Raw genomic sequence first — 101447 nt, 5'->3', positions numbered from 1 at the left:
CCCGCCAGCGCTCGGACGGGGCCTCGCGCGCGGCGTCCTCGCCCAGCCGCATCGCCCAGCGGCCGTCCCCCGCGGCCCACGCGTGGCCCGCGCCGCGCAGCAGCCGGTCGGCGGCCCGGGCGGGGTCGGGGGTGATGGCGGCTGCTCGTTCGAGGCCGGCGGCGGCCTCACCCGGGGCCCCTCGGCCGGCGGCGACCGCCGCGACCTCCTCGAGCGCCGACGCCAGGGACTCGTCGGGCCCGGCGGCGGCCGCGGCGAGGTGGTGGGCGCGCTCGTCGGTCCGGCCCGGGGGCAGGGCGTCGGCGACGGCTGCGTGGAGCAGGCGGCGGTCCTGCGGGTCCAGGCCGGAGTACACGGCTGACCCGACGAGCGGGTGCGACGGCTCGACCGTCCCGCCCTCGAGCGTGACCAGCCCCGCCCGCTCGGCCCGGGCCAGGGCATCGCCCGGCAGGCCGAGGTCGGCGGCGGCCGCGGCCACCACGGCGGCGGAGCCCCCGGCCAGGGCGGCGAGGGCCACGACGAGGCGCACCGCCACGCCCTCCGCGCGGGCCCGCTCGGAGAAGACCTCGACGAGGTCACGGGGCAGGGGGACCGGGTCCCCGGCCGCGAGCCGGGCCCAGGCGTCCGGTCGCCGCACGAGCTCGGAGACGGCGAGCGGGTTGCCACCGGTCGCGGCCCGGGCCCGGACGGCCACCTCCGGCGATGTGGGGTTCCCGAGGTCGGCGAGCAGGGCGGCCACCTCGTCGGCCGCGAGCCCGCCGAGAGCCAGCTCGGGGAACCCCGAGGAGGTCCACGGCCCCGGCTCGTCGGGGCGCACCGCCGCCAGGACGAGCACCGGGTCGTCGGCGAGCCGGCGCGCCGCGAAGGCCAGCGCGCGGGAGGAGGCGGCGTCGAGCAGGTGGGCGTCGTCGAGCAGCACGACGAGCGGCCGGGTCTCGGCGCGGCGGGCCAGCACCCCGAGGGTCGCGGCACCCACGGCGAAGGGCGGGGGGACGTCCCCCTCGACGAGCGCGAGCGCGGCCCCGAGCGCGTGCCCCTGGGGCTCGGGGAGGGCGGCCAGCTCGGCCGCCGGGTCACCGACCACGAGGCCGAGGGCGGCGTAGGGGACCTCCCGCTCGGCGAGCGTGCCGACCACCCGGACGAGCGTGGCCCCACCGGCCAGCGCGGCCGCCTCGCGGAGCAGCGTCGACTTGCCGACCCCGGCCTCCCCGACGAGCACCAGCGTCCCGCCGCGCCCCAGCCGCGCGGCGGCGAGCAGCCCGCCCACCGTGCGCAGCTCGGCCTCGCGCCCGACGACCATCGCCTCAGTGTAGGAACCCCGGGGTCATCACCAGGGTGCCTCCCTGATGCGGGCCGACGGCCCCGGGCGCGACCGTCGAGGGCATCGACCCCGGCGGCCAGAGCCGGGATCATGGACGGGAGGACATCCCATGGCACACAGCCAGACCACGACGGTGGACACCGACACGCTCATGTCGTTCGTCTTCCGGGCCGTCGACGAGGTGGGAGCGGCGCTCAACTGCGCGCTCGTCGTCATGGGCGACCGGCTCGGGTACTACCGGACGATGGCCGAGACCGGCCCGCTGACGCCCGACGAGCTCGCCCGCAGCACCGGCACCGCCGAGCCCTACGCCCGCGAGTGGCTCAACGCCCAGGCCGCCGGCGCCTTCGTCACCTACGAGCCGGCCGACGGCACCTACGGCCTCCCGCCCGAGCACGTCGTCGCGCTGACCGACGAGACGAGCCCGGCCTTCCTGCCCGGCTTCTTCCAGATCGCCCACGGCACGGTCCGCGACGCCGACCGGGTGCTCGCCGTCGCCCCGGACGGTGACGGGGTGGGCTGGCACGACCACAACACCGACGTCCACGACGGCTGCGAGCGCTTCTTCCGGCCGGGCTACAACGCCCACCTCGTCGCGGAGTGGCTGCCGGCCGTCGACGGGCTCGTCGACCGGCTGACCGCCGGGGCCAGCGTCGCCGACATCGGCTGTGGGCACGGGGCCTCGACGGTCCTCATGGCGCAGGCCTTCCCGGCCTCGCGGTTCACCGGCTCCGACTACCACCGGGCGTCCATCGACACGGCCAGGCAACGGGCGGCCGATGCCGGTGTCGCGGAACGGGTCTCGTTCGAGGTCGCTGCGGCCACGTCGTTCGGAGGCTCGGGCTACGACCTCGTGACGACCTTCGACGCCCTGCACGACATGGGCGACCCGGTCGGCGCGGCCACAAGGGTGCGCGAGGCGCTGCGCGAGGACGGCGTGTGGCTGCTCGTCGAACCGGCCGCCGGCGACCGCGTCGAGGACAACCTCAACCCCGTCGGCCGGGCGTACTACGGGTTCTCCACGCTGCTCTGCACCCCGGCGTCGCTGTCCCAGCCGGTCGGGGCGGCCCTCGGCACCCAGGCCGGGCCCGCGCGCATCCGCGACGTCACGCTCGCCGCCGGGTTCCGGACCTTCCGGCTCGCCGCCTCGACGCCGTTCAACAACGTCTTCGAGGTCCGTCCGTGAGCTGGCCGGCCTGGACCCGTCCGGTGGCCGAGGGGGACGCCGTCCGCGACGGCGTCCGCCTGCGGTGGACCGTGCACGGGTCCGGGCCGGCGACCGTCGTGCTGCTGCCGACCTGGTCGATCGTCCGGTCGCGGATGTGGAAGGCGCAGGTGCCGCACCTCGCCCGGCACCACCGGGTGCTGACCTTCGACGGGCGCGGGAGCGGCGACTCCGACCGTCCGGCCGGGGCCGCGGCGTACGCCAACGACGAGTACGCCGCCGACGTCGTCGCGGTGATGGACGCCGCCGGGGTCGGGGAGGCGGTGCTCGTCGGCCTCTCCAGCGGTGCGGCGTGGGCGGCGCAGGTGGCGGCGGAGCATCCGGACCGGGTCCTCGGCGTCGTCGCCTTCGGGCCGCCCGGTGGCAGCTGGAGCCCGCAGGCGCACCACGAGGTCGGCACGTTCGCCGACCTCCCGACCCGGACCGACGGGTGGTCGGCGTACAACCGGCACCACTGGCTGGGTGGCGGGTACGACGACTTCGTCGACTTCTTCTTCGCCGAGATGTACAGCGAGCCGCACTCGACGCGGCAGCGCGAGGAGTCGGCCGGGTGGGCGCACGAGGTCGGGCCACAGGTCCTCGCCGACGCCACCTCGGGGCGGCTGGGGCTCGACGGCGCCGCGCTCACCGACCTCGCGGCGGTCCTCGACCGGGTCCGCTGCCCGGTGCTCGTCGTCCACGGCACCGACGACCGGGTCCGGGGGGTCGGCGACGGCGAGGCGTTCGCGCAGCGCACGGGCGGTTCGCTGCTCCTCGTCGAGGGGGCGGGCCACGGCATCCCGGCCCGCGACCCGGTGCTCGCCACCCACGAGATCGACCGGTTCGTCCGGCGGGTCGGTGGGACCGACGCCCCGGAGCCGGTCCGCCACCGCTCCCGGGCACTGCACCGGCCCCGGCAGGTCCTGGTGCTCTCCTCCCCCATCGGCCTGGGGCATGCGCGCCGCGACCTCGCCGTCGTGCGAGCACTCCGCGCCCAGCGCCCGGACCTGCGCGTGCGCTGGCTGGCCCAGGACCCGGTGACGCGCGTCCTCGAGCAGGCCGGCGAGGAGGTGCACCCGGCCTCGGCCTGGCTGGCGTCGGAGTCGGCGCACGTCGAGGCCGAGTGCGGCGAGCACGACCTCGACGCCTTCGAGGCGATCCGCCGGATGGACGACGTCCTGGTCACCAACTTCCTCGTCCTCGACGAGGTGCTGCGGGAGGAGTCCGTCGACCTCGTCGTCGGCGACGAGGCCTGGGAGACCGACCACTTCCTCCACGAGAACCCCGAGCTCAAGCGCGGCGCGTTCACCTGGCTGACCGACTTCGTCGGCTGGCTGCCGATGCCGGCCGGCGGCGAGCGGCAGGCGCTGCTCACGGCCGACTACAACGCCGAGATGCTCGAGCACCGCGCGCGCTTCCCGTGGGTGCGCGACCGCTCGGTGTTCGTCGGCTCGCCGGACGACGTCGTCGCCGGCACGTTCGGGCCCGACCTGCCGGACATCCGCGGGTGGACCGAGCGCGAGTTCGACTTCGCCGGCTACGTCACCGGGTTCGCGCCGCCGACCGAGGAGGAGCGGGCGCGGCTGCGGGCCGGGCTGGGCTTCGGCGACGACGAGACGGTCTGCGTCGTCGCTGTCGGGGGGACGGCCGTCGGGGCGGGGCTGCTGCGCAGGGTGCTGGCCGCCGTCCCGGCGTGCCGCCGGGCCCGGCCGGACCTGCGCTTCGTCGTCGTCGCCGGGCCGCGCATCGACCCGCTGTCGCTGCCGCCGACCGCGGGGGCCGAGGTGCTGGGGTTCGTCCCCGACCTGTGGCGCCACCTCGCGGCGTGCGACGTGGCCGTCGTCCAGGGCGGGTTGACCACGTGCATGGAGCTCACCGCGTGCCGGACGCCGTTCCTCTACGTCCCGCTGCGCAACCACTTCGAGCAGAACCACCACGTGCGCCACCGACTGGAGCGCTACGGGGCCGGGACGCACCTGCCGTACGTGGAGCTCGTCGCGCCGGACGCCTTCGCGGCGGCGCTGCTCGACACCCTCACCCGGCCGGTGACGTCCTCGCCGGTGGAGACAGACGGGGCCGAGCGGGCGGCATCCCTCCTCCTCGACCTGCTCTGACACGCGGCGAGGGGCCGGGCCCCGTGCGGGACCCGGCCCCTCGGCCGGTGGTGGAGCGGTGTCAGGCCTGCGCGGGCGCGGGCTCCGAGGTCTGGACGTCGGGGTCGATGTCGTCGCCGCCGATCGCGAGGTCCTTGCTCTTGGAGTACGCGACGGCCGCGACGACGATGACGACGGCCACGCCGGCGATGCCGTAGCGGATCGGGGCCGAGGCGCTGCCCCCGATCGTCAGGGTGACGATGGCCGGGGCGATGAGCACCGACACCAGGTTCATCACCTTGATGAGCGGGTTGATCGCCGGGCCGGCGGTGTCCTTGAACGGGTCGCCGACGGTGTCGCCGATGACCGTGGCCGCGTGGGCGTCCGAGCCCTTGCCGCCGTGCTGGCCGTCCTCGACGATCTTCTTCGCGTTGTCCCACGCGCCACCGGAGTTGGCGAGGAAGACGGCCATGAGCGCGCCGGCGCCGATGGCTCCGGCGAGGAAGCCGGCGAGCGCGCCGATGCCGAGGCCGAAGCCGACCGCGACCGGGGTGAGCGCTGCGAGGAGACCCGGCGTCGCGAGCTCGCGGAGCGAGTCACGGGTGCAGATGTCGACGACCTTGCCGTACTCCGGCTTGGCCGTGCCCTCCATGATCCCGGGGATCTCACGGAACTGGCGACGCACCTCGAAGACGATGGCGCCGGCCGCGCGGGTGACGGCGTTGATGGCCAGGCCCGAGAAGAGGAAGACGACCGCGGCACCGAGGATGAGGCCGACGAGCGTGTTCGGCGAGACGACCTGGAGGTCGAAGAGCGACTGCACGTACTTGCTCGGGTTCTCGGTGACCTCGCCGCTGGCGAGGATCTTCTGGAGCTCGGTCTGCCAGGCGTCGCTGTAGGAGCCGAAGAGCGCGGTCGCCGCGAGGACGGCGGTCGCGATCGCGATGCCCTTGGTGATCGCCTTGGTCGTGTTGCCCACCGCGTCGAGCTCGGTGAGGATCTGCGCGCCCTCGCCGTCGACGTCGCCGGACATCTCGGCGATGCCCTGGGCGTTGTCCGAGACCGGGCCGAAGGTGTCCATCGCGACGATGACGCCGACGGTGGTGAGCAGGCCGCAGCCGGCGAGCGCGATGAGGAAGAGCGCGAGCGCGGTGGAGCCGCCGCCGAGGAGGAAGGCCAGGTAGACCGCGCCACCGATGATGGCCGCGGTGTAGACGGCCGACTCGAGGCCGACGCCGATGCCCGAGAGCACGACGGTGGCCGCGCCGGTGAGCGAGGTGCGCGCGACGTCCATCGTCGGGCGCTTGTCGGTGCCGGTGAAGTGGCCGGTCAGCCAGAGGATGATGCCGGCGAGGACGATGCCGATGACGACGGCGAGGATCGCGATGACGCGCGGGTCGCTGCCGAGCTGCGCGATCTCCTGCTGGGCCTCGGTCAGCTGCGCACCGCTCGCGTAGAGCCCGGCGAAGGTGTCGGGGAGGTAGACGAAGGCGGCGACGGCCGAGAGGACGGCCGAGATGGCCGCGGCGATGTAGAAGCCGCGGTTGATGGCGCTCAGCGGGTTCTCGCCCGGGCGGGCCTTGGTGATGAAGACGCCGAGCAGTGCGGTGAGCGCGCCGATCGCCGGGATGATCAGCGGGAAGACGAGGCCGTAGGTGCCGAAGGCGACCGAGCCGAGGATCAGCGCCGCGACGAGCATGACGGCGTAGGACTCGAAGAGGTCGGCAGCCATGCCGGCGCAGTCGCCGACGTTGTCGCCCACGTTGTCGGCGATGGTCGCCGCGTTGCGCGGGTCGTCCTCGGGGATGCCCGCCTCGACCTTGCCGACGAGGTCGGCGCCGACGTCGGCGGCCTTGGTGAAGATGCCACCGCCGACGCGCATGAACATCGCGAGGAGGGCGGCACCGAAGCCGAAGCCCTCGAGGACCTTCGGGGCGTCACCCTTGTAGAGGAGGACGACGACGGAGGCGCCGAGCAGGCCGAGCCCGACGGTCGCCATCCCGACGACGCCGCCGGTGCGGAAGGCGATCTTCATGCCGGCGTCGCGGCCGCCCTCGTGGCGGGCGGCGGACGCGACGCGGACGTTGGCCTTGACCGCCAGGCTCATGCCGAGGTAGCCGATGGCCGCCGAGAACAGCGCGCCGAGGACGAAGAAGCCCGAGCGCCCGAACCGGACGGCCTGGTCGTCCGCCGGAAGCAGGAGCAGGAGGAAGAAGACGAGGACGACGAAGACGCTGAGCGTGCGGAACTGGCGCCGGAGGTAGGCCTGCGCCCCCTCCTCGACGGCAGCGCCGATCTCCTGCATCTTCTCGGTGCCCGGGTCGGCCGCGAGGACCTGCCCGCGGAACACGAAGCCCATGACGAGCGCCACGAGGGCGATCACCGCGACCGTGATGACCAGGGTCAGGTTCGTCCCGGTCAGGTCCAGGGCTCCCGACTCGGCGTTCGCGAGTGCGAGGGGTGCCATTCCATCCTCCTTGACGGCGTCGTCCGTCCCCGGGCGCAGTCAGCACCGATGGCAGGGACGGTCGGGGTGGACTGTACCGGGGACCCGGCGCGCCCCGCCCGCCCGGGTCGGCGTGACGCGGTTCACACCGCGACGGAGTCTCTCCCGGTCAGCGACCCGGGGGTGCGCGCGGGGAGGAGAGCGGCCTCAGGCCGCGAGCGCGTCCTGGAGGGTGTCGTGGATGCCGAACACCTTGTCGAGGCCGGTGATGCGGAAGACCCGCAGGATGCGCTCGCTGGAGCAGACGATGCGCAGCCAGCCGGAGTCGTTGCGGACGAGCTTGAGCCGGCCGACGAGCACCCCCAGGCCGGTGGAGTCGAGGAAGGTCACGGTGTCGAGGTCGACGACGAGCCGCACGTGGCCGTCGGCGATCTCCTGGTCGAGCGTCTGGCGCAGCTGGGCGGCGGTGTAGACGTCGACCTCCCCCTCGACGGTGACGACGCTGACGTCGTCGTGGTGGGACGTCGTGACGGAGAGCTCCACGCGTCTGGCTCCTCGGGTGGTGCGGTCATCGGCTCGGACGGTCACCGGCGTGGGCCGTCGGGACCAAGGATTACCGTAACCGCCGTGTCCAGCCCAGCGCAGCACCTCTCCCGCATCACCCGCGGGGCGCGCTCGGAGCGGCTGCTCCACGTCGAGGTGGTCCCGGCGCGCCCGGCCCGGCTCGCCGAGTGGCCCGAGGCGGTCGAGCCACCGGTGCTGGCGGCGCTGCTCGGCGCCGGGATCGAGCGGCCGTGGAGCCACCAGCGCGAGGCCGTGGACCTGGCGTTCGCCGGGCAGCACGTCGTCCTCGCCACCGGCACCGCCTCCGGGAAGAGCCTGGGCTACCTCGTGCCGGCGCTCAGCGCGGTCGTCGGCGCCGCGGGGCGCGGTGGGCTGCGCCGGCCGACCGCCCTCTACCTGTCCCCCACGAAGGCCCTGGCCGCGGACCAGCTGGCGCGCATCGAGGCCCTCGCCGTGCCCGGCGTGCGCGCGGCGACCTACGACGGCGACACCCCGCCCGACGAGCGGCGGTGGGTGCGTGAGCACGCGGACGTCGTGCTCACCAACCCCGACCTGCTGCACCACTCGCTGCTGCCGGGCCACGAGCGCTGGTCGGGCTTCCTCCGCGGGCTGCAGTACGTCGTGGTCGACGAGTGCCACGTCTACCGGGGGGTGTTCGGCGCCCACCTCTCGGCCGTGCTGCGGCGGCTGCGCCGGGTGGCCGGGCGGTACGGCGCGACACCGACGTTCGTGCTCGCGTCGGCGACGGTCAGCGACCCGGCCGGCCACGCCTCGCGGCTCACCGGCCTGCCGGTCCGGGCCGTGACGACCGACGGCTCGCCGCGCGGCGCGATGACGTTCGCCCTCTGGGAGCCGGCGACCGGGGCGGACGGCGAGCGACGGTCCGCCACCACCGAGGCCGCCGAGCTGCTCGCCGACCTCGTCGAGGACGGGGTGCAGACCGTGGCCTTCGCCCGCAGCCGGGCCGGCGCCGAGGCGCTGGCGACCGGGGCCCGGCGCCGGCTGGAGGTCTCCGACCCGGAGGCGGCGCGCACCGTGGCCGCCTACCGCGGCGGGTACCTGCCGCAGGACCGGCGGCTGCTCGAGCGCGGGCTGCGGGCCGGCGACATCCGGGGGCTCGCGGCCACCAACGCCCTCGAGCTCGGGGTGGACGTCAGCGGTCTCGACGCCGTGCTGCTCGCCGGCTGGCCGGGGCGACGGGCCAGCCTGTGGCAGCAGGCCGGCCGGGCCGGGCGCTCCGGCGAGGACTCGCTGGCGGTCCTCGTGGCGGCCGACGACCCGCTGGACGCCTACCTCGTCCGCCACCCCGAGGCGATCTTCGGTGCGCCCGTGGAGACCACGGTGGTCGACCCCGAGAACCCCCACGTGCTCGCACCCCACCTCGCGGCGGCCGCCGCCGAGCTGCCGATCGGTGACGCCGACCTCGCGCTGTTCGGCCCCGGGACCCGCCGGCTGCTCGACGTGCTCGTCGCGAGCGGCATCCTGCGCAGGCGCCCGACGGGGTGGTTCTGGGCCCGCGAGGACCGGCCGGCCGAGCACATCTCGCTGCGCGGTGCGAGCGAGGTGGTGGCGATCGTCGAGACCCGGACCGGACGCGTCGTCGGGACGGTCGACGAGGCGGCCGCCCACTCCCAGGTGCACACCGGGGCGGTCCACCTGCACCAGGGCGACACGTGGGTGGTCACCGACCTCGACCTGGAGCAGCGCGCGGCCCACGCGGTGCGCGGCGACCCCGGCTGGTCGACCCACGCGCAGTCGGTGAGCCGCTTCGACATCCTCGGCACGGACCGCGTCACCGACCGGGCGCGGGTGGCCACGGCCTTCGGGTCGGTGCGGGTCACGAGCAAGGTCACGGCGTTCACCCGGCGGCTCCCGAGCGGCGAGGTGATCGGGCAGCACGCCCTCGACCTGCCCGAGCGCTCGCTGACGACGAAGGCCGTCTGGTGGACCGTCGCCCCCGAGGTGCTGGTGGCCGCCGGCGTGGCCGAGCCCGACGTGCCGGGCGCCCTCCACGCCGCCGAGCACGCCGCGATCGGGATGCTCCCGCTCGTGGCCACCTCGGACCGCTGGGACGTCGGCGGGGTCTCGACCGCGCTCCACCCCGACACCGGCCTGCCGACCGTCATGGTCTTCGACGGCTACCCGGGCGGCGCGGGCTTCGCGGAGCGCGCCTTCGAGGCCTTCGAGGAGTGGGTCCGGGCCACCCGGGACGCGGTGCTCGGATGCCCCTGCCGCACCGGGTGCCCGGCGTGCGTGCAGTCCCCGAAGTGCGGCAACGGCAACGAGCCGCTGGACAAGGCCGGGGCCGTGGTGGTGCTCGAGCTGGCCCTGGCCCGCACCGGGTGAAGGCCGGTCCGCCGACCTCGATGACCTGCGGCGAGCCCGGCGGGGAGCGCGGGCGTCTGCGGTGGTCGCGCGGGGGGTAGCCTGCGGCGCATGGTCCTCCTCGGCGTCGTCCTCGTCCTCCTCGCCCTCGGTGTCGGCGCCGCGCTCGTCCTCGGTGCGGTGCGCCTCGAGGACCCGGTGTCGATGAACCTCCTCGGAGGCACCATCGACCTGCCGCCCGTCGTCTTCCTCGTGAGCGGCATGGTCGTCATCTCGGTGTTCTGGCTCGGCTGGGTCGTCCTGCGCTCGGGCGTCAAGCGCGGCCACCGTCGCCGGGTCGACGCCCGCGAGAGCGAGAAGGCCGCCGAGCAGGAGCGGCTGCTCGAGCAGAAGCGCCTCAAGGAGGAGCTGGCCACCCGCGAGCGGCTCCTCGAGGAGGAGCGCGCCCGCCACGAGAGCGAGACCGCCGCGCTGCGCCAGCAGGCCGACGAGCGGGTGGCCGAGCAGCACGTCTCGACCGAGACCGCCCGCCGACGGGCCGAGGTCGCCGAGACGCGGGCCGAGACGCCCGACCCCGGCGCCGAGCCCCGCCGCTGACCCCTCGGGGAGCGCCGGCCCCCCGCCCGCCGCTGACCCCTCCCCCTGCACCGAGCCCCCGCCCAGCGCTGGCCCCTCGGGGAGCACCGGGCCCCCGTCCACAACCGGGCCGGCCCGCGCCCGGGCCGTCACCGAGACCGGGAGCCCCGGCCACCACGACACGTTGCGCCGGGCGACCCTGACCTCGACGGTCACCGCGCCCGAGACCTCGGGCGTGCAGGACGCCAGCCGCGCCCCGTTGGCGAGGGCGGTGGCCGACGCCGCCGCACAGTCCGGGGCGCCCCCACGCACGAGCGGCACCGCCGCCGCGAGTGCGGAGAGGTCGGCAGCGCCCCGCGCCGCTCGGGCGTCACGGACGGCCGCCGCCACCAGGAGCGACCCGCCGAGCACCACGACGACCACGGCGAGGGCGCCGACGACGAGGACCGTGCCGCTTCCCCGCTCCGCGCGCGCCGCCGGACTCGCGGGCGTCACGGCACGTCCTCGCGGCGGGCCACCGCATGGGCCTCGGGGGCCCAGCCGACGCCCAGCGCACCGAGCACGGCCGGCCCGTCCGACCGGACCTCGACGCGCACGTCCCGCCCATCGACGACGAGCTCGGCCCGCGCGCCCTGTGGGGCGAGCGAGAGGGCCGCGGCCCGCGCCCGGTCCGCCGGCTCGCCCCGGGCCAGGAGCCGGGCCCCCTGCTGCGCGGCGTCGAGGCAGCGCACGCGGTCGATGCCCAGCCGCAGCGCCCCGAGGGCGAGCGTCAGCACGAGGAGGAGCGCCGGGATGGCCACCGCCAGCTCGGCGGTGGCCATCCCCCGTTCGTCACGGGATGGCCGCCGAGCGGTCACGTGCCGAGCGCCCCGACGATGATGTTCGTCAGCGCGGTCTTGACCGGGCCGGAGCGCACGACGAGCAGCAGCAGGGCCGCGAAGGCCACGGCGGCCACCGTGCCGACCGCGTACTCGGCAGTGGTCATCCCCTCCTCGCCGCGTCGGCGCCAGCGCCGGGCCGCAGCGCGGGCGTGGACGAGAACGCTTCTGCGGGAGCCGGTTCGTCGGGTCATGGGGTCCTCCTGGGTGTCGGGGACGCGGGTCCGCGTCCGTCGGGACCACTCTCGGCACACGGGCCGCCGGGCGGCAGGGGTGGAGGCGGATCTGTGGACGGCGGCGACCCGAGGAGCCGCCTGTGGACGACCGGACGGGCGTCACCGGAGCGACCCGAGCAGCAGGAGCACGACGGGCACGACCGTGGTCGCGACGAACCCCGGCAGGAAGCACAACCCCAGCGGAAGGACCAGGAGCACCCCGGCGCGGTGCACGGCGGACTCGACCCGACGGGCCTCGGCCAGACGCATCCGGTCGGCCGCGGCCTCCACGAGCCCGGCCGGGGCAGCACCCGCGGCGAGCGCGGCATGCCACGCCGCCGCGGCCGGCGCCCATCCGGGACCCACCCGGTCCCAGGCGCGGTCCGAGGACTCGCCCCAGCGATGGGCCGCCGCGACGACGGCCAGCTCGCGGCCGGCCGGCCCGGGGTCCAACGCGGACACCGCCTCGAGGCACTCGAGCGCGCCGGCACCCCCGCGCAGCGCGGCGGCCAGGAGGGTGAGGGCCCCCGCGGCGTCGGCGACGGTGGCCGACCGGCCGTCCCCGGCCGCGGCCCCGGGACGAGCGGGCACCGGGAGCCCGCGGCGCGGCGCGACGAGCACCGCGACGGCCACCAGCATCCCTACCGCGAGCATCACGGACTGCCGTCGGTGCGTGCGGGCCGCAGCGACCGCCGGACGAGCCGGCGCCCCCACGCCCAGCCCGCCACGGTGAGCAGCACCCCGAGGACCGCCGCCGCGCGGGCCGGCACCGAGCCGTAGAGCGCGCTCGGGGAGACCCCGAGGAGCAGCCCGACGAACGGCCCTGCGAGCGGGAGGGCGGTGAGCAGGGCCATCGACGCGCGCGGCCCGGCCAGGGCCGCCCCGACCCGCTCGCGCGCGGCCACGCGTCCCCGGATGGCCGCGGCCGCCCCGGCCGTGGTGCGCGACGCGGCCACACCGGCGTCCTCCGACAGCCGCCACGCCCGCCCCAGCACCTCGAGGTCGGCGCGGTGCGCGCGCGCGACGTCCGGCGGGGGCTCGGCGAGGCAGCCGGCCACGCCCGAGCCGTCGACCGCCGCGGGGGCGAGCCGCTCGGCGAGCCACGGCGCGCCGGCACGAACGGCCGGGCTCCCGGCCGCCACCGCGGCTGCGCCGCCCAGGCCCAGCCCGGCTCGCAGGCCGACGGCCGTGAGCTCGGCGAGCTCGGCGACCCACTCCGGCTCGCCCCGGCGGCCCGGACCGGCTCGACGCAGACCCCACCCCGACCATCCGGACCGGGCTCCTCGGGGGAACGCCGGGAGGGCCGCCCCCACCGGATCCGGATCGGGCGCCCCGGGTGGCCAGAGGACCACGGCCGCGACCAGCAGCAGCACGACGAGCGTCACGACGTCGCGCCCGGTGCGGCGGGTGCGCTGGGTGCATCGGGTCGGTCGGCCACGAGCGCCGAGAGGTCACTCCACGCCGGCCCCGGTTCGGGACCGGTCGGGGTGTCCCGGAGGGCGGTCCGCACGGTCGTGAACCCGTCGTTCCCGGGCCGGAGGACTCCCACCCGCTGGACCCGGCGGCCGAGGTGGTCCCGCCCCACGTGCACCACGACGTCGAGCGCTCCGCGCAGCTGGGCGTGGACGGCCTCCCGGGACATCCCGGCGAGCGCGCCCAGGGCCTCCAGGCGGGCGGGGACCTCCTCCGGGCCGTTGGCGTGCAGGGTGCAGGCGCCCCCCTCGTGGCCCGTGTTGAGGGCGGCCAACAGCTCGCGCACTTCCGCCCCTCGCACCTCCCCCACGACGAGCCGGTCCGGCCGCATCCGCAGCGCCTGCCGGACGAGCACCGCCATCACGACCTCACCGGCTCCCTCGACGTTGGCCCCTCGCCCCTGGAGGCGGACGACGTGGGGGTGGTCGGGGTCGAGCTCGCGGACGTCCTCGACGAGGACGAGGCGCTCATCGGCGGCGGACTCGGCGAGGAGCGCCCCGAGGACGGTGGTCTTGCCCGCCCCGGTGCCGCCGGTGACGAGCAGGCTGCGCCGGCGCCGCACGAGTGCCCTCAGCACCTCCCCCGTCGCGGGGCTGGCCCCGCCCGCAGCAACGAGCGCGTCGACCCCCGACATCCGACGCCTCGCCACCCGGAGGCTGAGGTGCGGGCCGCCCTCGACGAGCGGCGGCAGGACGGCGTGCAGGCGCACACCCCCGGGGAGCAGTCCGTCGACCCACGGTTGCGCGTCGTCGAGGCGGCGCCCGGCCAGACCCGCGAGCCGGACCGCGAGCGGCCTCAGCTCGGCCGACGGGACGGGCTGCCCCACCCGCTCCACCCCTCGGCCCCGGTCGACCCAGGTGCTGCCGTCACCGTTCACGAGGACGTCGGTGACCTCGGGGTCGGCGACGAGCGGAGCCAGCGGCCCGAGACCGACGAGCCGGTCGGTGAGGGCGGCCGCGGCGACGTCGCGACCCGCACGGCCCAGCGTCGGTACCTGCTCGTCGGCGACGCGCCCGATGCGGACACCGTCCGGACCCCTTCCCGCCCGGATGGAGCGCTCGACCGCGGGCAGCGCCGGGTGCCCGGTCACGACGCCTTCGCCCGTCCCGACCCGGTGAGCGCCACCTCGACCACGCGGTCGGCGCAGCGTCGGACGGCGTCGGTGCCCGACCCCGGCCAGACGCCGCGTTCTGCTTGGCGCCCGACGTGGGGGTCGTCGGGCAGGTGGTGGAGGTGGGTGACGCCCAGGTGCGCGACGACGTCGTCGAGCACGCCGGCGCTCGGCCGGGGCCCGCGGGTGACCAGCCGCAGGTCGGGCGGGCCGGCCGGACCGGCTGCCTCGTCGTCCGCCGTGAGCCGGTCCACGAGGGCGTCGCAGTCGGCGAGGGCGCGCGTGCGCAGCCCGGTGAGGAGGACGACGAGCGGGGCGTGGGCGAGCACCTGCGGCAGCAGCGCGGAGGGCCCCGGGAGGTCGAGGACCACCGGATCGCCGGCCGCGACCAGGGAGTCGAGGACGTCCGCGACCGCGGAGGTCGGTACCTCCGGCTGCGGGCTCCCCGCCGACAGGACACGGCATCCGTCCTCGACGGGGAGGGCGGGCAGCAGCAGCGGTGGCGGGACGGGACCGCGCACCTCGACCAGGGAGCGCCAGCGGCGGCCGGTGAGGTGCTCGACCCCGGCCGTGACGTCGAGGCCGCCCCGGGTCAGGTCGAGGTCGACGACGGTGGCGGCCGGGCCGGAGGCGGCCAGCCGGCGCCCCACGGCGAGGGCGAGGGTGCTGGCCCCCAGCCCGCCGGAGGCCCCGACGACGGCGACGATCGGTGTGGTCATGGCCCGACCCTGCGCGCTCTCCCGGAGGCGACGACAGGGGCCCGGTGCGATCTGTGGACGACGGAGGCCGAAGGAGCCGCCTGTGGACGACGGGGTCCCCGTGACCCGGGTCGTGGATGGGTGTTCCGGGTCCGGACATGGGACGGCCCCGGTCGGGGGCGGGGTCCCCGCGACCCGGGGCGTGGATGGGTGTTCTGGGTCCGGACATGGGACGGCCCCGGTCGGGGGGACAACCGGGGCCGTCGGCGAGCCGAGCTCCGGGGGGGAGAAGCCGGTTCGCCGGTCGCTCTACCCCGAAGGGGAGCGAGTGGGTCAATCGTGTCCCATCGATGCCCCTCCGCGCAAGCCCGACGCCAACAGTGTCGAAAACATTCTGAAAACGTCCTCAGACCGACGGATTCCGTCGTCTTGAGTCGACAGTTGAAGGCTTGACCACCGCAGGAGCCTCCACGCGCGGTCACACGCCGGGGTCGCGCGTCCGACCACGGACCACCGCTGCCCACGGCGCGGGGGCGACGACGCCCCCGCCGGGCGCGGCGGGGGCGTCGTCCTGCCGCGGCGCTCCGGGCGACCAGGCGTGCTCCATGCCGTCGTCGCACTGGGTCCAGCCCAGCACGATCGGTCCATCAGTGGACTGCCCGCGCGTGGGTACCCGTCGTCCCGCGGTAGGTCTGTCGCGAGGGTCTCGCGGCCCTCCCCACCGTTGTACTCCTCCGCGCGCCCGGCGACAACCGGTGCGCGCGACCCGCCGGGTGCGCTACCCGAGCCGGCCCGCGAGCACGGCGTCGGCGACCGCGGCGCCCTGGTCGGCGGCGGCGCGGACGGCGGTGCAGCAGTGCGAGACCCACAGCCCGACCCCCGCCGCATCACCGCGCCCGTACGCGGCGAGCGCCCCGACATACGGCGCGCTCCCCCCGGCTCCGTGCCCGGCCTCGGTCACCGCGACGCCCGTCGGGTCGAGCCCGCCGGCCTGCACGACCGCCCGGTCCAGGGCGCGGGCGACGACGGTGTTGCCCCGCACGAACGGCCGCACGGTCGCGAGCTCGGCGTGCACGACGGCGGCGGCGACGACCACCGGCAGCCCCGGCAGCGCGACCAGCACGTCGGCGAGCCCTCGCAGCCGCTCCGCGACGACGGCGGCCGACGGCGCCGGCCCGAGGTCGCCCAGCTCGGCGCACCCCTCCCCCTCGACGCGCGGACGACCCAGCGCGTCGTCGGCCACCAGCCCCGCGGCGGCCACGGTGTGCAGCCGCGCCAGCGCCTGCAGCGGCGCACGCACGACGAGCTCGCGGACCCGCTCGGACTCGGCCGTCGCCCCGACGACCCCCCGGACGACCCGCTCGACCGGGTCCGGCGACACCGACCACGTCGCCGCGCCGCGCATCACGTCCCGGACGGCGTCGACCGGCATCGAGGCACCCTCGAGCTCGGCGCTCGCGACCGCCCCGCGCACCCGCGACTCGGCCGCGGCCTCGGGGATGCGGCGCCGCAGCGCCTGGTGCCAGCGCAGCCGGGTGCACGCCTCGCGCGCCGCCTCGACCTGCTCGGGAAGACCCGGGAGCTCGGCGAGGCGGGTGACCGCCAGGACGGCCGGGGAGGGGGCGGAGGGCATCCGCGAAGCCTAGCCAGCGGGCGTGACGAGTCCCTGCGCGGGCACACGGATGCCGGCGAGCTGGCGGGAGCGGGCGACGAGCCGGCCGGTGGAGTCCCAGACGTCGGCGTCCTCGATGTAGAGCGAGCCGGCGACGGCATCGACGTGCAGGGCCACCTGCAGCCACCCGGCGGCCGGCCGGCCGAGCACCTGGCCGCTGAGCTCGTGGGTGGGCGCCCAGCCGGCGACGCCTAGGTCGAAGGCCACCGGCATGAGGCAGTCCACGACGAACGGGAGCATCGTGACGTCGGGCTCGCGGCCGTCGGCCATCCGCACCCAGGCGCGCAGCACGCCCCGACCGGTCGGCCGCCCGACGGCGAACCCGGCGGTCGCGGGGTCGACGCGCAGGTCGAGGCGGTCGAGGAGGGCGATGGCCGAAGCCATCTCGCCGCCGTCCCGCCGGGCCGGTACGCACTGCTCCGGAGCCGGCATCGGGGGCGGCTGCGGCGAGCGGTGAACCGGCTCGGTGGACACCGAGGCGTCGCCGAGCACGGCCGTCAGCCGGGTCCGCTCGACCGGTCCGTCGGGCCCGTCCTGCAGCATCCGCACGACGCCCGTGGAGACCGTGCGGCCCGACCGCAGCGCCTCGGTCCGGACCTCGACCGGGCCGGGCTGGGCGGCGGACAGGAACACCGAGCTCCACGTGAGGACGTCGGGATGCCCCGCCGGCGCGAACGTCTCGGCGAGCGCCCGGGCCCCCAGGGCCATCAGCACCCCACCGTTGACGGCGGCGCCGATCACCCATCCCTCGCCGAGCGTCGCCGAGGCGACCGCCTCGCCACCCCCGACCACCGCGGGCCCGTCGGCCCACCGCAGTGCCACTGCCTCGTCGAGCTCGCCCACCGTGTCCGACCGCCTTCCACGTCCTGCGGCGCTCTGCCGCACCGTGTCCCGGTGAGCCTAGGGTGTGCCCCATGACGGGCAGCATCCACTGGCCCACCGCGGTGCTCGTCGCGGTGACGATGCTGCTGCTCTGGCTCGCGGTCACGCTCCTCCGGCGCAGCCGCCGCCGCGGCTTCATCTCCGAGACCGACCGCGCCACGTACGCCACGCTGCACACGGCCTCGCTCGCCTCCCGCCACCTCGGCGACGGCCTCACCCCCGAGGCCGCCGAGCGCGCCGGCCGCCACCTGCTCTCCATCCTCGGCGCCCACGCGGTCTCCATCGCGACCCCGGGAAGCGTGCTCTCCTGGACCGGGACCGGTGAGCACCACCGCTCGCTCGCCGTGCCGCTCGGCGAACGCACGCTGGAGACCGGTCGCACGGTCGCCCACGGCGCGGAGGTGATCTCCTGCTCCGACCCCGACTGCCCCGTACGGATGGCCGTCACGGCGCCGCTGGTCTCCGACGAGCTGGTCATCGGCACCCTCACGGCGTGGACCGAGCACTCCTCCCCCGGACTGACCCGCGCCACCGAGGAGGTCGCGGCGTGGGTGTCGAGCCAGCTGGCCCTCGCCGAGCTGGCCCGCACCCGCAACCAGGTCGTCGAGGCAGAGCTGCGGGCGCTGCGCGCGCAGATCAGCCCGCACTTCATCTACAACAGCCTCGCCGCGATCGCCTCGTTCGTGCGCACCGACCCCGACCGCGCCCGCGAGCTGCTGCTCGACTTCGCCGACTTCACCCGGTACGCCCTGCGCACCGGCGGCACCTTCACCACCCTCGCCGAGGAGCTGCGCAACGTCGAGCGCTACCTCGTGCTCGAGCAGGCACGCTTCGGGGACCGGCTGAGCGTCTCGCTGCTCGTGGCCCCCGAGGTGCTGCCGGTCTCGCTGCCGTACCTCGCGGTGCAGCCCCTCGTCGAGAACGCGGTGCGCCACGGCCTCGCGAGCAAGGAGGGCACGGGGCACGTCAGCATCACCGCCACCGACCTCGGGGCCGAGGCGGAGATCGCCATCGAGGACGACGGTGTCGGTACCGACCCCGAGCGCGTTCGCACGATCCTCGACGGCGCCCGCGCCACCGACTCGGTGGGCCTGGGCAACGTCGACGCCCGGCTGCGCCAGGTGTACGGCGACGAGTTCGGCCTCGTCGTCGAGACCGCTCCCGGGGCTGGCACGAAGGTGACGTTCCGGGTGCCCAAGTTCGCGCCCGGCGTCCATGCACAACCCTGAGCCCGGGCCGTAGGCTGCGCGGCATGCCCACCGCGCAGGGGATGGTCGTGCTCGTCGTCGACGACGAGGTGCCCGCCCTGTCCGAGCTGGGCTACCTCCTCGACCGCGACGACCGCGTCGGCGAGGTCCTCACCGCCTCCAGCGGCACCGATGCCCTGCGCCTCCTCGACGCCCGCGACGTCGACGTCGTCTTCAGCGACATCTCGATGCCGGGCCTCGACGGGATGGCCCTGGCGCGGGTCATCTCGCGCTTCGCGGTCCGCCCGCAGGTCGTGTTCGTCACCGCCCACGAGCGGCACGCCGTCGACGCCTTCGCCCTCGACGTCACCGACTACGTGATGAAGCCGGTGCGCGAGGACCGCATCGCCGAGGCCGTCCGCCGGGTCGTCGAGCAGCGCGAGCGCAGTGGTGCGCGTCCGTCGCCCGATGACCCGCCCGCGGAGGCACCGATCGAGGACGAGACGATCCCCGTCGAGCTCGGCGGCGTCACCCGCTTCATCACGCGCAACCAGATCCGGTACGCGCAGGCGCACGGCGACTACGCGCGGCTGCACACCGACACCGGCTCGCACCTCGTACGCGTACCGCTCAGCGTGCTCGAGGAGCGGTGGGCCGAGCACGGGTTCGTCCGCATCCACCGCAGCACGCTGGTCGCGCTGCCCCACGTCCGCGAGGTGCGGATGGACCACGGCCGCTGCTCGGTGCTCGTCGGCGGCGTCGAGCTCCAGGTGAGCCGCCGGCACACCAAGGAGCTCCGCGACACCCTGCTGCGCCGCCCGCTCGGCGAGCGCCGCCTCGGCAGCTGACGTCGTGAGCACGCCTCCGCCGGAACGGGTCCGGGTCACCAGCTCGCGGCGCGGCGCCGTCCCGCACCGGGCCCGGCCGGCCGCCCGCGACATCGACGAGCAGACCGAGCTCGGTGACGTCTACCTCGTCGGCCTGATGCGCGCCCAGCTGCGGCTGTCGCTGGCCATCCTCGCGCTGATGGTCGTCGGCCTCGCGGCGCTGCCGGTGGTGCTCGCCCTCGTGCCGGCCACGCGGTCGACGACCCTGTTCGGCATCCCGTTCCCGTGGCTCGTCCTCGGCGTCGCCGTGTACCCGGCGGCCTGGGTCCTCGCCCGCTGGTACACCCGGCAGAGCGAGCGCATCGAGTCCGACTTCGCCGACGTGGTCGACGAGCCGTGAGCCACCCCCTGTCCCTCGCCGCCGTGGTGCTGGTCTGCCTGACCACGCTGGCCGTCGGCGGCCTCGGGCTGCGCCTCAGCCGGCGCACGAGCGACTTCTACGTCGCCGGGCGCACCGTCTCGCCCCGGCTGAACGCCTCGGCCATCGGTGGCGAGTACCTCTCCGCCGCAAGCTTCCTCGGCGTCGCCGGCCTCGTGTACGGGGTCGGCGTCGACATGCTGTGGCTGCCCGTCGGCTACACGCTCGGCTACCTCGTGCTCCTCGTGATGGTCGCCGCCCCGATGCGTCGCTCCGGCGCCTACACGCTGCCCGACTTCGCCGAGGCCCGGCTGGGCTCGCGCTCCATCCGGCTCGTCTCCTCGCTGCTCGTGGTCGCCATCGGCTGGCTCTACCTCGTGCCGCAGTTCCAGGGCGCGAGCCTGACCCTCACGCTCGTCACCGGGGCCCCGTCCTGGGTCGGCGGGCTGGTGGTCATGGTCGTCATCGCGGCAGCGGTCGGGGCCGGCGGCATGCGCTCGATCACCTTCGTCCAGGCGGTCCAGTACTGGGTCAAGCTCACCGCGCTCGCGGTGCCGGCCTGCATCCTGCTCTTCCTGTGGTTCCGCAGCGGGCACCCGGCACCGTCGGTGCCGGCGGAGTGGAACATCCCGTTGCAGCCCACCGGAGCCGGCGACCACCCGACCTACCGCACGGCCTCGACGGTGCTCGCGCTCTGCCTCGGGACGATGGGCCTCCCCCACGTCCTCGTCCGCTACTACACGAACCCCGACGGCATCGGCGCGCGCCGCACCACCGTCACCGTCATCGCCCTCCTCGGCGTGTTCTACCTGCTGCCCCCGGTGTACGGCGCCCTCGGCCGGGTCGCCTTCCCCGAGCTGCCCCCGGGCGTGCGCTCGGACTCCCTGGTGCTCCGGCTGCCCGGCGAGATGCTCGGTGGCCTCGGCGGCGACCTGCTGACCGCGATGCTCGCCGGCGGCGCCTTCGCCGCCTTCCTCTCCACCGCCTCGGGCCTGGCGATGTCCGTGACGGGCGTGCTCGACCAGGAGGTGCTGCGGCCCCGGCTGGCCCGCTACACCGGCGGCGACGCCCCCGGGGTGCGGGGGTTCCGGTACGCCGCGGTCGCGGCGGTCGTCATCCCGTACGTGCTGAGCCGGGTCACCGAGCCGCTGGGCGTCGCGACCACCGTGGGGCTCGCCTTCGCCGTCGCGGCCGCGACGTTCGCGCCGCTCATCATCCTCGGCGTGTGGTGGCGCCGGCTGTCGACCGCGGGCGCGATGGCCGGGCTGCTCGTCGGCGGGCTCGCGACGGGGCTGTCGCTGGGAGCCACCGCCGTCCGGGGCGACCTCGACGGCTGGCCGGCCGCCCTCCTCGCGAACCCCGCGCTGTGGGCGGTGCCGCTGGCCTTCTTCGTCGCCGTCGTCGTGTCGCTGGCGACGCCCGGGCGCATCCCGCCCTCGACCACGCGCACGCTCGTGCGGCTGCACACTCCGGAGCGGGTCCGGTTGGCGCGCAGCCGCGCCCGCGACTGAGCGACCCTCAGGCCACGGCGTCGCGGCCGGCGACGAAGGCCTCGACGCAGCGCCGCACGTCCTCCTCGGAGTGCGCCGCCGAGAGCTGGACCCGGATGCGTGCCTTGCCGCGCGGCACGACGGGGAAGCTGAAGGCGATGACGTAGACGCCGTTCGCGAGCATGTGGTCGGCGATCTGGGTGGCCTGCCGGGCGCCGTCCTCGCCGGGGAACATCACCGGGACGATCGGGTGGCTGCCGGGCAGCAGGTCGAAGCCGGCCTCCTCCATCAGCTCACGGAAGAGGGATGCGTTGCGCCGCAACGCCTCCCGGCCGTCACTGGAGGAGGCCACGAGGTCGAGCGCGGCGAGCGAGCCGGCGACCACGGCGGGCGCGACGGAGTTGGAGAACAGGTACGGGCGCGAGCGCTGGCGCAGCAGGTCGACGACCTCTTGGTGGCTCGCGACGTACCCGCCGGACGCGCCGCCGAGCGCCTTGCCGAGCGTCCCGGTGACGATGTCGACGCGGTCGCGCACGCCGAAGAGCTCGGGGGTGCCGCCGCCGTTCTCGCCGACGAAGCCGACCGCGTGGCTGTCGTCGACGAGGACCATCGCGCCGAACTCGTCGGCGAGGTCGCAGATCTCGTCGAGCGGCGCGTAGGAGCCGTCCATCGAGAACACGCCGTCGGTGACGACGCACGTCCGTCGGGCCCCGGCCCCACGGGCGGCCTCGAGCTGCGCGCGCAGGTCCGCCATGTCCGCGTTCTTGTACCGGTACCGCGCGGCCTTCGAGAGCCGCACGCCGTCGATGATCGAGGCGTGGTTGAGCTCGTCGGAGACGATGGCGTCCTCGGCGCCGAAGAGCACCTCGAAGACACCGCCGTTGGCGTCGAAGCACGACGAGTAGAGGATTGTCGCCTCGGTGCCGAGGAACTCCGAGAGCCGGCGCTCGAGCGCGGTGTGCTGGGTCTGGGTGCCGCAGATGAAGCGGACCGAGGCCATCCCGAAGCCCCAGGTGTCGAGGGCGTCCTTCGAGGCGCCGACGACGTCCGGGTGGTCGGCGAGGCCGAGGTAGTTGTTGGCGCAGAAGTTCAGCGACTCCCCGCCGGTCGTGCCCACGTGCGCCGACTGCGGCGTGGTGATCTCGCGCTCGCGCTTGTACAGCCCGGCGTCCTCGATCTCTCGCAGCGTCGCCTGCAGCTGGTCCTTCACAGCGCCGTACACGGGGGCTCCTGACGTCGTCGGGGTGGGCGGGGCGTCGGGATGGCCGACCGAGCCAGCCTAGGCCCGTACGACCCACCACCTGGAGTCGAGTGCGTTCGCGGTGGTCCCGGCAGCCGTTTGCGCACTCGACCCGGGAGAGGAGGGGGTCGCGGCCCGGTCAGCTCCAGTCGAGGACGACCTTGCCGCCGGTACCCGAGCGGGTCTCGGCGAACGCCGCCTCCCACTCCTCGGCGGGGTACCGGCCGGTGACCACCGACGACACCGCCGTGCGCAGCCGCTCGGACGTCGCGAGCATCGAACCCATGAGGTACCAGGTCTCGAACATCTCGCGGCCGTAGATGCCGCGCAGCGTGATCATGTGCGTGATGACGCGGCCCCAGTCGATGGCGTAGCGGTCCTTCGGCAGGCCGAGCAGCGCGACCTTCCCGCCGTGGTTCATGTTGTCGAGCATCTCCTCGACCGCGACCGGCGAGCCGGACATCTCCAGCCCGATGTCGAAGCCCTCGAGCATCCCCAGCTCCGCCTGGGCCGCCCGCAGCGAGCCACCCCGCCCGACGTTCACCCCGAGGTCGGCGCCCGCGGCCTCGGCGAGCGCGAGCCGCTCGTCGGACAGGTCCGTGACGACGATGCGCCGCGCACCGGCGTGCCGGGCGACGGCGGTGGCCATCACGCCGATCGGGCCGGCCCCCGTGACGACGACGTCCTCGCCGACGACCGGCCACTGCAGGGCCGTGTGCACGGCGTTGCCGAGCGGGTCGAAGAGCGCGCCGAGGTCGGGGTCGAGGTCGGCCGGCTGCACCCAGGCGTTGGTCGCCGGGATGACGACGAAGTCGGCGAACGCGCCGTCGCGGTTGACCCCCACGCCCACGGTGTTGATGCACAGGTGCCGGCGCCCGGCGCGGCAGTTGCGGCAGGTGCCGCAGACGAGGTGACCCTCGCCCGACACCCGGTCGCCGACGGCCACGTGGTCGACGTCGGCCCCCACCTCGACGACCTCGCCGAAGAACTCGTGGCCGAGGGTCATCGGCACCTGCACGGTGGCCGCGGCCCACTCGTCCCACTGCTCGAGGTGCAGGTCGGTGCCGCACAGCCCCGCCCGCAGGACACGGATCTTGACGTCCTTCGGACCGCACTCGGGCTCCGGCACGTCGACCAGCGACAGACCCGGACCGGCGGAGACCTTCCTCAGCGCACGCACGGCGCCCATCATGCCGGGGCCGCCGTTCGTCGCACCACGGGCCCCGCTCGGCGCACTGTGACCCACCGCACACCGTGGCCGCGTCCCCGCCCGTCGCGCGAGGCCGCCGCCCGGCGCGGGGCCCGGCGCGGGGTCTCGCCACCTGCCCCGCGCCGCCGCGACCCTAGGGGCGTCCCGGGCGGAGCTGCCCGGGCCCCGACCCTGGAGGTGTCCGTGAGCAACGAGGCTCGCACGCAGACCGAGGACCCGTACCTCGCGCTGCAGTCCACGTCGGAGTTCCAGGAGCTGCGCCGCAAGTTCCGCGGGTTCGTCTTCCCGATGACGGCGTTCTTCCTCGCCTGGTACTTCCTCTACGTCCTGCTGTCGATCTTCGCGCCCGGGTTCATGGGCACCAAGGTCTTCGGCACCATCACCATCGGCCTGCTCTTCGGGCTCGGCCAGTTCGTGACGACGTTCGCGATCACGATCATCTACTCGCGCTGGGCCACGCGTGAGTTCGACCCGGCCGCCGACGCCCTCGGCGCCCGCCTCGACGCCGACGCCGCGAAGGAGCACTGACCATGGCGCTCACCCTCCCGATGGCCGACGCGGCCACGACGGTCGGCTCGCCGGCCCTGAACATCGGCATCTTCGCGGCCTTCGTCGTCGTCACGCTCGTCATCGTCATCCGCGTCGCCGCGGGCAAGAAGACGGCCGAGCAGTACTACACCGCCGCCGGCGCCTTCAACGGCCGCCAGAACGGCATCGCCATCGCCGGCGACTACCTCTCGGCCGCGAGCTTCCTCGGCATCGCCGGGGCCATCGCGCTCCAGGGCTACGACGGCTTCCTCTACTCGATCGGATTCCTCGTCGCCTGGCTCGTCGCCCTGCTGCTCGTCGCCGAGCTGCTGCGCAACACCGGCCGGTTCACGATGGCCGACGTCCTCTCCTACCGGCTCAAGCAGCGCCCGGTGCGCATCGCGACGGCCATCTCGGTCATCGCCGTGTCGTTCTTCTACCTGCTCGCCCAGATGGCCGGCGCCGGTGGCCTCGTGTCGCTGCTGCTCGGCATCTCCGGGGAGTTCGCGCAGGACCTCGTCATCGCCATCGTCGGCGTCATCATGATCGCCTACGTGCTCATCGGCGGGATGAAGGGCACGACCTGGGTGCAGATCATCAAGGCGATCCTGCTCATCGCGGGCACGGCCGTCATCACCGTCTGGGTCCTCGGCAAGTACGGCTTCAACCCGAGCTCGCTGTTCCAGGCCGCGGCCGACAACTCGCCGAAGGCGGGCGAGAAGCTCTTCGAGCCCGGCCTGAAGTACGGCAAGAACCTCACGACGAAGATCGACTTCATCTCGCTGTCGATGGCCCTCGTGCTCGGCACCGCCGGCCTGCCGCACGTGCTGCAGCGCTTCTACACGGTCCCGACGAGCAAGCAGGCCCGCAAGTCGGTCGAGTGGGCCATCTGGCTCATCGGCGGCTTCTACCTGCTGACCCTCGTCGTCGGCTACGGCGCCGCCGCCCTCGTCGGCCCGGACACCATCAACGCCGCCCCGGGCAAGGCCAACGCGGCCGCGCCGCTGCTCGCCTACGAGCTCGGCGGGTCGGTGCTGCTCGGCATCATCTCCGGTGTCGCGTTCGCGACGATCCTCGCGGTCGTCGCCGGCCTGACCATCACGACGTCGGCGACCTTCGCCCACGACCTCTACAAGGAGGTCTTCAAGCGGGGCCAGGGCAGCCAGGAGCAGGAGGTGCGGGTCGCCCGCATCGCCGCGATCGTCATCGGCGTCGTCGCGATCGTCGGCGGCATCTTCGCCAAGAGCCAGAACATCGCCTTCCTCGTGGCGCTGGCCTTCGCCGTCGCGGCCTCGGCCAACCTGCCGACGATCCTCTACTCGCTGTTCTGGAAGGGCTTCAACACCCGCGGTGCCCTGTTCTCCATCTACGGCGGTCTCATCAGCGCGATCGGCCTGATCATCTTCAGCCCTGTCGTGTCCGGCAAGCCGCCGCTGGAGCCGGGCGGGCCCAGCCAGTCGATGATCCAGAACACGGCGATCGACTTCCACTGGTTCCCGCTCGACAACCCGGGCCTGGTCTCCATCCCGCTCGCGTTCTTCCTCGGCTGGCTCGGCTCGGTGACGAGCAAGGAGCACAACGCCGCGAAGTACGCCGAGATGGAGGTGCGCAGCCTCACCGGCCACGGGGTCGGGGCGGCGGTCGACCACTGAGCCGGTCGGGTCCGGGGCTGCACCCGGACCCGACCACCCCGACGGCAGCGGCCGCGGAGCGGGTCATCCCCTCCGCGGCCGCTGCACGTCGTCCGGAGGTATCGCGACGGCGCCGCGGCGCTCCTCATCGGTGCCGACCGCACCGAAGGAGCACGCCATGTCCAGCACCTCCCGCACCCGCCGGGCCACCATCGCCCTGGCCGCCGCAGCGGCCCTCTGCACGACCTCCGCGGTCGCGGCCGGCCCGGCCTCGGCCGCCACCTGCGCCGTCACGTGGGGCTCGCTCGCGAAGACCTCGGCCCCGATGGCCGGCGGCCGCGTGGCCGCCGTCCGGGCTGGCACCCAGACCTGCTTCGACCGGCTGGTCGTCGACCTCACCGGCCCCGCCCCGGGCTACGACGTCCGCTACGTCACCACCGTGCTCGCCGAGGGGTCCGGCGCGCCCGTGCCCGTGGCGGGCGGGGCGCGGCTGGCCGTCGTCGTCCGCACGGGCGCCACCAGCGTGCCGGCGATGCCGTCCGTGGCCGGCTACCCGACCTTCCGCCAGGTCCGCTGGGCGGGCTCGTTCGAGGGGCAGAGCACGCTCGCGCTCGGGGTCCGCGCGCGGCTGCCGTTCCGGGTGTTCACGCTCGCCGGGCCGGGTACCGGCAGCCGGCTCGTCGTCGACGTCGCCCACTCATGGTGACCGGGCCGGGGGTCAGACGGTGGCGGCCGCCTCGGACCGGAGCCGGGCGGCGAGGTCGTCGTCGACGGTCGCGAAGAACTGCCCGACGACGTCCTCGAGGTGCGCCACGCTGTCGGCCCGGAAGAGCACCGGCTGGTACGCGGTGATGTCGTAGTTGAGCGTGCCCATGACGGCGAGGTCGAGCGGACGGATGTCCATGTGCCCGAACTCGTCCATCTCGCCGTAGCTGCTGAGGATGCCGGCGCCGTAGGCCTTGAGGTCGTCGCCGTCGGCCATCACGCCGAACTCCATCGAGAACCAGAAGACGTCGGCGACGAACTTGACGGCGTCGTCGGTCTCGAGGCGCAGGCTGGCCTGCCCGGCGGCCTCGGTGACCGCGGCGAAGCGGGGGCTCGCGAGCTGGTTCCCGTGGCCGACGACCTCGTGGATGATGTCCGGCTCAGGCGTGTAGAGCGGCTGGCTGCCGTGGCGCAGGTACTGCGTGGAGTTGAAGGTGCGGCGGCCGAGGTCGCCGTAGAAGTCGCGCAACGCCACGAGGCCGGGCGCGCAGGTGTAGGACCAGCCGGTGAGGGGCTGCAGGCGCTCGGTGACCTCGCTGAGCTGCGGCACGTGGTCGGTCGGGAGGCCGAGGGCGGCCTTGCCGGCGAGGAACTCGGGGTGGGCGTACCGCTCGTGCTTCGGCGCGAGCTCGGCGCAGACCGTGCGCCAGATGCCGTGCTCCTCGGCGGTGTAGTCGACGTGCGGCACGGGCTCGCCGGCACGGTGCGCGAGCGACACCCCCGCGATCTCGCCGCGGCGGGCCAGGTAGGCCTCGTCGTGCAGCCCGGGGTGGTTGTCGGCCAGGTGCACCTGCACCGTCCCGTCGGCGTCGGTCGTGACGGCCGAGTAGAGCTGTCCCTCCTCGAACACCGCGCTCACCTCCTCGTGAGTGGTCGTGGCCTCGTGGGCCGGACCCCCACGGAAGCACGGGACCGCGCAGGATGGAACCGATGGCGTGTCGCGTGGGCAACCAGCGCACAGTCTGGCCGACCCTTCCGGCGAGTCGCTATACAACGTGCACAGACGGGAGCGCAGCGCCGACGACCGGCTCCGGCATCGGCCGGACGGCCGGTCCGGCACCGGATCGACCCACGCGCCGTCGCCCCCGGTCCTAGCGTCGGGAGCGCCGGCGCCGAACCCCGCAGGAGGCCCTCGCCATGCGCACCAGCCGACGCACCCGCGTCCGCGTCGTCGTCGTCCTCGCCGCGGCCGCGCTCCTCGCCCCGACCACCGGAGCATCCGGTCAGGTGCTCCCGGTGTCGGGCCACCCCGCCGCCACCACCGCCACCCCATCGGCCGCCGCCGTCCCCGTGACGACCGTCCTCTCGCCGACCGTCCTGCCGGCGACCGGCCCCGACCTGCCCAACCCGCTGCGCGGGCAGTACCGCTGGATGGGCTACCCGTCCCAGCCCTCGACCTGGCCGGCCCCGGACTACTACGAGCGCGACCGCAGCTACTGGGGACGCCTCGAGCCCACCCGTGGCAGCTACGACCTGCGCACCCTCGACGCCGCGCTGGCCGAGGCCGGCGCGACCCGCGGCAAGCTCGGCTTCCGCGTCATGGCCTACTGCCCCGGCTGCTGGATGGACTCGCGCCCCGACCTGCCCCCGGTCGTCCCCGACTGGATGCCCGTCCAGCCCGGCACCCGCATCCCCGCGTGGGACGACGAGGCCTTCCTCACCGCCTGGGAGGACCTCATGGCCGAGCTCGGCCGGCGCTACGCCGCTGACCCCCGCCTCGGCTACGTCGACGTCGGCGGCTTTGGCGCCTACGGCGAGTGGATGGAGGCCGGCACGACCATCAGCGACGCGAGCGCGCTGCGTGTCATCGGGGCGGTCGCGCGAGCCTTCCCGGACCGGCACGTCCTGCTCAGCGCGGTCACCGTCTACACACGGCCGGCCCTCCTGCAGCAGGCGCTCGACCGCTGGCCCAACCTCGGGCTGCGCAGCGACTGCCTGGGGCAGAGCGGGATGCAGGTGCCGTCGGCGACCTTCGCCGACCTCTGGCGCACCCGGCCGTTCTTCACCGAGTGGTGCACCGGCGCCGACCCCGCGCTCGGGCGCGACCAGGTGCGCACGCACCACGTGTCGACGACCTCGAGCCACAACATGCGCCTCACCTACGAGCAGATGACCGCCGCCCAGCGCGCCGCGTACGAGGCGGCGGTGCGCGCCTCCGGGTACCGGTACGCCGTCACGCGGGCGGCGCTCGGGCCGGCGATACCCGGCGGGTCGGCGCGCGTCGACCTCACGGTGACGAACACCGGCGTCGCCCCGACGTACGAGCGCTGGAGCACCCGGCTCGTCCTCACCGACGCGGCGGGCACGCGGGTCGCGACCCTGCCCCTCACGCTCGACCTGCGGTCCGTGCTGCCCGGGACGAGCACCGTCTCGAGCACCGTGGCGGTACCCGTGCTGGCACCGGGCCGGTACACCGCACGGGTCGAGGTGGTCGACCCCACCGGCTACTCCGCACCCCTGAACCTCGCGAACGCCGGGCGGGCACCCGACGGCTCCTACTCGCTCGGCACGCTGCCCGTCGGGGTGCCGGCCGCTGGCTCCTGGCCACGCGACGTGACCGGCGACGGGGCGGCCGACCTGCTGGCCGTCGAGTCGGCCACCGGCGCGCTGCGGGTCTACCGCGGCACCGGCACCGGCGGGTTCCTCACTCCGCAGCGGCTCACCCAGGACTGGCGCGCGTACGCCCGCGTGCTCACGGCCGGTACGTGGGACGCCGACACCGTCTCCGACCTCCTCGTGCAGGACCGCGCCGGCGGCCTGTTCCTGCGACGGGGGCTCGGCGACGGCACCTTCGCGGCACCGGCGCGCATCGGCACCGGGTGGCAGGTCTTCGACCGCCTCGTCCCCGTGGGTGACTTCGACGGGGACGGCGCGCCCGACCTGCTCGCCCGCCGGCCGGACGGGACCCTCCATCTCTACCGCGGCGACGGGGCCGGCGGCTTCGCCGCACCGACCTCGCGCCGGGTCGGTTCCGGGTGGCAGGCGTTCACGGCGGTCCTCGGCGCGGGCGACCTCGACGGCGACGGTCACGCCGACGTCCTCGCCCGCACCCGCACGGGCGCCCTGTACCTGTACCGGGGGGACGGCCGGGGCGGATGGCTCCCTCGACGGGTGGTGGGCAGCGGCTGGCAGGGGTTCACCGCCCTGACGACGGTCGGCGACCTCGACGGTGACGGTGCGGGCGACGTGCTCGCCCGCGACACCGCCGGACTGCTGTGGCTCTACCCCGGTGACGGTCGCGGCGGCTGGGAGCCGCGCCGACGGGTCGGTTCGGGGTGGCAGGTCTTCTCGACCCTCCTCCTCTGAGCCGCTCGCCCGCTCGCCCGCTCGTCGCCCCGCCGGGCCGCTGGGCGCTCCCCCGCCTGTCGGACGGTTGCCTCGCGCGCCGTCGTCGGGTTGGCTGGGCGCGTACCGACTCTCGACGACGAGGAGACCCCGCCGTGACCGACGACAGCCTGTCGAGCCACCTGCACGAGATGGACCTGAGCCCCGACCCGGCGTTCACCGAGCAGGCCAACGGCACCGCCGCGATGTACGACGAGGCGGCCGACGACCACGAGGGCTTCTGGGCACGGCAGGCGCGCGAGCGCATCAGCTGGGCGAAGGACTTCGAGCAGACCCTCGACTGGAGCGGTGCGCCCTTCGCGAAGTGGTTCGTCGGCGGCGAGCTCAACGTCGCGTACAACTGCGTCGACCGGCACGTCGAGGCCGGCAACGGCGAGCGCGTCGCCATCCACTTCGAGGGCGAGGGCGGCGACACCCGCACCATCACCTACGCCGACCTCCAGCGCGAGGTCTCCAAGGCGGCCAACGCGCTCGAGTCGCTCGGCGTCGCCACCGGCGACCGGGTCGCGGTCTACATGCCGATGATCCCCGAGACGGTCTTCACGATGCTCGCCTGCGCGCGCATCGGCGCCCCGCACTCCGTGATCTTCGGCGGGTTCTCGGCCGAGGCCCTGCACACCCGCATCGCCGACGCCGAGGCCAAGGTCGTCGTCACCACCGACGGCCAGTGGCGCCGCGGCAAGCCCGCTCCCCTCAAGGCCGCCGTCGACGCCGCGATCCACCACGGCGATGACGAGTCCCCCGTCGAGAAGGTGCTCGTGGTCAAGCGCACGGACACCGAGGTCGAGTGGGACGACTCCCGCGACGTCTGGTGGCACGACCTCGTCGAGGGCCAGCCCGACACGCACGAGGCGCAGCCGATGGACAGCGAGCACCCGCTGTTCATCCTCTACACCTCGGGCACCACCGGGAAGCCGAAGGGCATCTTCCACACCACCGGTGGCTACCTCACCCAGGCCGCGTACACGAACGCCGTCGTCCACGACGTGCACCCCGAGACCGACGTCTACTGGTGCACCGCCGACGTCGGCTGGGTCACCGGCCACAGCTACATCGTCTACGGCCCGCTGGCCAACGGCGCCACGCAGGTGCTCTACGAGGGCACCCCGGACACGCCGCACCAGGGCCGCTGGTGGGAGCTCGTCGAGAAGTACAAGGTCTCGATCCTCTACACCGCGCCCACAGCCATCCGCACCTTCATGAAGTGGGGCGCCGACATCCCGGCGAAGTTCGACATGTCCTCGATCCGCGTGCTCGGGTCGGTCGGCGAGCCGATCAACCCCGAGGCCTGGCTCTGGTACCGCAAGCACGTCGGCGGCGACAAGGCGCCCATCGTCGACACGTGGTGGCAGACCGAGACCGGCGCGATCATGATCAGCCCGCTGCCCGGCGTCACCACGCTCGAGCCGGGCTCGGCCCAGAAGCCCATCCCGGGCGTCTCCGCCGAGATCCTCGACGACGACGGCAACCCCTTCACCGAGGCCGAGAAGGTCGGCTACCTCGTGCTCACCAAGCCGTGGCCGTCGATGCTGCGCGGCATCTGGGGCGACCCCGAGCGCTACAAGGAGACGTACTGGAGCCGCTTCGGGCCGAAGTACTACTTCGCCGGTGACGGCGCCAAGTACGACGAGAAGGGCAACATCTGGCTGCTCGGCCGGGTCGACGACGTCATGAACGTCTCCGGCCACCGGCTCTCGACCGCCGAGATCGAGTCGGCGCTCGTGTCGCACCCGTCCGTCGCCGAGGCCGCGGTGGTCGGCGCCACCGACGAGACCACCGGCCAGGCTGTCTGCGCGTTCGTCATCCTGCGCGGCGACGCGGTCGACAACGGCGAGGAGACGGTCCAGGAGCTGCGCAACCACGTGGCCAAGGAGATCGGCCCGATCGCCAAGCCGCGCCAGGTGATGATCGTCCCCGAGCTCCCGAAGACGCGCTCGGGCAAGATCATGCGCCGGCTGCTCAAGGACGTCGCCGAGAACCGCGAGGTCGGCGATGTCACGACGCTCGCCGACAGCTCGGTGATGAGCCTCATCAAGGAGGGCATGACGAGCGGCTCGTCCGACTGACGGACCGCTGACCGGGGACGGGGTACCGCGCGATGACGCCGCGGCACCCCGTCCGCGGCGCCCGGGCCCGGACCGTCCCACGAGCCGGCGCCCCGTCCGGTGGTCGGCACGGCATCGATAGACTGGGACGCGGTGCGCCGGGAAGTCTGGTCGGCAACGACCTCGCCGCGCCCGCCCGCGGCCCGCCCCGCCCCAGGAGCCGCCCGATGAGCCACTCCCCGCCCCCCGGCACCCCGCACGGCAGCAACCGTCTCCTCGGCCGTCCGTCGTGGACCGAGGCCCGCCACGTCGCCGACCTCCTGCGCACCGAGACCATCGGCGGCGCGGTGCTGCTCGTCGCCGCCGTCGTCGCCATCGTCCTGGCCAACAGCCCGCTCGCCGACACGTACTTCTCGTTGCGCGACACCGAGATCGGCACCGAGTGGGGCCACCTCCGCCTGTCCGTCGGGCACTGGGCCGCGGACGGGCTGCTCGCGATCTTCTTCTTCGTCGCCGGTCTCGAGCTCAAGCGCGAGTTCCTCGTCGGCGACCTCCGATCGCCCGCCAAGGCCGCCGTCCCCGTGATCGCCGCGTTCTGCGGGGTCGCCGTCCCGGCGCTGGTGTTCGCCGGCACCGTGACCGTGATGGGCGCCGACGGTGACGCCCTGCGGGGCTGGGCGATCCCCACCGCCACCGACATCGCCTTCGCGCTCGCCGTGCTGGCGGTCATCGGCTCGCACCTGCCGTCCGGGCTCCGCTCGTTCCTCCTGACCCTCGCCGTCGTCGACGACCTCATCGCCATCACGATCATCGCGATCTTCTACACCGCCGACCTCGAGGTCGCCCCGCTGCTCTGGGCGCTCCTGCCGCTCGCCGCCTTCGCCGCGCTGACCCAGCGCCGCATCACGCCGTGGTGGCTGCTGCTGCCGCTCGCCGGCGCCACCTGGGCGCTGGTCCACGCCTCCGGGGTGCACGCCACGGTGGCCGGCGTCCTCCTCGGGCTCGTGGTGCCGGTCAAGCCCCGCCGCCGCGGCGTCCCGGCCGTGAGCACCCTGTCCGCCGACACCGACGTCGCGCACCGCTTCGAGCACCGCATCCGCCCCCTGTCGGCCGGGGTCGCCGTGCCGGTGTTCGCCTTCTTCGCCTCGGGCGTCGCGGTGCTCGGCGGCGGCTTCGGCGAGACCCTGCGCGACCCGGTGGCCGTCGGGGTGGTCCTCGGGCTGGTCGTCGGCAAGCTCGTCGGCGTGCTCGGATCGACCTACCTCGTGGCCCGCTTCACCCGGGCCCGGCTCGACGACGACCTCGCGTGGTCCGACATCGCCGGGCTGGCGATCCTCACGGGGGTCGGTTTCACGGTCTCCCTCCTCGTGGGCGAGCTCGCCTTCGGGGCGGGGTCGGAGCGCGACGAGCACGTGAAGCTCGGCATCCTCATCGGGTCGCTCCTGGCCGCGCTGCTCGCCTCGGCGGTCCTGCGGCGCCGCAACGCGGTGTACCGGCGCATCCACGAGCACGAGACGAACGACGCCGACGGCGACGGCGTGCCCGACGCCTGGGACGACGTGCCGGGACCCGGGACCTCCGCCACTCGGTAAGGTCGGGTCCGACGGCCCTGACGTGGGACGACGACGAGTGAGGCGAGGGCGATGGCACCCGAGAGCAACGAGCGCACGATCGGTCAGCTCGTGGCCGATGCCACGCACGACCTGCAGGGCATCGTGCGCGGCGAGATCGCGCTCGCCAAGGCCGAGGTCGCCCAGGGCGCCAAGGTCATCGGGAAGGGCGCCGGGATGTTCGCCGGCGCCGCCTTCCTCGGTCTGCTCGGCCTGATCTTCCTCTTCCACACCCTCGCCAACGTCGTCGCGATCTGGCTGCCGGTCTGGGCGGGCTACCTCGTCGTCACGGTGCTGCTGCTCGTCCTCGCGGGCGTGCTGGCCCTGCTCGGGAAGAGCGCGATGCAGAAGGCCAAGCCGGCGCCCGAGCGGGCGATCGAGCAGGGCAAGGAGACCATCGCGGCCCTCAAGCGCGAGGGCTGAGCGCGGCCGCCGCCGTCCTCACTCGCGGACGCAGCGCCCGGAGGAGACCGTCGTGCCGTCGACCGACGCGCCGCTGAGCACCGGCGAGAGCACGCCGAGGGTCATCGCGTAGCCGGTCTGTGGGTCGTCGAGCGAGGTGGCGAAGACCATCCCCACGACGTCGCCGGCCGGGTCGAGCACCGGCCCGCCCGAGGCACCCTTGCGCACCGTGGCGCGCAGCGAGTACGTCTCGCGGGTGACGCCCGGGTCGCCGTAGATGTCGGCACCCCGGGCCTGCAGGACGGCGCGTACGCGGGCGGCGCCGACGTACAGCCCGGCGTCGCCCGGGAACCCGGCCACGACCGCGCCGTCACCCCGCTCCAGCTCGGCACCGCGGGGCAGGACCGGGGCCCGGAGCCCGGGCGCCGAGAGCACGGCGACGTCGCGGTCGGGGTCGAAGGCCACGACCCGCGCCCGCACCTCGGGGCCGGTTCCCTTGACGCTCAACCGGATGCTGCGCGAGCCGGCCACGACGTGGGCGTTGGTGACGACGAGGCCGCGCGCGGCGACCCATCCGCTGCCGACCTGGGTCTGGCCGCAGCGCGGGGCGTCGGCGCGCACGTGGATGACCGACGCCAGGGCCGAGGAGACCTCGGGGTCGCGGAGCAGGGCCTGGTCGGGCGCGAGGACGGCGCTGATCGGCTCGGGGCCGAGGCCCTCGAAGACGCGGGGGAAGCCACCGCGGTCCAGCGCGCGGGTGACCTCGTCGACGAGCCGGCCCGCCGAGGGCGGCACGACGGAGTCGACCGCCTGCACGACCGTCGACTGCGCCACGGCCCGCCGCAGCGGCTGCGGGCCGCTCGTGCGCAGCGCCCCGGCGACGACCCAGACCACGAGCGTCGAGGCGACGAGCACCGCCACGGCCCCGAGCGCGTTGTCGGCGAGGGCGAGACCGTTGGTGCTGATGACCCGCCGCACCCGCGAGGCGACGAGGAGCATCAGCCACTGCCCGAGGGTCGCGAGGACGAGGACGACGGCGAGGACCACGAGCGTGCCGAGCGGGGTCGCGAGGTCGAGGCCGGCGTGCTGCTCGAGGAGGTCGGGCGCGAACCGCACGCCGAGGAAGGCGCCGGCGACGAGCCCGGCGAGCCCGAGGACCGCGCCGACGAGGCCCTGGCGCCAGCCGCTCCAGGTGTAGGCGAGCAGGACGAGCGCGAGGACGACGTCGAGGACGGTCGAGCCCGTCACGCGGAGTCCTCGGCGCCGCGCTCGCGCATCCACGGCGACATGACCCGCTCGGGCAGCTCGCGCTCGACGCCGGTGTCCCACGGCTCGGTGAGCCCGGCGAGGTCGAGGACGGCGTCGAGGAGCATCGCGGTGAAGCCCCAGACGAAGAGCCCCTGCACCTCGAAGCCGGGCCCGCGGTAGGGGCCGAAGACGGCGGTGAACCGCCGGCCGGGGTCGAGGAGGTCGGTGAGCGGGACGCGGGCCACGCGGGCGACCTCGGCGCGGTCGACGACGCCGACCGGCACCGGCTCGCGCCACCAGCCGATGACCGGGGTCACGGCGCTGCTGCTCGGGGCGAGGTGGAGGGCCGGCCAGGTGGCCAGCACCTCGACACCGGCCGGCTCGAGGCCGACCTCCTCCTGCGCCTCGCGCAGGGCGGCGTCGACCGGGCCGTCGTCCTCGGGGTCGAGCCGGCCGCCGGGGAAGGACACCTGCCCGGGGTGCGAGCGCAGCGTGTGCGCGCGCTCGGTGAGCAGGACGTCGAGGGCGCCGTCGGCCCCGGCGCCGAAGAGCACGAGGACGGCCGAGTGCCGGACGCCGGTGTCGGGCGCCGGGTGCTCGACGAACCAGGGGTGCTCACCGAGGTCCGCACGAGCGGCGAGCCGGGTCAGCCACTCGGGGGCCGGGGTCATGGCGTCATCGTAGGCACGCGGTCTGGGTGGCGGCTGGGGACCGCGAGGACGCCGTCCGGACGGCCGGAGGCGGGGTCGGCCGCTCAGGCGTCGTCGGGGAGGGGGCCCGGCGGCGGGTCCGGGAGCGGGGCACCGGGGGCCAGCTCGAACTTCAGGAGCTTCGCGGCCTTCTCGGGGTCGGTCTCGCCCTCGCCGTACGCCGGGCACCAGCGGGTGAGCGGGCAGGCGCCGCAGGCCGGCTTGCGAGCGAAGCAGGTGCGCCGGCCGTGGAAGACCACGACGTGGCTGAACATCGTCCAGTCGGCCTTCGGGATGAGGGCGGCGATGTCGGCCTCGACCTTGACGGGATCGGTCTGCTGCGTCAGCCCCCACCGGCGGACCAGCCGTCCGAAGTGCGTGTCGACGGTCAGCCCCGGGACGCCGAAGGCGTTGCCGAGGACGACGTTGGCGGTCTTGCGGCCGACGCCGGGCAGGGTCACGAGGTCCTCGAGCCGGCCGGGCACCTCGCCGTCGTACCGCTCCACGATCGCCTGGGCGAGGGTGATGACCGAGTTCGTCTTGGCCCGGAAGAAGCCGGTGGGCTTGAGGACGGCCTCCATCTCCTCGCGGTCGGCGGCCGCGAGCGCCTCCGCCGTGGCCCAGCGCGAGAAGAGGGTGGGGGTGACGGTGTTGACCATGACGTCGGTGGTCTGGGCCGAGAGCACCGTGGCGACGAGCAGCTGGAGCGGGGTCTCGAAGTCGAGCTCGCAGTGGGCGTACGGGTAGCGCTCGTGGAGGGCCCGCGAGATGCGGCGGGCGCGACGGGTGCGGGCGACGGGCGACTCCTCGCCGGTGGCCGCGCGACGGACGGCGGGCGAGGGGCGGACGGGCACGGCGACAGCCTACGGTCCGGTCCCGACACCCCTTCGGGACCACACCGCGCGGGGCGGTCCGGTGGCGCGCCGCACCACCCGGCGTGACCTGCCCGTTCTGGCACACTGTGCGTCGTGGACCACGACGTCGTGCGGAAAGCCCCGCTGTTCTCGCCCCTGGACGACCAGGCGGCCGAGACCCTCATCTCGACGATGAGCGCCTCCCGCCTCGAGCGTGGCGACGTCCTGTTCCACGAGGGCGACCAGGGCGACCGGCTCTACGTCATCGCCGAGGGCAAGATCAAGCTCGGCCGCACCAGCACCGACGGCCGCGAGAACCTGCTGGCCATCCTCGGACCCGGCGAGATGTTCGGCGAGCTCTCGCTCTTCGACCCCGGGCCCCGCACGGCCACCGCCACCGCCGTCGCCGAGACCCAGCTCGTCTCGATGGGCCAGGACCAGCTGCGCGACGTGCTGCACCAGCGGCCCGGCGTGGCGCTCACGCTGCTCAGCGCGCTGGCCCGCCGGCTGCGCCGCACCAACGACGTGCTCGCCGACCTCGTGTTCACCGACGTGCCCGGCCGCGTCGCCAAGGCCCTGCTCGACCTCGCCAAGCGCTTCGGCAGGCCGGTCGACGAGGGCGTGATGGTGGCCCACGACCTCACCCAGGAGGAGCTCGCCCAGCTGGTCGGCGCCTCCCGCGAGACGGTCAACAAGGCGCTCGCCGACTTCGCCTCGCGCGGCTGGCTGCGCCTCGAGGCCCGCGCGGTCCTCCTCATGGACATCGAGCGCCTGCGCCGCCGCGCCCGCTGACCCCCGTCAGCCCCAGGCCACCCCGAGGTGGTCGAGCTGGGCGCGGATCGACATCCTGGCCGCCGGCCACACCTCCTGCGGCACCTCCGCGTAGACCCGCGTCAGCACGCCCTCGACGGGGTCCGCCTCCTGCACCGCGCCGTCGGCGAGGGCCTGGCGCACCTGCTCGAGCCGCTCGGCGCGGTGGGTCCGGTAGAAGGCGACCATTGCGCTCGCATCGGGGACGACGGGCCCGTGGCCGGGGAGGATGCGCGTCACGTCGCCGCCGCCGGTGAGCGTGGCGATGCGCTCGAGAGAGTGCAGGTAGGCGCCGAGCTCGCCGTCGGGGTGGGCGACGACGGTGGTGCCGCGGCCGAGGACGGTGTCGCCGGTCAGCAGGGCGTGGTCGGCGGGGAGGGCGAAGGAGATCGAGTCGCTCGTGTGGCCGGGGGTCGCGACGACCCGCAGGTCCAGGCCGCCGGTGGTCACGCGGTCGCCGTCGCCCAGGTCGTCGTGGCCGGTGCCGACCGCGCGCGTGGGGGCACCGGTCAGCTCGGCGAAGCGGGGGGCGCCCTCGGCGTGGTCGTGGTGGCCGTGGGTGAGGACGGTGAGGCCCACGCGGGCTCCACGCTCCTCGACGTGGGCGAGCACGGCCCGCAGGTGCTGCTCGTCGAGCGGTCCGGGGTCGATGACGACCGCCTCGGCGGCACCCGGCTCGAGGAGGACCCAGGTGTTGGTGCCGTCGAGGGTCATCGGGCCGGGGTTCGGGGCGAGCACGCAGTGCGCCCGCTCGGTGACGGGTCCGCCGGCCCAGGGGTCGCGCGCGGACGGCGGCGGCGAGGCGCTCATCCGGCCACTCTAGGCCGGTCGCACGGACAGGCAGAAGAGACCCGCGAGGCCTTCCGGGACCCCGGCGAGCGCCTTCTGCCTGTCGGTCGACCCGCCTGTGGATGACGAGCCAAGGACCGACGCCGGCCCGGTCATGCTGGAGCGATGACCTCGGTGGCCGAGACCCTGCGCCGGCTCGGCGGCTGCGCCACCTGGACCGAGCTCCGTGGGGCGCACTCCGCGAGGGCGCTGCGGCGCGCCTGCGCGTCGGGGTCCGTGGTGCGCACGGCCCGCGGTCGCTACTCGCTGCCCGAGGTCGACGAGCATCGGGCCCTCGCGGCAGCTCGCACGGCGACCCTGTCGCACCTCTCGGCGGCGCTGGCGCACGGCTGGAAGGTCAAGACCGTCCCGGACTGCGCGTGGGTGACCGTCCGCCGCAAGCGCCGGCTGCGGCCGGCGGATCGGGAAGGCATCCGCCCCCACTGGCACGACCTCACAGAGGCCGAGCTGGCCGCCGGGGTCACCGCCCCGGTCCGAACCGTCCTCGACTGCGCTCGCGTGCTGCCCTTCGACGAGGCCCTCGCCGTGGCGGACTCCGCCGTGCGCGCAGGGGCCGTGTCCCTCGGGGAGCTGCGCGAGGCCGCAGGGTCGACGCGTGGTCCCGGCGCCACCGCCGCGCGTCGTGTGGCCCGCCACGCCGACGGGCGCGCCGCCAACCCCTTCGAGTCCGTGCTGAGGGCGCTGGCCCTCGAGGTCGGGCTCGTGCTGACGCCCCAGCTGGTCATCGCCGAGCCGGGCCTGTTCGCCGTGGTCGACCTGGGCAGTGAGGAGCTCCGGCTGGCGGTCGAGGCCGACGGCTTCGAGACGCACGGCACCCGTCGCGGGCTGCGCAAGGACTGCCGACGACACACCGAGCTCGCCGTCCACGCGTGGTCATCGCTCCGGTATGTCTACGAGGACGTGATGTTCGAGCAGGAGTGGACCTGCTGGACGCTGCGGTCGTGGGCGGACGTCCGCGCCGGACGACCGGTGTCGTCGCCGCCGCTGCGAGCGCAGGGACCGGCAGAAGCGGCGTGACTGCGCCTGGGACAGGCCCGTGGGGCGGCTCTGCCTGTCGCAGCGGCCGCTCAGGGGAGGGCGGTGACGAGGACCGGGGTGCCGTCGGGGGCCTGCTCGAGCACCGGCGTCACCCGGGCGATACGGGGCCGGTCGGCGAGGAAGGCAGCCGCGGAGTCGAACCCGTCCAGCGCCTCGAGCGCCCACACCTGCGGCGGCATCATCCGCACCTCACCCCGCTCGGCGCGCTCCAGAAGCACCGAGGCCCGGGCCCATCCCCCGCCGTCGGACTCGCCGCTGGTCTCCCGCGCCTCCTGGTCGGCCGGCATCCCGGCGGCGAGGATCCAGGTGTCGTAGCGGCGCGGCTCGAAGGCCGGTGTCACCCAGTGCCCGCGCCCGCGCAGGTCGGCAACGGCCACCCGCACCCCGCACTCCTCCTCGACCTCGCGCACCGCCGCGGCCGCGAACGGCGCGGCGTCGGCCACCGACACGCCGAGGTGCGCGGCGAGGTCGGCCAGCCCCGGCGTGGCGACGTCGAGCAGATGGTCCGCCGCGTCCACCCGCCCACCGGGGAAGACGACCATCGACGGCGCGAAGGCCATCGTCGCGACCCGCCGCTGGACGTAGACCTCGGGCCCGGGTGCGGTGTCCCGCACCAGCATCACGGTGGCCGCCGGCCGGGGCTGAACTGCCTCGGGACGCCCGGCCGCGAACCAGGCCTCGGCGCGCTCACGCAGCCCGCCGTCGCGCAGCGGCACCCTGAGCACGGGGCCGCCGGCGCCGCCGTCAGTCGCGGACGTGGACGATCACCTCGACCTCGACGGGGGCGCCGAGCGGCAGCGCCGCGACCCCCACCGCCGAGCGGGCGTGGACACCCTTGTCCCCGAACACCTTCCCGAACAGCTCGCTGGCGCCGTTGATCACACCCGGCTGCCCGGTGAAGGACGGGTCGGACGCGACGAAGCCGACGACCTTGACGACCCGCTCGACGCGGTCGAGGTCGTCGACGACGGACTTCACCGCCGCGATCGCGTTGAGCGCGCAGATCTCGGCCAGCTCGCGGGCGCGGTCCGGCGTCACCAGCCCGACCAGCTCGCCGACCTGGCCCGTCGCCGCGAGCACGCCCTCGACCATCGGCACCTGCCCGGAGACGTAGACGCGCGAGCCGTCGAGCACGGCGGGCACGTACGCGGCCAGGGGAGGCACGACCTCCGGCAGCGTCAGCCCGAGCTCGGCGAGGCGGTCCTCGACGGCGCCCATCCTCAGCCCTTCGCGCGCTTGAGGTAGGCGACGAGGTTGCCCTCGGGCATCACGAGGACCTGGACGAGCTCCCAGCCGTCCTCGCCCCACTGGTCGAGGATCTGCTTCGTCGCGTGGACGATGAGCGGCACGGTCGCGTACTCCCACTTCTGCATGCGCGCCACCCTACCGGCGGCCCGCCGGGGCTACGGTGGCCGCAATGAGCGACGAGCCCGAGGTCATGACCCGCAGCGCCCGCCAGCCCGACCGCACGGAGGTCACCGGGCCGGAGCAGACCGACGTGTACGACGTCTACGAGCCCGACCCGCACCGCGCCCGCGGCGTCACCGTCGCCCTGGTGCACGGCGGGTTCTGGCGTCCGCGCTACGACCGCAGCAGCCTCGCCCCGCTCGCCGAGGCGCTCGCGCGCGACGGGTTCCACGTCGCCAACCTCGAGTACCCGCGCACGGGGATGCCGGGCGGCGGCTGGCCCGGCACCGCCGACGCGCTGCTCGCGACCCTCGATGCCGCCCGCGCCGACACCGACCTGCCCGACCCCCTCGTCCTCGTCGGGCACTCCGCCGGCGGGCACCTCGTCACCTGGCTCGCCTGCGGGGACCGTGTCCCCGGGCTGCGCGGCGCGGTCGGGCTCGGCCCCGTCGCCGACCTCGCCGAGGCCGACCGCCAGCACCTCGGCGACGACGCCGCCCGGGACTTCCTCGGCGGCTCGCCCGAGGAGGTGCCCGACGCCTGGGCCGCCGCGGACCCCGGCCGGCAGCGGCTCGGCGCCCCCGTGGTCCAGGTCGCCGGCGAGCGCGACGACGTCGTCCCGCCGTCGGTCGCCGAGGCGTGGCTGGCCACCCGCGACCCCGACGAGCCGGCGAGCACGGCCCTGGCCCGCGGCGCCGACCACTTCGACCTCATCGACCCCGAGCACCCGGCCTACCTCCTGGTCCTCGCCGAGGTCGAGGAGCTGACCCTGCACTGACCCCGCACTGACCCCGACGCCGAGCCGGCACCGGCCCGCCACCTAGGCTGACGACATGGCGGCCCCACCCCTCGCCCGCGTCCTCGATGGCGTCCGCCTCCACGTCGTCACCGGCAAGGGCGGCACCGGCAAGACGACGGTCGCCGGCGCGCTCGGGCTCGCCCTGGCCCGCACCGGCCGGCGCGTCCTCCTCGTCGAGGTCGAGAACCGGCAGGGCATCAGCCAGACCTTCGGGGTGCCGCCGCTCGGCACCGACGAGGTGCGCCTCGTCCAGGACCCCTCCGGCGGCGAGCTGTGGGGGCTCTCGGTGGACGCCAAGGCCGCGCTCCTGGAGTACCTGCAGACGTTCTACAAGCTCGGCCGCGCGGGCGGGGCGCTCGAGCGGATGGGCGTCGTCGACTTCGCGACCACCATCGCGCCCGGCGTCCGCGACGTCCTGCTCACCGGCAAGGTCTACGAGGCGGTCGGCCGCACGACCGGCAGCAAGCGCGGCCAGGGCTCGCTCGCCTGGGACGCCGTCGTCCTCGACGCCCCGCCGACCGGCCGCGTCGCCCGCTTCCTCGGCGTCAACGAGCAGGTCGCCGGCCTGGCCCGGATGGGCCCCATCCACTCGCAGGCCGAGTCGATCACCCGGATGCTCCGCGACCGCCGCAGCGTCGTGCACGTCGTCACCCTCCTCGAGGAGATGCCGGTGCAGGAGAGCGCCGACGCCGTCGCCGAGCTGACGGCCGGTGGCTTCGGGATGGGCGCCGTCGTCGTCAACCAGGTGCGCGAGCCGCTCGTCCCCGCCGACCTGCTCGGCCGGCTCGACGAGGACGGCGACGAGGTCGAGGAGCGGGTGCGCGCCGACCTCGCGGCCGTCGGGGTGCGCTCGGGCGCCCGCACGGTGGGGGGCCTCCTCGCCGAGGGGCGCGACCACGCGGCGCGCATCGCCCTCGAGCGCGACCTCGCCGCGGAGGTCGAGGCGCTCGGCCTGGCCACCGTCCGCCTCCCCGCGCTGGCCTCCGGCACCGACGACGGCGGGGTCGCCGTGCTCGCCGACGAGCTCGCCGCCCAGGGTGTGGCCTGATGCCCGGCCGCTCCCCCGCCACCGCCCCCGCCGCGGTCGACGTCGACGCCCTGCTCGCCGACCCGGGGACGCGCATCGTCGTCTGCTGCGGATCCGGTGGCGTCGGCAAGACGACGACCGCCGCGGCCCTCGGGGTGCGCGCCGCCGAGGCCGGCCGCAAGGTCGTCGTCCTCACCATCGACCCCGCCCGCCGCCTCGCGCAGAGCCTGGGGCTCACCGAGCTCGACAACACCCCACGGCCGGTGGTCGACGTCGGGGCGGACGGCGGCTCGCTCGACGCGATGATGCTCGACATGAAGCGGACCTTCGACGAGGTCGTGCTCGCCCACTCCACCCCCGAGAAGGCCGCCCAGGTCCTCGAGAACCCCTTCTACCAAGCGGTCTCCAGCTCGTTCGCGGGCACGCAGGAGTACATGGCGATGGAGAAGCTCGGCCAGCTGCGCGCCGAGGCCGACCGCGACGGCACGTGGGACCTTGTCGTCGTCGACACCCCGCCCTCGCGCTCGGCGCTGGACTTCCTCGACGCCCCGAAGCGGCTCGGTTCCTTCCTCGACGGCCGGTTCATCCGCCTCCTCATGGCCCCCGCGAAGGCCGGCGGGCGGGCCTACCTCAAGGTCTTCTCGGTCGGCGCGAACATCGCCGCGGCCACCCTCTCGAAGGTGCTCGGCGGCCAGTTCCTCACCGACGTCCAGACCTTCGTGGCGGCGCTGGACACGATGTTCGGCGGCTTCCGCGAGCGCGCCGACGTCACCTACGCCCTGCTCAAGGAGCCGTCGACCGCCTTCGTCGTCGTCGCCGCCCCCGAGCGGGACGCGTTGCGCGAGGCCACCTACTTCGTCGAGCGCCTCGAGGCCGAGGGGATGCCGCTCGCCGGCGTCGTCGTCAACCGGATGCAGACCCTCGCGGCCCCGGGGCTCAGCGGGTCGCGGGCCTCCGCCGCCGCCGAGCAGCTCGAGGACCGCGCCGACGACGCCGACACCACCGCACCCGGCCCGGCGCTCACGCCCGCCCTGCTGCGCCTGCACGCCTCGCTCGCCGAGGCCGCGACCCGGCACGAGGGACACGTGAAGCGGTTCGTCGCCGCCCACCCCGGCGTCGCGGTCTCGACCGTCCCCGCCGCCGCCACCGACGTCCACGACCTCGAGGGCCTGCGCGCCGTCGGCGCCGCGCTCGCCACCGGCTGACGTCGCGACCCACGACCCGGGCTACGGCGCAGTAGGTGCTGCGATCACGACCAGTACTGCGGTGTAGCCCGCGCCCAATGCGCACGCACGAAGGCCCGGACCGTGTGGTCCGGGCCTTCCTGGTGAGACCCCCGGTGGGGCCGACCGGGTCCGAGCGTGGCTGCAGGGGTGCCGCGCGCGGTGCAGGGGGTGGTCGGCCCCTCCGGGGAGATCGGGGGGTCAGGCGATGGCGCCCTCGGCGCCACGGGCCTTGGCCGTCGACAGCAGAGCCGTCCACGACCGCACGTCAGGGCGTCGGCGCAGCAGTGCACGCCGCTCTCGTTCGGTCATCCCTCCCCAGACACCGAACTCCGTGCGGTTGTCGAGCGCGTCGGCGAGGCACTCGGCGACGACCGGGCACCCCTTGCACACGACCTTCGCGGCGCGCTGCGCCTTGCCCTGGACGAAGAGCGCATCCGGGTCGCTGCCGGCGCAGCGCCCGAGGGGCGCCCACTCCGTGACCCACTGCCCGTCGGTGCTCTGCTCCGCTGGGGAGATGCTCATGTCCACCTCGTTCCGCTTCTCTGGATGTCCCCGGCCCCGGCTCGGGTGAGGACGTACGGAAACCGTAGGCAACAGGCGTGACCAGCGGCTATCGTCCGAGCGGGTCGGGCGGGTGGCCGAACGGACGACCCCGGGGTCGAACGGCCGATGAGCGGGATCCGCAGGTGCACCACGCACGCCCGCGTGTCCGCCGCCACGCGCGGAGAGCGGCATCGTCAGGTCCCGGGGTTACCCTGTCGGGCATGGACGGTCGCGCCCAGAACATCCCCGCCGTGCTCAGGCTCCTCCTCGGATTCGTGGTCCTGAGCACGGTTGCCGGTCTGCTCGTCGCCGGGATCGCGGTCCCGGCCATCGGGGCGAGCGGCCAGGCGGCCAAGAGCGGGGTCGACTTCTTCAACGACCTGCCGAGCGAGTTCACCATCTCGCCGCTGGCCCAGCAGTCGAAGATCGTCGACGCCAGCAACAAGGTGATCGCGAACCCGTACGACGAGAACCGCATCATCATGCCGCTGAACAAGATCTCGAAGAACATGCGGAACGCGCAGATCGCCATCGAGGACGCGCGGTTCTACGAGCACGGCGGCCTCGACCCGCGCGGCTTCACGCGCGCGCTCGTCTCCAACCTCCAGGGCGGCGACCCGCAGGGCGCCTCGACCCTCACCCAGCAGTACGTGAAGATCACCCTGCAGGAGCAGGCGCTGCGCGCCGGCGACAAGGAGGCCGCCGCGGCCGCGACGCGCAAGAGCTACGCCCGCAAGGTGCAGGAGCTCAAGTACGCGATCAACGTCGAGGAGAACTTCACCAAGGACCAGATCCTCACTGGCTACCTCAACCTCGTCTACTACGGCGACCAGGCCTACGGCGTCGAGGCGGCCGCCCTCAACTACTTCGGCGTCCACGCCAGCAAGCTGAACCTGGCGCAGTCGGCACTGCTCGCCGGCATCGTCCAGCAGCCCACCGCGTACAACCCGATCATCAACCCCAAGCAGGCCCAGGCCCGCCGCGACATCGTCCTCACCCGCATGGAGCAGCTGGGGATGGCCTCGGCCAAGGACGTCGCCGCCGCCAAGAAGCTGCCGGTCAAGAAGATGATCAAGAAGACGCCGGTCAAGGGCGTCTGCCACCGCTCGTCCCAGCCGTACTTCTGCGCGTACGTCATGGCCTACCTCCAGAAGTCACCGCAGATGGCGGTGCTCGGCAAGACGCCGGAGGAGCGGCTCAAGCGGATCAACCAGGGCGGCCTGACCATCCGCACCACGCTCGACCCGCGGCTGCAGAAGATCGCGCAGGCCGAGATCACCAAGGCCGTGCCGATCGGCAACAAGAGCAACCTCGGCGGCGCGATGACCGTCGTCGAGCCCGGCACCGGCAAGGTCCTCGCGATGGGCCAGGCGGCGAACTTCGAGAAGAACCAGACCAACTGGAACGTCGACCAGGTCTACGGCGGCGGCCCCTTCGGGTACCAGTTCGGCTCGACCGCCAAGATGTTCGGGCTCGTGACCGCCCTCGAGCAGGGCATGCCGATGAACTCCACCATCAACGTGCCGTTCGCCAGCAACAAGCAGGACCACGTCTTCCAGGGCCCGAAGGTCGTCGGCGCCGAGTGCGGCTCGAACGAGCCGTGGAAGGTCGGCAACGACTATGCCATCGGCGGTCGGCAGATGACCCTCGCCGAGGGCATCTCGAAGTCGATCAACACCTGGGCCGCCCAGCTGACCATCGAGGTCGGGTCGTGCAACGTCCTGGACACGATGAAGAAGATGGGTGTCCACCAGGCCGACGGCAAGGACTTCGCCCGCACGATCTCCAACGCCACCCTCGGCTCCGGCACGACCACGCCGCTCGACCTCGCGAGCGCCTACGCCACCCTCGCCGCCGACGGCAAGTACTGCGAGCCGAGCCCGATCGTGTCGATCACGACGCCGGACCGCAAGGAGATCAAGATCCCCAAGATGTCCTGCAAGCAGGTCATCAGCAAGGACACCGCCAACGCGGCGACCTTCCTCCTCAAGGGGACCCTGCGGCCGGGCGGCACCGCCGACAACAACTGGAACGTCGACACCCGCCCCGCGGCCGGCAAGACGGGCACCACCGAGAAGCACAACCAGGCGTGGTTCGTCGGGTACACCCGGCAGCTCGCCACCGCGGTGTGGATCGGCAACGTCATCGTCACCGACAAGAACCGCAAGCTTTACTCGCTCAACGGCAAGTGCTTCGGCTCCTACGGCTGCTTCGGTGACGTCTTCGGTGGCACCGTCTCGGCCCCCGTGTGGGCGAGCGCGATGAAGAAGATGTCCGAGGGCATGCCCGTCGAGCAGTTCCCGGCCCCCAGCCAGAAGGCCCAGCGCGGCAACCTCCAGGACCTGCCGAACGTCTTCGGCCGGAGCCCCGGCGAGGCCGCCCAGATGCTCAAGGACGCCGGCTTCTCGAGCCAGGTCGGCCCGAGCATCGCGAGCAACGCCCCGCAGGGCACGGTCGGGGGCACCTCACCCTCCGGCTCGGCCCTGCCCGGCCAGACGGTGACGCTCTACATCTCCTCCGGGCAGGCGGTCGCCCAGCCCAAGCCCCAGACCACGCAGCCCCCGACCAGGGGTCGCGGCGGCAAGGGCAAGGGTGGCACCACGCCACCACCGCGCGGCTGAGCACCGCGCACGACGAAGGGCCCCGTCCGTGGTGGACGGGGCCCTTCGTCGTGCGTGGGCGGGCGGTGGCTCAGCGGGTGGTCAGCGCGGCTTTGACGACGGCCGCGACCCGGCCGCCGTCGGCGCGCCCGGCGACCTCGCCCTGGGCGGCCTTCATGACCCGGCCCATGTCGGCCGGGCCGGTGGCGCCGGTGGACGCGAGCGCCCGCTCGACGATGGCGCGCAGCTCGTCGTCGCCGAGCTGGGCCGGCAGGTAGGCCTCGAGGACGGCCAGCTCGGCCTCCTCGGACTCGGCGAGCTCGGGGCGCTGCGCGTCGCGGAAGGCGGCGGCCGCCTCCTTGCGCTTCTTGGCCTCCTTGGCGAGGACCTTGAGCACCTCGTCGTCGCCGAGCTCGCGGGCCTCGTCGCCGGCGACCTCGGCGGTCGTCACGGAGGTCAGCGCCATCCGCAGCGTGGAGGAGCGCACCTTGTCGCGGGCCCGCATCGCGTCGTGCAGGTCGCTCTGGAGGCGGGCCTTGAGACCGGAGTCGTTCATGGCGCCAGTCTCGCACCCGGCCCGCGGGCCGGGCACCCGGGATTCTTCGGGAGCGCCCTGGTGGCTCCGGCCCGGTCGGGCGCCCTCGGTCCGACCGACGACACGCAGGGGCCACGAGGCCGGAGTCCGTGCGCAGGTCCCGGCCCGGTCGCCGGTTCGTGTCGTCCGCCCGTCGGAACGCCGCTGACCGGGCACCCGGGATTCCTCGGGAGCGCACCGCGTTTGCGAGGATGGCCGGATGGACCCGCTCGCCCGTACCGCCCTGCGCACCGTCGGTGGCCTCGTGGGCGCCGGCGCCGCCGCCGTCGCGTACGCGGCCCTCGTCGAGCGGACCTGGTTCACCCTGCGCCGCTTCGCCGTGCCGGTGCTCCCGGCCGGGTCGGCGCCGGTGCGCATCCTCCAGGTGTCCGACCTGCACCTGACGCCCGGGCAGGACAAGAAGATCGAGTGGGTCCGCTCGCTCGCCGGTCTGCGCCCCGACTTCGTCGTCAACTCCGGCGACAACCTCGCCCACGTCGAGGCCGTCGGGCCGCTGCTGCGGGCGATGGAGCCGCTGCTCGAGGTGCCCGGCGCGTTCGTCCTCGGCTCGAACGACTACTTCGCACCGGTGCCGAAGAACCCGGCGCGCTACCTGACGCCCGGCTACGCGAAGGCGCCCCGCAGCCGGGGCCACCTGCCGGTCGGCGAGCTCGTCGAGGGGCTGCGCGCGGGCGGCTGGGCGGACCTCGACAACGCCCGGACCGTGGTCGAGATGGGTGGGCAGCGGGTCGAGCTGGTCGGCGTCGACGACCCGCACGTCGACTTCGACCGCTACCACGAGGTCGCCGGCCCCGCCCGCGACGACGTGGCCCTGACGATGGGCCTCGTGCACGCGCCCTACCAGCGCATCCTCGACGCGATGGTGGCCGACGGCGCCGGGCTGGTGCTCGCCGGGCACACGCACGGCGGGCAGCTGGCAGTGCCCCTGTACGGCGCGCTCGTCACGAACTGCGACCTCGACACCGGGCGCGCCAAGGGGGTCTCGCGCTGGTGGCCCGGCGCGGGCGGCGCGGTGGGGTCCGACGCGCCGCGCGACGCTGCCTGGCTGCACGTGTCGGCCGGCCTCGGCACCTCGCCCTACGCGCCGGCGCGCTTCGCCTGCCGCCCGGAGGCGACGCTGCTGACTCTCGTCGCGCAGGACCACGACGGCCCCGCCTGAGGCGCTGCGAGGCGTTCGACGGACCGATTTCGGGAGGCCGGGGCCGGTCGGCTATCCTCGGGTGTCGCTGCGGCCTCCGGCCTCGGCGACATGCCACGGGGTGTGGCGCAGCTTGGTAGCGCGCGTCGTTCGGGACGACGAGGCCGCAGGTTCAAATCCTGTCACCCCGACAGCAGTGGCAAGGGCTCTGACCAGCGGACATGCGGTCAGAGCCCTTGGCATTTCTCGACCGCGGGCAGAACTGGGGCATAACGCGTCGCGACGCCGGGGCCGTAGACGCGCTCGCGGAGGGCCCCGCCCGCAGCCAGTTGCCCGACGTCCACGCGGCGCCTCCCGGCGGCGTGGACGTCGTGCGAGTTGTCCCGATACGCATTCATCCAACCCAGACCTGCTCCTTCTCAACCCTAAAACGTCGGCTGGGGCCCTCCTGACGATGCGTGACGGCATCCCGAGCCATTGCCGCGCAGTTCGTGTCCACGTCCGGACACTGACGCGGCGGGGACGGTCCCAATCTCGACGACGGCGATGGCGACCGAGACGGTGAGGTCGGGCGTTCGTCCTCAAAGGAACACGACGACGTGCCCCCGGCGCGTGCACCCGTACTCTCGCTAAACGCGGGAGTGTCGAGCAGGACGCCCAGCTCGGCTTCGGACGGTTCGGCCGAACTGCGTACGAGTGGCAGATCTGGCCCGTCGCCCGGGCTCTCCTGCTCATCGAAATCAGCCCACGACTGATCCGGTCCCGGCGTGCGGGGTCCGGCGTCGCGAGTAATAGCCGAGGTCCACGTCGAGCCCGAGCCGAGGAAGAGCCAGCCGCACCGGATCGACGTCGTGGTCGCGCCCGTTGCGCTCGGCGTCGACCAAGGCAGCGATCACGGCCCCGATCATCGGGGCGTTCTTGAACTGATTCCCGCTCGTGCCGATGGCGAGGAAGAACCCCGCTCGTGAGGTCTTGTCGTAGACGGGGACCCAGTCGGGGGTGACGTCGTAGGCGGAGGCCAGCCCGACCGGTCGGGGCGGCACCGCGGCGTCCGGGAGGCGCCGAGCCATGCGGTGCACGTTGCGTTCGTAGCCGATTCGGGTCACGGTCGTGGGGTAGTCCTCGAGGTCCTCGATCCACTCGAGGGGGTCGCAGGCCGGCTCCAGACCGCCGACCAGGAGGGTCCCGCCGGGGTGGGGGCGGAAGTAGGTTCCGAGGTCTGCGTCGGTAACGCAGACCCCACCGTGGCCCACTGCGAACCCGTCGGGCGCCTCGATGACGTGGACCTCCTGGCGCAGCGGGCGCGTAGGAACCGTGATCTCGTCGAGGACGCCGGCGATCTCGCACATCCGGGCGCTCCACGGTCCCGCGGCGTTGACCACGACCTCCGCAGGCAGCGACCGTCCCGACTCGAGCTCCACGCACTCCACCGGCCCCGTTCCCGGGACCGCGACCACGGAGTCGCGGAAGACGAAGCCCGCCCCTGCGGCCCGGGCGGCGTCCGCCAGGTTGGCGGTGGCCAGCTGCGGGTCGTCGATGAAGCCGCCCTGGGGGGTGAACAGGCACGCCAACTCCCCGTCGGCGTCGGCGAAGAACTCGTCGGTGTCGACGGGCACCGGAGGTCCGAAGTGTCCGGGATCGAGCGCCGGGACCGCGGCGCGGGAAGCCTGCGGGTCCCACCGCTGCCAGACGACGCCGACCTCGTCGAAGAGCCGCTCGAGAGTGTCGAGGCGCAGGAGGGGCGAGTCGTAGACGAGGGCTCCGACCTCGTAGAACCTGGCGAGGTCGCCGACGGGCCCGACGACGCCCGACCAGTCCTTCCACATTAAGGCCGACTCCAGGGCCAGGGCGACCGCCGTCCGGTGGGTGTAGTGGAAGCGGACCACGGCCGAGGACGAGCTCGTCGTGGCCGACCCGGGCTGCGGGCCGCGGTCCACCACGGTGACGGCGTAGCCCTGCCGGCTCAGACTGAGGGCGATCGAGCACCCGACCACGCCGGCCCCGACGACCACCGCGGGCCCCGGGAGGGCCGGGTTCGTCACGGCTCAACGACGTCGACGGGACGCGCCGGGTGCTCCACGCCGCGGGAGAAGGCCGGAAAGCCGAGCAGCGTCTGCGTGCGGTCGCGTCCGCCTCGCTGGGACAGGAGCGCACCGAGGACGTACAGGAGGGCGGCCAGGACCCACGTCTCGAGGGCTGCGATGCCGACGTCCGCCCAGTACCACGAGGGCTGGGTGAAGGAGTTGAAGACGCCCGTGGTGACGACTCCGTAGGACACTGCGAGGACGAGGGCGAGTAGCCCGGGGAGGTTGATCCGCGCGGACTGGGTCCAGGTAGGAACGGTGACGAGCGGCCGGGAGATCCCGAGCAGTCTGGGGAGGACGAAGTGGTCCGTCGCCATGATGATGGTGGCGCAGGGTGAGCCGATCGCGCCGAGCGTGGCGATCTTGGCGAAGCCGTCGAGGTTCGAGCCGCTGTTGATGTAGAGCGTGGCGAGGACGCCCAGCACGGCGACGAGGGCGCAGGCGTAGTAGCGCGACCAGCCGCGCACGTGGGAGAGCAGGTTCTGGATGGCGTTGATGGACTCGTAGTAGTTGCCGTCGTTGAGGGAAACCTGGACGACGACGACGATGACGGCCATGAGGATGCTCAGGCCGAAGAGGGAGTAGTCGGTCATCCAGGGCAGCAGGTCGCCGAGCGCGGTGGAGGCCTCGGGGTTCTCCCGGGTGACGAGTTCGGCGGCGATCCACCCGCCGATGCCCGAGACTGTGACCCCGGCGAGGAACGCGAAGCCGTAGGAGACGAGGTAGACGCGAGGGCGCGGGGGTGAGTAGCGCCAGATGTCCGCCTCGGCGCCCCAGATAGCGGTGCCGATGATCAGCGCGATGGCGGGGCCCACCGCGAGCGGGGCCACCTCGGGAGGGGTCCCGGTCAGCTGGCCTCCGTCGGTCACGATGCCCTTGAGCACGAGGTACACGGTCCAAGCCAGGAGGATCGGGGTGACGATGCGGCGCGCGAAGACGGCGATGCCCTGGAAACCGACGACGTTGTTGACGACCATGAGGACGGCGGCCACGCAGGCCCAGGCCATCGTGGTCGTGGCGCCGAGGTCCCACCCGAACAGCCCGTCGAGGAGGGTGATCGTGAAGTAGGCCTGGAAGCCCGCCCACCCGGTCTGGGTGAAGATCAGGACGACGGAGACCACCCCCGACCCGACCGAGCCCAGCACGGAGCGCGACAGCAGAGCAACGGTCTGACCGGTCCGGGCTCCGAGGTGGGCAGCGGCCATGCCGTAGGCCAAATAGAGGGCCATCCCGAGCAGGAGCATGCCGACCGTGGCCAGCAGCGAGAAGCCGGCCGAGTGCAGGGCGATGCCGGGCACGATGTAGGTGAAACCCGACTCGAGCGTGAGCCACAGCGCCGCGAAGTGGAACAGCGGCTTGCGCTCGGCGAGAGGGACGATGCCGTTCTCGGCAGAGGTGTAGTCGTGCTGCAGCCCCTCGGTCGTGATCAGGGCATCGGACGGCGCCGACGTCGGTGGGGCGGTGCGGGGTGATTGGACGTCCTCGGTCATGTCGGTCTCCTTCGGGCACGGCAGGTCACGCGACCGGGTCGGACGCGTGGGGTGCAGCGGGGGTCAGGGCAGCGGGCAGGCCACCGGTCGTATCAGTCCGGCGGAGGACCCGCGGATCTTCAGGGGGAAGGCGAGGAAGGCGAACGTGCGCTGGCCGGCGGCGGCGACCTCCTCGAGCCAGACGTTCTCGATGATCTGCACTCCCGCGGTGGCGTAGAAGTAGCAGTGCACGGGCAGGAAGGTGTCCGGCTCCTCGTGGGGGATGACCTCGACACCGATCGTGTCGGCTCCCACGCACATGACCCCGACCTCCTCGGCAAGGTACCTGGCAGCCGCCAGCCCGATGCCCGGGGAGTTTTCCATGTAGCCGGAGGCATCCGGCCAGCGCGACATCCTCCCGGTCCGGATGAGGGCGATGTCGCCGCGCCGCAGCTGCGCCCCGTGGTGCCGCTGGGCGGCGACGAGGTCGGCCGGGGTGATGGCGTAGCCGTCGGGGAGGCACTGCACGGCGTGAACGGCGGCGATGTCAAGCAGCACCGCACGCGCGACGACCGGGGGGTAGTGCTCCGGCCCGCCGACCGTCCAGCACCGGCTCCCGAGGTTCTTTGCCGGGGTCCACCCGTTCCAGAACAGTCCATAGAAGCCGAGGTGGTTGAGGAGGTCCATGTGGGTTCCGGAGTGCGTGTACATCGAGATGGAGTCCCCGAAGTAGCTGTACTTGGCATGCACGTTCTGCCCCGCACCCGAGAGGTTGTCAACCGGCGAGCCGCCCGGGGTGTGGGTCGCGTACATCTGGAACGAGGGGTCGCCGGCGGCCGTCCACGTCGGCATCCCCACGAAGTGCTCCACCGAGAGGTCAAACATCGCGCGCGCGTCCATCCGTCCGATGAGCTCCGCGCGCGACGCGTCCGTCATCCAGTTAATCCGCCCTACATGGTCATCCGGACCCCATGGACTCTCGGAGACCCGCACACCGTCTCCGGCGAAGAGCGCGGTCGGCACCAGTTCCGGGTCCGGTCCGGGGTCGGTCGGCTCGCTCGACGCCGGCGGCAGGGTGTGGTCGGGACCGGTGGGGAGGACTGTGCACACGGACGCTCCTGGGGCTCGCGCGAATCGCGGTGGGACGAACGTAGCGACGTCGGCGTTCATGGTCAAGAGTTCTTACCAAGATTGGCTGCTCCTCTTCACCTAGGTCAACGGCACCGGAGCATCGATGACCAATAGGCTGGGCGCATGTCCGACCAGCGCACCGTCTTCCACCCGGTCAAGACGCGCCGCGCCGCCGAGGACGTGATCGCCCAGATCGCCGAGATGATCCACGCCGGGGATCTCGTTCCCGGCGACCGCCTTCCGCCCGAGCGGGCCATCGCCGCCCAGACCCAGCTCAGCCGCCCCACCATCCGCCAGGCGCTGCAACGCCTCTCGGAGGCCGGCCTCCTACTCGCCGGCGACAGCCCGGCCAAGGGAACCCAGGTCGTCAGCGACGTGATCCCGCCCGACCTCTTCGGCGTCGGCCGCCCGGCCGCCTTCGACGAGATGGCCTCGACCCTCGAGGCACGGCGGGTCATCGAACCGCGGGTGGCGCAGCTCGCCGCCCTCTACATGACCGACCGGGACGTCGACGACCTCGCCGCCTCGATCGACCGGCAGGCCGACCTGGCTGAGGACCGCGTCCGGTTCAACGACGCCGACGCCCGCTTCCACTTCCTCTTGGGCCGGGCCACCCACAACTCCTCCATCCTCGCGCACACCCGGTTGCTCCAGCGTGAGCTGCGGATCCTGCGGGATATCTCGATGACCGAGTCCTACGACCCCGAGCAGTCCCTCGACGTCCACCGACGGACTCTTGCGGCGATCGTCGAGGGAGACCACGACACCATCGAGATCGTCATGGACGAGCACCTCAGCCTCCTCGAGGACACATTCACGGCGGCCGGCGGACGGCTGCGGGCCCGGCGGCCCCCAACCTTTCTCGGACGCGGCGTCGGTGGGTGAGGTCACCGGGTCTTCGTGACGTCCTTGCCGCGCAGGGGGTGTCGGTCAGGTCGGGTCCGACGAAGTGGAATACCGCGTTCGCGCAGTGCTCGGGCAAGCACCTCCCGCTTGAGGATGGTCCGCTGGGCGTCGAACCGCCCGAGCTTGGCCTCCTCCACCCCGTACACCTTGGACCGCTCGGCGCCCCTCGCCGGCGAAGATGCCGGAGCCCTGCACCAGCCCGTCGAGGTTGATGCCTTCACCTTGCCGCCGTACTCTCTCAGCTCTGCCGCCAGGAGGCGTACCTGGTGGGCCTGGTCGGCCTTGGTCGCGGCATATGCGATGTTGTTCGGCCCGGCGAAAACCGAGTTCTTTCGACGACACATAGACGACATCGCCACCCATCCCCTGCTCGACCAGCACCCTGTTTGCGGCGCTGGACGAGCTAGAAGCCCTTTGCCATCACGTCGTGCCACATCCCGGTCCTCGGCCGTCGTCTGCAGCAGCGGTTTCGACAACGAGAGACCGGCAGTTGGGGGTCAATCATCGAGACACCGTGGCTAACCCGGTGCGCCCACCGCCCACTTACAAGTCACCGCCCGGATCGCGCCTCACCCGCGCTGACCTGCGGATATGCCGACAGGCGACGGCACAGTGACCTTCGCGTGCCATGCCCGTGCCATCTCAGCGTCGCTGCATGTCTCGTCCTGGTCCCCCGCGCAGGCCTGCAAGCGACGGCCGCGAGCACGCCGCCGGTCAGCTTGAAGGCCTAAACCTCGTCGGCCTCCGTCAGGACCTCCTGCAGGTCGAGGCAGCTGATGTAGCGACGATCGTGCGCGAAGTCGGACATCAACGCTTCCACGTCCTGCCGAGAACCCGCCAAGCCCAGCGTCACGCCGGCCTGGGTTGGACGTCCAGCCGGAATCCGCGCCCCGGGCGTCGGGGCGTGGGCGTCACTCATCGCCCCGCTCTCGTCCCAGACGTCGGCCCCCAACCCTCGGGCTAGGGCCAGGTCACCGAGGTGGTCCAGGTCGGTCTCCGACGCGCCGAGAACCGTCACTCCCCACGTCGCGATCCCGGACCGCTCCACCCGGACGGTCTGCTGTCGGCCACTAACCACGACGCCATGCCTGCGCAGTACCTCCACCCGTTCCTGGCGGTGCCCGACGAGGTCGCCGAACCGTAGCGGGGAGTCGGGGGTCGGCACGCTGGTCACCACGCCGAGACCGTCGCCGGCTGCTCGAACCCAGACGAAGCCAGAGCCTCGAGCTTCCTCGGACCGCAACAGCAGCACCGGGTAGTCGTCGACATCGTGCACCCTGATGCCCTCCTCGACGCATGCCTGTGGGATGTCCGCGCGCCTCCAGGTCATGTCACGTCAGCACGTTGCGGCGCACCTGCACGGTCATCTCCACCGTACCCCCGGTGGCCCGGGTGAGCGCTCAGGAGGCAAAGACGACGGTGTTGTCGAGGTAGTGCCCGCTCACGGGGTCGATGTCGCCGCTGCAGGTGATGAGACGCAGCACCGGGCCGGGGGCGGGGCCGTAGACGCGCGCGGTCGGGAAGTCGTCTTTGGCGAAGCTCTCGAGCCGACGGACGGTGAAGGTGAGGACGGTGCCGTCATTGCGTTCGACCTCGACGTCGTCACCCGGCCGGAGCTCGCGCAACCGGGCTGCTGCGCGACGTGAGCATGGCCCTCAACGCCAAGCTGCGCGACGTGGCGAGCGAGGTCACCGACACCGGGTCACTCCCCGATGCCCCGGATCGGTTGCCCCGCGAGCGCCACCGACGCAGCCGCTGAGCCGCGCTTCGGCCCTTTCGCGCGCCACGTCATGGCCCGCTCGCCCCCGGTGTCGAGACGCGCCACGATGAGCACCTGACGGCGCGCCGGGAACGATGAGGTGTCCGGCTCGCGGCACGGGGTAGACGTTGCGGGTGAGCCCGCGACCACGGACGCCGAGGACCCGCCGTGACCGGTGAGGAGTCGAGCGCCCACGACCTCGGCAGGATCCTGCGGCGGCTCGGCCGGAGCATCTCCGACGGCCACGGTCGTACGCCCCTGAGCGACCGCCTGTGCCGGGCAGCAACAGACTTGTTGGGCTGCGATGGCGGCGCGATCACCCTTGCCTACACCGACGCCGAGCGGCTGACCCTGTCGAGCACCGACGCGACCGCGAACGAGATCGAAGCCCGCCAGGAGGTCGTCCAACAGGGCCCCAGCGCCGACGCGTACTCGGCCGCCGACTACCGGTACGCCGTGGTGGAGCCGGGCGGTCAGCGGCCGCTCGGATGGCCCTTGCTCGACCTCACCGGCGTCGACGACGGTCACGCCGTCATCGTCCACGCCGTCCCGATGACGGTGGCCGGCACCACGCTCGGCGTCCTGACGCTCTGGGAGCGGGGTCGCACAACAGGACTGGACCCGCTGACCGCCCGAGTCGTGGCCGGCGTGATCGGCGCCGCCCTCGTCAAGCAAGCCCAGGAGGAGGGCGGCGCCGTCGTCAACTCATGGGCTCGGCGCTCCTCCGTGCACCAAGGTGTGGGCTTCGTCATGGCCCAGCTGGGTGTTCGGGCCGCCGACGCCCTGGCCCTGATCAGGGCTCACGCCTACGTCCGCGGGACAAGCCTCGCAGAGACCGCGCGTGACATCATCGAACAACGGCTCGTCCTCTCCGACGAGCTGGAGGAGGGCACGACATGACCGACACGACGCTGGCTGCGGTCCTGCAGTCGTCGACGGCGGCGATGGTCGACGCTCACGACGACACCATCGGCCCGTTGGCCGCCCTCCTGTCCCGGACCGTCGACGCCGTGGGGGCACAGGCCGGAGGCATCCTCGTGCGGATGGAGGGCGGCACCGCCGAGCTGCTCGTCGCCACGTCCCACCGGGCCACAGACCTTGAGCTCGCCCAGCTCCAGGCGCAAGAGGGACCCTGCCTCGACGCGATCGAGACGGGGCGGCCCGTCGTCGGACGTGGGCGCGAGGACCTCATCGGACGCTGGCCGCAGACCGGCCGCCGGGTCGTCGAGGCCGGCTTCGAGGTCGTCCACGCCCTTCCCCTCACCTGGCGTGACACGGCCTTCGGAGGCTTGAACCTGTTCTGGGTTGACGCGACGGCCGAGCCGGCCGACGTCGCGGAGCACACCCGAGCCCTGGCCGACGCCGCGACGCTGCTCATCCTCAGCAAGGGCGCGCTGCCCGACGACGCCCTCGGCCGTGCCGTCGCTCACGCGCTCGAGGACCGGGTGGTGGTCGAGCAGGCCAAGGGAGCGCTGGGATACGTGCGTTCCCTCGACCCCGAGTCGGCCTACGACGCGCTCGTCGAACTCGGCCGGAGCGAGGGCCTCACCGTCGGTGAGGCTGCGCGCCTCGTCGTCGAGCGCGCCGAGCGTCGCACCCTGACCTGACCGTCACCCGATCGGTCGAACGGCCGTCCGCCGCGGCCACTCAGTGCACCAGCCGCCCGGACCCCTTCCGATGCCCTGCCACCACCTGCTCACGGACACCGATCCACGACCCGACCGACACAGCCACCGTCGAACGCGAAGGGCTGTCCTCGAGCTAGGCAAGATCCCACCAACCCATCCACGGCACACCTCATGCATTCTCGGTCGCCTCGGTCGTTGTGACGATCTGCGACAGGTCCACCCGCCGGGGAGGTACATGCCTTCGGAGTCATGGCAACGACACGCTCGAGCAGATCAGCGCGGCACATCCAGGGCCGTCCCGGGGTGGACCAGCTGACCCTCTTGAACCTCGGCGAGCCGCCGACAGAGCCGTCACCACACCCCTCAAGTCAGGCCCCGGTTCGGCCTCCTAGCCATCGCCGAAAGGTCGAACGCCCGAGCACCCTTAGCTGCAACTGGTGCGGCACCGACTTCCCGGTGCCGGCCCGCGGCCGCATCCCGAAGTGGTGCTCCGACACCTGCCGACACCGCGCGTGGGAGCAACGCCGCGCCGCCGCCGCCGGCCTGTGCGCCGTCGACGTCGTGGAGCGAGTCGTGGAGGTCGTCAAGACCCAACGGGTCGTCGAGCAGGTGCGCGTCGAGATGGCCGCAGAGTCTCGTCCCAGAGCGTCCTCGGACTACGCCGAGATCCTCTTCGAGCTGTCATTGCGGCTCGACACCGGCCGCATCTACGACCGAGACCTCGGCTCCCTGACGTCCGCGATGACGACACTCATCGACGCTCTCAACCGTCGCCTCAAATGACCTAAAGCGTGTCCGACGCCATCGCTCATGCCGATGAGCGGTCACTTGTACGGGCGGTCAATAGAATCGTCGCGTGGAGGGGATCAATGTCATGCCGCCGAGCCTCAAGGTCGCGTTCGTTGGTTGGTGCCCCGAGGCGGATGGTCGGATGACTCTCGCGTGCTCGGCCTATGACGACAACGATCGCAACTGGCAGATCGGCGTGAACTCTCCGGATCGAGCGGCAGCAATGCGGGCACTGAAGGCGGTCGGACTGCACGGCCTGTCGAAGGCACGGACGAGTCAGTTCGCGCCCTCGGACGAGCTGCGGCGACGTGCAGTCGCCGACGCCGACTTCGTTGTCTTCCTTCCGCGAGAGGTCCACTGACACGAAAGGTCATTACGCGATGCGATCAGCCGGGTGCGTTCAACACTGGCGGTCATGGGCTCAGTAGATCGGGGGCCCGAGGTTGAAGACCTCGTCGCGCACGTGGCGAGATGCCGCATCGTCTAGCCATTCAACTTCTAGCAGTTCGCCGCCGTAGCGCAGCCTGCTCTGGGACCAGTCGGCGAGGTCCTCGTCCATTTCCTCCCGCCCCACGAGCCAGTCATCGAAGCGGCCATCGGCAAACACCATGTAGCCGTGAGGAACCTCGAAGGGCTTTGACCAACCCCGCCACCACAGGTGACCGGCGGCCTGCGTCCAGTACACCTCCACGCGCAGGAAGAGCGTGGCGTCGACGTCCCCGCCGCCTCCGAGGGTGGCGGCACGCTCCCGGTAAGGATCCAGGCGGGAGTCACGAGTCTCCGCCAGGATCTCATCCGGAGGTCGCCACGACATGGTTCAGACGCTCTCACAAGGAGTAGGCCAGCACCCTAGCTCGGACATGCGCTCGCCGCAGAGCGCGCATCACCCACGCCGCGTCGTTGGGTCACGCCTGCCCCATCCGGACCTCGCTCAACGCTGCGTTGGCTCGTTGCTGGAGCGGGTGGGCCTGCCTGCCGAATGCAATAACCATCGGCACGTCCCGCTGGCCATCGCGGAGGTCAAGTCGAAGCATTCGGAAGAAGCGTGAGTGCCCGTACCAGTTCATCTGCCCGCTGTATCCAACCGCTTCGACCTGCAGCACATCTGAGGTCGGCGTTCGCCGGCTGACGCAGAGGCCACGAGTCGTGACGTCTTCCCCGTCAATTACCAAGCCAAGCCGAGCGGCGCGACCTACCAGCACGGCCAAGGTGCTCAAGATGAAGATGAACACGCCCGGCCATGCGGAATCGCCGGCACTTGGGTCAGGGTCAAGTAGGCCACCGTCCGTCAACAGCGCTAGCAGCAACAGATGTCCGATGACACAGGCTCGATACCGGCCACTTGCAATGACCACGCGTTGAGTCACCGGGTCCACCACGGTCGACAGCATGAATCAGCCGCAGCCAACGGTCGCATCATTCAGGTCAACGTCCGCTCACGCCGCGTGAGAGGGAGTTCGACTCACGGCGGAATGCACTGGGTCTCAGAGAGTGGTGTTGCGACTTGATCGACCAAGGGTGCCGCTACAGATCACGGTTCTCGGCACCTTGGGCCAGGCTGGACCAGAAGGGCACGTTTGTCCGGTCGGAGGTTGCAGGGGCGGGGCGTCGAACTCGTGAGCGACGTGGTCGAGCAGGTTGTCGCCGTAGAAGATGACGTCGGTCTGAAGCGAGAAGACCGGGCTCGGCGCGAACTGCGGATCTGACGTCAGTCAACGACGCGAGAACAGCGGGACGCGCCTCGGAACATGCGCAAGTTGTGGGCGCCTCGCGTTCACGGTCGTCACTGCCATCAGGACGAGGTCCCGATAAGACCGACCAGAACCACGTTGCTGTGTACGTCGAAGATGACACCTTCAAGTGGCCAGTCGAGGCGTCCTCGCAACTCGTGCTCGGGATCTTTCCGCCAGTCCGGCCAAGACCTGCCTACGGGCATTGCCGACTGGAGAAGGTCGCGATGCTCGGGGCCGAAGGTGAAGCTGAGCTTGTCCTGCACTCGCGAGAGCTCGCGGTCCGATAGCCCACCGTCAAGTGGCACCTCAGCCGCTGGAGCACCTGGGCAAGGAAATGGGGCAAGGCCCGATCATGTCGCAAGGACCGCACTAACATCACGACTTCAGGCGGTCAGCAGGCGGCGAAGTGACGCGTCTATAACAGCGATCCACCCGTTCCTGCCGCAAGCCGCACTTCGCCGGACTGATGCGGGGAAACCGTCGTTCGGCCTAACGTGGCCATGTGACTCGGGTGGAGCGATGGGAGCGCCGCGCAGAGGTGCCTCTCCTGCTCCTGGCGGTCGCCTTCCTCCTCGCCTACGCCTGGCCAGTATTGGACCCGCGCCTGGACTCAGACCTGCGGAGCTTCCTCACCGTGGCGTCCTGGACGGTCTGGGGAGCGTTCGCGGTGGACTTCTCTGCGCGCGTGTGGCTCGCGGAACACCGCGTAGAGTACGTGGCCCGGCATTGGTACGACGTCGCGCTGATCGTGCTACCGATGCTGCGCCCGCTGCGGCTGTTGAGGCTGTTGGCCTTCGCGCGGGTCCTCAATCGCTCAGCTGCAAGCTCGTTGATCGGGCGGGTTTCGACATACGTCGCAGGCGTCGCCATCTTGGCCGTCTTCCTCGGCGCGATCGCTGTGCTCGACGCAGAACAGAACGCACCCACGGCGAACATCACCTCCTTCGGTGACGCCCTCTGGTGGGCCTCAACAACCGTCACGACCGTGGGCTACGGCGACCGGTACCCGGTCACGACCGAGGGCCGTTTCGTCGCCGTCGCGCTGATGATCGTCGGGATCGCGGTGGTGGGTGCGGTGACCGCATCGATCGCGACCTGGATGGTGGGCCAGGTCCAGCGCGCGAGCAGCGAAGGGGCGCCGCCGGCCGAATGATTACCCAGGACGTCCGCTCATGCGGCGATGAGCTAGGTCGTCTCGCGGCGGATAGACGCAGATTGCGATCGCCTCAGCGAACGCGCGGTGGCGGACGAGGTGCCAGCGTCCGCCGGATCCGAGATCAACATCGACGGTGGTGTTCGTGGGCGCCTCGAGGGTGAGCTGGTGGGGTAGTGCCCAGGCCAACGTGCGCAGGACGAGTGGGAGGTAGGCGTCGCGGTACTCGCCCACCAGATCGAGCGGACCGCGCATCTGCATCTGGTGGACCCAGCGTTCGGTGAGGTCTTGTGCGATGTCGAACCAGATCGGGACTGGCCCGTCGCTGGCCCATGCGACCCGTCCTTCACCGGCCAGGTCTAGCGTCGCGTAGTAGCCGTCCATCTGGTTGCCTGCCCATTCCAGGAGGCCGGCCACTACTGGAAGGCTGAGCCCGGCTGCGCCGTCGAGCCACCGCTGGTTCTTCGCGGCGAGCGCGTCGACGAACTCGCTGGGATCCTCGATGGTGAGCAGACTGCTGGAGTCGCTGTCGCGACCCCGCGAGAGCCAGCCGAGGTCGTCATCGAGGATGTGGAGCGCGAGGTCCTTGACCGTCCACCCAGGGACTTCCGTGGGGGCGGTCCATTGATCGGGGCTCAACACGGCGAGGAGCGCGAGCAGGTCCCGGCGCTCTTCGACCAAGGTCGGGCGCACGTTGAGCGGGTCAACGTCCCAGAGGTTCACAGCCACATCGTGCCGCGAACCTCACTGCTCAGTCGGCTGTGTGCGACGACCCGCCGGTCGACTGGCGGCGCTAAGACGCATGTCGATGCGCCGGAACCGACCGCGACAGGACCCAGATTGGTGCGCCCCGGCGATGGTGCCATCGAGGTTCAGCGGGTGCGCAGTAGTTCCGTGTTGCCGGTCGGGCTGTTCATGACCTCCTGAAGTGCGACAGACGAGCAGCGGATCAGCTCGATCGACGCCCGCACGAAGATGTCCTCCTTGAAGTGCGGATCCGACTCGAGACTGGCCGCGTGACGGGGGTAGTCCTGGAGGGCCCACTCCCGAAAGGTTGGTTGCGGCCATGGTGCTCGGGGATGCACGAGCTGATCGACGGCGACCTGCAGGACGTCGCGACTGCTGGGCGGTTGCTTGACAATGCGCTCGTGGACAAAGCTTCCGTCCCGTCGTAGCAGGACCGGGTTCTCCACCCTCTCGAGCGTCCCGAGCTGGGGGTGTGCTTGAGCGAACAGCAGCAGTAGCACGAGATTTCCGAACCGCTCCGCCTGTTCGTGACGGTCAGCACTGACCGACTGTCCACTATCAGAGCGGGAGTCTGAGTCCTCAGCGTCTGCAAGTTCCTCCTTCAGCTTGGCCCCGTCGCCCCGATCCAGGAGCAGGTCGAAGTTGCGATATTGCAAGTCGACGGTCCGCTCCCAGGACGAGACCCAGAGGTCGAGCACCAAGAGCAGCTGGGCGACCGGTTGAGACGGCGCTACGGGGCTGGTCGTCTTCGGCGGTCCTAACTGGACAACCTCGTCGAGGCGGCTCCCGACGTATTGGGGCACGTAACGGTAGAGCCGGCCCCAGGTGGTCTCCGGGTTGAGGAACTGCTCGCTCGGGATGTTCAGCTGCTTGATCTTGTAGTTGGCGCCGATCTTGAAGAAGGTTCTCCACTCCTCGACGACTTCCGGCTTTGCCGTCCCCTGCAGTGCCACCTTGACGAAACTGAGGTGGTCCTTAAGGACGAATCGCATCGCTCGTTCAAGGCCGGCGGCGACGAGGGGGTCAACGAGACCTCCAATCGCGATGTAGATGACCATCTCGGGGAATGAAGGAGGGGCTGCCAACTGGCTGATGCGCTGATTGGTGATCGCCTGCTCGATCTCCAAGTAACGGGTCCGTGCGAAGTCGATGCCAGCTCTCACTACGTCGATCGTATTGAGCCGCACCAGTTTTCGGCGATCCAGCAACCGCTTCATGGCAACGATCTCGTCGGTGGACAACTTCGCTGACGTCACGGCCCTTCCGCGCGAGCGGCTCATGAGATTGCTGCCGCGAGCTTCACGGCAACGTCGACAGGGCGGGTCGATTGGGCTCCAGAACCGTTAGCGACGTGGGCACCGTCGCGACCCAGGAGGGTCCGTAGGGCACCGACCCTTCGGCGTACATCGCCCGGGCCGCGGTTGAGCCGGCGTAGGGACGGTCGAGTGTCAGCGCCCTGTCTGACGCAGCCACCACGGTGTAGACGTCGCCGTTAAGGAAGACTTCTCTACCGAGGTCGGTCCGGTCTGCATGCCACGTGCTGTCGCTATTGATGGTCACACTGGTCGAGCCGTTGGTAACCGAGAGAGTCCCAGAGCCGCGAGCCACTTCCTGACGGCGGTCGGTGAGGAGCTCGATCCAAAGCCCCGCGAACGAGGTCTCCGACGGTGGCACGCCCTCGATCACTGGGCCCTGCACCCGCTGTTGCTCGGGCACAGCCGCAGGATCCGTGTCGAGGTAGTAGAGCACAGCAGCCTCAGATCCCGGGGTGACCGGCACGATGACCCGAGCGGCCCCGGAAGTCAGGAAACGCTGATGGGCCGGGTCGTCGCTGAGCTGCTGGGCGCGCAGCGACCATGTCGACCTTCGACTCCAGAAATAGGAGTAGAGGAAGTAGTTCATCTGGTCCCACTCGAAGGCGTCCTCGAACAGTCTGGTGATGGGGGCATCGGAAGCGGAGGCGGCAGGGTCAGGTTCCTGGGATCCCCTAAATGACACGACGTGGTCGAAGTCGAATGGCTTGCCCCGCATCGCCTTGATGCACCACTTCTTGAGCTCGTCCTTCTCCCGCGTGCGGTTGTCTGCTTCTGGCCGGCCCGTGATCTGGACGCCCAGGGTTTGGTTGGCCTGGGCGATCTGGGCGGCACGTTCCTGGCGCTGGCGCAACTGCTCGTAGCCGGCGCGGAGGTGACTCCAGGTCCGGAGTCGCCACTTGGTCAGTGCCTCGGGGCTCCGAAGGCAACGCAGGACGACGTGGAGAGTCATCGTCTTGTCGAAGTGGCCGAACGCGCGGGCCGTGATGGGCACTCCGTTGGGCCAGAATTGCGGGTCAAGGACGATACTCTCGTGGTCGGCATTGACCCCGGAGAAGGCGATCAGCTCGCGTCCGGCCACAGCCACCTCGATGTCAAAGAACTCCGCGTGCCCCGGGTGGGCGTTGATGAGTGCCGTCGCCCACACCGGCTGGTACCCCTCGGGCACTGCGATGCTGTCCGCCACGACGTCCTCGGCGGTGTCCTCGTTCACGTCCTCGCTGGGCGTAGAAGCGAAGGTGAATCCCACGGCGACGTATAGCGGCGGGGGCGGTTCGACCTCGGTGGCGGCGTAGCGCTCGGCCAAGCAAAGGTAGTTCCCTTCGTTGACGTCTGTCGGACCCACATCGAATGGCGGCAGCTCCGACTCGTGGGCGTTCGCGGCCCATCCCTCCAGCAGGCTGACGCCCGGCTCGGAGACGTGGAACTCGATCATGAGCCGGGTGCCATAGTGCCGAAGCTGAACCTCGTGCAGCTTCTCCAACCACAGGTAGATGCCACTCACAGGGACGGGATTCGGGACGCCGGTGGTCGTGTTGTCGATGCTGTGCCGGTTCAACTCGCGGATCTCGTCGACGGTCGTGGTGCGTCGTCGCTCGCGAACCTCCTCGCGGGTCCGTTCGATCGCCCTATTAACGACCTCCTTAGCCAGGTTCTGAGCCGACGACCGGGATTCGGACGAGGACTGATGCACGCCAATGTCGAGATTGGTCTCGACACGGGTCAGCCCGTAGCGGCCGCTGGTGTTCAGTCCGGCGTCTAGCTTGAAGTCGCTCTCAATGGTCTTCTGGCTCTGGGTCTGCAGCTCGAAGCGGTCGGTGCTCTGCTGATCGCGCTCGGTCTGGGTCTCCTCGAGTCGATCGATCTCCAAGACCTGTTCAGTCCGCTGCTTGCGCAGGTGCCGCCGGCCTTTGGACTCACCCGCCAAAACATTCTCGACATGGGCGATCTCCCTAGCCTGATAACCAACGAGCTGCTCCCTCGCAACGATGAGGTCACCCCAGCCAATCCCGCGGACCGTCGAACGTGGGTTGGCGATGTTCGCGGGTGGGGCGGCGGGAAGATCCTGCTGTGGCACGGCGTCAAGCGCCCGAATCTGCGAACAGAGCTGGTTGGCTTCGTCGATGAGATGACTAGGGTCTAGGACGTCCAGTAGCCCTCCAAAGCTGTTCGGCTTGGGAAGGCCGGTCCGCAAGAGAGTTTTTCGCAGGGTCTTGCGCTGCGCCGACGTCAGCCGCGCGTCCAGGTCACCGTAAAACGCTCCGTCGAGTGCAGGCGCCGCCCTGACGGGCGTCGCGCGGACCACCGGCCCGCCTGGCGACATTGCGCGCTCCAGCAGACCGCCGACCATCGAGGAGCGCACGCGGTGACCTGCGGGAGGCTGAGACGGTGTGGCGGCTAGCCCAGACATCACTTGATGAGCGGTGTGCTGAATGGTCTCGTGATCGGAGATCCGGCGGATGACTTTGGCCCGGCGGGCCATCAGCTGCGTCCGATGAGTCGCCACATCGACCAAGGCGGGGGCGGGCGGCGGGGCGGCGTCTCGACGTCGAACAAAAGGCAGCCACCCGGGAGGAAGCGTGACAGGCGCTGTCAGGGCACGGCTGACGAAGCCTATGTCGGTCGTGTCGAGTGCTCTCAAGACGGCCGACGCCCGCAGTAGGCGCGCCAGATCTTCACGACGCCTACCGCTCACGCGGGCGTACAGCCAGGCGTCGTAGACCAGTCGTTGTTCGCGGAGCAGTGCAGGGGACCGGCCGAACTGAGCCAAGGTTGTGTTCCGTCCCTTGATCTGGACCGTCAGGCCGGACAGGCCTAACGGCGACCTGGATCTCGAGCGGTAGAGGCGGTCTGCGGCGACGGACAACCCAAGCGCCGCCTGCGTCTTTCGGGTCATGGGGGTGTAGGACGCCAGGATCTGCTTTTGCTCCTGTGGCGTGAGGTGACTGGGTGAACGTCCCGCGAGCAGTCCCAGCATGACGCTGGACTCCGTGTCCTGGCTGGGCTCGATGGCTGCTCCGGCGACGGTGCCGCGAAGATTGACGAACCGAAACAAGTTGTGCGTCGTTACGGCCATGGGAAACCTCGTAGACCGGGACCGGCCTCGAGCCGGACTGACCACGTAATGGGACGGAGCCAGCCTCTCCCACAAAAGCGCTCGTTGTCCAGAGATGCGGGCGCGTCGGGATCGTGACGGACGCGGCGCCGTGGCAGACCGAGTGTGGCCCCTTGTGCCCAAACGAAGGCACGAATGACCCCAGCCTAGGGGCCCTCGCCGTGACTCAAATGACAGTTCCGTAACGGGCCTAAATCCCGGTCGGTTGCCTCTCGCAGAGAATCATGAACCAGGTAGTGGCCGACGGCTGCGGCGGGGGTCGCTGGCCCCGCGCGAGGTCGCCAGGCGAGGTATTAGTGCCCCGCAATCTGGTGGCTGTCGGGGCGAAGAGACGCATTGTCAGTCTCTTCCGGCGACTGAGCGGGGCTAAGTGCTGGGTAAGGGACAGGCTCACTCGCGAGATTGCGTCATGCGCGAGAGCGCATCGGCGATCTGTCGATCCCGGCCCTGGGCCGCGTGCTGGTAGCGCAGTGCTGCGTTGACACTGCTGTGGCCGAGCCGCTGCTGCAGCTCGGCCAGAGTCGCTCCCGCCATCGCGGCCATCGTGGCGCCCGTGTGGCGGAGGTCGTGCAGTCGGAGATCCGGTCGTCCAGCGGCCTCGCGTGCGGCACGCCAGGGCTTGTACAGCGTCGACGGCTGGAGGCTCGACGTGCCGTCGGCACCGGGGAAGAGCAACGAGTCCTTGCCCCGCGCGGTGAACGAGTCGAGGTGTTCGACGATGGACGGAAGCACGTGCGGAGGGATGGCGACGGTGCGAGTTCCCGCACTGGACTTCGGAGTTCCGATGACCGGTCGCCCGCGGACCTGGGACACCGCTCGTTCAACTCGCACGGTGCCGGCTCGGACGTCGACGTCGCCGCGACGTAGCTCGAGCAGCTCGCCCAGCCGCAAGGCGCACCAGGCTCCGAGGAGGACCAGCGCACGGTAGCGCTCGGGCATCGCATCGACGATGGTCGTGATCTCCTCGACGGTGGCCGGCCGCACCTCCCGCGCGCGAGTGGTGTTCGACGCGCCGCGGATGCGACAGGGGTTCGACGCGATCAAGTCGTCGGAAAGCGCGGTGTTGAGAACGGCCTTGAGCAGTGCGTACGAGCGCGCCCGGACGGTGGGGGTACTCGGGTCCATCGAGCCCCACCAGGCACGAACGTCCGCGGGGTTGACGGCGGCCAGGGGCTGCTCACCGAATGTCGGCAGGAGGTAGCGCGTCAGGAGGTGCTCGTAGCCCTCGCGGGTCTTGGGCTTGATGCCCCGGGTGGCGACCCAGGACGCGGAGTAGTCGGAGAACGTGACGACGGATGGCGGCGGCGCCGGCGGCTCGGGGCGCTTCCACTCCCCCAGGATGATGCGCTGACGTTCGAGCCCGAGCCAGCCCTCTGCATCCCCTTTGGTGAGGAACGTCAACGGGGCGTTGAGCCGGACCAGGTCGGGGGCGACATAGCTGGCCTGCCAGCGCCCCGAGGGAAGCTTGCGAACGCGCCCGAAGCCTCGCCGGCCGCTACGCCCGGCCACGTCCCGGCCCCTCGAACAGGCTCGAACCGTGCCGCCCGCGTGCCATCTGTGTGCCATATCTCTGGCTCGTGCCGTCCACTCTTGTCCACCTCTGTCCGCTCGATGATGAGCGCGCTCAATGGAATTTTCGCAGGTGGGAGGTCATATGACAAGGTCACGAGACGGAGCTGGCGGGGGGACTCGAACCCCCAACCCCCTGTTTACAAGACAGGTGCGCTACCGGTTGCGCCACGCCAGCGGGTCCGCGGGAGGCGGACGGCGACACACTCTAGCCGGGCGGCACGTCGTCCCCGATGTGCCGCCGCTGCCCTCAGGAGGCGGCTGGCTCCTCGGCGACGGCCGGGGTGGCGGGCTCCTCGGGATCGCGCCGCGGCGGCGTCGGCTCGGCTGCGGTCGGCGCCGGACGGGGCGCGGGGGCCGAGAGGGCTGACACCACGACCCCCACCCCGACGACGGCGACCGTCCACGCCAGCCCGAAGCGCACGATCGCGTCGTTGACGGAGAGGTTGCCGTGCCACACGAGCACCGCGGCAGGGGCGAACATCAGCACGCCGAGCATCGCGCCGAAGCCGAAGCGCTCGGGCGAGGTGCCGCCCTTGCCCTTGCCTCCACCACCGCCACGACGGCCCACGTCAGCCCACCGCCTGCATCGGCTCGACGCCGGCCGGCGTGACGTCGACGACCCCGGCCGTCGTCAGCCGCAGGTGGCCGCCGAGCTCCTGGTAGGCGAGGACCGCGAGCTGCGGCACGGAGGTCTCGATGAGGCGGCGCACGGCCCGCCGCAGCGGCTGGGCGCAGACGAGCACCGGCTGGATGCCCTTCTCCTCCACCGCCCTCGACACGCGCGCGGCCTCGGTGACGAGCTGCTCGGCGAGGAACGGGTCGAGGAGCAGCTGCGCGCCGGACTCCCCCGGGCGCAGCGCCTCGAGGAGCCGCTGCTCGAGGCGCGGCTCGAAGGTCAGCACGTGCAGGTCGCCCCCGACGGCGTGCGCCGCGGCGATGGCCGGGCCGAGCGCGAGCCGCGCGGCCTCGACGAGCCCGTCCGGGTCGGCCGAGACCCGGGCCCGGAGCGAGACCGCCTCGAAGATGCGGACGAGGTCGCGGATGTTGACGCCCTCGGCGAGCAGCCCCTTGAGGGTGCGCTGCACCTCGCCCAGGGACAGCGGCGACGGCGTGAGCTCGTCGACGACCTGCGGGTGGGTGGCGCGCACCGCGTCGACGAGGAGCTTGACGTCCTCGCGGCCGAGCAGGTCCGCGGCGTGCCGGCGCACCGTCTCCGCGAGGTGGGTCGTGATGACCGACGAGCGGTCGACGACGGTGCCGTCGAGGGCCTCGGCGCGACCGCGCAGGTGCGCCCCGACCCACTTGGCCTCGAGGCCGAACACCGGCTCGCGCGTGGGCGTCCCGTCGAGGTGGTTGATCGCGTCGCCGATGACGAGCACGTGCCCGGCCGGCGCCTCGCCGCGCGCGACCTCGACGCCGTGGACGCGGATCGCGTAGGTGTGCGAGGGCAGGTCGAGGTTGTCGCGGGTCCGCACGAGCGGGATGACGACGCCGAGCTCCATCGCGAGCTTGCGGCGCAGGGCCTTGACCCGGCCGAGCAGGTCGCCGCCGTTGTCGGCGTCGACGAGCCCGATGAGGTCGAAGGCCAGCTCGAGCTCGAGCGGCTCGACCCGGATCTCCTGGGCGAGCACGTGCGGGCTGTCCGGCGAGGGCTGGGCGTCCTTGGCCTCGACGGCCTCCTGCGCCTTGCGCGCGGCCTCGCGCTCCTCGAGCTTGGGCATCGAGCGGGCGAGGACCAGCGCCCCACCACCGACGAGCAGGAACGGCAGCTTGGGCAGCGACGGCACGAGCGCCAGGCCCATGATGACGACACCAGCGAGCTGGATGGCCCCGCGCTGGGCGCCGAACTGGTGGAGGATGTCGCCGCCCATGTCCCGGTCGGTCGCGGCGCGGGTGACGATGATGCCGGTCGACATCGAGAGCAGCAGGGCGGGGATCTGCGACACGAGGCCGTCGCCGATCGAGAGCAGGCTGTACGTGGTGACGGCGTCGCCGAAGGACTGGCCACGCTGCGCCACCCCGATGATGAGCCCGCCGATGAGGTTGACCAGCGTGATGACGATGGCGGCGATGGCGTCGCCCTTGACGAACTTCGAGGCACCGTCCATCGCGCCGTAGAAGTCGGCCTCGGCGGCGACGTCGGCGCGGCGCTGGCGGGCCTGGTCCTCGTCGATGAGCCCCGAGTTGAGGTCGGCGTCGATCGCCATCTGCTTGCCGGGCATGGCGTCGAGGGTGAAGCGCGCGGCGACCTCGGCCACGCGGCCGGCACCGTTGGTGATGACGACGAACTGGATGACGACGAGGATGAGGAAGATGACGAGCCCGACGACGATCGAGCTGCCGACGACGACGTGACCGAAGGCCTCGATCACCTTGCCCGCGAACCCGTCGACGAGGACCAGACGGGTCGCGCTGACGTTGAGCGCCAGGCGGAACAACGTCGCGACCAGCAGCAGCGACGGGAAGACCGCGAAGTCGAGCGGGCGGGTGACGCGCAGCGCGACGAGCAGCACCAGCACCGCGAGCGTGAGGTTGAACGCGAGGAGCAGGTCGAGGACCATGCTCGGCACCGGGACGACCATGAGGACGACGACCGCGACGACCGCCGCGGGGATACCGATCTGGCTCATCCGGGCGTTCTTCATCGTCCCTCGCAGGGTCGGCGGCGCAGGAGGTGGGCAGTCATCTCGGGACCCTCATCGGCAGGCGAGCACCCGACCTGAGCGCTTCTCCGCCTCGAATGTGGGTGAAAGCCTGCGGGATACCGGCGGTTTTCACCCACGTTCGGGCGGGAGCGGGCGGCCGGTCAGACGGCGACACCGACGCGCTCCCTCGAGGCGGCGGGGTTGCGGTGCACTCCCCCGGTGATGCCGCGCCGCTTGAGCCCGACCACGAAGACGAACACCCCCGCGACCGCGTCGAACAGCTCGGCGGGGATCTCCTCGCCGATGTCGCAGAGCCGGAACACGGTGCGCGCCAGGGGCACGTCCTCGACCATCGGCAGCCGCAGCTCGGCCGCCTCCTCGCGGATGCGCGCCGCCGCCGCCCCGGCACCGCGCGCGACCACTCGCGGTGCGCCACTTCCCGGTTCGTACTTCAGCGCGACCGCGACGTGGGTCGGGTTGACGAGCACGACATCCGCCGAGGACAGGTCGGCGAGCATCCGGTTGCGGCTCATCGCCCGCTGCTTGCCGCGGATCATCCCCTTGAGGAACGGGTCGCCGTCGGTCTGCTTGTGCTCGCGCTTGACCTCGTCCGGCGACATCTTCAGGGAGGTGCCGATGCGGCGTCGCTCGGCGGCGTAGTCGGCGGCGGCCAGCACGAGCCCGACGCCGGCGACGACGCGCAGCACGTGCACCGCCGCCTCGACCGCCGCACCCGCAGCGGCCCCGAGGGACCAGGCCCCCGAGCTCGTCATCAGCGTCGCGACGTCCCGCAGCTCGGTGTAGCCGATCCAGCCGAAGACGACGAACTTGATCATCGTCTTGGCGAAGGTCCACGCCGAGTGCGCCGAGACCAGCTGCTTGAGGCCCTTGCCGGGGTTGAGCACCTTCATGTTCGGCTTGAACTTGCCGGGGTAGAAGCGCAACCCGCCCTGCGCGGCGTTGCTGACCAGCGCCGCCGCGACCATGACGCCGAAGAACGGCGCGAGCAGCCAGAGGGCGTCGGTCGTCGCCTGGCGCATCAGCGAGGTGCCCTGCTCGGGGCGCGGGTCGGCGATGACGTCGCGCACGCCGTGCAGCAGGTCGGCGAAGAGGTCGCCGAGCCCCTGGGCGAGCCGCGGCAGGAGCACCGAGGCGAGCAGGACGGCCGTCCACGCGCTCAGCTCGGCGGTGCGCGGGACCTGCCCGTCGCGCCGCGCCTTCTTGAGCTTCTGCGGGGTCGGCTTCTCGGTCTTCGAGGCCTTGTCGCTCATCGTCCGCTCACCGCCCGCTCACCCCGCGGCTCCCATCATCCGGGCGACCGAGGTCATGTCCTTGCCCGCCTGGTCGAGGATGCCGCTCACGACGCCGGGGAGCATCGCGAAGGCGACGCCCGCGAAGCTGATGGCGAGCACGATCTTCACCGGGAAGCTGATCGCGAAGATGTTGAGCGTCGGCACCGCGCGCGAGACCATCCCGAGCGCGATCTCGGAGAGGAAGAGCACGACGAGCACCGGCGCCGCCACCTGCAGCGCCCCACCGAGGAGCGTGCCGACGTCCTTCGTGACGATCCGCGCGAGGTCGCCGAGCGACACAGGGTGCAGCGGGACCACCGTGAAGGTCGAGACGAGGCCGCGCACGAGGAACAGGTGCCCGCCGGCCGCGAAGAGCAGGGTGATCGCGAGCAGCTGCTGGATGCGGCCGAACATGCTGCTCGTGACGTTGGAGAGCGGGTCGTAGAGGCTCGCCAGGGTGAAGCCGCTCGCGAGGTCGAGCAGCTCGCCGGCCGCCTGCACCACCGAGAACGCGGCGAGCACGACGAAGCCCATCGCCGCCCCGACCGCCGCCTGGTAGAGCGTCGCCCCGATGAGCGGCAGCAGCTCGAGGGCCGGGGTCGCCTGGCCGCGCAGCGAGGGCAGCACGGCGAGCGAGAGCGCAACCGCCAGACCGGCCTTGACTCGCACCGGTACCGCCTTGCTGCTGAACGGCGGGGCGAGGAGGAAGAACGCCGAGAGCCGCACCGTCGCGAGGAGCATCGTGACGTACGTGTCCGCGGCGAGCGTGAGCGTCATCAGGCGAGCAGCTGCGGCAGCATCGCGAACATGCTGCGGGTGAAGGCCACCGCCTCGGCGAGCATCCAGTGCCCGGCGACGACGAGGACGACCGCGACGCCGAGCAGCTTCGGCACGAAGCTGAGCGTCACCTCCTGCACCTGCGTGACGGCCTGGAAGAGCGAGATGACGAACCCGATGGCGAGGGCGGTCAGCAGCACCGGCAGCGCGAGCTTGGCGCTGACGATCATCGCCTGCACCCCGATGTGCACGATGTCGGCGTCGGTCACGTCGCCCTCCTACTTGTAGCTCTGGACGAGGGCGGTGACGATCAGGCCCCAGCCGTCGACCATGACGAAGAGGAGGAGCTTGAAGGGCAGCGAGATGAGCGCCGGCGGCAGCATCATCATGCCCATCGACATCAGCACCGAGCTGACGACGACGTCGATGACGAGGAACGGCACGAAGACGACGAAGCCGATGATGAACGCCGACTTCAGCTCCGAGAGGACGAAGGCCGGCACGAGCGTCGTGAGGGGCACGTCGTCCATCGAGGCCGGCTTCTCCTCGCCGGACAGCTTCACCATCGTCGCGAGCTCGGAGGGGCGGGTCTGCTTCCCCATGAAGTCGCGCAGCGGCTCGACGGTGCGCTCGATGGCCTGCGACTGGGTGATCGAGCCCTTGAGGTAGGGCTGGACGCCCTGGTCGTTCATCTGGGAGAGCACCGGCGCCATGATGAACATGCTGAGGAAGAGGGCGAGTCCCACGAGCACCTGGTTCGGCGGGATCGTGGTGGTGCCCAACGCGTTCCGCGTCAGCGACAGCACGACGATGACCTTCGTGAAGGCGGTCGTCAGGATGAGCAGCGCCGGCGCCAGGGACAGCACGGTCAGCAGGACGATGATCGTCACCGTCTGGCTCGGCTGGGCGGCACCGCCGTCGAGCGACACCGAGAGGTTCCCCGGCGAGGCCGAGGGGCTCGGCGACGGCGACGGCGAGGGTGCCGCCGCGGCGACCGCCGCCCCCGGACCGACAGTGAGGAGGAGGACGCCGGCCAGGAGCGCGAGGTGGCGCAGCCGGCGCAGCAGGGAGAGAGGACTAGGCACGGCCGCCCTTGAGCGTGCCGACGACGAGGCTCGCCGCGTTCCACGGCCACCCCGTCGGCGCCGCGGCGTGCGTCCCGGGGGTGTGCGGGCCGTGCGCGTGCGGGCCGTGCGGCTGACCGCCGGTGGGCACCGAGGGCAGGCGCAGCCGCGACGGGTGGTTGCGCTCGATCGCGCGGCGCTCGGCGCGGGTCATCGGGACGAGCGTGAGGGGGGCGGTCTCGGTCTCGGCCTCGGCCTCGGCGGAGCGGGCGGCCAGGACGGTGGCGAAGTCGCGCTCCGGCGGCGGGGCCGGACGGTCGTCGTCGGCGTCGTCGGAGGCGGACGTGACCACGGCCAGTGTCGGGGCGACCGGCGCGGGCGCCTCGAGCTCGCGGAGCACGGCGACCTGCTGGTCGGTGACGCCGAGGACGAGCACCTGCTCGCCGACCCGGACGACGTGCACGGCCGACCCGCGGCTCAGCGCACGCCGGGACAGCAGCTCGATCTCCACGCCGGTGCGCGCGCCGACGGTGCCCCCGACCCCGCGCCGGCGCGCCCAGCGGGCGAGCAGGACGAGGAGGGTGAGCACGACGCCGAGCGAGACGAGCAGGCGCAGCCCGGCGAGCATGAGCGATCCGTCCATCAGGCGCCGAGCCCCACGGACGGGTCGGAGCTGACGACCTCGGTGACCCGGACGGCGTACTCGTCGTCGACGACGACGACCTCGCCGCGGGCCATGAGCGTGCCGTTGACGAGGACGTCCACCGGGCTGCCGGCCGGGCGGTCGAGCTCGACGACGGCACCGGGGGCCAGGCCGAGGACCTCGCGCACGGTCATCCGGCTGCGCCCGAGCTCGACGCTGATGCCCAGCTCGACCTCGCGCAGCAGGTGGAGGCGGCGGGGGTCGACGCCACCGGCGGCCGGCGCGGCGACGGGGGTCGCGGCCGGCACCGGGTCGTGGCCGCTCGCGCCGAACGCGGCGTCCGGGGCCGCGGTGAACGCGGTCTCGGTGGCGAACGGGTCCTGCGGGGTGTCGTGGGTCATCGGGGTCCTTCGGTGGGTCGGGTCAGGGGACGATCTGGACGGCGAGGCGGCGGCCGTGGCTGCCGGGGGTGGCGCGGGCGACGCGCACGCCACCGGCCGAGACGAGGAGCGGCTCGTGGGTGCGGTGGCGCAGCGGGACGAGGTCGCCGACGGTCAGCGCGAAGACCTCCGCGGAGGTGAGCGTCACCTCGCGGAAGGCGACCTGGACGGCGACCTCGACCTGGGCGAGCCGGTCGGTGACGACCCGGCGGGTCTGCGCGGCTCGCTCGCCGGCGGCGTCGTCGGCGTCCTCGGCGACGCGGTCCAGCGTCGTGAGCATCGGGGTGAGGGTGCTGAGCGTGAGGCAGCCGGCCAGGGCGACCGGGCGCTCGAACACGCTCAGCTCGACCTCGAAGGTGACGACCGGGTCGGTGCCGCGGGCGATCTGGTGGAAGCGGGTGGTCGTCTCGAGCGCGGTCTGCGCGACCGGCAGGTCACCGACGACGGCGAAGGCGAAGGGCAGCTCGGCCGCGAGCTGGCCGAGCAGCTGGTCGGCGAGCGCGGTCTCGATCTGGGTCAGCGGCCGCTCGGGCTGCTCGCCGGTGCCGGAGCCGCCGAGCATCCGGTCCAGGAAGCCCATCGCGTCGCCGAGCGCGAGCTGGAGGTGACCACCGCCGGGGAGTCCCTCGACGGCCAGCGCGCCGAGCACGCTCGGACGCGCCATGCTGTCGAGGAACTCCCCGTAGGTGCGCTGACCGAGGCCGGCGACCTTCGCGGTGACGATGGTGCGGAGCACTGACGAGAGCACCGTCGAGACCCGACGTGCATAGGTCTCGGCGACGACCTGCAGCGCCTGCTCCCGCTGACGGGAGAGACGGTCCGGGCTGCGGAAGTCGTACGGCGCGGGCTCCACGGTCACGCCCACCCCATCGGCACCGCCCGTGCCCACCTGAGCCCTCGGCGTCGATCCGGGCGGGGTGCAGCCGTTCGGCCGATGCCCGGTGGTCGTCCGGGCGAGCGGCGGCTCCCCCGGGAGGGGCTGCTACTGCATCACGAGCTCGGTGACGTAGACGTCGATGACGTCGCCGTCGTAGCGCTTCTCGATCTCCTTGGTCAGCGCGTTGATGGCCGCCGTCCGGGTCTTCGGCGCGAGCATCTGCTCGTAGGTGCGCTGGCCGAGGATGGTGATGGCGGCGTCGCGGGCCTTGGCGCCGCTGACGCCCTCCTCGGATGCCGCGGCGGCCTCCTCGGTCACCTCGAGCGAGAGCCCCATCTTGAGGTAGCGGCCGTCGGCGAGGTTGAGGGTCAGCGGGTCGAGGTCGACGACGGGGCCGCTCTCGACGACGGGCTCGGGGGCGGCCTCGCCCTCCCCGGAGGAGCCCTTGAGGAAGTACCAGCCGCCACCGCCGGCGAGCGCCAGGACCGCGACGATGATGACGAGCATCGGCTTCTTCTTCTTGGCCGGCTCGGCGGCGGCGGCGGTCGGGGCGGCGGTCGCGGTGCTCATCGGGGGCCTCCTGAGGTGGTGGTGCTGGACGTGGCCGAGGCGGACGTGCTGGTCGAGGGGGCGGTGGAGTGGACGACGACGGCGACCCGGCGGTTGCGGGCCCGGCCCTCGACGGTGTCGTTGGTCGTCAGCGGGCGCTGGTCGGCGTAGCCGGCGGCCGAGAGCTGCCGGCCGCGGACCTTCGAGGAGAGCAGGTACTGGAGGACCGAGGTCGAGCGGGCCGTCGAGAGCTCCCAGTTCGAGGTGAAGCGTCCCGCCACCGGCACGTCGTCGGTGTGGCCCTCGACCGTCATCTGGTTCCCGATGCCGCGCAGGGTGGGCGCGATGGCCGAGAGCACGTGGCGGCCCTCGGGGCGCAGGGTGGCCTGGCCCGGGTCGAAGAGGACGCGGTCGGAGACGATGTCGACGACGAGGCCGTCGTCGCGCATCTCGAAGCGCACCGAGTTCTCCAGCCCCTGGGCCGCAAGGGCCTTCGTGATCTTGCGGCGGACCTCGACCAGCTGGTCGCGGGCCGCGGCCTCGGCGCCGCCCTTGCCCTCGCTGCTGCTGCCCTTGCCACCGGCGGCGGACTGGTCGACGACGTCGCTGACCACCTGCGGCGCGACGGGCGCGATGGCCTGGATGGCCGAGTCCACCGAGGTGCCGTCGAGCACGCCCTGGGTGTGGTTGGTGATGGCGGGGGCGCCGAAGTCCTCCTGGAGGCCCGAGGAGAGGGCGAGCAGCTTCTGCTGGTCGACCTGGCTGATCGCGAAGAGCACGATGAACAGGGCCATGAGCAGGGTGATCATGTCGGCGTAGCTGAGCAGCCAGCGCTCGGCGTTCTCGTGCCCGCCCTCGTGCTCCTCCTCGTGCCCGCGCCGGCGCTTGCCGGAGGGGCCCGGGCCGCTCACGCCGCGTCCTCGAGGGAGCCGTCGCCGGCGATGACGGCGCGCAGCCGCTTCTCGACGACGCGCGGGCTGGTGCCGGCCTGGATGGACATGACGCCCTCGAGGAGCATCTCGAGGTGGGCGACCTCGGCCTCGCTGATCCGCTTGAGCTTGCTGGAGAACGGGAGCCAGAGCACGTTGGCGCTCATGACGCCCCAGAGCGTCGCGACGAACGCGCCGGCGATGAGGTGGCCGAGTTCCTCGGGCTTGTCGAGGTTGGACAGCACGTGGATGAGGCCGATGACGGTGCCGATGATGCCGATCGTCGGGGCGTAGCCGCCCATGTCGGCGAAGAACTTGATGCCGAGGTGGTCGGTCTTCTTCCGGGTCTTGATGCGGGCGGCGAGCACGTCGTAGATCTCGTCGGCGTCGGTGCCGTCGACGGTCATCTCCAGGCCCTCGCGCAGGAACGGGTCCTCGGCGCTGCGGGCCTTCTCCTCGAGGGCGAGCAGGCCCTCGCGGCGGGCGACGTCGGCGAGCGAGATCAGCTCGGCGACGGCCTCGTCGCTCTTCGGGGGCTTGGCGGTGAAGGCCTTCATCAGCTGCTTGACGATGACCATCGCGTCGGCGAGGTAGCCACCGGAGACGGCGGCGCCGATGCTGCCGACGAACACGAGGATGATCGGCGGGATGAGGATGATCGAGGTCGGCGAGGCCCCCTCCATGATGAGGGAGGCGAAGACCGCACCGAAGACGAGGATGACCCCGCCGATGGTCGCGAGCTCCATGTCAGTCCTCCAGGCCCCGGACGGCGCGGAGGGCGGCCCGGCCGGCGCCGGGGCGTGACCCCGGCGCTCCCGTCCCGGACTCCTCGGCGGCGGTCAGCACGGACGCCCGCGCGTGGCGCATGAGGACGACGACCTCGTCGAGGGTCTCCTGCACGACGTAGCGCGACCCGGTGACGAGCAGCACGACGGTGTCGGGCGTCTCGTCGACACGCTCGAGGAGGTCGGGGTTGAGCCCGAAGCGCGTGCCGTTGCGGCGGGTGAGGATGATCATGGGAGCGGGTCCGTCCTGGGTGAGCTGGACACGCCGTCCATGACGTGTCGCCGTTCCCATCGGCAGGAGCGACCAGGACTTGAGGGGAACGACGTCCACGGCCTGGTCGGGCGCGGGGTCCTCCGGGGTGCCGGTGCCCGGCCCCGGGAGCAGGGGCGACGGGCGCGGGCCCGCCCCGGCGGGGGGCGGGCCCACGGGCTCGTCGTCGTCGGTCACGACGGCGTCAGCGCTTGAGGTTGACGAGGTCCTGGAGGATCTCGTCCGATGCGCTGACGACGCGCGAGTTGGCCTGGAAGCCGCGCTGGATCATCACGAGGTTGGTGAACTCCTGCGCGAGGTCGACGTTGCTCATCTCGAGCCGGCCGGCCGCGATGGAGCCTCGTCCGCCGGTGCCCGGCACGCCGATGGCCGGCTGGCCCGAGGCGGCCGAGACGCGGAACGCGGAGTCGCCGGCCTTCTCCAGGCCCTCCGGGTTGCCGAAGAAGGCGAGCGCCACCTGGCCGAGGGACTGCGTGCGGCCGTTGGAGAACGAGCCCGTGATGACGCCGTCGGCGCCGACGCCCCAGCTCTGCAGCTGCCCGGCGGCCGAGCCGTCCTGGCCGCGCAGCGTGGCGGTGCTCGCGCCGGCGTACTGGGTGACCGGCGTGCCGTCGCCGCCGAGGTTGATCGCGACGTTGCCGGGGAACACGAAGCCGGCGGAGGCCAGCGCGGCGTTGGTCATCGAGACCGTGCCGGGCGTGAAGGCCATCGTCGTCGAGTTCCAGGCGAGGGTGGCCGAGCCGACCGTGGTCGTCGAGCCGCCGCTGCCGGTGACGGTCGCCGCGGCGGTCCAGGTGTCCGTCGCGGTCTTCGTGTAGGTCAGGGTGACGGGGATGCTGCGACCGGTCTGGTCGAAGACGTCGATGCCGTTGACGACCGTCGCCCCGACGGCGGCGTCCGCCGAGAGGTTGCCGCCGGCGTCGACCGACGCGGTCGGGGTGGGCGCCATGATGAGGCCGGTCGGCACGCGCAGGCCGGTCATCGAGGTGCCGGTGTTGATCTGGCCGTCGACGGCCAGCCACCCCTGCACCACACCGCCGTTCGGCGAGGTGAGGTTGCCCTGCCCGTCGAGCGAGAACGCGCCGGCGCGGGTGTAGACGTTGGCGCCGGCCTGCTGGACGACGAAGAAGCCGTCGCCGGAGATCATCAGGTCGCTGGGGCGGTTGGTCGTCTGGGCGCTGCCCTGGCTGAAGTTGGTCGCGACACCGGCGACCTGGACGCCGAGGCCGACCTGGGCGGGGTTGACGCCGCCGCCGCCGGCCCGCAGGGCCTGGCTGAGGGTGTCCTGGAACTGGGTCTGGCTCGACTTGTAGCCGGCGGTGTTGACGTTGGCGATGTTGTTGCCGATGACGTCCATCGCGGTCTGGTGGCTGCGCATACCGGTGACGGCGGAGAACAGGGAACGAAGCATGGTGGGAGTCCTTCGGGTGCAGGGGGATTCGGAGGGCTGAGGTATTTGCGGTGGTTGGGGTCTCGGCCGTCAGGCCTGGTGGGCGGTGCCGACCTGGGAGACGACCGAGATGGGGACCTCGGTCTTCCCGACGACGAGGACGGGCCCGGTGGCGTCGAGGCGCACGGCGTCGACCTTGCCGGTGTGCGTCGCGCCGTCGGCCTGCCAGGTGACGTCCTGGCCGACGAGGGCGAGGGCGCTGAGGCTGTTCTGGCCGCTGATGATCGCCGCGTTCTGCGTGACCAGTTTGTTCATCGTCTCGACCATCTGCATCTGCGCGGTCTGGGCCATGAACGCGGCGCTGTCGACCGGCTTGCTCGGGTCCTGGTACTTCAGCTGGGCCACGAGGAGCTTGAGGAAGGCGTCCGAGGTCATCGTGCCGGAGGCGCCGCTCGCGGCGGTACCGGTACCGGCGCTCGCGGCGCCGCCCAGTCCCGTGGCGTAGGGGCCGGTGGGGATCGTGGTCATCGGGTCACATCCTCAGGTCGAGTCGGGTGTCGGGTCGGTGGTCGGGGGGTCCGGGCCGGGGTTGGGCGGAGGGGTCCGGCGGTGCGGGTCCGTTCCGACCGCTCGGCAGGTCCGCGGGGCGGGGCCGCTGCTGGGCGTCGGTCCCCGGTCCGGACCACTGGCGGGGGTCCGCGCCGGTGCCGACGTCGAGCGCCGTGGCGCGCAGCCCGACGTCCTCGAGGCTGCTGCGCAGCTGGGCGATGCCGTCACGCAGGGCCTCCCGGGTCCCGGCGTCGACGGCGGTGAGGTGCATCCGCACCTCGTCGCCGGAGACGCTGAGCCGGACGTGGACGGCGCCGAGGCCGTCGGGGTCGAGGCGCAGGGTCAGCTCGTGCGTGCCGTCGGGGCCACGCAGCAGCGGGGTGACGGCGGTGACGACCTGGCTGTGGACGGGCACCGGCGGCGCCGCGGGAGCGGCCGCGGCCGGGGCCTGGACCGTGGCGGGCGGCGCGACCGGTGCGGCGACGGGGGCGCCCTGGAGCGCGGCGACGGGCATCCCGGGGTCGGTGACCGTGGCAGCGACGGCGTCCGCAGCGGTGACGGGCAGGGTGCCGGCGGGCAGCGGGCCCGCCTGCGACGCAGCCCCACTCACCGCGTCGGGACCGGCCCCGGCACCACGTGCAGGAAGTGACACATTCGTCAGTTCTTGTCCCTCGGCCGACGCATCGTCCTTCGCTCCGGCGACGACAAGTGACACATTCGTCGATTCCTGCACGGCGGCCGGTGCCTCACCCGGTCCAACAAGTGACACATTCGTCGATTCCTGTACGCCGGCCGGCGCCCCGCCCCGTCCAACACCTGACACATTCGTCGGTTCCTGTACGCCGGCCGGCGCCTCGCCCCGTCCACCAAGTGACACATTCGTCGGTTCCTGCACGGTGGGGGTCGGGGCGAGCAGCGGGGCGACGACGGACGCGACGACCGCGGCGTCGACCACCGGCACAGACGCGTCGGTCGGGGCCTCGGCCGACTGCGAGCCGTCCGGGGTGTCCCCGTCCGGCCTCGAGCCGTCCTGCGCACCGGTTTCCGGCGCCGCGGCGGGGTCGGCCGGCCCGGCCTGCGCGCGCAGGGCCTGCTCGAAGCCGTCGGCGTCGCCACCGGGCCGGCCGGACCGCGCCGGGGTGGCAGCGGCGGTGGGCGCGGCCGCAGCGGCCGCCATCGTCACGGGGGCGCTCATGCGGCGGCTCCCAGCGACCCGAGGACGCGGCGGACGTACTGCTGGGTCTCGGCGTACGGCGGGACACCGCCGTAGCGCTGCACCGCACCGGGCCCGGCGTTGTACGCGGCGACCGCCAGGCCGACCGAGCCGAACCGGCCGAGGTCGCGCTTGAGCATCCGGGCCGCGCCGTCGACGGCCTGGGCCGGGTCCATCGGGTCGACCCCGAGGCCGCGGGCGGTGCCCGGCATCAGCTGCATGAGACCGAGCGCGCCGGCCGGGCTGACCGCCCGGGTGTCGAAGCCGCTCTCGGCCTTGGCGACGGCCGCGAGCAGGCCCTGAGGCAGGCCGTACCGGGCTGTGGCGGAGGCGAACAGGCCCTGCAGACCGGCGGGGGCCGATGCTGCCGGCCCGGCCGCGAGACCCGCGACGCCGGTCATCCCGGCGACCCCGGCGAACTCGGTGGGCGCGGCCACCCCGATGCGGCGGATGGCACTCGGGGTCTTGTAGACGTCCTGGACCTTGACGACGTCACCGGCCTTCGGGGCGGCGATCATCTTGCCGTCGCCGACGTAGATCGCGATGTGCGTGACCGGCGAGTTGAAGGCGAGCAGGTCACCGGGCTGCGCGTGCGCGAGGTCCGGCACGGCGGTGCCTATCCGGGCCTGGTCGGCGGCGACGCGCGGGAGCGAGACGCCGACGTCGGCGTAGGCGCGCTGGACCAGCCCGGAGCAGTCGAGGCCGGTCCGCGGGTCGGTGCCGCCCCAGACGTAGGGCACACCGAGGTACTTCGAGGCGGCGGAGACCGCCCGGGAACCGACGTCGCTGCCGGTCACTCCGGCGAAAGACCCTGTGCCGGAGACGTTCCCGGTGCCCGCGAGGGCCGCGCCGAACACGGAGTCGAAGGACGACGCACCGGCGGCCGCCGGCGTGGTGGCCCGGGTCGCCGACCCGGACACCGACGCGATGACGGACTGGATGGCGGCCATCCGCGCGAAGGCGGCGCCCGGCCCGGCGGTGTCGACGGTCATCGCGGCTCCACCTCCCGGGCACGGCCGGACTCCTCGGCGACCTGCTGGTCGGCGGCGAGCCGGTCCTGGCGGCGCTCCTCGGCGGCCCGCTCGAGGAGGCGCTCGAGGCCGGAGGTGCGGGTGCGCGCCTCGGCGAGCAGCACGCGCGAGCGCTCGGTCTCGCCCTCGGCGAGGGCGTGGCCGGCCGCGCTCGCGGTCACCTGGTCGGCGCGGAGGGTCTCGAGGTCGCGCGCTGCGAGGAACACCGACGCCGCCAGCGGGCGACCCACGTCGGCCACCTCCCGCGCGCCGTAGCGCGCGGCGGCGTCGGCGGCGGCCTCGGCGGCGCGGGCCTGGGCCTGCGCGGCGCGCGCGAGGTCGCCTCGGCGCTGCTCCTCCTGGATGGTCCGGACCCGCAGGACCGTGCGCAGCCGCGCGGTGCGGGCGCTCACAGCGCACCCGCCAGGGCACCGAGGGCGGCCCAGCTCTCGCGGGCGTCCGTGACGTCGTCGAGGTCCTGGCGCAGGAAGGTGTCGATGGCCCCGCTCTGGGCCAGGGCGCGGTCGACGAGCGGGTTGGTGCCCGCGACGTAGGCGCCGATCTCGACGAGGTCCTTGGCGTCGCGACGCGCCGCGAGCAGGGCCCGCAGGGTGCCGGCGGCCGCCCGCTGCTCGCCGTCGGTCAGGGCGCGGTTGGCGCGCGAGACGGACTCGAGCACGTCGATGCACGGGTAGTGGCCGGCCGTCGCGAGGCGCCGGTCGAGGACGACGTGGCCGTCGAGGATCGAGCGGACGGCGTCGGCGACCGGGTCGTTCATGTCGTCGCCCTCGACGAGGACGGTGTAGAGCCCGGTGATGCTGCCGCGCTCGGCGGTCCCGGCCCGCTCGAGGAGCCGGGGCAGCACGCCGAAGACCGAGGGCGGGTAGCCGCGGGTCGTCGGCGGCTCGCCGGCGGCCAGCCCGACCTCGCGCTGGGCCATCGCGACACGGGTGACGCTGTCCATCGCGAGGAGGACGTCGCGGCCCTGGTCGCGGAACCACTCGGCGATGCGGGTGGCGGTCGAGGCGGCGTGGAGCCGGACGAGCGCGGGCTCGTCGGAGGTGGCCACGACGACCACGGCGCGCGCCAGGCCCTCGGTCCCGAGGTCGTGCTCGACGAACTCGCGCACCTCGCGGCCGCGCTCGCCGACGAGGGCGAGGACGGTCACCGGGGCGTCGGTGCCGCGGACGATCATCGAGAGCAGGCTGGACTTGCCGACGCCCGAGCCGGCGAAGATGCCCATCCGCTGGCCGCGCCCGCACGGGACGAGGGTGTCCATCGCGCGGATGCCGAGACCGAGCTGGGTGGTGATGCGCTCGCGGGTCATCGCGGGCGGAGGCGTCCCGTCGGCGCCGACCCACGAGACGCCGGTCAGCGGCGGGCCGCCGTCGATCGGGCGGCCGAGGGCGTCGACGACGCGGCCGACGAGCCCGTCACCGACCGGCACGCGCAGCGGTCCGCCGGTCATCTCGACCCGGTCGCCGACCTTCACACCACGCAGCTCGCCGACCGGCATGCAGCGGGCGGTGCCGTCGTCGAGCGCGACGACCTCGGCGAGGATCGCGCCGCGCCCGCCGAGCACGCGCACGGCGTCCCCGACGGCGACGTCGAGGCCGCTGACCTCGAGCCCGACGCCGACGGCGCGGGTCACGCGGCCGGTCACGCGCGGGCGGGCGGCCCGGACGAGCTCCTCGTGCAGGGTGGTGCTCATCGGCCGAGCACCTCCCGCACGCGGGCGAGGGCGGAGGACAGCTGGGCGTCGACCGTGCGGTCGCCGACGTCGGCGAGGCAGCCGCCGCGTCCGACCGACGGGTCCGCGACGACCTCGAGGGTCGCCGTGGGGGCGAGGGCCGCGAGCGCGTCGGGGTCCTCGACGACGAGTGCGGCGTCCTCCGGGTGCACCCGCACGACGACGGCGGCACCGCGCGGAACCTCGGCCAGGGCGCGGGCCACGGCGTCGCGGGCCGCGCAGCCGTCGACCTCGAGGTGGTGGCCGATCAGCGCCTCGGCGATGTCGACGGCGAGGACGGCAGCGGTGTCGAGAACGTCGCGGACGGTGAGCCCGGCGACGGCGGCGTCGGTGGCGCGCCCCAGCCCGGCGAGCGCGGCCGCGAAGGTGCGGGCCCGCTCGTCGCGCTCGGCGGCGTCGCGGGCCTGCACCTGGACGAGCCATGCGGCCTGCTCGGCGGCGGCCTCGCGCAGGCCCGCCTCCCGCCCGGCCTCGCGCCCGGCGAGCCACTCGGCGGGGATGCCGGTACCGTCGTCGGCTCCGGCGGGGGTCAGCTGCCGGGCGAAGGACGCGGGCGCCACGTCGCCGGTGCCGCCGCGCAGGAGCATCGTCGCGCGCACGGTGTCAGTCGACGAGGTCATCGCCGCCCCCGGCCCGCGAGATCATGATCTCGCCGGACTCCTCGAGCGCGCGGATGCCCTTGACGACGGCCGAGCGGGCCTCCTCGACCTGCGCGGTGCGCACCGGCCCGAGGACCTCGACCTCCTCCTGCAGGGCGGCGGCCGAGCGCTCGGACATGTTGCCGAACACCTTGTCCCGCACCGCGGGTGCCGCACCCTTGAGGGCCAGCGCGAGCTCCTTGGCGTCGACGCCGCGCAGGATGACCTGCATCGTGCGGTCGTCGAGGTCGACGATGTCGGAGAAGGCGAACATCTTCGCGCGCAGGTTCTCCGCGAGGTGGGGGTCGCGCTCCTCGATGCCCTGGAGGATGGAGCGCTCGGTGTCGCGCTGGGCGCGGTTCATGATGCCGACGAGCGGGTCGAGGCCGCCGACGCTCACGTGGTCGCGGGCGTCGCCCATCGAGGCGAGGCTCGAGCGCAGGTGCTCCTCGACGACCCGCACCACCTCGGGGGTGGTGCGGTCCATGACGGCGAGGCGGTGGGCCACGTCCGAGCGCAGCGCGTCGCCGAGCCCGGCGAGGACGTCGGCGGCCTGCTCGCTCGTCAGGTGGGCGAGGACGAGGGCGATGGTCTGGGGGTGCTCGTCCTCGAGGAACGGGCGCAGCAGCGTGGCGTCGACCGTCCGCAGAGAGGCGAACGGCGCGTGCGTGATGGCCGTCGAGAGCCGGCCGAGGATCTCGCGGGACTGCTCGTGCTCGGCCTTGACGAGCATCTCCTCGGCGACGTCGAAGCCGCCGCGGTTGCGCTGCCGGCTCGCGCGCAGCAGCTCCTCGAACTCGCGGACCGCGGTCTCGCGGGCGTCCTCGTCGGCGACGTCCATCGACGCCACCTCGGCCATCAGCGCCTCGATCTCCTCGGGGCGCAGCGAGCGCAGCACCGGAGCGGACTGGTCGGGACCGAGCTGGATGAGCAGGAGGGCGGCCTTGCGCAGGCCGGTCAGCGCGGTCGCGGTGCTCACTTGGCCCCCTCGCTGATCCAGCCGCGGAGCATCCGGGCCACGTCGTCCGGGTTCTCGCGGGCGATGGCGTCGACCGACGGGCCGCCGACGGGCAGGAGGTGCTCGGTCGCGTCGCGCATCGGGAGGGCCGCGCGGGCCTCGGCCATCTCCAGGACGGCGTCCGCCGGGGCCGGGGCGTCGGGCACGCGGTAGTACTCGACCTCCTCGGGCTCGTCACCGCCCTTGCGGCGCCGGCTGCGCAGGAACCCGAGGATGAGAACCGCGAGGACGAGCACGGCCAGGCCGATCGTCTTGTAGAGGTCCATCTGGCTCTGCGACTTGGCCTCCGCCTCGGCAGCGGCCAGCTCCTTGGCGGCCGAGGCCGCGGCGGAGGTGTCGAACGGCATCGCGGTGACCTCGACGACGTCGCCGCGCTTGGGGTCCAGCCCGGCGGCGGCGGTGACGAGGCGGCTCACCGAGTTCGAGTTGACCTGGGCGGCCGCGGCCGAGTCGAGGAGCACCGCCACGGACATCCGCTGGACCTTGCCCGGCGTGCTCGTGGAGGTCTCCTTCAGCGTGCCGAGGGCGTTGGTCTGGCTGACGTCCTTCTTGGAGTACGTGCCGTTGCCGCCCGTGCCGGTGGTGGTCGTCGTGCCGAGCACGCCTCCCGCGGGGGCGCCGGCGCCGGTGTAGGTCTCCGTCGAGGTCTGCGACTGCGTGGTCGTCGCGGGCTTCATCGGGATGTAGGTCTGCTTCTCGGCGCTCTGGGCGTCGAAGTTCAGCGTCGCGTCGACGGTGACGACGGCCTTGCCCGGGCCGACGAGCTTGTCGAGCATCGCCTGCAGCTTCGCGGCGGCCGCGTCGGAGACCGCGCGCTGCTGGGTCTGGCGGGCGTCCGAGCCCGCCGAGCCGGCCGAGCCCCCGGCCGCGCTGAGCACGGCACCGGTCGCGTCCGAGACGGTGACGTCCTCGGCGGCGAGCTTCGGCACCGAGCCGGAGACGAGGTTGACGACCGAGGTGACGGCCTGCTGCGAGAGCGACTTCCCGGGGGCGGTCTTCACGAGGACCGAGGCGGTGGGCTTCGCGGCGTCCGAGGTGAAGACGTCCTCCTGCGGCACCGCGAGGTGCACGACGGCCGACTGGACGCCGTCGATGGCGCCGACGGTCTTGGCCAGCTCGCCCTCGAGGGCCCGCTGGTAGGTGACCTTCTGCTGGAAGTCGCTGCTGGTCATCGACTGCTGGTCCAGCAGCGAGTAGCCGCTCGCCTCGTCGCCGCCCGCGGGGATGCCCTGGCCGGCCAGCGCGACCCGCTGGGCGTAGACGTCGGCCTGGGGCACCATCACGGTCTGGCCGCCGTCGGCGAGCTCGTACGGCGTCCCGCCGTCGGTCAGGGCGGAGGTGACGGCCGCGGCGTCCGAGCCGGAGAGGCCCGTGAACAGCGGCGCGTAGGCCGGCGTCGAGACCCAGCGGACGAAGAAGAACCCGCCGACGACGACCGCGAGCGCGGCGACGACGGCCGTCATCCGCTGGCCCGGGGTGAGCGCGGAGAACATCCGGCCGCCGCGGGCGAGCAGGGCCTTGGGGTCCGGGCCGGTCATACGGGCATCCTCATGATCTCGGTGAAGGCCTCGACGGCCTTGTTGCGGACGGCGACGGTCAGCTGGGTCGCGACCGCGGCCTCGTTGGCGGCGATGGTGTAGTCGTGCACGTCGGCGAGCTGGCCGGTGACGGCCTCGACGGCCTTGGTGTCACTGACCTTCTGGAGCTGGTCGAGCTTCTCCAGGCCCTGGGTCATCGCCTGGCCGAAGCCGGCGCCCTCGGTGGCGGCGGGGCGGGCGGCCTGGGTTACCGGGGGGAGGGCGCCGAGCGAGCCGATCGGGGAGATGCTCATCAGCGGCCCAGCCCGATCGCCTGCTGGTAGGCGGCCTGGGCGCGCTCGACCGTGGCGAGGTTCGCCTGGTAGCCGCGCTGGGACATGATCAGCTGGGTCATCTGGTCGCCGAGGTCGATGTCGGGGGCGCGCACGTAGCCCTGCGCGTCGGCCATCGGGTTGCTCGGGTCGTGGATCAGCCGGCCCTGGGCCGAGCCGAGCTGGATGCCGCCCACGTCGACGCCGGTGCCGTTGCCGCGCGACTGGGCGACGACGTAGCGGGCCTGGAAGGCGTTGCCGCTCGTCGGCCGGACCGTGTTGACGTTGGCGATGTTGTCCGAGACCGCGTCGAGCCAGGTGCGGTGCAGCATCAGCCCGCTGCCGGCGATGTTCATGGCGCCGAAGAGGCTCATCCGACACCGCCGATCGCGCTGCGCAGGCGCTGGAAGCGGTCGGTCATCGCCTGGACACCGAGCTGGTAGGAGAGGCCGGTCTCGGTGGCGGCGAGGGTCTCCTCGTCCAGGTTGACGTTGTTGCCGTTGAGGCCGACCGGGTCCTGGGAGGCGAGGCGGCGGATGGGGGCGCCGGTGACGTCGCCGCCGCCGGCCCACGCGGAGGCGAGGCTGCTCTCGAAGTCGACGCGGCCGGCGATGTAGCCGGGGGTCTGGAGGTTGGCGACGTTGTCCGCGATGGTGCGCTGACGGGCCGACAGGCCGGTGAGGGCACGGCCCAGCGCCTGCATGGTGCTGTCGCCGACGGGGTCGATCATGGCTCTCCTGGAAGGGCGTCACGCACCACCTGTCACGGGGGTGCGTCGAGGGCGCCGCGCGTCCCTGGCGGCAGACGGCCATCCATAGCCGACCTCCCCATCGGCGGGGGGTGGCCTGATGTGAGGGCTTCTTCGGAGACTGGCCGAACGGCCGACCCCGGGGCCCGGCGCGCGCCCGGCCCTTCCGGAGCACACGGGTATCGGGTGACCCGATAACCCTGCGCTCCCCCCCGGTTCCGTTCCCGGGTGGAGCGCGGTCGTATCGGGTGACCCGATACTCGCGAGGCGCCTGGGCGGCGCCGCCTCAGCGGAGGAAGTCGAGGATGCTCGGCTGGACGACCTTGGCCGTCGCCGAGAGCGCCGCCTGGTAGGCGGTCTGCTGGAGGCTGAGGTCGGTGAGCGCCTTCGCGAGGTCGATGCCCTCGACCGTGGAGAGCTGGGTCTCCATCCGGGTCACCGCCGCCGAGCTCACCGTCTTCACCGACTCCAGCCGCGAGGTCCGCGAGCCGACGATGCTCTGGCTCGTCCGCACGGTGTCCGAGGCGGCGTCGAGGTCCTTGAGGACCTGCCCGAGCGCCGCGCGGTCGCCGCTGCGCAGCGCGTCCGAGACCCGCTGCAGCACACCGGCACCGCCGGGGGCGGAGGCGTCGGCGAACAGCGTCGAGAAGGCGTCGGGACCCGTGATGCTCACCGCGACCCGGTCCGGCCCGGTGGTGACGCGGCGCTCGACGGGGGTGGTGTTGCCGAGGTAGGCGCCGCTCGTGTCGTACGCGTTCTCGACGTCCTGCGTGCCGGCGAAGACCGGGCGCCCGAGGTACCGGGTGTTCGCGACGTCGAGCAGGCTCGAGCGCAGCTGGTCGGCCTCGGCCGCCATCGCCGAGCGCTCGGCCGCCGTGTTCGTGTCGTTGGACCCGGCGAGGACGAGCTGGCGCACCCGCAGCAGCAGGGTGTCGGTCTGCATGAGCGCCTGGTCGGCCGTGCCGAGGCGGGCGGCGCCGTCGTCGATGGCGCGGTCGAGCTGCTCGGAACGCTGGTGGTCGGAGCGCAGGGACATCGCGGTGGCCGTGTCGGTCGGGGAGTCGGAGGGCTTGCCGAGGCGCCGCCCGGAGCTGATCTGGTCCTGGGTCGCCTGCAGGCGCGCCAGGCTCGCCTGCAGGGCGGCGGTGACCTGCTGGTTCTGGGAGCTGGGCGTCACGCGGCTCATCACGGGGCTCCGGGGGCGGGCGGGTTGTCGGCGGACCGCATCATCGTGCCATCTGCATGAGCGTGTCGAGGGTCTCGTCGACGACACTGACGAAGCGGGCCGCCGCCTCGTAGGCGTGCTGGAAGCCGAGCAGCCCGACCATCTCCTCGTCGATGCTCACGCTGGAGACCCCGAGCCGCGCGGACTCGGCCTGCGACGCGAGCGCCTGCTGCACCCCGGCCCGGCGGGTCGCACCCTGCACCTGGACCCCGACCGAGACGACGAGGTCGCGGTAGAGCGAGTCGGGCCCGCCGGCCAGCTCGGAGGAGGCGGCCATCGAGTCGGCGTTGGCGCCGTCGGACGCCGGCGGGGGCGCCGACGAGGCCGCGACCCCGGACGCGGACAGCCCCGCGAGCCGCAGCGAGGCGGCGGTGGTCCCGCTGAAGAAGGCCCCACCCGGGGTGCCCGTGGCGTCGTAGCCGGCGGCCTGCCGGGCGTTGACGGTCGCGGCGACGGACGCGGCGACGGTGTCGAGGCGCGCGACGACCGTGGGGATGGTGTCGCCGAGGGTGGTGAGCATCCCCCCGACCTCCCCGCCGGTGACCGTGGCGGGCGTCCCGCTCGCGGACCAGACGACGGCCACGGAGCCGGCCCCCGGCCCGGTCGACGGTCCGGAGACGCCGAGGGTGCTCACGTGGTTGCCCGAGACGAGGACCGAGCCGCCGACCGAGAGGGTCACGGTGCCGTCGTCCATCGGCTGCGCGACGACACCGGCGACGTCACCGAGCTTGCCGACGAGGGTGTCGCGGCGGTCCTCGAGCTCGGAGGTCGACCCGCCCGCGACCCGCGCGGCGCGGATGGCGTCGTTGAGGTCCGCGACGTCGGCGCTCAGCCGGTTGACGGTGGCGACGGAGGCGTTCAGCGCCTCGCGGGTGCCGCCCCACTGCGTCGAGAGCCGGCCCGACAGCTCGCGGAACGAGGCCGCGAGCCGGCCACCCTGCTCGAGCACGCTGGTGCGGGCGGCGCTGCTGTTCGGGTCGGTCGCGAGGTCGCCCCACGACGTCCAGAACTCGGCGAGGCCGGCCTGCAGCCCGCTGTCACCGGGCTCGCCGAAGGCGGACTCCACCATCGAGTGGGCGCTCGCGACCGACGCGGCGGCGGCCGAGGCGCCTCGGGCCTGCTGCGCGCGCACCTCGAGGAGCTGGTCCTGGATGCGGGTGGTGCCGAGGACGGCGACGCCCTCCCCCATCGACGGCGTCGGCCCGAACATCGAGGGCACGTCGGTGCTCGCCTGCGCGGCCTGCTCGATGCGCTGGCGGGTGTAGCCGGGCGTGTTGACGTTGCTGATGTTCTGGCCGGCGAGCTCGAGGCCGCGCTGGGCGGCCTGCAGGGCGCTCAGGCCGATGCCGAGGGAGGAGGCGCTGGACATCAGGCCCTCGCGTCCACGTAGGCCGGCGTGTGCCGGACGGGCGCGCCCGCGGGCGCGCGCAGGTGGTCGGCGCCGAGCGCCCGGGTGGTCACCTCGAGGCCGGCCAGGACGACCTCCTCGAGCGCCCGCGTGCGCTCCAGGGCGGCCTGCGCCCGGGAGGCGAGCCGGGCGGGGAACGGTGAGCCCACCTCGGGGCGGGTGCCGAGGACGTCGACGAGGTCGTCGAGGGTGCCGGCGCGGGCCAGCGACTCGGCGCGGTCGAGGCCGAGCTCGACGGCGTCCAGCGCGTCGTCCCACGAGGTCGTCGCGATGCTCATGACGCCTCCGCCGTGGCCGCGACCTGCGTGAAGGCGTCGCGCAGGGGCTCGACGAGGTCGACGACCTCGGCGACGAGCGCCGCCGACTTCGTGGCGTTGGCCTGGACCAGGCGGTCCTGGACGTAGTCGTAGAGGGCGAGCAGCCCCTCCCCCTCGGGCCAGACGTCGAGGTCGAGGGAGCACGAGAGCTCGGAGACGATCTCCTGCGCGTGCCGCAGGGCCCGGTGCGCCCCCTCGACGTCGCGCCGCTCGAGCCCGACGAGCGCGAGGGTGAGGTCCTTCACGAGCCGGTTGTAGAGCAGCACGACGAGCTGCCCCGGTGACGCGGTGGTCACGGAGTCGTTGGTGTAGCGCCGGCGCAGGGCCGCGGTGGTGGTCACGGTGGTCTCCTCGCTCAGCCAGAGCTCGAGGTGGTGGGCAGGGTCTTCAGCTGGGCGGTCAGCCAGTCGCTCTGCGACCTCAGCGTGCCCAGGGCGGTCTCGAGGGCGGCGTACTGCCGCTTGAGGGTGGTCTCGCGCATCGTCATCCGCGCCTCGAAGGCGGTGATCTGCTGCGTGTAGCCGCGCACCCGGTCCTGCTCGGTCCCGACCTGCTTGGTGACGAAGCCGTCGAGCGGGTCCGAGGCCTGCTTCGCGACGTCGGCGACGGTGGTGGCCATCGTCGTCAGGGTCGCCTTCACGGCGGCGGGGTCCTTCGCGTACGCGGCGAGGAACGCGGTGCGGTCGAAGGCCAGCTGGCCGTCGCGGCCGACGGTGACGCCGTAGGCGGACGGGCTGCTCGTCTTCCCGCCGACCGCCGCGTCGGTGATCCGGCGGGTGACGAGCTGTGTCATCGAGTTGCCCAGCAGCACACCGGACTTCTTGGTGTCGGCGTCGTAGCCGGACCGGCCGGCGATGAAGGACAGCGCCTGGTTCGCGCCCGCGACGAGGGCGGCGACCTTGTCGGCCACGGCCCCGTCGTCGGCGGCGACCGTGGTGGTGACCGGGGTGGTCGGGTCGGCCTTGATGGCGGTGATCGTCACGCCGCTCAGCAGGCCGGTGACGCTCGTCGTCGAGGAGCGCACGTCGTAGGCACCGGGGCCGGTGCCGACGTGCAGCACGGTGTCGGTCCCGGCCTGGAGCTGGGCCAGCTCGCCGAGGCCGGAGGACCCGAAGGCACCGGCCGAGAGCATCAGGTCGGAGTCGGCGCCCGTGCTCGTCGAGGTGAGCTGCAGGCGGTAGGCGTCGGCCGAGACCTTGACGGTCGCGGCGGTGGCCCCCACGGCGGAGGCGCCGACGGCCGAGGCGACCTGGCCGAGCGTCGAGCCGTTCGCCAGCCCGAGGTCGGCCACGGTGGCGGTCCCGGCCCGCAGGCCGCCGCCGAGCGAGAGGACGACCCGGTTCGTGCCGGTGCCGGGGAGCGTGACGCTCGACCCGGCGGACAGGTCGCTCAGGGTGGTTGCCACGCCGTCGACGGCGACGACGGCGTCGGTGCCGGTCGCGGTGGTCGTGGTGTCGGAGAGGCCGAGTGCGGCGTTCGCGGTGTCGACGCGCAACGTTGCGGCCGATCCCTCACGCGTCGTGCTCAGGCGCAGCGCGCCGTCCTCGCCGATGCTCGCGCGCACCGCCCCGGCGGCCGCGCGGGTGACCTCGGCGGCGAGCTGGCTGGGGGTGTAGGTGCCGGCGGCGAGGTTGATGGCGGTCGGCCCGGAGCCGGTGTCGACGACGAGCTGGGCGCTCGCGGCGTCGATCGTCACGGTGGAGCCGAGCGGGACCCCGGAGAGGGTCGCACCGGCGGACCCCTGGGTGACCTTGACCGTGTGGGAGCCGGCCGAGAGGGTCGTGCCGGCGAGGAGGGCGGTGGCGCCGATCGCGCCGAGGCCCTTGCCGAGGACGACGGGGGCGCTGGTCACCGCGGTCGAGAGGGAGGGGACGCTCCCCCTCGACACCGCGGCGCCGGCGGTGGCGACGCTCGTGACCGTGAACGTCGCCGAACCCGCCTGCGCCGTACCGTCGGAGACGACGGAGGCGAGGGCGGGCTGGGTCGAGCTCGAGGTGGTCGCGGACCACGCCGAGGTCTTCGTGACGGGGTTGGTGGCGAAGGACGTGGCCACGTCGCGCAGCGACGACAGCGTCGAGTTCAGCGACTGCAGCGTGCTGATCATCGTCTGGCTCTGCGCCTTGCCGGTGGTCAGGTACGAGCCCGACTTCCGCTCCAGGGTCATGAGCGAGCTGATGATGGACGTGGTGTCCAGGCCGGAGATCAGTCCGTCGATGGACGACATGGGTCCTCCTCCTTCCGATCCTCGTCAGGGTGGTGGTGCGGGTCCGCCCGGGCCCGCGGGTGCGGGCCCGGGCGAGCAGCCGAACTCAGCCGAGGAGCTTGAGGACGGACTGCGGGGCGCTGTTCGCCTGGGCGAGCATCGAGACGCCGGCCTGGGAGAGGATCTGCGAGCGCGAGAAGCTGCTCATCTCCTTCGCCATGTCGGTGTCGCGGATGCGCGACTCGGCCGCGGCAGCGTTCTCGGCCGCGACGCTCAGGCTGTTGATGGTGTGCTGCAGACGGTTCTGCACCGCACCGAGGTCGGCCCGGTTGCCCGAGACGGTCTTGATGGCGTCGTCGATCGCGGTCAGCGCGCTGGCGGCGCCGGCCTGGGTCGAGACGTCGAGGGCGTCGGTGCCGAGGGTGGCGGTGTCGGCCTGGGCGAACGCGACGCTCACGGTCTGGCCGTTGTTGGCACCGATCTGGAAGGTGAACGAGCCGGCCGTGCCGCCCGTGCCGTCGAGCAGGTTCTGCCCGTTGAACTGGGTGGTGCTGGCGATGCGGTCGAGCTCGTCGTTGAGGGCGGTGACCTCCTTCTGGATGGCGGCGCGGTCGTCGTCGGTGTTGGTGTCGTTGGCCGACTGCACCGACAGCTGGCGCATGCGCTGGAGGATGGAGTGCGTCTCGTTGAGCGCACCCTCCGCCGTCTGGACGAGGGAGATCGCGTCCTGCGCGTTGGACGAGGCCTGGCCGAGGCCGGAGGTCTGGGCGCGCAGCTTCTCGCTGATCGCCAGGCCGGCCGCGTCGTCGGCCGCGCGGTTGATGCGCAGACCCGAGGACAGGCGCTCGAGGCTGGTGTTCATCGTGCTCTGGGTGGAGCTGAGGTGCCGGTACGTGTTGAGAGCGGCGACGTTGGTGTTGACCTGCAGACCCATGATGATTTCCTCCTTGGATGGGGTCTCGGACCGCCGTCCGTGGCGATCCGTGTCGCTCCCACAGTCGGGGCGACACCCCCCTCATCGGCCGGGCCCCGGACGACTTGAGGGCCCCGGCGGAGAAATTCCGCGGGGCCCTCGAGTGGGTGTCCGGTGCCGGCGTCAGACGGCGTGCCTCACCGCGCCCGGACGGGTGGCCAGGCCGCCGCGCTGCGCCATCGAGGCGCGCTTGGCGATGTCGGCGTAGTAGGTGGCGCGCCGGCGCGCGGCGGCCCCGGTGTTCGCGGCGGTCACGGGCGGGTGCTCGGCGCCGTGGGTGGCGCGCATGCCGTCGCGGAGGACGGCCAGCGCCTCCGTGCGCAGCTGCGAGACACGGGACTCGGTCACCCCCAGCTCCTCGGCGACGTCCTTGAGGAGGCGGTCCTCGAAGAAGGTGGCCTGGACGACGAGGCGGAGCCGCTCCGGGAGCGCCGCGACCGCGGCGTGCAGGTAGGTCTCGCGCTCGCGCTCGACGACGAGGTGCTCGGGGGTCTGGTCGACGCGGGGCAGGACACCCTCCGCCGCACCGGAGTCGACCAGCGGGTCGAGCCGGACGACGACCGAGCGGTGCACGGCGCGGGAGACCTCGCGGACGTCGTCGACGGTCAGACCCATCCGGGCGGCGACCTCGCGCTCCTGGGGCTCGCGCCCGAGCTCGGCGGTCAGCACCCCGCGCGCGGTGTCGTGCTCGCGGGCCTTGGTCCGCACCGAGCGCGACGCCCAGTCCATCGAGCGCAGCTCGTCGAGCAGGGCGCCCTTGATGCGGGTCGCGGCGTAGCGGCCGAAGGGCACTCCGCGCTCGGGGTCGAAGGAGGCGGCCGCGGCGGCGAGGGCGTACATGCCCGCCGACGTCAGGTCGTCCACCGCCACGTGGGAGGGGAGGCGGGCGCTCAGGGAGCGCACCTCGTAGCCCACGATGGGCAGGTGCTCGCGGCACAGCTGCTCGAGGTCCCGGGGGGAGGTGGCGGTCGCGTTCTCGGTCACGGATCAAGCGTCGAACCGCTTCGGTGACCCCGCCACCCGGGGAGGGCCCGGACGGGGACATAGAGCCCTTCGACGGAGCGGCGCCGACCCGTTCGTTCACGGCCCATCCTCCGAACGGCCAGCGGCGACCCCGATGGGCGCGCTCCGGGCCCGGCGCCTCACCCCGTGGCAGACTGGTCGGCGCGCCGAGGGCGCTCAAGTCCGCCCCCGCCCGAACCGATGAGGTAGCAGTGGAACACCGTGAGGAAGGCGTCGTCGCCGCCTGTGCCGACCTCTCCGAGTCGCTGTGGCGCACGCGCGAGCTCCTCGAGTCCCTCGCCTACCGCATCGAGGTGCAGCGGGCCCTAGTCGAGACCGGCCGCGGCTCGTGGCTGGCCCGCTCCACCCGCGACGTCGACGAGCTGATCGCCACCATCCGCACCTCCGAGCTGTCCCGCGCCGTCGAGCTGCTCCCCCTCACCGAGCTGCTCGGCCTGCCGCAGGAGGCCAGCCTGCGCGAGGTCGCCGAGGCCGTGCCGACCCCATGGGACCAGGTCTTCGCCGAGCACCGGCACGCGCTCGCCGAGCTGACCCAGGGCCTCACCGAGGCGGCGCTGGCCAACAAGGAGCTGCTCTCCTCCAGCGCCCGGGCCATCGACGAGGCCCTCGCCCGCTTCCGGACCCCCGCGTCGGGCTCCACCTACACCGCGAGCGGCTCGCGCGACCGCGAGTCCTCGGCCCGCTTCTTCGACGAGACCACGTGAGGTCGGACATGACGGACACCCCCGCGAGCGCGACCGCCGCCCGCACCATCCACGTCTCCGAGGGGATCGTCGGGTTCCCCGCGACGGAGTACGAGGTGCAGCCGGTCGCCGCCGGGCTGTTCGACCTGCGCCCGGTCGACGACGAGGGCACCGGCTTCGTCACGGCCGACGCCGGGGTCTTCTTCCCCGACTACCACCCCGAGATCGACGACCCCACGGCCGAGCGCCTCGGGCTCACCGACGCCGCCGACGCCCAGGTCCTGCTCATCGTCACCGTCGCCGAGGACGTCACCCGATCCACCGCCAACCTGCTCGCGCCGGTCGTCCTCAACACCCGGACCCTCGACGCCGCGCAGGTCGTGCTCACCGGCCAGGACTTCCCGCTCCGCGCCCCGCTGATCGCCGCCTCGTGACCCCCGACCGACGACCCGGCCCCCGGCCAGGAGAGGAGTCCCCGTGCTGGTGCTGAGCCGACGGCCCCACGAGGGCATCCGGATCCGCCACGACATCGTCGTGACGGTCCTGGAGATCAGCGGCGACAAGGTGCGCCTCGGCATCGAGGCGCCGGCCTCGGTGCAGATCCACCGCGAGGAGATCTACCTGGCGGTGCTCAAGGCCAACGAGGAGGCCTCCACGACCTCCTCGGCGGCGGTGGCCGGGCTGGCGCAGGTCATCGGTGACCGGGTCGGCGGCACGGCGCCGCCCGCCGCACCCCCGGCGCCCGCGCCGGCCGCCCCGAACGCGGACGGCTCCCCCGCCGGCTGAGCGAGTCCGTCGCCGGCCGCGCAGGGACGCTGCACCGGATCAGAGCCGGCCGTCCTTGAAGCGCGCGAACGCGTTGCGCGAGGCGCTGTCGAGGACGACGATCGACTGCCCGTCCGGGCTCGTACCGAACCCGCCCTTGGCGGTGGCGTGCCCGACCTTGGTCGGGTTGATCTTGTAGAACGAGGCGACGAAGGTCAGCGCGTCGGCGGCGGAGAGGTCGGTCTCGGCGTACTTCGAGACGATCGACATCTCCTTCGGCACGATCGTCACGCCCTGGACACGGGCCGACACGGCGGCGGCCAGGAGCATCTCGGTCTGGTGGGCCGAGCGCCCGAAGTCGCCGTCGGGCAGCGACTTGCGCTCGCGCGCGTAGGCGAGCGCGAACTTGCCGGTGAGGATCTGCTTGCCGGCCTTGACGGTGGTCTTGCCCTGGAGGACGACCTTCTTCGCCACGGTCATGGGCAGGCCGCCGGACTCGTTGACGATGTCGCGGAAGCCGCCGAAGCCGGTGACGACGTAGCCCTCGATGGGGAGGCCGGTGACCGCGCGGACCGTCTGCACCTGGCCCTTGCCCCCGCCGTACGCGAAGGCCGCGTTGATCTTGGCCTTGCCGCCGCCGGGCATCGGCGCCCAGATGTCGCGGGCCATGCCCATGATGCCGCCGCCGCCCTTGCCGTCGATGCCGATGACCTGGAGGGTGTCGCCGCGGGTGCCCTTGAGCGGCTTGTCCGTGCGGGCGTCGGAGCCGATGACGAGGACGAAGCGCGGGCCCTTGCCGAGCGAGGTCGGCTTGTCGAGCGAGGGCCACCAGCCGCCGACGACCTTCCACTGCGGCCCGACGGCCAGGGTCACGTCGTCACCCGAGGTGACGACGGCGACCTTCTCCTTCTTCCAGGTGCCGAGGCTGGCCTTGGCGGTGATGCCCTTCTTCCCCGCGTAGACCTTCGCGACGGCCGCGGTGAGCTTCGCGTCGGCCCCCTCGACGACGACGTCGGGCGTGGGGGTCGGGGTGGCGGAGGTGGGTGCGGCGGAGGTGCTGCTCGTCGTGGGCTCGGGGTCGCCGGAGCAGCCGGCGAGGGCGAGGAGGGCGACGGCCAGGACCGCGGTGGGACGCATGCGCATGGCAGACGAGGGTACGTGCGGACCGGCGCAGGGCCCGAACCGGCCTCAGGCGTGTCTCAGCGCCGGAGCGGGTCGAGCAGCTCGATGGTGCAGGTGAGGCCGGCGGCACGAGCGAGTCGTGCGTCGCCGGTGAGCAGGGTGGCGTCCAGGATCTCGGCCAGCGCGACGTAGGCGCTGTCGTAGGTCGTCAGGTTCTCCCGCAGCTCCCAGCACCGCGGCAACAACACCAGGTGCGCGGCGCGGTGCATCTGCAGCGCCGCCAGGTCCGCCAGGGCCAGTCCGGTCCGGCGGTCGTCGATCGTCCCCAGGCGGTTCTGACGCCGCAGCACCGAGGCGACCTCGAGGTCGACGAGCTCAGGGGCGGCCAGTGTCTCCCCGGTGAGTCGGGAGCGCGCGGCATCCCCGTCTGGTCCGTCGTCGGCCAGGGCGACCACGAGGACGCTGGCGTCAACGACGAGCACGATCCTCCCGGACGGTCGTGACCGCGTCCGCCAGCGGCACCGACCCGCCCGATCGGCCGCCGGCCCGGGCGAGGACCTCCTCCACGGTGGGTCGGCCGGCCTCGGCGATCAGCCGGGAGCGCAGGTACTCCTGCAGGGACTGGTGTGCCTCGGCAGCCCGTCGCCGCAGCACCGCGTGGGTGTCCTCCGGGACATCCTTGATCTGCACGCTCGGCATGGCGCCATTATGGCGCCGTGAGCGCCGGATCGCCAGACGTTCCGACGCCGTCCGCGGGAGCGGTGGTCCCCGGGGGCTGCTCGCTCAGCGTGGCACCTGGTGCGTGCGGGGGCGGCGGCTGCCCCGCACGTGGCGGTCCCACGGGGCCGCGAGGTACTCGCCGAGCACGGTGCCGGTGGCGATGGCCAGCAGGACGCCGCCGGCGGACAGCAGGGTCGACAGGCCGGACTGGAAGGTGAGCAGCCCCGAGTTCTCGCCCTGGGCGACGAGCTCGTAGAGGCCGCGGAAGATCGTCAGACCGGGCAGCAGGCCGAAGCTGGCGGGCACGACGAGGACGAGGGAAGGGGCATCCATCCGCTGCGCCAGCAGCCGGCCGAGCACGCCGACCACGACGGCGGCGATACCGGTGGCCGTGACCGCCCCGACCCCGGGGCCGCGGGTGAGCACCGCCGAGACCGCGACGCCGACGATGGTCAGCAGCCCCATCGGGAGGATGAGCCCCCGGCGGCTCTGCACCGTGACGCCGGCGGCCAGCCCGACGACGAGCGAGGCGAGCAGGGCGGGGAGGATCGGCGCCTGGGTGACCCGCAGGTCCAGCACGTCCGGCGAGACGAAGCTGCTGCTGGTCCACCGGGTGAGCATGAGCATCGCGCTCAGCCCGGACGCGATCCCGATGATCAGCCCGGTGAGCGACAGCAGGACCGCGAGCAGCCGACCGGCGCCGGTGAGCGGGTACCCGAAGATGACGTCCTCGATCGCCGAGGCCATCGTGCGCCCGGGCAGCATCGCGACGATGCCGCCGGCCACCACGAAGGCGAACTCGCTCTCGCCGAACGGGATCGCACCGGTGGCACCGAGCGCGTACAGCCCACCGGCGAACAGCGTCGCGGCGAACGCGTTGATCGCGTTGCCGTAGAACTCCGGCAGGTCCAGCCGCGCGTGCAGCCGGGCGACCGCGGCGACGCCGAGCACCACCCCGATGGTCGCCAGCGCGGCCAGCGCGCTCGCCCCGATGACGACCGCCACCGCCGACGCGAGGAGGGCGTTGGCCAGCGTGACCGCCCACTTCGGGTAGTTGCGCGGGTGCAGCTTGATCTCCTGGATGCGCGCCGCGGCCTCGGCCGTGGTGACCTCGCCGGCGACGAGCGACTCGACGAGCCGGTGCACGGCCACGAGCCGGGCGTAGTCGAAGCGGGTGTGCCGCACCACGCGCAGCAGCGTGTGCCGGCGGCCGGCGCTGCTGCGCGCCTGCACGACGATCGACTGGAGCGTGATGTCGAGCTCGACCCGGTCCACACCGGCCGCCGCGGCCGTGGCGGCGATGGCGCCCTCCACCTGGGGAGCGCCGGCGCCGCAGCGCAGCATCAGCTCGCCGACGCGCACCGCGAGGTCGAGGGCCTGCTCGAGCGCGGCGTCCTCGGCGGCCGCGCCCGGGATGCGGGCGTGCCGGTACGGCGTGCGGCGCAGCAGGTCGGCCATCGGCATCGGCTCGGTCGGCAGGTCACCGCGCAGGATGCGGGGGCGGCGGGTGCGAGGGTCGGTCACAGGCCGGGCACCACCTCGTCGACCCAGCCGGGCGGGGTCGACAGCGGCCACCACGAGGGCGCACCGCGGCTGACGGCGAGGGCGACGAGCGCGGCGCCCCCGAGGAGGAAGGCCGCCACGAGGACCTGGCGCACGGTGTCGTGCCCCGTGAGCCCGCGCACGAGGCTGCGGCTGCCCCGGCGCAGGGCGGCGCCGCCCGGGCCCCACCAGGCGGTGAGCGCCGTGAAGCCGCCCGCGGCGAGGAGCGGGACCACGGCGTCGGCGCGGGTGGCGTCGCCGGTGACCCCACCGACGACGAGGGCGCCGGCGAACATCGCGCAGACCCCGACGAGCAGCGGCACCGCGAGGGTCACGAGCGAGCCGACCGCGCCGACGACCAGGTGCCACGGGCTCGCGGCCACCGCGACCGCGACGTCGCTGCCCCGCGCCCCGCGGGCGTGCCGGCGCATGACGAGCGAGGTGACCGAGCGGTCCGACGTGCGCGCGAGCACCATCCACGCGGCGAGCAGCAGGAGGCCGACCAGCGGCGCGGCCGCGGTGACACCCCCGAGCAGGGCCAGCAGCGCGAGGAGCACGCCCGAACGGGTCGGCAGGCCGATGCGCGGGTCGGCGGAGACCTGCACGGCGTCGTCGTCGTCGCGCTCGCGCAACGGACCGGGTGGGAGCGCG

At 73.0% G+C, this 101447-nt stretch carries 102 protein-coding genes, 2 tRNA genes and 3 pseudogenes; 32 read left to right on the top strand and 75 right to left on the bottom strand.

What is annotated here, in order from left to right; genetic code table 11:
• The coding region (locus ACQZ2A_RS13740) for an AAA family ATPase (RefSeq protein WP_430212018.1) at window positions 1-1300 on the bottom strand (1300 nt) is incomplete at its 3' end.
• A gap of 130 nt (window positions 1301-1430) precedes the next feature.
• On the opposite strand from ACQZ2A_RS13740, the gene ACQZ2A_RS13735 reads away from it, so the two are divergent.
• Together ACQZ2A_RS13735 and ACQZ2A_RS13730 are read left to right on the top strand one after the other, a co-directional pair.
• Complete coding sequence (locus ACQZ2A_RS13735; RefSeq protein WP_430212016.1) at window positions 1431-2507, top strand: class I SAM-dependent methyltransferase; 1077 nt, start codon at window positions 1431-1433, stop codon at window positions 2505-2507.
• On the top strand, window positions 2504-4639 hold the full coding sequence (locus ACQZ2A_RS13730) for an alpha/beta fold hydrolase (protein ID WP_430212013.1): 2136 nt from the start codon (window positions 2504-2506) through the stop codon (window positions 4637-4639). Before ACQZ2A_RS13735 ends, ACQZ2A_RS13730 begins: the two co-directional genes overlap by 4 nt.
• Before the next feature lie 61 nt (window positions 4640-4700).
• On the opposite strand, the gene ACQZ2A_RS13725 is transcribed toward ACQZ2A_RS13730, so the two are convergent.
• Both ACQZ2A_RS13725 and ACQZ2A_RS13720 read right to left on the bottom strand, forming a co-directional pair.
• Window positions 4701-7085, bottom strand: a complete 2385-nt coding sequence (locus ACQZ2A_RS13725; RefSeq protein WP_430212010.1) for a sodium-translocating pyrophosphatase — start codon at window positions 7083-7085, stop codon at window positions 4701-4703.
• A gap of 186 nt (window positions 7086-7271) precedes the next feature.
• Complete coding sequence (locus ACQZ2A_RS13720) at window positions 7272-7607, bottom strand: STAS domain-containing protein (protein ID WP_430212027.1); 336 nt, start codon at window positions 7605-7607, stop codon at window positions 7272-7274.
• 84 nt (window positions 7608-7691) lie between these two features.
• Here ACQZ2A_RS13720 and ACQZ2A_RS13715 point away from each other — a divergent pair, with 84 nt between their 5' ends.
• Both ACQZ2A_RS13715 and ACQZ2A_RS13710 read left to right on the top strand, forming a co-directional pair.
• Window positions 7692-9974 carry a DEAD/DEAH box helicase gene (locus tag ACQZ2A_RS13715; RefSeq protein ID WP_430212007.1) on the top strand — a complete coding sequence of 761 codons (2283 nt, stop codon included), beginning with the start codon at window positions 7692-7694 and terminating at the stop codon, window positions 9972-9974.
• 90 nt (window positions 9975-10064) lie between these two features.
• Window positions 10065-10550: a hypothetical protein gene (locus ACQZ2A_RS13710; RefSeq protein ID WP_430212005.1), complete on the top strand. Its 486-nt coding sequence runs from the start codon at window positions 10065-10067 to the stop codon at window positions 10548-10550.
• Window positions 10551-10667: 117 nt separating this feature from the next.
• On the opposite strand, the pseudogene ACQZ2A_RS13705 reads toward ACQZ2A_RS13710, so the two are convergent.
• The 10 genes and pseudogenes from ACQZ2A_RS13705 to ACQZ2A_RS13660 form a co-directional block, all read right to left on the bottom strand.
• Window positions 10668-11024, bottom strand: a pseudogene (locus tag ACQZ2A_RS13705) (Rv3654c family TadE-like protein); the annotation flags it as partial.
• Window positions 11021-11350 (bottom strand): TadE family type IV pilus minor pilin, encoded by a 330-nt coding sequence (locus ACQZ2A_RS13700; RefSeq protein WP_430212002.1) that lies wholly within the window; start codon window positions 11348-11350, stop codon window positions 11021-11023. The pseudogene ACQZ2A_RS13705 and the gene ACQZ2A_RS13700, both read right to left, overlap by 4 nt.
• A gap of 32 nt (window positions 11351-11382) precedes the next feature.
• The gene (locus ACQZ2A_RS13695) at window positions 11383-11601 is read right to left on the bottom strand and encodes a DUF4244 domain-containing protein (RefSeq protein WP_430211999.1); all 219 of its coding nucleotides are present in this window, start codon (window positions 11599-11601) and stop codon (window positions 11383-11385) included.
• Between the two features lie 141 nt (window positions 11602-11742).
• Window positions 11743-12276, bottom strand: a complete 534-nt coding sequence (locus ACQZ2A_RS13690) for a type II secretion system F family protein (protein WP_430212024.1) — start codon at window positions 12274-12276, stop codon at window positions 11743-11745.
• Window positions 12276-13007: a hypothetical protein gene (locus tag ACQZ2A_RS13685; RefSeq protein WP_430211997.1), complete on the bottom strand. Its 732-nt coding sequence runs from the start codon at window positions 13005-13007 to the stop codon at window positions 12276-12278. The genes ACQZ2A_RS13690 and ACQZ2A_RS13685 overlap by 1 nt, the downstream gene beginning before the upstream one ends.
• Complete coding sequence (locus ACQZ2A_RS13680; RefSeq protein ID WP_430211995.1) at window positions 13004-14185, bottom strand: TadA family conjugal transfer-associated ATPase; 1182 nt, start codon at window positions 14183-14185, stop codon at window positions 13004-13006. The genes ACQZ2A_RS13685 and ACQZ2A_RS13680 overlap by 4 nt, the downstream gene beginning before the upstream one ends.
• Window positions 14182-14925, bottom strand: a complete 744-nt coding sequence (locus ACQZ2A_RS13675; protein WP_430211992.1) for a hypothetical protein — start codon at window positions 14923-14925, stop codon at window positions 14182-14184. Before ACQZ2A_RS13675 ends, ACQZ2A_RS13680 begins: the two co-directional genes overlap by 4 nt.
• A gap of 457 nt (window positions 14926-15382) precedes the next feature.
• Window positions 15383-15541 carry a hypothetical protein gene (locus ACQZ2A_RS13670; protein WP_430211990.1) on the bottom strand — a complete coding sequence of 53 codons (159 nt, stop codon included), beginning with the start codon at window positions 15539-15541 and terminating at the stop codon, window positions 15383-15385.
• Window positions 15542-15682: 141 nt separating this feature from the next.
• The gene (locus ACQZ2A_RS13665; protein ID WP_430211987.1) at window positions 15683-16537 is read right to left on the bottom strand and encodes a hypothetical protein; all 855 of its coding nucleotides are present in this window, start codon (window positions 16535-16537) and stop codon (window positions 15683-15685) included.
• 9 nt (window positions 16538-16546) lie between these two features.
• Entirely contained in the window at window positions 16547-17419 is an 873-nt protein-coding gene (locus ACQZ2A_RS13660) for a thioesterase family protein (RefSeq protein ID WP_430211985.1), read from the bottom strand.
• A gap of 71 nt (window positions 17420-17490) precedes the next feature.
• Here ACQZ2A_RS13660 and ACQZ2A_RS13655 point away from each other — a divergent pair, with 71 nt between their 5' ends.
• Genes ACQZ2A_RS13655 through ACQZ2A_RS13640 form a run of 4 tightly spaced genes read left to right on the top strand, consistent with a single transcriptional unit; the run spans window position 17491 to window position 21401 of the window.
• Window positions 17491-18687, top strand: coding sequence for a sensor histidine kinase (locus tag ACQZ2A_RS13655; protein WP_430211982.1), 1197 nt, complete (start codon window positions 17491-17493; stop codon window positions 18685-18687).
• Between the two features lie 23 nt (window positions 18688-18710).
• Window positions 18711-19493, top strand: a complete 783-nt coding sequence (locus tag ACQZ2A_RS13650; RefSeq protein WP_430211979.1) for a LytR/AlgR family response regulator transcription factor — start codon at window positions 18711-18713, stop codon at window positions 19491-19493.
• A 4-nt stretch (window positions 19494-19497) separates the two neighbouring features.
• A complete protein-coding gene (locus ACQZ2A_RS13645) occupies window positions 19498-19872 on the top strand; it encodes a hypothetical protein (protein ID WP_430211976.1) in 375 nt (124 codons plus the stop codon).
• Window positions 19869-21401: a cation acetate symporter gene (locus tag ACQZ2A_RS13640; protein WP_430211974.1), complete on the top strand. Its 1533-nt coding sequence runs from the start codon at window positions 19869-19871 to the stop codon at window positions 21399-21401. Before ACQZ2A_RS13645 ends, ACQZ2A_RS13640 begins: the two co-directional genes overlap by 4 nt.
• Before the next feature lie 7 nt (window positions 21402-21408).
• Here the strand turns inward: ACQZ2A_RS13640 and ACQZ2A_RS13635 are convergent, their stop codons facing one another.
• Window positions 21409-22602: a glycine C-acetyltransferase gene (locus tag ACQZ2A_RS13635; RefSeq protein ID WP_430211971.1), complete on the bottom strand. Its 1194-nt coding sequence runs from the start codon at window positions 22600-22602 to the stop codon at window positions 21409-21411.
• Between the two features lie 157 nt (window positions 22603-22759).
• A complete protein-coding gene (tdh, locus tag ACQZ2A_RS13630) occupies window positions 22760-23800 on the bottom strand; it encodes an L-threonine 3-dehydrogenase (RefSeq protein WP_430211968.1) in 1041 nt (346 codons plus the stop codon).
• A 213-nt stretch (window positions 23801-24013) separates the two neighbouring features.
• Here tdh and ACQZ2A_RS13625 point away from each other — a divergent pair, with 213 nt between their 5' ends.
• From ACQZ2A_RS13625 to ACQZ2A_RS13615, 3 genes are all read left to right on the top strand, one after another.
• Complete coding sequence (locus ACQZ2A_RS13625; protein WP_430211966.1) at window positions 24014-24358, top strand: DUF485 domain-containing protein; 345 nt, start codon at window positions 24014-24016, stop codon at window positions 24356-24358.
• 2 nt (window positions 24359-24360) lie between these two features.
• Window positions 24361-26010, top strand: coding sequence for a solute symporter family protein (locus ACQZ2A_RS13620; RefSeq protein WP_430211964.1), 1650 nt, complete (start codon window positions 24361-24363; stop codon window positions 26008-26010).
• A 157-nt stretch (window positions 26011-26167) separates the two neighbouring features.
• Entirely contained in the window at window positions 26168-26695 is a 528-nt protein-coding gene (locus ACQZ2A_RS13615; protein ID WP_430211961.1) for an AMIN-like domain-containing (lipo)protein, read from the top strand.
• A gap of 12 nt (window positions 26696-26707) precedes the next feature.
• On the opposite strand, the gene ACQZ2A_RS13610 is transcribed toward ACQZ2A_RS13615, so the two are convergent.
• Window positions 26708-27604: a phenylalanine 4-monooxygenase gene (locus tag ACQZ2A_RS13610; RefSeq protein ID WP_430211959.1), complete on the bottom strand. Its 897-nt coding sequence runs from the start codon at window positions 27602-27604 to the stop codon at window positions 26708-26710.
• A gap of 287 nt (window positions 27605-27891) precedes the next feature.
• Here ACQZ2A_RS13610 and ACQZ2A_RS13605 point away from each other — a divergent pair, with 287 nt between their 5' ends.
• The 4 genes from ACQZ2A_RS13605 (at window position 27892) to ACQZ2A_RS13590 (ending at window position 34177) form a co-directional block, all read left to right on the top strand.
• Window positions 27892-30060, top strand: coding sequence for an FG-GAP-like repeat-containing protein (locus tag ACQZ2A_RS13605; protein ID WP_430211956.1), 2169 nt, complete (start codon window positions 27892-27894; stop codon window positions 30058-30060).
• Window positions 30061-30230: 170 nt separating this feature from the next.
• Window positions 30231-32165 (top strand): acetate--CoA ligase, encoded by a 1935-nt coding sequence (acs, locus tag ACQZ2A_RS13600; protein WP_430212021.1) that lies wholly within the window; start codon window positions 30231-30233, stop codon window positions 32163-32165.
• 206 nt (window positions 32166-32371) lie between these two features.
• Window positions 32372-33736, top strand: coding sequence for a Na+/H+ antiporter NhaA (gene nhaA, locus ACQZ2A_RS13595; protein WP_430211953.1), 1365 nt, complete (start codon window positions 32372-32374; stop codon window positions 33734-33736).
• Window positions 33737-33787: 51 nt separating this feature from the next.
• On the top strand, window positions 33788-34177 hold the full coding sequence (locus ACQZ2A_RS13590; protein WP_430211950.1) for a phage holin family protein: 390 nt from the start codon (window positions 33788-33790) through the stop codon (window positions 34175-34177).
• A gap of 18 nt (window positions 34178-34195) precedes the next feature.
• Here the strand turns inward: ACQZ2A_RS13590 and ACQZ2A_RS13585 are convergent, their stop codons facing one another.
• The 3 genes from ACQZ2A_RS13585 to nth form a co-directional block, all read right to left on the bottom strand.
• Window positions 34196-35404 carry a MarP family serine protease gene (locus tag ACQZ2A_RS13585; protein ID WP_430211947.1) on the bottom strand — a complete coding sequence of 403 codons (1209 nt, stop codon included), beginning with the start codon at window positions 35402-35404 and terminating at the stop codon, window positions 34196-34198.
• On the bottom strand, window positions 35401-36075 hold the full coding sequence (locus ACQZ2A_RS13580; RefSeq protein ID WP_430211944.1) for an NUDIX hydrolase: 675 nt from the start codon (window positions 36073-36075) through the stop codon (window positions 35401-35403). The genes ACQZ2A_RS13585 and ACQZ2A_RS13580 overlap by 4 nt, the downstream gene beginning before the upstream one ends.
• Window positions 36076-36158: 83 nt before the next feature.
• Window positions 36159-36947, bottom strand: a complete 789-nt coding sequence (gene nth, locus ACQZ2A_RS13575; RefSeq protein WP_430211942.1) for an endonuclease III — start codon at window positions 36945-36947, stop codon at window positions 36159-36161.
• 114 nt (window positions 36948-37061) lie between these two features.
• Between nth and ACQZ2A_RS13570 the strand changes: the two genes are divergently transcribed.
• The gene (locus tag ACQZ2A_RS13570; RefSeq protein WP_430211939.1) at window positions 37062-37739 is read left to right on the top strand and encodes a Crp/Fnr family transcriptional regulator; all 678 of its coding nucleotides are present in this window, start codon (window positions 37062-37064) and stop codon (window positions 37737-37739) included.
• Window positions 37740-37745: 6 nt separating this feature from the next.
• Here the strand turns inward: ACQZ2A_RS13570 and ACQZ2A_RS13565 are convergent, their stop codons facing one another.
• Entirely contained in the window at window positions 37746-38567 is an 822-nt protein-coding gene (locus ACQZ2A_RS13565; protein ID WP_430211937.1) for an MBL fold metallo-hydrolase, read from the bottom strand.
• Between the two features lie 144 nt (window positions 38568-38711).
• Here ACQZ2A_RS13565 and ACQZ2A_RS13560 point away from each other — a divergent pair, with 144 nt between their 5' ends.
• Window positions 38712-39623, top strand: a complete 912-nt coding sequence (locus ACQZ2A_RS13560; RefSeq protein ID WP_430211934.1) for a type IV toxin-antitoxin system AbiEi family antitoxin domain-containing protein — start codon at window positions 38712-38714, stop codon at window positions 39621-39623.
• A 50-nt stretch (window positions 39624-39673) separates the two neighbouring features.
• Here the strand turns inward: ACQZ2A_RS13560 and ACQZ2A_RS13555 are convergent, their stop codons facing one another.
• The 3 genes from ACQZ2A_RS13555 to ACQZ2A_RS13545 are packed head-to-tail and all read right to left on the bottom strand — an operon-like array spanning window position 39674 to window position 41017.
• Window positions 39674-40360, bottom strand: coding sequence for an NUDIX hydrolase (locus ACQZ2A_RS13555; RefSeq protein WP_430211931.1), 687 nt, complete (start codon window positions 40358-40360; stop codon window positions 39674-39676).
• Between the two features lie 28 nt (window positions 40361-40388).
• On the bottom strand, window positions 40389-40862 hold the full coding sequence (locus ACQZ2A_RS13550) for a RidA family protein (RefSeq protein WP_430211928.1): 474 nt from the start codon (window positions 40860-40862) through the stop codon (window positions 40389-40391).
• Between the two features lie 2 nt (window positions 40863-40864).
• The gene (locus tag ACQZ2A_RS13545; protein ID WP_143598344.1) at window positions 40865-41017 is read right to left on the bottom strand and encodes a DUF4177 domain-containing protein; all 153 of its coding nucleotides are present in this window, start codon (window positions 41015-41017) and stop codon (window positions 40865-40867) included.
• Between the two features lie 44 nt (window positions 41018-41061).
• Here ACQZ2A_RS13545 and ACQZ2A_RS13540 point away from each other — a divergent pair, with 44 nt between their 5' ends.
• Genes ACQZ2A_RS13540 through ACQZ2A_RS13530 form a run of 3 tightly spaced genes read left to right on the top strand, consistent with a single transcriptional unit; the run spans window position 41062 to window position 44082 of the window.
• Window positions 41062-41829: an alpha/beta hydrolase family protein gene (locus ACQZ2A_RS13540; RefSeq protein WP_430211926.1), complete on the top strand. Its 768-nt coding sequence runs from the start codon at window positions 41062-41064 to the stop codon at window positions 41827-41829.
• 55 nt (window positions 41830-41884) lie between these two features.
• Entirely contained in the window at window positions 41885-42898 is a 1014-nt protein-coding gene (locus tag ACQZ2A_RS13535; RefSeq protein ID WP_430211923.1) for an ArsA-related P-loop ATPase, read from the top strand.
• Window positions 42898-44082 (top strand): ArsA family ATPase, encoded by a 1185-nt coding sequence (locus tag ACQZ2A_RS13530; RefSeq protein ID WP_430211920.1) that lies wholly within the window; start codon window positions 42898-42900, stop codon window positions 44080-44082. Before ACQZ2A_RS13535 ends, ACQZ2A_RS13530 begins: the two co-directional genes overlap by 1 nt.
• Before the next feature lie 219 nt (window positions 44083-44301).
• Here the strand turns inward: ACQZ2A_RS13530 and ACQZ2A_RS13525 are convergent, their stop codons facing one another.
• Window positions 44302-44625 carry a WhiB family transcriptional regulator gene (locus tag ACQZ2A_RS13525; RefSeq protein WP_430211918.1) on the bottom strand — a complete coding sequence of 108 codons (324 nt, stop codon included), beginning with the start codon at window positions 44623-44625 and terminating at the stop codon, window positions 44302-44304.
• A 242-nt stretch (window positions 44626-44867) separates the two neighbouring features.
• Here ACQZ2A_RS13525 and ACQZ2A_RS13520 point away from each other — a divergent pair, with 242 nt between their 5' ends.
• Window positions 44868-47267 carry a transglycosylase domain-containing protein gene (locus ACQZ2A_RS13520; protein WP_430211916.1) on the top strand — a complete coding sequence of 800 codons (2400 nt, stop codon included), beginning with the start codon at window positions 44868-44870 and terminating at the stop codon, window positions 47265-47267.
• A gap of 70 nt (window positions 47268-47337) precedes the next feature.
• On the opposite strand, the gene ACQZ2A_RS13515 is transcribed toward ACQZ2A_RS13520, so the two are convergent.
• Window positions 47338-47802 carry a GatB/YqeY domain-containing protein gene (locus ACQZ2A_RS13515; RefSeq protein WP_430211913.1) on the bottom strand — a complete coding sequence of 155 codons (465 nt, stop codon included), beginning with the start codon at window positions 47800-47802 and terminating at the stop codon, window positions 47338-47340.
• A gap of 238 nt (window positions 47803-48040) precedes the next feature.
• Between ACQZ2A_RS13515 and ACQZ2A_RS13510 the strand changes: the two genes are divergently transcribed.
• Complete coding sequence (locus tag ACQZ2A_RS13510; RefSeq protein ID WP_430211911.1) at window positions 48041-49000, top strand: metallophosphoesterase; 960 nt, start codon at window positions 48041-48043, stop codon at window positions 48998-49000.
• Between the two features lie 96 nt (window positions 49001-49096).
• Window positions 49097-49170 (top strand) — tRNA-Pro (locus tag ACQZ2A_RS13505).
• Window positions 49171-49719: 549 nt separating this feature from the next.
• On the opposite strand, the gene ACQZ2A_RS13500 is transcribed toward ACQZ2A_RS13505, so the two are convergent.
• From ACQZ2A_RS13500 to ACQZ2A_RS13490, 3 genes are all read right to left on the bottom strand, one after another.
• The gene (locus ACQZ2A_RS13500) at window positions 49720-51021 is read right to left on the bottom strand and encodes an NAD(P)/FAD-dependent oxidoreductase (RefSeq protein WP_430211908.1); all 1302 of its coding nucleotides are present in this window, start codon (window positions 51019-51021) and stop codon (window positions 49720-49722) included.
• Entirely contained in the window at window positions 51018-52553 is a 1536-nt protein-coding gene (locus ACQZ2A_RS13495; RefSeq protein WP_430211905.1) for a cytosine permease, read from the bottom strand. The genes ACQZ2A_RS13500 and ACQZ2A_RS13495 overlap by 4 nt, the downstream gene beginning before the upstream one ends.
• A 63-nt stretch (window positions 52554-52616) precedes the next feature.
• Entirely contained in the window at window positions 52617-53468 is an 852-nt protein-coding gene (locus tag ACQZ2A_RS13490; RefSeq protein WP_430211902.1) for a cyclase family protein, read from the bottom strand.
• A gap of 318 nt (window positions 53469-53786) precedes the next feature.
• On the opposite strand from ACQZ2A_RS13490, the gene ACQZ2A_RS13485 reads away from it, so the two are divergent.
• On the top strand, window positions 53787-54548 hold the full coding sequence (locus ACQZ2A_RS13485) for a FadR/GntR family transcriptional regulator (protein WP_430211899.1): 762 nt from the start codon (window positions 53787-53789) through the stop codon (window positions 54546-54548).
• Here the strand turns inward: ACQZ2A_RS13485 and ACQZ2A_RS13480 are convergent.
• From ACQZ2A_RS13480 to ACQZ2A_RS13470, 3 genes and pseudogenes are all read right to left on the bottom strand, one after another.
• A pseudogene (locus ACQZ2A_RS13480) lies at window positions 54478-55057 on the bottom strand (SDR family oxidoreductase); the annotation flags it as partial. The gene ACQZ2A_RS13485 and the pseudogene ACQZ2A_RS13480 overlap by 71 nt on opposite strands.
• A gap of 239 nt (window positions 55058-55296) precedes the next feature.
• A complete protein-coding gene (locus tag ACQZ2A_RS13475) occupies window positions 55297-55845 on the bottom strand; it encodes a hypothetical protein (RefSeq protein ID WP_430211896.1) in 549 nt (182 codons plus the stop codon).
• A 124-nt stretch (window positions 55846-55969) separates the two neighbouring features.
• Window positions 55970-56194 carry a sortase domain-containing protein gene (locus tag ACQZ2A_RS13470; RefSeq protein WP_430211893.1) on the bottom strand — a complete coding sequence of 75 codons (225 nt, stop codon included), beginning with the start codon at window positions 56192-56194 and terminating at the stop codon, window positions 55970-55972.
• A gap of 302 nt (window positions 56195-56496) precedes the next feature.
• Between ACQZ2A_RS13470 and ACQZ2A_RS13465 the strand changes: the two genes are divergently transcribed.
• From ACQZ2A_RS13465 to ACQZ2A_RS13450, 4 genes are all read left to right on the top strand, one after another.
• On the top strand, window positions 56497-57228 hold the full coding sequence (locus tag ACQZ2A_RS13465; RefSeq protein WP_430211890.1) for an ANTAR domain-containing protein: 732 nt from the start codon (window positions 56497-56499) through the stop codon (window positions 57226-57228).
• Window positions 57225-57935: an ANTAR domain-containing protein gene (locus ACQZ2A_RS13460; RefSeq protein ID WP_430211887.1), complete on the top strand. Its 711-nt coding sequence runs from the start codon at window positions 57225-57227 to the stop codon at window positions 57933-57935. Before ACQZ2A_RS13465 ends, ACQZ2A_RS13460 begins: the two co-directional genes overlap by 4 nt.
• A 477-nt stretch (window positions 57936-58412) precedes the next feature.
• Window positions 58413-58739 (top strand): hypothetical protein, encoded by a 327-nt coding sequence (locus ACQZ2A_RS13455; protein WP_430211885.1) that lies wholly within the window; start codon window positions 58413-58415, stop codon window positions 58737-58739.
• A 73-nt stretch (window positions 58740-58812) separates the two neighbouring features.
• Window positions 58813-59106: a hypothetical protein gene (locus ACQZ2A_RS13450; RefSeq protein ID WP_430211883.1), complete on the top strand. Its 294-nt coding sequence runs from the start codon at window positions 58813-58815 to the stop codon at window positions 59104-59106.
• A gap of 60 nt (window positions 59107-59166) precedes the next feature.
• Here ACQZ2A_RS13450 and ACQZ2A_RS13445 read toward each other — a convergent pair whose 3' ends face one another.
• Window positions 59167-59559 carry a hypothetical protein gene (locus tag ACQZ2A_RS13445; protein ID WP_430211880.1) on the bottom strand — a complete coding sequence of 131 codons (393 nt, stop codon included), beginning with the start codon at window positions 59557-59559 and terminating at the stop codon, window positions 59167-59169.
• A 91-nt stretch (window positions 59560-59650) separates the two neighbouring features.
• Window positions 59651-60136: a hypothetical protein gene (locus tag ACQZ2A_RS13440; RefSeq protein WP_430211877.1), complete on the bottom strand. Its 486-nt coding sequence runs from the start codon at window positions 60134-60136 to the stop codon at window positions 59651-59653.
• Between the two features lie 853 nt (window positions 60137-60989).
• Between ACQZ2A_RS13440 and ACQZ2A_RS13435 the strand changes: the two genes are divergently transcribed.
• Window positions 60990-61631, top strand: a complete 642-nt coding sequence (locus ACQZ2A_RS13435) for a potassium channel family protein (RefSeq protein WP_430211875.1) — start codon at window positions 60990-60992, stop codon at window positions 61629-61631.
• Here the strand turns inward: ACQZ2A_RS13435 and ACQZ2A_RS13430 are convergent, their stop codons facing one another.
• The 37 genes from ACQZ2A_RS13430 to ACQZ2A_RS13250 all read right to left on the bottom strand — a co-directional run bounded on the left by ACQZ2A_RS13430 (window position 61632) and on the right by ACQZ2A_RS13250 (window position 95925).
• Window positions 61632-62354: a maleylpyruvate isomerase N-terminal domain-containing protein gene (locus ACQZ2A_RS13430; protein ID WP_430211873.1), complete on the bottom strand. Its 723-nt coding sequence runs from the start codon at window positions 62352-62354 to the stop codon at window positions 61632-61634.
• A 149-nt stretch (window positions 62355-62503) separates the two neighbouring features.
• Entirely contained in the window at window positions 62504-63634 is a 1131-nt protein-coding gene (locus ACQZ2A_RS13425; protein WP_430211870.1) for a hypothetical protein, read from the bottom strand.
• Between the two features lie 43 nt (window positions 63635-63677).
• Entirely contained in the window at window positions 63678-66767 is a 3090-nt protein-coding gene (locus ACQZ2A_RS13420; protein WP_430211867.1) for a hypothetical protein, read from the bottom strand.
• Between the two features lie 429 nt (window positions 66768-67196).
• Window positions 67197-68315: a tyrosine-type recombinase/integrase gene (locus tag ACQZ2A_RS13415; protein WP_430211865.1), complete on the bottom strand. Its 1119-nt coding sequence runs from the start codon at window positions 68313-68315 to the stop codon at window positions 67197-67199.
• 165 nt (window positions 68316-68480) lie between these two features.
• Window positions 68481-68553, bottom strand: a tRNA-Thr gene (locus tag ACQZ2A_RS13410).
• A 72-nt stretch (window positions 68554-68625) separates the two neighbouring features.
• Window positions 68626-68946 (bottom strand): hypothetical protein, encoded by a 321-nt coding sequence (locus ACQZ2A_RS13405; protein WP_430211863.1) that lies wholly within the window; start codon window positions 68944-68946, stop codon window positions 68626-68628.
• 1 nt (window position 68947) lies between these two features.
• Window positions 68948-71023, bottom strand: a complete 2076-nt coding sequence (gene flhA, locus ACQZ2A_RS13400; protein ID WP_430211860.1) for a flagellar biosynthesis protein FlhA — start codon at window positions 71021-71023, stop codon at window positions 68948-68950.
• A gap of 161 nt (window positions 71024-71184) precedes the next feature.
• Window positions 71185-72294 carry an EscU/YscU/HrcU family type III secretion system export apparatus switch protein gene (locus tag ACQZ2A_RS13395; RefSeq protein WP_430211858.1) on the bottom strand — a complete coding sequence of 370 codons (1110 nt, stop codon included), beginning with the start codon at window positions 72292-72294 and terminating at the stop codon, window positions 71185-71187.
• An 18-nt stretch (window positions 72295-72312) separates the two neighbouring features.
• Entirely contained in the window at window positions 72313-73092 is a 780-nt protein-coding gene (locus ACQZ2A_RS13390; protein WP_430211855.1) for a flagellar biosynthetic protein FliR, read from the bottom strand.
• Window positions 73092-73361, bottom strand: a complete 270-nt coding sequence (locus tag ACQZ2A_RS13385) for a flagellar biosynthetic protein FliQ (protein WP_204131918.1) — start codon at window positions 73359-73361, stop codon at window positions 73092-73094. Before ACQZ2A_RS13385 ends, ACQZ2A_RS13390 begins: the two co-directional genes overlap by 1 nt.
• A gap of 9 nt (window positions 73362-73370) precedes the next feature.
• Window positions 73371-74177, bottom strand: coding sequence for a flagellar type III secretion system pore protein FliP (gene fliP / locus ACQZ2A_RS13380; RefSeq protein ID WP_430211852.1), 807 nt, complete (start codon window positions 74175-74177; stop codon window positions 73371-73373).
• Window positions 74170-74799 (bottom strand): flagellar biosynthetic protein FliO, encoded by a 630-nt coding sequence (locus ACQZ2A_RS13375; RefSeq protein WP_430211849.1) that lies wholly within the window; start codon window positions 74797-74799, stop codon window positions 74170-74172. The genes fliP and ACQZ2A_RS13375 overlap by 8 nt, the downstream gene beginning before the upstream one ends.
• Window positions 74799-75200 (bottom strand): flagellar motor switch protein FliN, encoded by a 402-nt coding sequence (gene fliN / locus ACQZ2A_RS13370; protein WP_430211847.1) that lies wholly within the window; start codon window positions 75198-75200, stop codon window positions 74799-74801. Before fliN ends, ACQZ2A_RS13375 begins: the two co-directional genes overlap by 1 nt.
• 22 nt (window positions 75201-75222) lie before the next feature.
• Window positions 75223-76098, bottom strand: coding sequence for a flagellar motor switch protein FliM (locus tag ACQZ2A_RS13365; protein WP_430211845.1), 876 nt, complete (start codon window positions 76096-76098; stop codon window positions 75223-75225).
• Window positions 76099-76221: 123 nt separating this feature from the next.
• Window positions 76222-76686: a flagellar basal body-associated FliL family protein gene (locus tag ACQZ2A_RS13360; RefSeq protein ID WP_430211842.1), complete on the bottom strand. Its 465-nt coding sequence runs from the start codon at window positions 76684-76686 to the stop codon at window positions 76222-76224.
• Complete coding sequence (locus tag ACQZ2A_RS13355) at window positions 76683-77576, bottom strand: OmpA/MotB family protein (RefSeq protein ID WP_430211839.1); 894 nt, start codon at window positions 77574-77576, stop codon at window positions 76683-76685. Before ACQZ2A_RS13355 ends, ACQZ2A_RS13360 begins: the two co-directional genes overlap by 4 nt.
• Window positions 77573-78340, bottom strand: a complete 768-nt coding sequence (locus ACQZ2A_RS13350) for a motility protein A (protein WP_430211836.1) — start codon at window positions 78338-78340, stop codon at window positions 77573-77575. The genes ACQZ2A_RS13355 and ACQZ2A_RS13350 overlap by 4 nt, the downstream gene beginning before the upstream one ends.
• Window position 78341: 1 nt before the next feature.
• The gene (locus tag ACQZ2A_RS13345) at window positions 78342-78611 is read right to left on the bottom strand and encodes a flagellar FlbD family protein (protein ID WP_430211833.1); all 270 of its coding nucleotides are present in this window, start codon (window positions 78609-78611) and stop codon (window positions 78342-78344) included.
• Between the two features lie 223 nt (window positions 78612-78834).
• Window positions 78835-80061 (bottom strand): flagellar hook protein FlgE, encoded by a 1227-nt coding sequence (locus tag ACQZ2A_RS13340; RefSeq protein ID WP_430211831.1) that lies wholly within the window; start codon window positions 80059-80061, stop codon window positions 78835-78837.
• Between the two features lie 69 nt (window positions 80062-80130).
• Window positions 80131-80568, bottom strand: a complete 438-nt coding sequence (locus tag ACQZ2A_RS13335; protein WP_430211829.1) for a flagellar hook assembly protein FlgD — start codon at window positions 80566-80568, stop codon at window positions 80131-80133.
• Window positions 80569-80572: 4 nt separating this feature from the next.
• On the bottom strand, window positions 80573-81784 hold the full coding sequence (locus ACQZ2A_RS13330) for a flagellar hook-length control protein FliK (protein ID WP_430211827.1): 1212 nt from the start codon (window positions 81782-81784) through the stop codon (window positions 80573-80575).
• Window positions 81781-82794 (bottom strand): transglycosylase SLT domain-containing protein, encoded by a 1014-nt coding sequence (locus ACQZ2A_RS13325; protein WP_430211825.1) that lies wholly within the window; start codon window positions 82792-82794, stop codon window positions 81781-81783. The genes ACQZ2A_RS13330 and ACQZ2A_RS13325 overlap by 4 nt, the downstream gene beginning before the upstream one ends.
• Complete coding sequence (locus tag ACQZ2A_RS13320; protein WP_430211823.1) at window positions 82791-83225, bottom strand: hypothetical protein; 435 nt, start codon at window positions 83223-83225, stop codon at window positions 82791-82793. Before ACQZ2A_RS13320 ends, ACQZ2A_RS13325 begins: the two co-directional genes overlap by 4 nt.
• A complete protein-coding gene (locus ACQZ2A_RS13315; protein WP_430211820.1) occupies window positions 83222-84523 on the bottom strand; it encodes a FliI/YscN family ATPase in 1302 nt (433 codons plus the stop codon). The genes ACQZ2A_RS13320 and ACQZ2A_RS13315 overlap by 4 nt, the downstream gene beginning before the upstream one ends.
• The gene (locus tag ACQZ2A_RS13310; RefSeq protein ID WP_430211817.1) at window positions 84520-85182 is read right to left on the bottom strand and encodes a FliH/SctL family protein; all 663 of its coding nucleotides are present in this window, start codon (window positions 85180-85182) and stop codon (window positions 84520-84522) included. The genes ACQZ2A_RS13315 and ACQZ2A_RS13310 overlap by 4 nt, the downstream gene beginning before the upstream one ends.
• On the bottom strand, window positions 85166-86179 hold the full coding sequence (fliG, locus tag ACQZ2A_RS13305) for a flagellar motor switch protein FliG (protein ID WP_430211814.1): 1014 nt from the start codon (window positions 86177-86179) through the stop codon (window positions 85166-85168). Before fliG ends, ACQZ2A_RS13310 begins: the two co-directional genes overlap by 17 nt.
• Window positions 86176-87756 carry a flagellar basal-body MS-ring/collar protein FliF gene (fliF, locus tag ACQZ2A_RS13300; protein ID WP_430211812.1) on the bottom strand — a complete coding sequence of 527 codons (1581 nt, stop codon included), beginning with the start codon at window positions 87754-87756 and terminating at the stop codon, window positions 86176-86178. Before fliF ends, fliG begins: the two co-directional genes overlap by 4 nt.
• The gene (fliE, locus tag ACQZ2A_RS13295) at window positions 87753-88049 is read right to left on the bottom strand and encodes a flagellar hook-basal body complex protein FliE (RefSeq protein WP_430211810.1); all 297 of its coding nucleotides are present in this window, start codon (window positions 88047-88049) and stop codon (window positions 87753-87755) included. Before fliE ends, fliF begins: the two co-directional genes overlap by 4 nt.
• Entirely contained in the window at window positions 88049-88441 is a 393-nt protein-coding gene (locus tag ACQZ2A_RS13290) for a flagellar basal body rod protein FlgC (RefSeq protein WP_430211808.1), read from the bottom strand. The genes fliE and ACQZ2A_RS13290 overlap by 1 nt, the downstream gene beginning before the upstream one ends.
• Window positions 88438-88797 (bottom strand): flagellar basal body rod protein FlgB, encoded by a 360-nt coding sequence (locus ACQZ2A_RS13285; RefSeq protein ID WP_430211806.1) that lies wholly within the window; start codon window positions 88795-88797, stop codon window positions 88438-88440. The genes ACQZ2A_RS13290 and ACQZ2A_RS13285 overlap by 4 nt, the downstream gene beginning before the upstream one ends.
• Before the next feature lie 304 nt (window positions 88798-89101).
• Window positions 89102-89992, bottom strand: coding sequence for a flagellin (locus tag ACQZ2A_RS13280; protein WP_430211803.1), 891 nt, complete (start codon window positions 89990-89992; stop codon window positions 89102-89104).
• Window positions 89993-90041: 49 nt separating this feature from the next.
• A complete protein-coding gene (gene flgK / locus ACQZ2A_RS13275) occupies window positions 90042-91409 on the bottom strand; it encodes a flagellar hook-associated protein FlgK (protein ID WP_430211801.1) in 1368 nt (455 codons plus the stop codon).
• Window positions 91409-91726, bottom strand: coding sequence for a hypothetical protein (locus tag ACQZ2A_RS13270; RefSeq protein WP_430211799.1), 318 nt, complete (start codon window positions 91724-91726; stop codon window positions 91409-91411). Before ACQZ2A_RS13270 ends, flgK begins: the two co-directional genes overlap by 1 nt.
• Entirely contained in the window at window positions 91723-92106 is a 384-nt protein-coding gene (fliS, locus tag ACQZ2A_RS13265; protein ID WP_430211796.1) for a flagellar export chaperone FliS, read from the bottom strand. The genes ACQZ2A_RS13270 and fliS overlap by 4 nt, the downstream gene beginning before the upstream one ends.
• A 14-nt stretch (window positions 92107-92120) precedes the next feature.
• Entirely contained in the window at window positions 92121-93989 is a 1869-nt protein-coding gene (fliD, locus tag ACQZ2A_RS13260; RefSeq protein ID WP_430211793.1) for a flagellar filament capping protein FliD, read from the bottom strand.
• A gap of 85 nt (window positions 93990-94074) precedes the next feature.
• Entirely contained in the window at window positions 94075-94902 is an 828-nt protein-coding gene (locus ACQZ2A_RS13255) for a flagellin (RefSeq protein ID WP_430211790.1), read from the bottom strand.
• A gap of 162 nt (window positions 94903-95064) precedes the next feature.
• The gene (locus ACQZ2A_RS13250) at window positions 95065-95925 is read right to left on the bottom strand and encodes a sigma-70 family RNA polymerase sigma factor (protein ID WP_430211787.1); all 861 of its coding nucleotides are present in this window, start codon (window positions 95923-95925) and stop codon (window positions 95065-95067) included.
• Between the two features lie 230 nt (window positions 95926-96155).
• On the opposite strand from ACQZ2A_RS13250, the gene flgN reads away from it, so the two are divergent.
• The 3 genes from flgN to csrA are packed head-to-tail and all read left to right on the top strand — an operon-like array spanning window position 96156 to window position 97433.
• Window positions 96156-96668, top strand: coding sequence for a flagellar export chaperone FlgN (gene flgN, locus ACQZ2A_RS13245; RefSeq protein ID WP_430211785.1), 513 nt, complete (start codon window positions 96156-96158; stop codon window positions 96666-96668).
• A gap of 8 nt (window positions 96669-96676) precedes the next feature.
• Complete coding sequence (locus ACQZ2A_RS13240) at window positions 96677-97081, top strand: flagellar assembly protein FliW (protein WP_430211782.1); 405 nt, start codon at window positions 96677-96679, stop codon at window positions 97079-97081.
• A gap of 43 nt (window positions 97082-97124) precedes the next feature.
• Entirely contained in the window at window positions 97125-97433 is a 309-nt protein-coding gene (gene csrA / locus ACQZ2A_RS13235; protein WP_430211780.1) for a carbon storage regulator CsrA, read from the top strand.
• Window positions 97434-97472: 39 nt separating this feature from the next.
• On the opposite strand, the gene ACQZ2A_RS13230 is transcribed toward csrA, so the two are convergent.
• The 5 genes and pseudogenes from ACQZ2A_RS13230 to ACQZ2A_RS13210 form a co-directional block, all read right to left on the bottom strand.
• Window positions 97473-98555: an LCP family protein gene (locus ACQZ2A_RS13230; RefSeq protein ID WP_430211778.1), complete on the bottom strand. Its 1083-nt coding sequence runs from the start codon at window positions 98553-98555 to the stop codon at window positions 97473-97475.
• Between the two features lie 56 nt (window positions 98556-98611).
• Window positions 98612-99016: a type II toxin-antitoxin system VapC family toxin gene (locus ACQZ2A_RS13225; protein ID WP_430211775.1), complete on the bottom strand. Its 405-nt coding sequence runs from the start codon at window positions 99014-99016 to the stop codon at window positions 98612-98614.
• Window positions 99003-99233, bottom strand: a complete 231-nt coding sequence (locus ACQZ2A_RS13220; protein WP_430211773.1) for a FitA-like ribbon-helix-helix domain-containing protein — start codon at window positions 99231-99233, stop codon at window positions 99003-99005. Before ACQZ2A_RS13220 ends, ACQZ2A_RS13225 begins: the two co-directional genes overlap by 14 nt.
• An 84-nt stretch (window positions 99234-99317) precedes the next feature.
• Window positions 99318-100778, bottom strand: a complete 1461-nt coding sequence (locus ACQZ2A_RS13215) for a threonine/serine ThrE exporter family protein (RefSeq protein ID WP_430211771.1) — start codon at window positions 100776-100778, stop codon at window positions 99318-99320.
• A pseudogene (locus tag ACQZ2A_RS13210) lies at window positions 100775-101447 on the bottom strand (serine/threonine-protein kinase); the annotation flags it as partial. The pseudogene ACQZ2A_RS13210 and the gene ACQZ2A_RS13215, both read right to left, overlap by 4 nt.

The sequence above is a fragment of the Phycicoccus avicenniae genome (assembly GCF_050496545.1).
Classification (GTDB): Bacteria; Actinomycetota; Actinomycetes; order Actinomycetales; family Dermatophilaceae; genus Phycicoccus; species Phycicoccus avicenniae_A.
This window is presented reverse-complemented; position numbering and strand designations above follow the sequence as displayed.

What these genes read in the sequence shown, in the direction of transcription:
- ACQZ2A_RS13340 (WP_430211831.1), bottom strand. Translation starts at nt 80,061, where the DNA reads ATGCTTCGTTCCCTGTTCTCCGCCGTCACCGGTATGCGCAGCCACCAG.
- ACQZ2A_RS13375 (WP_430211849.1), bottom strand. Translation starts at nt 74,799, where the DNA reads ATGGACGGATCGCTCATGCTCGCCGGGCTGCGCCTGCTCGTCTCGCTC.
- ACQZ2A_RS13545 (WP_143598344.1), bottom strand. Translation starts at nt 41,017, where the DNA reads ATGCAGAAGTGGGAGTACGCGACCGTGCCGCTCATCGTCCACGCGACG.
- ACQZ2A_RS13490 (WP_430211902.1), bottom strand. Translation starts at nt 53,468, where the DNA reads ATGACGGACGCGTCGCGCGCGGAGCTCATCGGACGGATGGACGCGCGC.
- nhaA (WP_430211953.1), top strand. Translation starts at nt 32,372, where the DNA reads ATGAGCCACTCCCCGCCCCCCGGCACCCCGCACGGCAGCAACCGTCTC.
- ACQZ2A_RS13360 (WP_430211842.1), bottom strand. Translation starts at nt 76,686, where the DNA reads ATGAGCACCGCGACCGCCGCCCCGACCGCCGCCGCCGCCGAGCCGGCC.
- fliD (WP_430211793.1), bottom strand. Translation starts at nt 93,989, where the DNA reads ATGTCGTCCATCGACGGACTGATCTCCGGCCTGGACACCACGTCCATC.
- ACQZ2A_RS13230 (WP_430211778.1), bottom strand. Translation starts at nt 98,555, where the DNA reads ATGCGCATGCGTCCCACCGCGGTCCTGGCCGTCGCCCTCCTCGCCCTC.
- ACQZ2A_RS13315 (WP_430211820.1), bottom strand. Translation starts at nt 84,523, where the DNA reads ATGAGCACCACCCTGCACGAGGAGCTCGTCCGGGCCGCCCGCCCGCGC.
- ACQZ2A_RS13290 (WP_430211808.1), bottom strand. Translation starts at nt 88,441, where the DNA reads ATGAGCCTCTTCGGCGCCATGAACATCGCCGGCAGCGGGCTGATGCTG.
- ACQZ2A_RS13270 (WP_430211799.1), bottom strand. Translation starts at nt 91,726, where the DNA reads ATGAGCATCGCGACGACCTCGTGGGACGACGCGCTGGACGCCGTCGAG.
- ACQZ2A_RS13285 (WP_430211806.1), bottom strand. Translation starts at nt 88,797, where the DNA reads ATGATCGACCCCGTCGGCGACAGCACCATGCAGGCGCTGGGCCGTGCC.
- ACQZ2A_RS13615 (WP_430211961.1), top strand. Translation starts at nt 26,168, where the DNA reads ATGTCCAGCACCTCCCGCACCCGCCGGGCCACCATCGCCCTGGCCGCC.
- acs (WP_430212021.1), top strand. Translation starts at nt 30,231, where the DNA reads ATGGACCTGAGCCCCGACCCGGCGTTCACCGAGCAGGCCAACGGCACC.
- ACQZ2A_RS13675 (WP_430211992.1), bottom strand. Translation starts at nt 14,925, where the DNA reads ATGACCACACCGATCGTCGCCGTCGTCGGGGCCTCCGGCGGGCTGGGG.
- ACQZ2A_RS13510 (WP_430211911.1), top strand. Translation starts at nt 48,041, where the DNA reads ATGGACCCGCTCGCCCGTACCGCCCTGCGCACCGTCGGTGGCCTCGTG.
- ACQZ2A_RS13535 (WP_430211923.1), top strand. Translation starts at nt 41,885, where the DNA reads ATGGCGGCCCCACCCCTCGCCCGCGTCCTCGATGGCGTCCGCCTCCAC.
- ACQZ2A_RS13460 (WP_430211887.1), top strand. Translation starts at nt 57,225, where the DNA reads ATGACCGACACGACGCTGGCTGCGGTCCTGCAGTCGTCGACGGCGGCG.
- ACQZ2A_RS13560 (WP_430211934.1), top strand. Translation starts at nt 38,712, where the DNA reads ATGACCTCGGTGGCCGAGACCCTGCGCCGGCTCGGCGGCTGCGCCACC.
- ACQZ2A_RS13310 (WP_430211817.1), bottom strand. Translation starts at nt 85,182, where the DNA reads ATGACCTCGTCGACTGACACCGTGCGCGCGACGATGCTCCTGCGCGGC.
- ACQZ2A_RS13735 (WP_430212016.1), top strand. Translation starts at nt 1,431, where the DNA reads ATGGCACACAGCCAGACCACGACGGTGGACACCGACACGCTCATGTCG.
- ACQZ2A_RS13515 (WP_430211913.1), bottom strand. Translation starts at nt 47,802, where the DNA reads ATGAACGACTCCGGTCTCAAGGCCCGCCTCCAGAGCGACCTGCACGAC.
- ACQZ2A_RS13650 (WP_430211979.1), top strand. Translation starts at nt 18,711, where the DNA reads ATGCCCACCGCGCAGGGGATGGTCGTGCTCGTCGTCGACGACGAGGTG.
- fliN (WP_430211847.1), bottom strand. Translation starts at nt 75,200, where the DNA reads ATGACCCACGACACCCCGCAGGACCCGTTCGCCACCGAGACCGCGTTC.
- fliE (WP_430211810.1), bottom strand. Translation starts at nt 88,049, where the DNA reads ATGAGCATCTCCCCGATCGGCTCGCTCGGCGCCCTCCCCCCGGTAACC.
- ACQZ2A_RS13550 (WP_430211928.1), bottom strand. Translation starts at nt 40,862, where the DNA reads ATGGGCGCCGTCGAGGACCGCCTCGCCGAGCTCGGGCTGACGCTGCCG.
- ACQZ2A_RS13620 (WP_430211964.1), top strand. Translation starts at nt 24,361, where the DNA reads ATGGCGCTCACCCTCCCGATGGCCGACGCGGCCACGACGGTCGGCTCG.
- flgK (WP_430211801.1), bottom strand. Translation starts at nt 91,409, where the DNA reads ATGTCCAGCGCCTCCTCCCTCGGCATCGGCCTGAGCGCCCTGCAGGCC.
- ACQZ2A_RS13530 (WP_430211920.1), top strand. Translation starts at nt 42,898, where the DNA reads ATGCCCGGCCGCTCCCCCGCCACCGCCCCCGCCGCGGTCGACGTCGAC.
- ACQZ2A_RS13495 (WP_430211905.1), bottom strand. Translation starts at nt 52,553, where the DNA reads ATGACCGAGGACGTCCAATCACCCCGCACCGCCCCACCGACGTCGGCG.
- ACQZ2A_RS13695 (WP_430211999.1), bottom strand. Translation starts at nt 11,601, where the DNA reads ATGACCCGACGAACCGGCTCCCGCAGAAGCGTTCTCGTCCACGCCCGC.
- ACQZ2A_RS13255 (WP_430211790.1), bottom strand. Translation starts at nt 94,902, where the DNA reads ATGGGTCTGCAGGTCAACACCAACGTCGCCGCTCTCAACACGTACCGG.
- ACQZ2A_RS13525 (WP_430211918.1), bottom strand. Translation starts at nt 44,625, where the DNA reads ATGAGCATCTCCCCAGCGGAGCAGAGCACCGACGGGCAGTGGGTCACG.
- ACQZ2A_RS13345 (WP_430211833.1), bottom strand. Translation starts at nt 78,611, where the DNA reads ATGATCATCCTCACCCGCCGCAACGGCACGCGCTTCGGGCTCAACCCC.
- ACQZ2A_RS13390 (WP_430211855.1), bottom strand. Translation starts at nt 73,092, where the DNA reads ATGACGCTCACGCTCGCCGCGGACACGTACGTCACGATGCTCCTCGCG.
- ACQZ2A_RS13420 (WP_430211867.1), bottom strand. Translation starts at nt 66,767, where the DNA reads ATGGCCGTAACGACGCACAACTTGTTTCGGTTCGTCAATCTTCGCGGC.
- ACQZ2A_RS13655 (WP_430211982.1), top strand. Translation starts at nt 17,491, where the DNA reads ATGACGGGCAGCATCCACTGGCCCACCGCGGTGCTCGTCGCGGTGACG.
- ACQZ2A_RS13335 (WP_430211829.1), bottom strand. Translation starts at nt 80,568, where the DNA reads ATGACCACGATCCCCACCGGCCCCTACGCCACGGGACTGGGCGGCGCC.
- ACQZ2A_RS13395 (WP_430211858.1), bottom strand. Translation starts at nt 72,294, where the DNA reads ATGAGCGACAAGGCCTCGAAGACCGAGAAGCCGACCCCGCAGAAGCTC.
- ACQZ2A_RS13565 (WP_430211937.1), bottom strand. Translation starts at nt 38,567, where the DNA reads ATGAGCGCCTCGCCGCCGCCGTCCGCGCGCGACCCCTGGGCCGGCGGA.
- ACQZ2A_RS13540 (WP_430211926.1), top strand. Translation starts at nt 41,062, where the DNA reads ATGAGCGACGAGCCCGAGGTCATGACCCGCAGCGCCCGCCAGCCCGAC.
- ACQZ2A_RS13220 (WP_430211773.1), bottom strand. Translation starts at nt 99,233, where the DNA reads ATGCCGAGCGTGCAGATCAAGGATGTCCCGGAGGACACCCACGCGGTG.
- ACQZ2A_RS13580 (WP_430211944.1), bottom strand. Translation starts at nt 36,075, where the DNA reads ATGACCCCGGCCCCCGAGTGGCTGACCCGGCTCGCCGCTCGTGCGGAC.
- fliF (WP_430211812.1), bottom strand. Translation starts at nt 87,756, where the DNA reads ATGACCGGCCCGGACCCCAAGGCCCTGCTCGCCCGCGGCGGCCGGATG.
- ACQZ2A_RS13690 (WP_430212024.1), bottom strand. Translation starts at nt 12,276, where the DNA reads ATGCTCGCGGTAGGGATGCTGGTGGCCGTCGCGGTGCTCGTCGCGCCG.
- ACQZ2A_RS13350 (WP_430211836.1), bottom strand. Translation starts at nt 78,340, where the DNA reads ATGGAGCTCGCGACCATCGGCGGGGTCATCCTCGTCTTCGGTGCGGTC.
- ACQZ2A_RS13605 (WP_430211956.1), top strand. Translation starts at nt 27,892, where the DNA reads ATGCGCACCAGCCGACGCACCCGCGTCCGCGTCGTCGTCGTCCTCGCC.
- flhA (WP_430211860.1), bottom strand. Translation starts at nt 71,023, where the DNA reads ATGAAGAACGCCCGGATGAGCCAGATCGGTATCCCCGCGGCGGTCGTC.
- ACQZ2A_RS13590 (WP_430211950.1), top strand. Translation starts at nt 33,788, where the DNA reads ATGGCACCCGAGAGCAACGAGCGCACGATCGGTCAGCTCGTGGCCGAT.
- ACQZ2A_RS13725 (WP_430212010.1), bottom strand. Translation starts at nt 7,085, where the DNA reads ATGGCACCCCTCGCACTCGCGAACGCCGAGTCGGGAGCCCTGGACCTG.
- ACQZ2A_RS13240 (WP_430211782.1), top strand. Translation starts at nt 96,677, where the DNA reads ATGACGGACACCCCCGCGAGCGCGACCGCCGCCCGCACCATCCACGTC.
- ACQZ2A_RS13710 (WP_430212005.1), top strand. Translation starts at nt 10,065, where the DNA reads ATGGTCCTCCTCGGCGTCGTCCTCGTCCTCCTCGCCCTCGGTGTCGGC.
- ACQZ2A_RS13445 (WP_430211880.1), bottom strand. Translation starts at nt 59,559, where the DNA reads ATGTCGTGGCGACCTCCGGATGAGATCCTGGCGGAGACTCGTGACTCC.
- ACQZ2A_RS13325 (WP_430211825.1), bottom strand. Translation starts at nt 82,794, where the DNA reads ATGACCGTCGACACCGCCGGGCCGGGCGCCGCCTTCGCGCGGATGGCC.
- ACQZ2A_RS13520 (WP_430211916.1), top strand. Translation starts at nt 44,868, where the DNA reads ATGGACGGTCGCGCCCAGAACATCCCCGCCGTGCTCAGGCTCCTCCTC.
- ACQZ2A_RS13440 (WP_430211877.1), bottom strand. Translation starts at nt 60,136, where the DNA reads ATGCTGTCGACCGTGGTGGACCCGGTGACTCAACGCGTGGTCATTGCA.
- ACQZ2A_RS13700 (WP_430212002.1), bottom strand. Translation starts at nt 11,350, where the DNA reads ATGGCCACCGCCGAGCTGGCGGTGGCCATCCCGGCGCTCCTCCTCGTG.
- ACQZ2A_RS13485 (WP_430211899.1), top strand. Translation starts at nt 53,787, where the DNA reads ATGTCCGACCAGCGCACCGTCTTCCACCCGGTCAAGACGCGCCGCGCC.
- ACQZ2A_RS13330 (WP_430211827.1), bottom strand. Translation starts at nt 81,784, where the DNA reads ATGAGCGCCCCCGTGACGATGGCGGCCGCTGCGGCCGCGCCCACCGCC.
- ACQZ2A_RS13665 (WP_430211987.1), bottom strand. Translation starts at nt 16,537, where the DNA reads ATGCCCTCCGCCCCCTCCCCGGCCGTCCTGGCGGTCACCCGCCTCGCC.